Origin of the sequence: Limosilactobacillus reuteri subsp. simiae (assembly GCF_020784875.1) — a bacterium.
GTDB classification, from domain to species: domain Bacteria; phylum Bacillota; class Bacilli; order Lactobacillales; family Lactobacillaceae; genus Limosilactobacillus; species Limosilactobacillus reuteri_H.
On record NZ_JAJGUI010000096.1, the window covers coordinates 1 to 115,343 of the forward strand.

Annotated in this window: 93 protein-coding genes, 1 tRNA gene and 1 other annotated feature (1 of these 95 running past the window's edge); of the genes, 16 read left to right on the top strand and 78 right to left on the bottom strand. The window is 39.3% G+C overall.

Going from position 1 to position 115,343, the window contains the following annotated elements; translation table 11 throughout:
• Positions 1-835: 835 nt before the first annotated feature.
• The 12 genes from LMC10_RS03510 to pth form a co-directional block, all read right to left on the bottom strand.
• Positions 836-1,369, bottom strand: coding sequence for a DUF7010 family protein (locus tag LMC10_RS03510; RefSeq protein ID WP_229268942.1), 534 nt, complete (start codon positions 1,367-1,369; stop codon positions 836-838).
• Between the two features lie 170 nt (positions 1,370-1,539).
• The gene (lysS, locus tag LMC10_RS03515) at positions 1,540-3,066 is read right to left on the bottom strand and encodes a lysine--tRNA ligase (protein ID WP_003667268.1); all 1,527 of its coding nucleotides are present in this window, start codon (positions 3,064-3,066) and stop codon (positions 1,540-1,542) included.
• A gap of 20 nt (positions 3,067-3,086) precedes the next feature.
• Complete coding sequence (gene dusB / locus LMC10_RS03520; protein ID WP_003674674.1) at positions 3,087-4,088, bottom strand: tRNA dihydrouridine synthase DusB; 1,002 nt, start codon at positions 4,086-4,088, stop codon at positions 3,087-3,089.
• Between the two features lie 107 nt (positions 4,089-4,195).
• Entirely contained in the window at positions 4,196-5,116 is a 921-nt protein-coding gene (gene hslO / locus LMC10_RS03525; protein ID WP_029507557.1) for an Hsp33 family molecular chaperone HslO, read from the bottom strand.
• 90 nt (positions 5,117-5,206) lie between these two features.
• Complete coding sequence (ftsH, locus tag LMC10_RS03530; protein WP_003665658.1) at positions 5,207-7,315, bottom strand: ATP-dependent zinc metalloprotease FtsH; 2,109 nt, start codon at positions 7,313-7,315, stop codon at positions 5,207-5,209.
• A 233-nt stretch (positions 7,316-7,548) separates the two neighbouring features.
• Positions 7,549-8,091 (bottom strand): hypoxanthine phosphoribosyltransferase, encoded by a 543-nt coding sequence (gene hpt, locus LMC10_RS03535; protein WP_003671235.1) that lies wholly within the window; start codon positions 8,089-8,091, stop codon positions 7,549-7,551.
• Entirely contained in the window at positions 8,084-9,478 is a 1,395-nt protein-coding gene (gene tilS, locus LMC10_RS03540; RefSeq protein ID WP_229268943.1) for a tRNA lysidine(34) synthetase TilS, read from the bottom strand. Before tilS ends, hpt begins: the two co-directional genes overlap by 8 nt.
• A gap of 1 nt (position 9,479) precedes the next feature.
• Entirely contained in the window at positions 9,480-9,974 is a 495-nt protein-coding gene (locus LMC10_RS03545; protein WP_003665652.1) for a S1 domain-containing RNA-binding protein, read from the bottom strand.
• A 188-nt stretch (positions 9,975-10,162) separates the two neighbouring features.
• A complete protein-coding gene (locus LMC10_RS03550; protein ID WP_229268944.1) occupies positions 10,163-10,519 on the bottom strand; it encodes a septum formation initiator family protein in 357 nt (118 codons plus the stop codon).
• Positions 10,520-10,619: 100 nt separating this feature from the next.
• Positions 10,620-10,892, bottom strand: a complete 273-nt coding sequence (locus LMC10_RS03555) for an RNA-binding S4 domain-containing protein (protein WP_003665648.1) — start codon at positions 10,890-10,892, stop codon at positions 10,620-10,622.
• The gene (mfd, locus tag LMC10_RS03560) at positions 10,889-14,428 is read right to left on the bottom strand and encodes a transcription-repair coupling factor (protein WP_229268945.1); all 3,540 of its coding nucleotides are present in this window, start codon (positions 14,426-14,428) and stop codon (positions 10,889-10,891) included. The genes LMC10_RS03555 and mfd overlap by 4 nt, the downstream gene beginning before the upstream one ends.
• Before the next feature lie 18 nt (positions 14,429-14,446).
• The gene (gene pth / locus LMC10_RS03565) at positions 14,447-15,007 is read right to left on the bottom strand and encodes an aminoacyl-tRNA hydrolase (RefSeq protein ID WP_229268946.1); all 561 of its coding nucleotides are present in this window, start codon (positions 15,005-15,007) and stop codon (positions 14,447-14,449) included.
• 205 nt (positions 15,008-15,212) lie between these two features.
• Here pth and cbpA point away from each other — a divergent pair, with 205 nt between their 5' ends.
• Positions 15,213-15,851, top strand: coding sequence for a cyclic di-AMP binding protein CbpA (gene cbpA, locus LMC10_RS03570; protein WP_065867192.1), 639 nt, complete (start codon positions 15,213-15,215; stop codon positions 15,849-15,851).
• A 108-nt stretch (positions 15,852-15,959) separates the two neighbouring features.
• On the opposite strand, the gene LMC10_RS03575 is transcribed toward cbpA, so the two are convergent.
• The 6 genes from LMC10_RS03575 to acpS form a co-directional block, all read right to left on the bottom strand.
• Positions 15,960-16,751, bottom strand: a complete 792-nt coding sequence (locus LMC10_RS03575; protein ID WP_152726532.1) for a 2-keto-4-pentenoate hydratase — start codon at positions 16,749-16,751, stop codon at positions 15,960-15,962.
• Between the two features lie 76 nt (positions 16,752-16,827).
• Positions 16,828-17,057 (bottom strand) — a binding site (T-box leader).
• Positions 17,058-17,135: 78 nt separating this feature from the next.
• The gene (codA, locus tag LMC10_RS03580; RefSeq protein WP_003671249.1) at positions 17,136-18,374 is read right to left on the bottom strand and encodes a cytosine deaminase; all 1,239 of its coding nucleotides are present in this window, start codon (positions 18,372-18,374) and stop codon (positions 17,136-17,138) included.
• A complete protein-coding gene (locus tag LMC10_RS03585; protein WP_229268947.1) occupies positions 18,365-19,741 on the bottom strand; it encodes a cytosine permease in 1,377 nt (458 codons plus the stop codon). The genes codA and LMC10_RS03585 overlap by 10 nt, the downstream gene beginning before the upstream one ends.
• 190 nt (positions 19,742-19,931) lie before the next feature.
• Positions 19,932-20,306, bottom strand: a complete 375-nt coding sequence (locus LMC10_RS03590) for a type II toxin-antitoxin system PemK/MazF family toxin (RefSeq protein ID WP_003667249.1) — start codon at positions 20,304-20,306, stop codon at positions 19,932-19,934.
• Between the two features lie 18 nt (positions 20,307-20,324).
• Positions 20,325-21,452 carry an alanine racemase gene (alr, locus tag LMC10_RS03595; RefSeq protein WP_229268948.1) on the bottom strand — a complete coding sequence of 376 codons (1,128 nt, stop codon included), beginning with the start codon at positions 21,450-21,452 and terminating at the stop codon, positions 20,325-20,327.
• A complete protein-coding gene (gene acpS / locus LMC10_RS03600) occupies positions 21,453-21,815 on the bottom strand; it encodes a holo-ACP synthase (protein WP_003674648.1) in 363 nt (120 codons plus the stop codon). It abuts the gene before it with no gap.
• Positions 21,816-22,145: 330 nt separating this feature from the next.
• Between acpS and dltX the strand changes: the two genes are divergently transcribed.
• From dltX to dltD, 5 genes are read left to right on the top strand one after another with little or no spacing between them, the layout of a single operon-like run.
• Positions 22,146-22,286 carry a teichoic acid D-Ala incorporation-associated protein DltX gene (gene dltX / locus LMC10_RS03605; protein WP_003671255.1) on the top strand — a complete coding sequence of 47 codons (141 nt, stop codon included), beginning with the start codon at positions 22,146-22,148 and terminating at the stop codon, positions 22,284-22,286.
• 21 nt (positions 22,287-22,307) lie between these two features.
• The gene (gene dltA / locus LMC10_RS03610) at positions 22,308-23,834 is read left to right on the top strand and encodes a D-alanine--poly(phosphoribitol) ligase subunit DltA (RefSeq protein ID WP_229268949.1); all 1,527 of its coding nucleotides are present in this window, start codon (positions 22,308-22,310) and stop codon (positions 23,832-23,834) included.
• The gene (gene dltB, locus LMC10_RS03615; RefSeq protein ID WP_229268950.1) at positions 23,834-25,051 is read left to right on the top strand and encodes a D-alanyl-lipoteichoic acid biosynthesis protein DltB; all 1,218 of its coding nucleotides are present in this window, start codon (positions 23,834-23,836) and stop codon (positions 25,049-25,051) included. The genes dltA and dltB overlap by 1 nt, the downstream gene beginning before the upstream one ends.
• Before the next feature lie 19 nt (positions 25,052-25,070).
• On the top strand, positions 25,071-25,310 hold the full coding sequence (gene dltC / locus LMC10_RS03620; protein WP_003665624.1) for a D-alanine--poly(phosphoribitol) ligase subunit DltC: 240 nt from the start codon (positions 25,071-25,073) through the stop codon (positions 25,308-25,310).
• Positions 25,303-26,592, top strand: coding sequence for a D-alanyl-lipoteichoic acid biosynthesis protein DltD (gene dltD, locus LMC10_RS03625; protein ID WP_107721934.1), 1,290 nt, complete (start codon positions 25,303-25,305; stop codon positions 26,590-26,592). The genes dltC and dltD overlap by 8 nt, the downstream gene beginning before the upstream one ends.
• A gap of 43 nt (positions 26,593-26,635) precedes the next feature.
• Here dltD and LMC10_RS03630 read toward each other — a convergent pair whose 3' ends face one another.
• The 6 genes from LMC10_RS03630 to LMC10_RS03655 all read right to left on the bottom strand — a co-directional run bounded on the left by LMC10_RS03630 (position 26,636) and on the right by LMC10_RS03655 (position 46,320).
• Positions 26,636-27,577 carry a glutaminase gene (locus LMC10_RS03630; protein ID WP_324294048.1) on the bottom strand — a complete coding sequence of 314 codons (942 nt, stop codon included), beginning with the start codon at positions 27,575-27,577 and terminating at the stop codon, positions 26,636-26,638.
• Between the two features lie 287 nt (positions 27,578-27,864).
• Positions 27,865-41,451: a DUF1542 domain-containing protein gene (locus tag LMC10_RS03635; RefSeq protein WP_229268952.1), complete on the bottom strand. Its 13,587-nt coding sequence runs from the start codon at positions 41,449-41,451 to the stop codon at positions 27,865-27,867.
• 298 nt (positions 41,452-41,749) lie between these two features.
• Entirely contained in the window at positions 41,750-43,243 is a 1,494-nt protein-coding gene (gene cshA, locus LMC10_RS03640) for a degradosome RNA helicase CshA (protein ID WP_109885041.1), read from the bottom strand.
• 71 nt (positions 43,244-43,314) lie between these two features.
• Entirely contained in the window at positions 43,315-44,694 is a 1,380-nt protein-coding gene (locus LMC10_RS03645) for a UDP-N-acetylmuramoyl-tripeptide--D-alanyl-D-alanine ligase (protein ID WP_229268953.1), read from the bottom strand.
• 157 nt (positions 44,695-44,851) lie between these two features.
• Positions 44,852-45,748 carry a zinc metalloprotease HtpX gene (gene htpX / locus LMC10_RS03650; RefSeq protein ID WP_019252335.1) on the bottom strand — a complete coding sequence of 299 codons (897 nt, stop codon included), beginning with the start codon at positions 45,746-45,748 and terminating at the stop codon, positions 44,852-44,854.
• Positions 45,749-45,750: 2 nt separating this feature from the next.
• A complete protein-coding gene (locus LMC10_RS03655) occupies positions 45,751-46,320 on the bottom strand; it encodes a LemA family protein (protein WP_003667234.1) in 570 nt (189 codons plus the stop codon).
• 129 nt (positions 46,321-46,449) lie between these two features.
• Between LMC10_RS03655 and LMC10_RS03660 the strand changes: the two genes are divergently transcribed.
• A complete protein-coding gene (locus tag LMC10_RS03660) occupies positions 46,450-46,914 on the top strand; it encodes a low molecular weight protein-tyrosine-phosphatase (protein ID WP_003667233.1) in 465 nt (154 codons plus the stop codon).
• 39 nt (positions 46,915-46,953) lie between these two features.
• Here the strand turns inward: LMC10_RS03660 and LMC10_RS03665 are convergent, their stop codons facing one another.
• From LMC10_RS03665 to LMC10_RS03735, 15 genes are all read right to left on the bottom strand, one after another.
• Complete coding sequence (locus LMC10_RS03665) at positions 46,954-47,610, bottom strand: histidine phosphatase family protein (protein ID WP_229268954.1); 657 nt, start codon at positions 47,608-47,610, stop codon at positions 46,954-46,956.
• 19 nt (positions 47,611-47,629) lie between these two features.
• On the bottom strand, positions 47,630-48,496 hold the full coding sequence (gene fba, locus LMC10_RS03670) for a class II fructose-1,6-bisphosphate aldolase (RefSeq protein WP_035160021.1): 867 nt from the start codon (positions 48,494-48,496) through the stop codon (positions 47,630-47,632).
• Between the two features lie 11 nt (positions 48,497-48,507).
• A complete protein-coding gene (gene tpiA, locus LMC10_RS03675) occupies positions 48,508-49,287 on the bottom strand; it encodes a triose-phosphate isomerase (RefSeq protein ID WP_035168228.1) in 780 nt (259 codons plus the stop codon).
• Positions 49,288-49,299: 12 nt separating this feature from the next.
• Positions 49,300-51,087, bottom strand: coding sequence for a right-handed parallel beta-helix repeat-containing protein (locus tag LMC10_RS03680; protein WP_229268955.1), 1,788 nt, complete (start codon positions 51,085-51,087; stop codon positions 49,300-49,302).
• 15 nt (positions 51,088-51,102) lie between these two features.
• A complete protein-coding gene (gene ppsA / locus LMC10_RS03685; protein WP_229268956.1) occupies positions 51,103-53,484 on the bottom strand; it encodes a phosphoenolpyruvate synthase in 2,382 nt (793 codons plus the stop codon).
• 347 nt (positions 53,485-53,831) lie between these two features.
• Positions 53,832-54,737 carry an IS3 family transposase gene (locus LMC10_RS03690; RefSeq protein ID WP_324294050.1) on the bottom strand — a complete coding sequence of 302 codons (906 nt, stop codon included), beginning with the start codon at positions 54,735-54,737 and terminating at the stop codon, positions 53,832-53,834.
• Positions 54,707-55,399: a helix-turn-helix domain-containing protein gene (locus LMC10_RS03695; protein WP_229268958.1), complete on the bottom strand. Its 693-nt coding sequence runs from the start codon at positions 55,397-55,399 to the stop codon at positions 54,707-54,709. The genes LMC10_RS03690 and LMC10_RS03695 overlap by 31 nt, the downstream gene beginning before the upstream one ends.
• A 148-nt stretch (positions 55,400-55,547) precedes the next feature.
• Positions 55,548-56,252, bottom strand: coding sequence for a class A sortase (locus tag LMC10_RS03700; RefSeq protein ID WP_019254257.1), 705 nt, complete (start codon positions 56,250-56,252; stop codon positions 55,548-55,550).
• Positions 56,253-56,301: 49 nt separating this feature from the next.
• Complete coding sequence (locus LMC10_RS03705; protein ID WP_229268959.1) at positions 56,302-57,192, bottom strand: alpha/beta hydrolase; 891 nt, start codon at positions 57,190-57,192, stop codon at positions 56,302-56,304.
• Positions 57,176-58,492, bottom strand: coding sequence for a PTS transporter subunit EIIC (locus tag LMC10_RS03710; RefSeq protein WP_229268960.1), 1,317 nt, complete (start codon positions 58,490-58,492; stop codon positions 57,176-57,178). Before LMC10_RS03710 ends, LMC10_RS03705 begins: the two co-directional genes overlap by 17 nt.
• A gap of 157 nt (positions 58,493-58,649) precedes the next feature.
• Positions 58,650-58,895 carry a type B 50S ribosomal protein L31 gene (locus tag LMC10_RS03715; RefSeq protein ID WP_003665599.1) on the bottom strand — a complete coding sequence of 82 codons (246 nt, stop codon included), beginning with the start codon at positions 58,893-58,895 and terminating at the stop codon, positions 58,650-58,652.
• Between the two features lie 92 nt (positions 58,896-58,987).
• Positions 58,988-60,265 carry a UDP-N-acetylglucosamine 1-carboxyvinyltransferase gene (locus LMC10_RS03720; protein ID WP_003671285.1) on the bottom strand — a complete coding sequence of 426 codons (1,278 nt, stop codon included), beginning with the start codon at positions 60,263-60,265 and terminating at the stop codon, positions 58,988-58,990.
• Between the two features lie 268 nt (positions 60,266-60,533).
• Positions 60,534-62,138, bottom strand: coding sequence for a CTP synthase (locus LMC10_RS03725; protein ID WP_229268961.1), 1,605 nt, complete (start codon positions 62,136-62,138; stop codon positions 60,534-60,536).
• Between the two features lie 175 nt (positions 62,139-62,313).
• The gene (gene rpoE, locus LMC10_RS03730) at positions 62,314-62,871 is read right to left on the bottom strand and encodes a DNA-directed RNA polymerase subunit delta (RefSeq protein ID WP_172401344.1); all 558 of its coding nucleotides are present in this window, start codon (positions 62,869-62,871) and stop codon (positions 62,314-62,316) included.
• 45 nt (positions 62,872-62,916) lie between these two features.
• Positions 62,917-63,327: a YwiB family protein gene (locus tag LMC10_RS03735; RefSeq protein WP_229269016.1), complete on the bottom strand. Its 411-nt coding sequence runs from the start codon at positions 63,325-63,327 to the stop codon at positions 62,917-62,919.
• Between the two features lie 147 nt (positions 63,328-63,474).
• Between LMC10_RS03735 and LMC10_RS03740 the strand changes: the two genes are divergently transcribed.
• Genes LMC10_RS03740 through yidA form a run of 3 tightly spaced genes read left to right on the top strand, consistent with a single transcriptional unit; the run spans position 63,475 to position 66,489 of the window.
• Positions 63,475-64,299 carry a lipoate--protein ligase family protein gene (locus LMC10_RS03740; RefSeq protein ID WP_229268962.1) on the top strand — a complete coding sequence of 275 codons (825 nt, stop codon included), beginning with the start codon at positions 63,475-63,477 and terminating at the stop codon, positions 64,297-64,299.
• A 1-nt stretch (position 64,300) separates the two neighbouring features.
• Positions 64,301-65,668 (top strand): HD domain-containing protein, encoded by a 1,368-nt coding sequence (locus LMC10_RS03745; protein WP_229268963.1) that lies wholly within the window; start codon positions 64,301-64,303, stop codon positions 65,666-65,668.
• Positions 65,668-66,489: a sugar-phosphatase gene (yidA, locus tag LMC10_RS03750; protein ID WP_229268964.1), complete on the top strand. Its 822-nt coding sequence runs from the start codon at positions 65,668-65,670 to the stop codon at positions 66,487-66,489. The genes LMC10_RS03745 and yidA overlap by 1 nt, the downstream gene beginning before the upstream one ends.
• 49 nt (positions 66,490-66,538) lie before the next feature.
• Here yidA and LMC10_RS03755 read toward each other — a convergent pair whose 3' ends face one another.
• From LMC10_RS03755 to LMC10_RS03825, 15 genes are all read right to left on the bottom strand, one after another.
• Complete coding sequence (locus LMC10_RS03755; RefSeq protein WP_229268965.1) at positions 66,539-67,861, bottom strand: replication-associated recombination protein A; 1,323 nt, start codon at positions 67,859-67,861, stop codon at positions 66,539-66,541.
• A gap of 84 nt (positions 67,862-67,945) precedes the next feature.
• Positions 67,946-68,689 carry a hypothetical protein gene (locus LMC10_RS03760; RefSeq protein WP_229268966.1) on the bottom strand — a complete coding sequence of 248 codons (744 nt, stop codon included), beginning with the start codon at positions 68,687-68,689 and terminating at the stop codon, positions 67,946-67,948.
• A gap of 169 nt (positions 68,690-68,858) precedes the next feature.
• The gene (locus LMC10_RS03765) at positions 68,859-69,848 is read right to left on the bottom strand and encodes a ribose-phosphate diphosphokinase (protein WP_003667197.1); all 990 of its coding nucleotides are present in this window, start codon (positions 69,846-69,848) and stop codon (positions 68,859-68,861) included.
• 74 nt (positions 69,849-69,922) lie between these two features.
• Positions 69,923-71,290, bottom strand: coding sequence for a bifunctional UDP-N-acetylglucosamine diphosphorylase/glucosamine-1-phosphate N-acetyltransferase GlmU (gene glmU, locus LMC10_RS03770; RefSeq protein ID WP_003665587.1), 1,368 nt, complete (start codon positions 71,288-71,290; stop codon positions 69,923-69,925).
• Between the two features lie 3 nt (positions 71,291-71,293).
• Positions 71,294-72,139, bottom strand: coding sequence for a pur operon repressor (gene purR / locus LMC10_RS03775; RefSeq protein WP_229268967.1), 846 nt, complete (start codon positions 72,137-72,139; stop codon positions 71,294-71,296).
• Positions 72,140-72,392: 253 nt separating this feature from the next.
• A complete protein-coding gene (locus LMC10_RS03780) occupies positions 72,393-73,190 on the bottom strand; it encodes a metal ABC transporter permease (protein ID WP_229268968.1) in 798 nt (265 codons plus the stop codon).
• Positions 73,190-73,861: a metal ABC transporter ATP-binding protein gene (locus tag LMC10_RS03785; protein ID WP_003667190.1), complete on the bottom strand. Its 672-nt coding sequence runs from the start codon at positions 73,859-73,861 to the stop codon at positions 73,190-73,192. Before LMC10_RS03785 ends, LMC10_RS03780 begins: the two co-directional genes overlap by 1 nt.
• Positions 73,862-73,868: 7 nt before the next feature.
• Entirely contained in the window at positions 73,869-74,780 is a 912-nt protein-coding gene (locus LMC10_RS03790) for a metal ABC transporter solute-binding protein, Zn/Mn family (RefSeq protein WP_229268969.1), read from the bottom strand.
• Positions 74,781-75,090: 310 nt separating this feature from the next.
• A complete protein-coding gene (gene ispE, locus LMC10_RS03795; protein ID WP_229268970.1) occupies positions 75,091-75,942 on the bottom strand; it encodes a 4-(cytidine 5'-diphospho)-2-C-methyl-D-erythritol kinase in 852 nt (283 codons plus the stop codon).
• Between the two features lie 184 nt (positions 75,943-76,126).
• A complete protein-coding gene (locus LMC10_RS03800; protein WP_003665581.1) occupies positions 76,127-76,369 on the bottom strand; it encodes a Veg family protein in 243 nt (80 codons plus the stop codon).
• 90 nt (positions 76,370-76,459) lie between these two features.
• A complete protein-coding gene (rsmA, locus tag LMC10_RS03805; protein WP_229268971.1) occupies positions 76,460-77,353 on the bottom strand; it encodes a 16S rRNA (adenine(1518)-N(6)/adenine(1519)-N(6))-dimethyltransferase RsmA in 894 nt (297 codons plus the stop codon).
• Entirely contained in the window at positions 77,346-77,912 is a 567-nt protein-coding gene (gene rnmV / locus LMC10_RS03810; protein WP_229268972.1) for a ribonuclease M5, read from the bottom strand. The genes rsmA and rnmV overlap by 8 nt, the downstream gene beginning before the upstream one ends.
• The gene (locus tag LMC10_RS03815; RefSeq protein ID WP_229268973.1) at positions 77,909-78,727 is read right to left on the bottom strand and encodes a TatD family hydrolase; all 819 of its coding nucleotides are present in this window, start codon (positions 78,725-78,727) and stop codon (positions 77,909-77,911) included. The genes rnmV and LMC10_RS03815 overlap by 4 nt, the downstream gene beginning before the upstream one ends.
• Positions 78,720-80,747 carry a methionine--tRNA ligase gene (gene metG, locus LMC10_RS03820; protein ID WP_229268974.1) on the bottom strand — a complete coding sequence of 676 codons (2,028 nt, stop codon included), beginning with the start codon at positions 80,745-80,747 and terminating at the stop codon, positions 78,720-78,722. The genes LMC10_RS03815 and metG overlap by 8 nt, the downstream gene beginning before the upstream one ends.
• 77 nt (positions 80,748-80,824) lie before the next feature.
• Positions 80,825-81,673 (bottom strand): DUF72 domain-containing protein, encoded by an 849-nt coding sequence (locus LMC10_RS03825; RefSeq protein WP_229268975.1) that lies wholly within the window; start codon positions 81,671-81,673, stop codon positions 80,825-80,827.
• 268 nt (positions 81,674-81,941) lie between these two features.
• Here LMC10_RS03825 and LMC10_RS10480 point away from each other — a divergent pair, with 268 nt between their 5' ends.
• Positions 81,942-82,067, top strand: coding sequence for a hypothetical protein (locus tag LMC10_RS10480; RefSeq protein WP_267495627.1), 126 nt, complete (start codon positions 81,942-81,944; stop codon positions 82,065-82,067).
• Positions 82,068-82,121: 54 nt separating this feature from the next.
• On the opposite strand, the gene LMC10_RS03830 is transcribed toward LMC10_RS10480, so the two are convergent.
• The 5 genes from LMC10_RS03830 to trpS all read right to left on the bottom strand — a co-directional run bounded on the left by LMC10_RS03830 (position 82,122) and on the right by trpS (position 87,140).
• Positions 82,122-82,820, bottom strand: coding sequence for an NAD-dependent protein deacylase (locus LMC10_RS03830; RefSeq protein ID WP_216271234.1), 699 nt, complete (start codon positions 82,818-82,820; stop codon positions 82,122-82,124).
• A 5-nt stretch (positions 82,821-82,825) separates the two neighbouring features.
• Positions 82,826-83,785 carry an IpaB/EvcA family protein gene (locus tag LMC10_RS03835; protein WP_229268976.1) on the bottom strand — a complete coding sequence of 320 codons (960 nt, stop codon included), beginning with the start codon at positions 83,783-83,785 and terminating at the stop codon, positions 82,826-82,828.
• A complete protein-coding gene (locus tag LMC10_RS03840) occupies positions 83,778-85,040 on the bottom strand; it encodes a hydroxymethylglutaryl-CoA reductase, degradative (protein ID WP_229268977.1) in 1,263 nt (420 codons plus the stop codon). Before LMC10_RS03840 ends, LMC10_RS03835 begins: the two co-directional genes overlap by 8 nt.
• Complete coding sequence (locus LMC10_RS03845; RefSeq protein ID WP_003665564.1) at positions 85,033-85,974, bottom strand: Ppx/GppA family phosphatase; 942 nt, start codon at positions 85,972-85,974, stop codon at positions 85,033-85,035. The genes LMC10_RS03840 and LMC10_RS03845 overlap by 8 nt, the downstream gene beginning before the upstream one ends.
• A 143-nt stretch (positions 85,975-86,117) precedes the next feature.
• Positions 86,118-87,140, bottom strand: coding sequence for a tryptophan--tRNA ligase (gene trpS / locus LMC10_RS03850; RefSeq protein ID WP_169470833.1), 1,023 nt, complete (start codon positions 87,138-87,140; stop codon positions 86,118-86,120).
• 277 nt (positions 87,141-87,417) lie between these two features.
• Between trpS and LMC10_RS03855 the strand changes: the two genes are divergently transcribed.
• Positions 87,418-88,377, top strand: coding sequence for a DNA-methyltransferase (locus LMC10_RS03855; protein WP_229268978.1), 960 nt, complete (start codon positions 87,418-87,420; stop codon positions 88,375-88,377).
• A 53-nt stretch (positions 88,378-88,430) separates the two neighbouring features.
• Here LMC10_RS03855 and ndk read toward each other — a convergent pair whose 3' ends face one another.
• From ndk to LMC10_RS03915, 12 genes are all read right to left on the bottom strand, one after another.
• Positions 88,431-88,874, bottom strand: coding sequence for a nucleoside-diphosphate kinase (gene ndk, locus LMC10_RS03860; protein WP_003665559.1), 444 nt, complete (start codon positions 88,872-88,874; stop codon positions 88,431-88,433).
• A gap of 87 nt (positions 88,875-88,961) precedes the next feature.
• A complete protein-coding gene (gene helD, locus LMC10_RS03865) occupies positions 88,962-91,280 on the bottom strand; it encodes an RNA polymerase recycling motor HelD (RefSeq protein WP_229268979.1) in 2,319 nt (772 codons plus the stop codon).
• 12 nt (positions 91,281-91,292) lie between these two features.
• Complete coding sequence (locus tag LMC10_RS03870) at positions 91,293-92,462, bottom strand: cation:proton antiporter (protein WP_229268980.1); 1,170 nt, start codon at positions 92,460-92,462, stop codon at positions 91,293-91,295.
• A 274-nt stretch (positions 92,463-92,736) separates the two neighbouring features.
• Positions 92,737-93,186: a prenylated flavin chaperone LpdD gene (lpdD, locus tag LMC10_RS03875; protein WP_229268981.1), complete on the bottom strand. Its 450-nt coding sequence runs from the start codon at positions 93,184-93,186 to the stop codon at positions 92,737-92,739.
• On the bottom strand, positions 93,179-93,739 hold the full coding sequence (locus LMC10_RS03880; protein ID WP_324294049.1) for a UbiX family flavin prenyltransferase: 561 nt from the start codon (positions 93,737-93,739) through the stop codon (positions 93,179-93,181). The genes lpdD and LMC10_RS03880 overlap by 8 nt, the downstream gene beginning before the upstream one ends.
• 12 nt (positions 93,740-93,751) lie before the next feature.
• The gene (locus LMC10_RS03885) at positions 93,752-95,236 is read right to left on the bottom strand and encodes a UbiD family decarboxylase (protein WP_229268982.1); all 1,485 of its coding nucleotides are present in this window, start codon (positions 95,234-95,236) and stop codon (positions 93,752-93,754) included.
• A 74-nt stretch (positions 95,237-95,310) separates the two neighbouring features.
• Complete coding sequence (locus LMC10_RS03890) at positions 95,311-96,201, bottom strand: LysR family transcriptional regulator (protein WP_122480907.1); 891 nt, start codon at positions 96,199-96,201, stop codon at positions 95,311-95,313.
• A 448-nt stretch (positions 96,202-96,649) separates the two neighbouring features.
• Positions 96,650-97,879: a tyrosine-type recombinase/integrase gene (locus tag LMC10_RS03895; protein WP_229268983.1), complete on the bottom strand. Its 1,230-nt coding sequence runs from the start codon at positions 97,877-97,879 to the stop codon at positions 96,650-96,652.
• Positions 97,880-98,210: 331 nt separating this feature from the next.
• Positions 98,211-99,470: a Rep family protein gene (locus LMC10_RS03900; RefSeq protein ID WP_228342090.1), complete on the bottom strand. Its 1,260-nt coding sequence runs from the start codon at positions 99,468-99,470 to the stop codon at positions 98,211-98,213.
• Between the two features lie 92 nt (positions 99,471-99,562).
• The gene (locus tag LMC10_RS03905) at positions 99,563-99,964 is read right to left on the bottom strand and encodes a hypothetical protein (protein WP_228342089.1); all 402 of its coding nucleotides are present in this window, start codon (positions 99,962-99,964) and stop codon (positions 99,563-99,565) included.
• Positions 99,965-100,108: 144 nt separating this feature from the next.
• A complete protein-coding gene (locus LMC10_RS03910; protein WP_228342088.1) occupies positions 100,109-100,723 on the bottom strand; it encodes a hypothetical protein in 615 nt (204 codons plus the stop codon).
• Positions 100,720-101,085, bottom strand: a complete 366-nt coding sequence (locus LMC10_RS03915) for a hypothetical protein (RefSeq protein ID WP_228342087.1) — start codon at positions 101,083-101,085, stop codon at positions 100,720-100,722. The genes LMC10_RS03910 and LMC10_RS03915 overlap by 4 nt, the downstream gene beginning before the upstream one ends.
• Before the next feature lie 198 nt (positions 101,086-101,283).
• Here LMC10_RS03915 and LMC10_RS03920 point away from each other — a divergent pair, with 198 nt between their 5' ends.
• Entirely contained in the window at positions 101,284-101,853 is a 570-nt protein-coding gene (locus LMC10_RS03920; protein WP_228342086.1) for a hypothetical protein, read from the top strand.
• Positions 101,854-101,921: 68 nt separating this feature from the next.
• Here the strand turns inward: LMC10_RS03920 and LMC10_RS03925 are convergent, their stop codons facing one another.
• Together LMC10_RS03925 and LMC10_RS03930 are read right to left on the bottom strand one after the other, a co-directional pair.
• Positions 101,922-102,881, bottom strand: a complete 960-nt coding sequence (locus tag LMC10_RS03925; protein WP_228342085.1) for a hypothetical protein — start codon at positions 102,879-102,881, stop codon at positions 101,922-101,924.
• A gap of 9 nt (positions 102,882-102,890) precedes the next feature.
• On the bottom strand, positions 102,891-108,992 hold the full coding sequence (locus tag LMC10_RS03930; protein ID WP_229268984.1) for an SEC10/PgrA surface exclusion domain-containing protein: 6,102 nt from the start codon (positions 108,990-108,992) through the stop codon (positions 102,891-102,893).
• 173 nt (positions 108,993-109,165) lie between these two features.
• On the opposite strand from LMC10_RS03930, the gene LMC10_RS03935 reads away from it, so the two are divergent.
• Positions 109,166-109,534: a helix-turn-helix domain-containing protein gene (locus tag LMC10_RS03935; RefSeq protein WP_228342083.1), complete on the top strand. Its 369-nt coding sequence runs from the start codon at positions 109,166-109,168 to the stop codon at positions 109,532-109,534.
• Positions 109,535-109,771: 237 nt separating this feature from the next.
• Here LMC10_RS03935 and LMC10_RS03940 read toward each other — a convergent pair.
• The 3 genes from LMC10_RS03940 to LMC10_RS03950 form a co-directional block, all read right to left on the bottom strand.
• Positions 109,772-109,845, bottom strand: a tRNA-Thr gene (locus tag LMC10_RS03940).
• A gap of 39 nt (positions 109,846-109,884) precedes the next feature.
• Entirely contained in the window at positions 109,885-111,246 is a 1,362-nt protein-coding gene (locus LMC10_RS03945; protein ID WP_229268985.1) for an aspartate aminotransferase family protein, read from the bottom strand.
• A complete protein-coding gene (locus LMC10_RS03950; protein WP_229268986.1) occupies positions 111,209-112,681 on the bottom strand; it encodes an APC family permease in 1,473 nt (490 codons plus the stop codon). The genes LMC10_RS03945 and LMC10_RS03950 overlap by 38 nt, the downstream gene beginning before the upstream one ends.
• A gap of 297 nt (positions 112,682-112,978) precedes the next feature.
• Here LMC10_RS03950 and nth point away from each other — a divergent pair, with 297 nt between their 5' ends.
• Both nth and LMC10_RS03960 read left to right on the top strand, forming a co-directional pair.
• The gene (gene nth, locus LMC10_RS03955) at positions 112,979-113,620 is read left to right on the top strand and encodes an endonuclease III (RefSeq protein ID WP_229268987.1); all 642 of its coding nucleotides are present in this window, start codon (positions 112,979-112,981) and stop codon (positions 113,618-113,620) included.
• A complete protein-coding gene (locus LMC10_RS03960) occupies positions 113,620-113,910 on the top strand; it encodes an FMN-binding protein (RefSeq protein ID WP_411377809.1) in 291 nt (96 codons plus the stop codon). Before nth ends, LMC10_RS03960 begins: the two co-directional genes overlap by 1 nt.
• Before the next feature lie 81 nt (positions 113,911-113,991).
• Here LMC10_RS03960 and LMC10_RS03965 read toward each other — a convergent pair whose 3' ends face one another.
• Both LMC10_RS03965 and LMC10_RS03970 read right to left on the bottom strand, forming a co-directional pair.
• Positions 113,992-115,188: an MFS transporter gene (locus LMC10_RS03965; protein ID WP_229268989.1), complete on the bottom strand. Its 1,197-nt coding sequence runs from the start codon at positions 115,186-115,188 to the stop codon at positions 113,992-113,994.
• Between the two features lie 146 nt (positions 115,189-115,334).
• Positions 115,335-115,343, bottom strand: the final stretch of a protein-coding gene (locus LMC10_RS03970; RefSeq protein ID WP_065533596.1) for an L-lactate dehydrogenase. It continues 924 nt past the right edge of the window; the window shows 9 of its 933 coding nt (coding positions 925-933); its start codon lies off the right edge, out of view; it ends in the stop codon at positions 115,335-115,337.

Below are 115,343 nucleotides of genomic sequence, written 5' to 3' on the forward strand. Positions count from 1 at the left end.
ATTATCTTTGTTATTAAGCGAATTGACTTCGCAAATGTTTTGCTTCAAATCACATCGTGATTGAAGACCCTACACATTTGATTCGTCGAAACTTTGTTCAGTTTTCAAAGGTCTACCTATTGGCTAATCAAGCAGCCAATCAACATATTTATTATAACATGTAGCAGATTAGCTTGTCAAGAAGAAATTTTAATTATTTTTGAATTTCTTTTGATCGATAACTCAATCAGCAGCTTCATTAATATATCACGTTGCCAAGTCGATGTCAACAATTATTTTTAACTTTTTTGTTAAACCATCTCAACAGCACTTAGCTGTTTTGACAACGATAACTACTATACATGGATTTCATCCTTTCGTCAACACCTTTTTTTAACTTTTTTGAATTTTATTTTCATCGCTATCTATTAGCTTCTTAAACTCACTATTCTGTTAATAAGTTTGCCCGCCTCCTCTACCATTCTTACCAATTAGCATTTCTTTTCCATCACAAAAATCACCTAATTAGTATAGAGAAAAGCATCAATATTAAACTCAATTAGTAACTCGATGTATTTACCCATTCAATTTTTTACCTTAACGTTGGAAATTATTATCCTAGATTTAAATTCTCATTTTATTCAGGTCACCAACCAAATTATTATTTAGCCATTAAATCAGTAGCTGAATAGCCGGACCAATTCAATTTTTATATCTTCTTGGATAGATTGTTAGGAACATCTCTTGATAACTATTAGTCTCTTTTTGCAATTGTTTTTTCTACTATTAGAAGTTTCGCAAGAATTAAAATAATATAGCAAAAAAAGTTTCGATCTTCTTTACGGATCGGAGCCCTTCAGTCAAGTTGATGATTTTCTAATATTAAGGTAATGCAAAATGCTACTACTATGGCAAGCATAACTGATGCTAAAACAAACGGTTTAAAATTAATTCCCACCAATAAAGCTAATATGGAAATTACTATCGATGAAACAAGATAAGCCCTAGAATTATACAACCAACTATATGGCAGTAAATGAGCACCAAATATTATCGCTAACACCATTAGCATTTTATTGGGAATAGTCGGATAAACCCACATTGCAATTAGAAGATACAAAAGCTGATTCATCGAAAATAACATCCCCAACTTAGTTAACGGATTTGTCTTATTTTGAAAATCCACATTAATCAATCGAGATATGAAATAGGATATTGGTAAAAGTAAGGCCGTACAGACAAATACGAATAAGTTTTTAGTAAGAACGGGAACATTAAGTAGTTCTACTGCAAGAATACCGCCCCATACTACGATCGAAGCAATCATTATATGCAACCCACGCTTTTGTTTTACTATACAGTCTTGCTTTAACTTTTCTAATTCTCCCATCAATTTCCCTCATTTCTCCTCTAAATCGATAGTTATTCTATCATATCTAAAACAGAAAAACTCGCACCCCATAAAAATGGAATACGAGTTATCTATTTATGCTAATTTTTCATTAACTAATATTTGGTATGTTTTCAAAGACTCCTTAAAGCCTTCATCAACCATTCAGCTTACTTCTTCTTGTTTTTCTTTTTCTTTGAATCGTTCTTAGCTTCCTTTTCTGGACGCATTGTTGGGAAGAGAATAACATCCCGAATAGATTTAGCATCAGTAAGGAGCATTACAAGACGATCGATTCCAATACCAAGTCCCCCAGTAGGTGGCATTCCGTATTCGAGGGCTTGAACGTAATCTAAGTCGACTGGTTCAGCTTCATCATTACCGTTAGCTTTTTCCTTTGCTTGCATTTCAAAACGTTCCTTCTGGTCAATTGGATCGTTTAATTCACTAAAGGCATTTGCCAATTCGCTACCATCAACATACAATTCGAAACGATCAGTCATCGCAGGATTATCAGCATTCCGCTTTGCTAATGGTGAAACTTCGACTGGGAATTCATAGACAAAAGTTGGTTGGATAAGTGTATCTTCAACGAACTCTTCAAAGAATGCATTCAAGATATGCCCCTTTGTCCAGTAAGGCTTATATTCCACCTTGTGTTCATCGGCTAACTTCTTAGCATCTTCGTCCGTCATTGATTCATCGCTGAAGTCAATGCCAGTCTTTTCCTTAACGGCATCCACCATCGTGATCCGTTTAAAGTTCCCTCCAAGGTCGATTTCATGTCCTTGGTAAGTAATCTTTCCATCATCTGAAACAACTTTAGCTGCTGCCTTAACGATTCCTTCCGTTTCATCCATAACATCTTGGAAGTCAAAGTAAGCAGCATAAGTTTCCATTGTAGTAAATTCAGGGTTATGGTGAGGATCCATCCCTTCATTCCGGAAAATCCGGCCCAATTCGTATACTCGTTCAAAGCCACCAACGATTAACCGCTTAAGGTACAATTCGGTAGCAATCCGCAAGTACATATCAATATCAAGCGCATTGTGATGAGTGATAAATGGCCGCGCATTAGCACCACCAGCTTGGGTGTTCAAAATTGGGGTTTCAACTTCTGTAAAGCCATTATCATCCATGTATTTCCGGACAGCCTTGATGATCGCTGTCCGTTGGTGGAAACGCTTGAAACTTTCTGGGTTAGAAATTAAATCAAGGTAGCGCTGACGATAGATAGTTTCAGGATCAGTAACCCCATCCCACTTATTAGGAAGCGGACGTAATGCTTTTGACAAGAAGGTAATTTTATGTGCACGAACGGTTAATTCACCTGTATCCGTCTTGATAACATCCCCTTCAATTCCAAGGAAGTCACCAATATCTGACCGTTTGAAAACATGGTAAGGTTCATCCCCAACCATATCCTTACGAGCGTAAACTTGAATCTTACCAGTTCGATCAACAAAGTCAGCGAAACCAGCCTTACCACTACTCCGCTTTCTTGTCATTCGACCCGCAATAATTACTTTGGCGCCCATCTCGTTTAATTCTTCTTTATCGTATTGATCAAACTTATCATGCAAGTCTTGGGCAAGATGGTCTCGTTTGAAGCGGCGGCCAAATGGTTCAATCCCCGCTTCTTTTAACTCTTCCATTTTTTCACGCCGAACGCGCATTTGATCTAGTTCTTGTGACACTTAAGTTCTCCTCCTCGTAATTAGGCTTGCTGTCTTTTTGCAGCCCGTTCTGCAGTTTGTTCAGCAAAGCGGTCAAAAATATCGTTCATTTCATCAAGTGTTTCTGCCTCGACTAATGCTACTTTAGTCCGGGCAGCACGCGGAATACCCTTGATATAGTACGTCGATAACCCACGGAACTCACGAACTCCAACATATTCACCCTTTAAATCAACTAAACGATTAAGGTGATCTTTAGCCATTTCAATCTTTTGTTCTGGAGTTGCTTCTGGGAGCAGCTCACCAGTCTCTAAGTAATGTTCAGTCCGCTTTAGCATCCATGGGTTACCCATCGCTGCCCGCCCGATCATTGCGGCGGTTGCGCCAGTCATATCAAGGATCTTCTTAGCATCTTCTGGTGTCTTCACATCACCATTAGCCATGAACGGAATTTTCAATTGACTCGCTACTTCTTTTAGTATATTCCAATCTGCTTGTCCCGTATACATTTGTTTTCGAGTTCGACCATGCATCGCAATCGCGCTAGCTCCTGCCCGTTCAGCTGCTAGAGCATTTTCAACAGCTAAAATATGCTTGTCGTCCCAACCAGTTCGCATCTTAACGGTAACTGGTTTCTTAACAGCATCAGTAACATATGACACCATTTCATAGACTTTATTAGGATCCAGTAACCACCGTGCACCCGCGTCAGTTTTTACAACCTTATTAACAGGACACCCCATATTTATATCAATCACGTCAGCTGCTGTATGTTGATCTACATACTTAGCAGCCTCAACTAATGTTTCTTTGGTTCCACCAAAAATTTGAATTCCCATTGGATGTTCTTCAGGATCGACATCCATCATATTTAAAGTTCGTTGATTATGATACATAATGCCACGGTCTGAGATCATTTCACAGACAACGTAGCCAGCACCAAATCTTTTACAGATAACCCGAAAGGCGGAATTGGTTACTCCAGCCATTGGTGCAACAACAACTTGATTAGGAATTTCAACGTTACCGATCTTCCATTTCATTTTTTCACCTCATTACTGCTTAAGAAACTGTGCTGGCCATCCAGTTTCATTTTTAATTGTCCGATAACTCAACTATCATAGCATATCAACGCGCTTAGCACCAAAAATTACTTTTCATCTGTTGATTTTTTATCATCATTTGCAGTCATTTCCGCGTAGATCTTCTTTAATTCGTCTTCGTTAAATTCGTACTTCTTCCCGCAGAATTGGCAAACAGCTTCCGCATGGTGGTCTTCGTCAATCAATTTCTTCATATCATCTTTAGAAATACTTGCAAGGGCATGTGCAAAACGTTCCTTCGAGCAATCACATGCATAACGAACTGGCATCGTTTCGAGGATCTTTAAGTCATCGCCAAAAATCTTCTTCAAAATATCTTCTGGCGTATCACCATCACGTAACATTTGTGATACCAATGGCAAGCTCTTCAATGTCTTTTCAAGCTTGCTGATTTCTTCATCGCTAGCACCAGGCATTACTTGAATCATGAAGCCACCAGCAACGTCAATATTTTCATCAGGGTTAACGAATACTGAAAGGCCAACCGCTGAAGGAATTTGTTCAGATTGAGCAAGGTAGTAAGTAAAGTCATCACCAAGTTCACCAGAAACTAAATTTACTTCACCGGTATATGGTGTCTTGTCGCCAGGAGCCATCTTGGTTACAGAAAGAGTTCCTTGATTACCAATTGCCTTTGCGACATCAATTTTCCCCTTATCATTGGCTGGTAAAGAAACGTGTGGATTACCCATGTAACCTTTTACGGTTCCTTCAGCAGTTCCATCCGCAATAATAAAGCCAACTGGACCATTTCCCTGAATCTTAACCGTCATTCCTGCTTCTCCTTGTAAACTAGAAGTAGCCAAGAGAATCGTTCCAATTAACGTTCGACCAAGGGCAGCAGAAGAAGCACTCCATGTATCATGAATTTCGTGTGCCTTTTGAACGACTTGGGTAGCATTTACAGCATAAGCCCGAAACTTTCCATCCTTAGTCATTGATTTTACTAAATAATCTGTTGTTTTCATTTTAAATTCCTCCTTAAAATTAGTCCTAAAGAAAAAACGGAAGACCACCACCTACCAATCAGGTTTTGTATCTTCCGTCTTTTCAATAGTTTACTTGTCTTCAGAATTGTCTGAATCATCACTTGATTGTGAATCATTTGAGTTGTCACTCTTAGTATCGGATGAATCATTTTGATTATCCTTTGCTTCATCGTGACGCTCATTTTCCAATCGTTCAAGTTCACGCTTGGATTCTTCAAAGGTTTGTGCACGTGCCTCTTCATCTTCAGCAGCCACATCCTTATCAGGAACTTTTCCAGTCTTATAAAGGCTAAGAATTTGTTTTTCATCAAGCGTTTCGTACTTGAGTAATGCTTCAGCGATTTGCTTATGTTGTTCACGGTGCGTCTCAATAATGTGTAAGGCGGTTTCGTGCCCTTCAGTTAAGATTCGACGTACTTCTTCATCAACTAAAGCAGCAGTCTTTTCGGAGTAAGGTGATTGGTCATAGCCTTGACCTGTAAAGACCTGACCAGAACTTTGCAGTTCTACTGGACCAATCTTATCACTCATTCCGTACTGGGTAACCATCGAACGAGCAATTTGGGTTGCTTGTTCAAAGTCATTTGAAGCTCCTGAAGATTGTGACTTAAAGACAAGCTCTTCAGCAGCCCGTCCACCCATCAGACCAGCGATTTGTTCCATCGCATTCTTTTTCGACATTAACATCTGATCTTCACGTGGAAGCATGATAGCATATCCACCTGCGCGACCACGTGGGACAATGGTAACCTTGTGCACAACTCGTGCGTCATTTAATACAAGACCCACAATCGTGTGACCCGCTTCGTGGTATGCAACAGTCTTTCGTTCTTGTTCAGATTGGACACGGTTATGCTTAGCTGGTCCAGCAATTACCCGGTCTTCTGCTTCATCTAAGTCAGCAGCATCAATTTCAGTTTTGTTCCGCCGCGCAGCTAATAAGGCCGCTTCGTTTAATAGGTTAGCTAAGTCAGCCCCAACAAAACCAGGAGTCTGTTTAGCAATTTCCTTTAAATCAACGTCGCTTGCCATTGGCTTGTTCTTAGCATGAACTCGTAAAATGGCTTCACGGCCCTTAACATCTGGACGACCTACTAAAATCTTTCGGTCAAAACGTCCTGGACGTAAAAGGGCGGGATCCAAGACATCTGAACGGTTAGTAGCTGCCATGACGATGATTCCTTCATCACCTTGGAAACCATCCATTTCAACTAACAATTGGTTCAAGGTTTGTTCACGTTCATCGTGACCGCCGCCCATACCATTTCCACGGCGCCGACCAACGGCATCAATTTCATCAATGAAGATGATTGCTGGAGCAGCTTTCTTGGCTTGATCAAACAAGTCACGAACACGACTAGCACCAACACCGACGAACATTTCAACGAAGTCAGAACCAGAGATTGAGAAGAATGGTACCCCTGATTCACCGGCAACCGCCTTAGCCAGCAAGGTCTTACCAGTACCTGGAGGCCCCTCTAGTAAAACACCAGATGGAATACGAGCACCAAGCTTAGTGAATTTCTTTGGATTCTTCAAGAACTCAACGATTTCAACCAATTCTTGTTTCTCTTCTTCTTCACCGGCAACATCTGAGAAACGAACTTTGTTTTTCTTAGCATCAGATGGCTTAGCCTTGGTCTTACCAAAGCTCATCACTCCACGACCGCCGCCACCTTGACCAGCTTGGCCCATCATCATGTAGAAGAAGAAAATCATGATGACTAATGGCAAGACAGTCAACAACAGGTTCATCCAGACACTATTAGATTCTTCAGCACGAGTACTAATCTTTACATTATGACGGTTAGCATAGTTTTGAAGTTGACTAACAGTTACGTCACTTTCCAAAACAGAACTTTGGAATTGAGTTACCTTATTGTTTCGTTGTGGTGTAAGAGCAAAGCCAGTATTGTTGGCGGAATTGTCATTGTTTGACTGCGGTTTACGGTAAGTACCCGTAACCTTATATACCCCACCATTTGGCTGAAGCTGAACGCTCTTAACCTTATTACTCTTCAGTTCGGAGATAAACTCGCTTTGGGAAACTGTCTTACTTTGTCCTGTTGAGGTATTGCCCCCAAAGAAGAAGTAGGCGATTCCCATAATACACAAGAACATCACGGCATAGAAGAGAACGTTATGAGTAAAATTATTTTTTTTACGATTGTTGTTCATAACAACCTCCTATCTACCAGCAACGATATTTTATAATTGTAGTCACTATCATAGCATATTTGACAAATATTGACCATTAATTTTACAGAAGAATTAATAGTTTTATCGCCAATGTTATTAATAATACATACTACATATTTACGGATCCATAAAAATGGACGTTAATTAAGAATATCTTTAAAATACCGTCCATTTAATATTGATTTTTCCGTCATCCTAATTATCTAACATTTTTAGTCATTTTGGTATACAGATGGCTTCAAAATTCCAACATATGGCAAATTTCGGTAGAATCCTTTGTAATCAAGGCCATACCCTACCAAGAACTCTTTAGGAACCGTAAAACCAACATAATCAGGTTCGACATCTACTTCCCGACCTTCTGGCTTATTTAATAATGAACAAACCTTTATGCTCTTTGCTCCCCGGTCGGCTAAAAGGTCCATCAAGTACTTCAAAGTATGACCAGTATCAACAATATCTTCCATAATTAGAACATGCCGATCTTTAACATCTGTTTTCAAATCATGAATAAGTTTAACTTTTCCAGTCGAACCTAAGCCACCAAAATAACTAGAAACATCAATAAAGTCGATTTGGGCCATGATATCTAGCCGTTCAATCATATCAACAGTAAATAAAACTGCTCCGCTTAGAACGGAAATGATAATTGGCCGTTTATCCTTATAATCTTTTGTTAAGTCCGTTGCTAATTCGTCCATTCGTTTGCCAAGCATTTCTTCACTATATAAGACACGCTCAATATCGTTATTCATTTACCTTCTTCTCCTTATTTTTTATTCCAATAAAACATGACCGCCATGTCTGCTGATAGCCGATTGGCCGTTCAAACCAACTCCACTTTCGGTTGACTATCCAGACGACCTCGTCATGCGCATCAACCAGGACCATTTGCTGGTCACGCTGTTTTCGGGAAACTTTTTGGTCGATTAGGACCCGCTTGACTAACTGGTGATGACCATTTTTTAAGCGAATACGATCTTTTTGTCGCCATTGTCGTAGACGCAGCGGAAATTGATCTGGAGCAAGCCATTGCAAAACTACCTGCTCTTCATCCTTGAAAAACGACTTTTCAGCTGACACTGCCATTAAGTTTATTGGATCTACTTGATACCATTGTTCCAATTTTATCACATGATCTTGGGGCTTTTGTAGGTTCTCAAGCGGATTATCCAATTTTTTTAACGTACAAGTAGCATAGACTTTCTCAAGAATATATCGATGCGGCAACTCAATGATTTGCTGTGGCTTTTTCTCGTTTTCTAGGGTCTGCAGCAATTCATCAAGTTGCTGGTCCTTAATATCATATATTCCTTGTTGATTAAACCATTGTCGTAAAATTTCTTTTCGAATGATTTCCTTATTTTGCAATAATCTTGCCAGGATCATCCTTCCTTGTTGATCAACACATGCTGCTAATTGATCTGCCACTTCTTGATCACGCCAGGCAAGGAGATCCGTTAACTGTTGATGATAGCTTTCGAGGTGAGAAAGCAACTGAGGATTCTCTTCTTCAAGCATTGGAATTATCGCATGCCGAAATCGATTTCGTTGAATGTTCAAGTCCTTATTTGTCTTATCTTCATACCACTTAAGATGATGCTGCAAAGCATATTTCTTTAGCTGCTGTTTACTAAAGGGTAAAAGTGGCCGAATTAAGGTTCCAAAAGCAAATGGTCGCCGATCTCGTATTCCCACTAATTGACTCAACTGACCACCACGAGCCATCTTCATCAGCATTGTTTCTGCTAGATCATTTTGGTGGTGTGCAGTTAGCAGAATGTTTGCCTGGTTATCTTTCATCACTTCCCGGAAAAATTGGTAGCGTGCTTGACGGGCAGCGTTTTCGACCCCGGTCTGTGGATGAAGATCTTGTGGCCAGTGTGCGACTGCTAGTTTTAAATCATTTTGTTTACAATATTGCCGAATGAACCGTTCTTCAAGCTGACTTTGTTTTCGTAACTCATGGTTCATATGGGCAACGATAATCTGGGGACGATATTTTGACGGCAAATGTTGCAAGAGATCTAAAAGGACCATCGAATCGACCCCGGTTGAGACAGCCACTACCACCTTATCTTGGGTAGCAAAAAAGCGACTCCTTACTAGGTGTCGCTCAAATGCTTGTTGTAAATCCGCCATATTAGCTCCGCCGACCACCACGGCCGCCACGCTTACCATCAGTTTGACGCTTCAAAGTAGATAAACGTGATTCACTTTCTTTTAAGTAGCCAGCTAACATGTCATTAAAGTCTTCGTGTTGGTGACTGTTATGGTGTCGACCACTAAAACCGCCACGGAAGTTATCATTGTGGCCGCGGAAATTATTATTCCGTTCGTGATGAAAATCCCGGTGATTATTTTCACGATGATGGTTATTTTCATGATGATCTTGATGTTCACGAGGAGCTGCGGCCTTGATTGAAAGAGCAATCTTACCGTCATCACCAATCCGTGTTACTTTTGCTGTAACTTCATCCCCGACAGCCAATACATCATGAACATCCTTGATATATTTATCAGAGATTTGACTGATGTGTACTAGCCCTGTCTGATTATCATCTAAATCAACGAATGCACCAAAATTAGTGATTCCTGAAACTTTACCTGAAACCTTTGCTCCAACTTCAATTGCCATGAAACCTATAGATCCTCCTGAACCATCTCATATTTTTGTATTTGAGTATATCATAACTTCATCTTGAAAACGTATGAAAATAACTAAACTTCTCATAAAAAACTAAGCTGAAAAATCACCCAATTACATTCTTAATTTTAACATTTAAAATATTCTAACCCTACTAAAAACATCCGATTTTGTGATCATTAGTTCAAATTATAGATTATCTCGCCCTTCTTAGAGTAGTTATACTTGGCACGGATAACCTGCTGAATATATTCGGGATTATGCAACAACTTAATTTGACGTTGCAGTTGTTGATTCTTTTGCTTTTGTTTTGTTAATTGTGATTGTGCGTGTCGAATATTGCCATTAATATCCGCTAATGTCCGTTTACTCTGAAATATCTGAATTCCAAAGATTAAGAATATAACCAAAAAAACGGTAATAATCCGCTGACAACGGCGCTTATGCACATGCCGATTATATGTTTTTTGATTCGAAACTTGGCGGGCATATGGGGTATTTAATTGTGAAATTTTGCTATCAGATTGTCCTTTCATCTGACATTCCCCTCCATTTTAACTTATCACGCTTTAAGTATAGCAAGATACCGCGGAGAATGTCCATATGATTATCAACTTTTTTATATCTCAGAAGACATTATAGTTGGTCAAAAGATTCCGCATAAGTTTCATCGACAATTTCATACATATCTTCTGCTTCACTCTTTTTTGTTGTTTCAACAATCCGATTAATCTTAACTGTTTCGGTCTTATTACCAAATTTAATTGTTAAAGTATCCCCAACCGCTACCCGACTGGATGACTTTGCTGGTTGACCATTAATTAAGATCCGTCCTTGATCCGCGATTTCCTTAGCAATTGATCGACGTTTAATAATCCGTGATACTTTCAAAAATTTATCTAATCTCATTTTTCCGCTCCTTTTTCATCGGCTTGCATAACATTTCCCAAAGCCGTTACAAATTGTAGTAGCTGGTGAAGCCAATCATCAGTAGTCATTTTAGGTTGAATAACCAGCCGAATCGTTAGTTGCTGATTATCTTCACCAATCGTCGCTTTAAACCGCGTATTAGCTAACTCTTTAATTATTGCAGGGGCTTTAATCAAGCGGCTAGCACGTTCAGTAAACTTGATATTAATATTATCCCGTTGCCGTTTAATCTCAGCAATCATTGCCAGATCAGCATGATTCTTCAATTGGCTCACAAGCAACAGTGTCCCAACCGGTGCTGGATAATCACCAAACCGATCAATCAAGTCACCTTGAATATCAATAACTTCTTCATCCGTCTTAGCTTGGCGAATTGTCTTATATAATTCAATCTTTTGCCGTTGATCTGCAATATAATCCGTTGGCAGGTAAGCTTCAACACCTAACTCAACTTCCGCATCGGAGTGAATAGTTTGCTTCTTACCCTGCTTTTTAGCTACCGCATCACTAAGCATCGCCGAATATAGGTCATAACCAACAGAATCGATAAAACCATGCTGCTGTTTTCCTAAGAGGTTACCAGCTCCCCGAATAGCAAGATCCCGCATCGCAATCTTAAATCCAGACCCCAACTCTGTAAAATCACGAATTGCAGCTAGCCGCTTTTCTCCTAATTCGGTTAGGACCTTATTAGGCTGATACATAAAGTAAGCATAAGCCACCCGATTACTACGGCCAATCCGTCCGCGAATCTGATATAGCTGTGCTAACCCCATCCGATCAGCATTTTCAACAAAGAGGGTATTCGCATTCGGGATATCAACCCCCGTTTCAATAATCGAGGTAGTCACTAATACATCATAATTTCCTTGAATAAACTCATAGAGGACTGTCTCCAGTTCATTTTCACTCATCTGACCATTAATATAGCCAATCCGGGCTTCAGGAACAAGTTCTTGTAACCATGCCACCGTCTCTTCAATGTCATGAACGCGATTGTGAAGGTAATAAACCTGTCCGCCACGTTGCATTTCACGAATGATCCCATCGCGAATCGCACTACTATTTTGTTCCATTACATAGGTTTGGATTGGGTAACGACCAGCTGGCGGTGTTTCAAGGACTGATAAATCTCGTACGCCCAGCATTGACATGTGTAATGTTCGGGGAATCGGGGTTGCCGTCAAAGTTAAAACATCAACATTATTTTTTAATTGCTTTAGTTTTTCCTTATGTTTTACCCCAAAGCGCTGTTCCTCATCAACAATTAACAGCCCAAGATCCTTAAACTCAACATCCTTTGATAGGATTCGGTGGGTCCCGACAACAACATCGACGCTTCCATCCTTTAACCCTGCTTCTGTCTCTTTTAGCTCTTTCGGCGTCTTGAAACGTGACATTAAGGCAATGTTGATTGGGAAACCTTCAAACCGGCGCATGAGGGTGTTGTAATGTTGCTGGGCAAGAACAGTTGTTGGCACAAGGAAGGCAACCTGCTTTCCTCCAGTGACCGCCTTAAAAATTGCCCGCATTGCAACTTCGGTTTTACCATAGCCGACATCCCCCACTAATAGGCGATCCATCGGCTTTGGCTTTTCCATATCCTTTTTAATTTCATCAATACTCCGCAACTGATCGCGAGTCTCATTATACGGAAAATTAGCATCAAATTGTTTTTGGAGATAATCGTCTTTCGGAAAAGCATATCCCTTCTCCGCTTCTCGCTTAGCATATAAGTCAACTAATTCATCAGCGATATCTTCAATTTTTGAAGAAACGCGCCGCTTAGTCTTTGCCCATTCGTTACCGCCAAGCTTGTTGATATGCGGGGTCTTAGATTCTGATGATACATACTTTTGGACAAGGTTTAGCTGGGTTACTGGCACATATATCTGAGCGTTATCCCGGTAATTTATGATCATGTAGTCTTGGTGAACATGGTCAACTTCCATCGTCTTAATTCCACTAAAAATCCCAATTCCATGATTGACATGAACTACGTAGTCACCCGGTTTAAGATCAGTATAATTTTTTAAACGTTCGGCATTGGCAAGTTTTTGTGGACGATGATGAACCTTTTTTACCTGCTTAAACATCTCGCTCTCTGTAATAACAACCAGCCCAGCAAGCGGCATTTCAAATCCATTGTTTAAGTTAGCAGCAACAATTTGCACAACATTCGGCTTGATATTTGTTAATTCAGTTTCTGTTGCGGTGATATCAAAGTCAGTAAGCGTTTGGGCAATTTGCTTTCGTCGTTCTGGACTATTAGCCATCAGTACTACTGTTTGCCCTTGATCAATCCACCGTTGAAGTTCAGCTTTCAACAGTGGCATTTGCCCAAAGAAACGTTGCATGGTTCTGCTTTTTAGGTCGGTAATTTGGCTAAGTTTAATATTACCGAGACCTTTTTTAAATAAGGCGCCATAAATTTGCGGATGCGGGTCTTTTTTTATTATGGCCGATACGTCATTGCTAAGGTCTGGAACATCCGTTAATTGATGGTGAGCAACCTTATCTTTAAACCAGCCTGCATCTTCCTGGGTCATCTGCTTGGCAAATTGCTTTATCCGCGTCAAGTCATCAAAGTAAATTGTCCCATCATCAGGAAGATAATCAAATAAGGAATGCTTAGCCGGATAAACCAGGTTGCTAAATTCTAAAAGTTCATTAGGCAAGTGCTGGTTCTTAAGTGCGTTCAATAATGGTTCAAAGCGGTTAGCCACCTGCTGTTTAATATCCGCATCGTCAGCACTTAACTCCTTCCCCACCTTTTTATATTCAGTATCTAGCGCTTCATACACCCGCGAAAATTCAGTCGATGGGATAATAAAATCTGTCGCTGGCAGTATCTGAACTTCTTCAACATTATCAATACTCCGCTGGGTACTAGCATCAAAATACCGGAGTGAATCAACTTCTGTATCAAAAAGATCAATTCTAACCGGATTATCAGTGTTTAAGGCGTAGATATCAATAATCGATCCACGAATTGCAAAATCACCAGGACGCAAAACCATTTTTTGATATTGGTACCCCATTGCGCTTAATTGTTGCCGAATTTTAGCTGGATCCACTTCCCCGCCAGTCTTAATCTTTAACGAGGACTGAGCAAAGTATTCTGGTGAAATAATATTGCGCCGTAACCCCGCAGCAGATGCAACTACAACTGCCGGTTCTTTATTAATCAACGCATTTAAGGCCAGTACCCGCTGAAGACGATAGTTAGGAGAACTAGTTGCTACTTCCGCTGCTAAAACCTCTTCAACCGGAAACTGGTAAACACGATTAGCAGGAAGAAGATTCTCCAAGTCGCTAGCCAATTCCTGCATATGGGAAATCGTGTCGGTCACTACTAGAATTGGTTGCTGTCCTTCATTAGAAAGAGCACTTAGTAATTCGGTTCGCGCCGATCCAGAAATTCCCGTTATCAATTGATGATTCTTTGATTGGAGGTCAGCAGTAATTTGTTTAAATGATGGCGTCTTCTCGATTAAATTTTCTATTTGCACCATCAACGCCACCTTTCTATTTTAATTATAAGCATTCATTAATTTGGCAAAGTCTTCTCCATTAATCCAGTCTTCTAATGCATGCTCAGCTTGTTCAACGGCTTGGTCAAACTTAGGTCGTTCTTCTTTAGAAAATTTACCTAAGACATGACTAACCACTGTTCCATGTTGGGGATGGTCAATCCCTACTTTTACCCGGTTAAAGTTCTTGGTTCCTAACGCGCTGATAATGCTTTTAAGTCCATTATGACCGCCTGAAGCTCCATGTGTTTTTAAACGTACTTTGCCAACTGGCATATCCAAGTCGTCATTAACAATTACGAGATCATCCAAGTCAATATCATAATAGTCTACTAGTGGTCCGACTGCTCGTCCTGAATCATTCATGAACGTCGTCGGCTTTACCAATATTACTTTTTCACCATTAATTACCCCACTAACTGCGACTGCTTCTTGTTTTAGGTGGGTGAATGCTCCCAGGTGATAATCTCGTGCTAGTTGATCAACCACCATAAAGCCAGTATTATGACGGGTTTCATCATACCGCGTCCCAATATTTCCTAAGCCAACAATCATTTTCATTGTTCTTTCATTCCTTTCACGCAAAAAAGCCGCACGGTCACTTTTCCCGTCCAGCATAAATTTTAACTAGTATTATACCCTATGTTACTTTTTTCAGCATACTAATTTGAATTAACAGCATAAATCTTCTAATCTTTTTCTAATCCTTTTGATAGAAATGTGTTATTATAGTGAGTGCATTTAATCGATAAAAAGGATGTTAATTATGATTTTCAATTCATTAATCAAACCCAAAGCAACCTTAACAACTCTTCCAGAAACAGCGACATTGGATGAGGCTCTGACTGTCTTGGAGGATACCGGCTATCGGTGTGTCCCAGTTCTTGATAAGTCAGGAAAGATCTTTCGGGGAAATATTTATAAGATGCATCTTTACCGGCATAAAGCACGACAGGGGGATATGCATTTACCGGTAACTGCATTATTAAAGAATGCTACTAAATTTATCTCAATTAACGCGGCTTTCTTCTCTATCTTCTTTGCTATTCGAGACCTTCCATATATTGCGGTATTGGATAACAATAATCAGTTTTATGGGATTTTAACTCATAATAGTCTTTTACGGATGTTAGCTGCTGGCTGGAACGTGAATAATGGGAGTTATGTTTTAACTGTTATTACTCCTGATGAACGGGGAGCGCTAGTAACGGCTGCTAAAGAAATCACTCGTTTTTGTCAGATCGTAAATGTCATTTCACTCGATCCAGAAGACGAAACAATGAAACGGGTCTTATACACCTTGCCTGCTGACGTTACTAAAGAAAAGATGGAACGAATTGTTAAACGACTTGAGAAAAAAGGGTTGGAAGTTTCAGAAATTGAAGACTTGCACCAAAGCTATTAAATATTAAAGCGACCTGTGATTAACTTAACCACAGATCGCTTTTTAATTTTCAGAATATTAATTTCCGTTGGCGATTTCTCACCCAATTTTCCCACCTGCTTTCAACAATTATTTTGCATTAACCACAACGTTTCCCAAACCGCTATCGAATTCAACTTCCCACTTACCAGCAGTGAGCTTAGGTGGTAAGACAAATGTTCCGGATGATACCATTTGGCCCTTGGTAAATACTTTTCCTTGTTCTGCTAATTTTTGCACTAACCATTGGAGGGACTTAAAGGGGTTGCCCAAAACTTCTGATGATACCCCTTCTTTTAATTTCTCGCCATCTTTGAATAAAACGGCATGAACATTAGCAGCATCGTCAACATTTTCAAATACACTATCTGCATCATGTTCTTCACCATATACAACAAGACCACCAACAGCACAATCAGCCATTACATTATATTTTCCTAAATCTGGGAACCAGTCGACAAAACGTGCATCAGGCAATTCTAATGCTCCCGCAACAGTTACTTTCTGAAATAAATCTTCTAATGTATCACTCGGCTGCAAGTCTTCTTTTGCACGGAAAGTTAATTCAACTTCTAATAGCGGTTCGTTTAACATCTGCAAGTCAACATCCGCTGGTGACTGGAGGAATCGTTCAGCAACTTGTTGTCCGTACAATGGTGAATCAGCATCAAACATGTCTTGAGTTTCTTTACTAGTTAATGAAACTTTATAGCCTGCAGTTGGCTTTCCTTTTAACTTTACCACCGCATCTTGGACTGCATATGCTGTTTCATCATCAGTCACAACGTCTTTCCATTCTTCCTCTTTCAACGGCGTATTAGTATCATAAGCTTCAAAAAGAGCCTTAGCAAATTCTTCCTGTCGTGCGTTTAATTCAGTCATAATAATTACCTCCAAGACAAAATATTTTCTTAAAATTTAGAAAGAAAAAAGCGTCCTTACATTGCTTTATCGCAATTGTAAGAACGCTTCTGCGCGGTACCATCCTACTTTGATCAACTCGTAGTCGATCCTCTCATTCACAAACAATCATTTGTGGCCAAAGTAATGGATGGCAGCCAACCTCAGCTTACTTGGTTTCAGCCGGTAACTCAGGAACGATTAACAATTAGAAATCTCGATCAGCTCACACCACCCGCTAATTCTCTGTTACCAATTTCAAATCATTATTTCCTTCAACGTTTTTCTAATCTAAATTTAATTGTTGGATATAATATACCGACCATTCCCTAACTTGTCAATAACTATTATGAGATTTCTTTAATTTTATTTGATATTAACTTTGGTTTCAGCTGGTTTCGTCTCGGCAAGGACCTTCCCATGACGAATATTATAAAGAACTTCAACATGCTTATTAAGGGCATTATAGAAATCGTGGGCATTCAATAAGATACAGTTTGCCGGTTTTCCTACTTCAATTCCATAATTATCACTAATATGCAATGTCTTAGCACCGTTATAAGTTACGTAATTAAAGGCATCTTGCAGTTGGTGATACCCCATCAAGTGAGCAATATAAACACCCATCGTAACTGCATCTAACATGTTACCATCGCCGAGCGGATTCCACGGGTCTTGGATATCATCCTCACCAAAGGAAACATTAATCCCCGCTGCTGTTAATTCCTTAATCCGGGTAACGCCTCGACGCTTTGGATAAGTATCGAAACGGCCGCCAAGGTGAACATTAACTAATGGATTAGATACAAAGTTAATATCACTCATCTTTAATAGTCGGAATAACTTATAAGTATAAGCATCATTATATGAGCCCATCGCTGTCGTATGACTAGCAGTGACCCGGTCCTTCATCCCTCGTTCATAGGCTTCGGTCGCTAAAACTTCAAGGTTACGCGAAGCTGGGTCATCGATTTCATCACAGTGAACGTCAACTAAACGATCGTACTTATCTGCGAGGGCCATTAAGAAATGAACAGATTGCCAACCATATTCAGTTGTAAATTCAAAATGGGGAATACCACCAACGACATCTAATCCTTCTTTAACCGCCTGCTCCATTAATTCACGTCCATGAGGATAGCTAAGAATACCTTCTTGTGGAAAAGCAACCAACTGTAAGTCGATTTGATCTTTTAATTCTTCACGCAATTCAAGGAGAGCACGGGCAGCAATCAAATGAGGATCAGTCACATCAACATGGCTCCGTACGTGTTGAATTCCATGACCAACCATATTTAGTAATGTCTTTTTCGCACGAGATTTAACATCTTCCTTCGTTAAATCTTGTTTCCGTTCACTCCAAATCCGGATACCATCAAATAAAGTTCCGGTTTCATTCCATTCTGGCTGACCAGCAGTAAGCGTAGCGTCTAAGTGAACATGAGAATCAACAAATGGTGGTAAAAGCAAATTTTCTTTACCGTCAATAACTTCTTCACCGTCATGGGGCGTTAAGTTAGCCTTAATCTCACTAAATTTTCCATTAAGAATTCGAACATCGACTACTTCTTCATGATTATCAACATGTACATTTTTTAATAGCATAATTCATCTTCCTTTCGGTCAACCAGCAACATGGTTCCATAATATAGGATACCACTCAAACACATATCAATAAATGTGGCCCCAATCGTATTTACGAAAATCGGCAACTGATGCACGCCTAAGAAGAAGGCAACTCCGATAGCAAAAACAATAATCGCTACCCAGTTGACGCCTCCGCGATACCAATATTTTCCACCAACTTTACCTAATTCTTCAACATCGTATTGCCGGTGAGCGCGGAAATAAAAATCCGTACAAATAATAGCAATCGTAGGTCCTAATACCATCCCCACATAGTCAAGGAACGATTCAAAAGCACTCAAGAAACTACCGACAAACATCGGAATAAAGGTCACAACTGTCGCAAGTAATACTACGATCCATAATGAATACTTTAATTTGAGCTTTGTAAAGATATTTGAAAGAGCTGATCCGGCCGCTAATAAGTTAACAGCATTTGCCGTCATCGAGGTCAAAATAATAACAAGAAGAGCAACTACTCCTAGCCCTAACTTACTAGCAATCGTTGACGGATCGGAGTTATTTGCATTATATACCCCACTTGAAATTGCAATACTAATTGTTGAAATCAGACCGATAAAAGCAAACCATACAACCCCTAGTAAAGCACCAAGGAACGGCGTCAAAGTCGCATTCTTTTCTTTAGCAGTAAAGCGGGTGAAATCAGCACCGGCAGTTACCCAAGCTAAATTAAAAGCTGCTACATAATCGACTGCCGCGCCGACTGCCATTTTTGATTGCGCAGGAACATGCCAATTTACAATTTGACTAAAGGAAACAGTTCGAAAAACGGCTACTGACTCCCAAATGACAAATACAAGAACAAGAATTATTCCTAAGCGTTCAATCATTTGGACTGAACGTGATCCGCTAGAAACACTAATAATATGGAGAATGCTCATGATAATAATCCCGACTACTAGCCCTAAATAGCCGCCATGTTGTCCCCATACAGGCCATCCTAATAAGTCATGGAAAAGAATGCTTACTGATTGGGCCGCAATAAAAGTATTAACTGCTGTCCAACCAATAAATTGAGTAATATTAACTAATGATGGGAGATAACTGCCCCGTTCACCAAACGAAGCACGACTTAAAGTCATCGTCGATACCCCAGTCTTATAACCAATGTAGCCTACCAAACTTAAAAATACATATGATAAGGCAGATGATAATACTAAGACCTTCATGGCAACCGAAAATCCACAAGCGGCGAGCACTCCGCCAACAAACCAGGTTCCATTATTGGCATTTGCACCGACCCACGTGGCAAACATATCCCAAGTATTAGTCTTTCTGTTCTTCATTGGAATACTAAAAATTGTTGTCCCCTTTTGCTCTTTCACAAGATATCCTCCTTAGACCTAAAAAAGCTCTAGTCCCTTTAATGGTCCTAGAGCTTTACAAAAGAGGAAGCATAGTTTTGTGCCCACTATGCTTATATTATTTTGTCTTTTGTAGTCTCTCTGGGCTACATTAAAAGAACCGTGATTAATTTAATAGTGAGTATACGAGTTCTGACACAAATTGTCAAACTCATTTATTTTCATCATAGGCAGCATTTAATCCCACACTAATTGTTAATGCTTTATCCACTTTTGCCATTGTCTCTGGCGATAAATGAGCAATTCGGTCTTTTAATCGTTGTTTATCAATCGTTCGTAATTGCTCCAACAAAATGACCGAATCATGAGTTAACGGTAACGACTTACCTTTTAGTTGGACATGAGTAGGCATCTTCTTTTTTTGCATTTGGGCAGTAATCGCAGCAATGATTACTGTTGGACTATAATGATTTCCCACGTCATTTTGAAGGATCAGGACTGGACGGACGCCCCCCTGTTCCGATCCAATTACCGGGGATAAGTCAGCGTAATAGATATCACCCCGTTTTACTTTTCGTTTTGTCATTACCTTCGCTTCCCTTAATTATTTACTTTGGTGATAAATGCGATGAACCCGATTACTAATATTAGTTAGGATTTCGTAGTTAATAGTTCCGGCCTGCTCAGCTAAATCAGTTGCTGTAATTTCTTGATCACCGGATTTGCCCATCAATACTACTGGAGTGCCGACTGGGTAATACTTAGGAAGCCGAATCATCATTTGATCCATACATACTCGTCCAGCAATATCACAAAATTGACCGTCAACTAATACCTTATAACCAGTCATACACCGTGGATAACCGTCAGCATAACCAATTGGCAAGGTGGCTAGCCATTCATCTTGCTCCGCTGTATAAGTAGCACCATAGCTGACAGATCTTCCTGCCTTTAACTGCTTAACAAAAGCAATTGATGAAACTAATGAACTAACGGGCTGTAAATCAAGCGTTAATTTCAAATCACGTCCAGACGGGTTTTGTCCGTACATTGAAATCCCCATTCTAACTGTATTAGCCGTGATTTTCTCCCGATGCCATAAACCAGTCGCTGAATTTGCCATATGAACATATGGTGGCAGTTCGTCAAGGCTGGCAACAAATTGATGCCACTGTTGAACTTGTTGATTAAAGTAATTTTCATCAGGACTATCAGCAGTTGCAAAATGCGTGAACATCCCTTCAAATTCAAATTCAGGACTATCAAGCAACTTAACAGCTTGCTTAAATGTAGCTACCTCTGTAAAACCAATTCGTCCCATTCCTGAATCAATCCCCAGATGAACCTTTAATGGTTTTTTAGGTTTGGCAACTTGTGCTAGTTGATGATATTGTTCAAGCCAATCTAAAGAGCCGACTGTTAAAGAAACTCCGGCTTGAGCAGCAATCAACGCATCTTCAACTGGCGTAATTCCAAGGACAAGCGTCATGGCTTCAATACCGTTATCCCGCAATTCCAACGCTTCGTCTAAAATTGCTACGCATAAACCACTTGCGCCACTGGTCATTGCTGTTTGGGCAACTGGAATCAATCCATTGCCATAAGCATTTGCTTTTACAACAGCAAGGATTCTACTATTTTCGGGCAAAACTTTTTTCTGTTCTTGAATATTATGACGTAATGCATCTAAGTCCACTATTAATGATGTATCTCGCAAACGACCATTAACCATTTATTTATTCTCACTTTCTAAAATTACTTCTGTCATTACTAACGTGGCAGTATGACTCACTGAAGCATGAGCATTACCATTATACGGCGATTTAGTCACAATCGGCGCACCATATTGGTTATCAATGATTTCAATATCATGAAAGCCTAGTTTAGCACCAATTCCCGTTCCATATGCTTTAGCAAAAGATTCTTTTAGCGACCACCGACCAGCAAGATATTCTACTGATCGCTGACCGCTAAATTGACTATATTGTTCTAGTTCAGTCGGTGTCAATACATGCTGGATGAATTGAGAATGCGCTGTCGCAGCTTTCTTAACTCGTTCAATCTCGGTTATATCGATTCCAATCCCCTTAATCATCGAGCGTTCGTCTCCTTAATTCTCACTAGTATCTACCGCTTAATCTTATCGAAAATAAGCGCTTCTTGCAATTATTGTTACATTAGTTCATCATTGTCATGTCATATAAAATTATAAATAAATTTTAGGTTTTTCTAGTTACAATTAGCTCAGAAAAAGTTATAATTTTAAGGCAATAAGCATTCTTATTTTTGAATATTTCATTAATTTTTTCTTAAGGATTTTATAGTAAGGTGAAACTAACTCACCCTATTAGCCGAGATACATAATTAATGGTATTCTTGATATGAATGCCAATTACAAATTTATAAAGATGAGAGAAGGAGAACTATGGCTCAGATTATTCAACGCCATCCTGCATTACAATTCATCTTAAAAACATTATTTTACTTTGTAGTGCTTCTTTTATTAATCTACCTTTATGGTTATTATGGAGCAGGCCAAGAGCCATTTATCTACAACGAATTCTAATGCGGAGGAAATAGATAATATATGAGTAAGAATATTATTACCGTCTTTGAGCAAATTGCCAAGGACAACTCAACGCGGATCGCATATGATGAAATGGGCAAAACGACCACTTATGCGGACTTAAGCTCAGCAGTTGATACTTTAGCGGCATGGCTTAGTACTCAATCTTTGCCTGATCGTAGTCCGATTCTCGTATATGGTGATCATCAAGTTGAAATGATTATTAGCTTTTTAGCAGCTCTAAAAGCTGGACATACTTATATTCCAGTGTCCAACGATTCAGCAATTCCACGGATGCAATCAATCCTGGATACCGCTAAACCAGCGATGATTATTGCTGTTAATGATTTTCCAAGTAATGATCTCCAGTTTGATGCCCCAATTGTCGATCATCAACAGCTTGAAAAGATTTTAGCAACACCGCAAACTTTTGATACTTCAGCAATGATTAATGGTGACGAACTAGCTTATGTCCTCTTTACATCCGGAACTACCGGTTCACCAAAAGGGGTCGAAGTTAGTCATGATAACTTTATGACCTTTGTTGACTGGATGTTAAGTGATGAATTTAAGATCAAAGAACATGCTAATTTCTTAGGTCAACCACCGTATTCATTTGATCTTTCAAATATGTACTGGTTACCAGCACTACTTAATGGTGGGACAATCAAGGCGCTTCCTCACGAAGTTGTTGAAAATTTTGGTCAGATGTTCACTGCCTTACCAAACCTTGATCTTGAGGTATTTGTAGGAACACCATCCTTTGCTGACATGTTAATGCTTAGTCCGGCATTTAACCAACAAAAAATGCCAAGCTTAAAGACTTTCCTCTTCTGTGGTGAAGAATTAACAGTAAAGACTGCAAAAGGATTACACCAACGATTCCCAGATGCTAAAATCTTCAACACTTATGGCCCGACTGAAACAACGGTTGCTGTATCAGGAATCGAGATTACGCCTGAAATCATTGAAAATAATGACCGCTTACCAGTTGGCTATGCAAAGCCAGGAGTTAAATTATCCATTTGGAATGGCGATCAAGAAATCACTACTCCCGGTGAACAAGGTGAGATTGTAATCAGTGGTAATAGTGTGGCGCGTGGCTATATGAATAATCCAGAAAAAACAGCCAAGTCATTCTTTAAGATTGATGGTGCGCCTGCTTACCGAACTGGGGATGCGGGTACCCTTGACAGCGATGGCTTACTTCATCACAAAGGCCGTATGGATTTCCAAATTAAATTACATGGTTACCGGATTGAACTTGATGAAGTTCGTGCCAGTCTTGAAAAGAGTCCTCTAATCAAACAAGCAGTTGCGGTTCCAAAATATAATAAAGACGGCAAAGTTACACACCTAATTGCTTATGTTATTCCAAACGAAACCACTGAAGATACGGCTGGATTAACAAAACAAATTCGTGAAAGCTTGGACGGCTTAATCATGCCATACATGATGCCTACCCAATTCGTTTACCGTGAATCATTCCCAATGTCTGCAAATGGCAAGATTGCAGTTAAACAAATGATTGCTGAGGCTAACAAGTAATGATTGATTGGATTTCAAACCTTCCTAATTTCAGTGCTTATGGAACCCCGGTATACTTCTTCTACTTACTTCTTGCTATTTTGCCGTTGGGAATCGGCCTTTACTTTGGGAAGAGGTTTAGCTGGTATGAAGCATTAATTAGTTTCATTTTTATCTTCTTAATGTTCGATGGTTCAAGCTGGCAACAAGGAATTTCATTAATTGCTTATGTTATTTACCAGACAATTATTGTGATGGCTTATCATCGCTACCGGCAGAATAATAATTCGAGTGGTGTTTTTTACTTCACTGCCGCCTTATCAATTTTGCCGATTGTAATCGTTAAGCTTTCACCGGCAATGGTTGGTCATAACTCCCTCCTTGGTTTCTTAGGAATTAGTTATTTAACTTTCCGGGCAGTCGGGACAGTAATTGAAACGCGTGATGGCATGATCAAAGAGATTTCTCCATGGAAGTTCATTCGTTTCATTCTGTTCATGCCAACCATTACTTCTGGACCAATTGATCGTTACCGGCGTTTTGAAAAAGATTATAAAAAGGTCCCGACCCGCGAGGAATATTTGAATCTTGTTAATACGGGAATTTTCTACTTATTCCTTGGGTTCTTGTACAAATTTGTCATCGGTTATTTCTTTGGTCAGCGTTTTTACCCCTTCTTTGAAAAAGCGGCCTTAGCGGATCCATCATTTCCTTCTTGGAACTTAGTCGGTGTCATGTACACTTACGGACTTTACTTATTCTTTGACTTTGCTGGTTATTCATTATTTGCAGTTGCTATTAGTTACTTTATGGGTGTGCGGACCCCAATGAACTTTAAGCAGCCTTTCAAATCGAAAAACATCAAAGAATTCTGGAACCGTTGGCACATTAGCCTTTCTTTCTGGTTCCGTGATTATATCTTTATGCGGTTCGTCTTTCTTGCTACCAAAAAACGGTGGTTTAAGAATCGAAATGCCTTGTCATCAACCGCATATATGCTTAATATGTTACTAATGGGCTTTTGGCATGGAATTACCTGGTACTATATTCTCTATGGTTTTCTCCAAGGTCTAGGCCTAGTAGTTAATGACTGGTGGCTGCGTTTCAAGCGCAAAAACTTAAAACAACTACCACATAATAAGTTCACTACTGGAGTTGCTATTTTTGTCACATTTAACTTTGTAATGTTTACTCTCTTGATCTTCAGTGGGTTCTTAGATACTTATCTATTCAAATAATTTTAGGAGGATTTTAATTATGCAAGAACAAATTATTAATATTTTAGCTGATGCAACTGGTCGGGACACTGCAGACTTTAGTGATGCAAGTCAAAACCTTTTCGAAAGTGGTCTTTTAGACTCAATGGCAACTGTTAGCCTTCTTCTTGGTTTACAAGATGCTTTTGGCGTTCAAGTACCAGTTTCAGAATTTGACCGTAGTCAATGGGACACTATTGAAAAGATTGAAGAACGGGTAAAGGAGCTCCAAAATGCATAATGGCAAAAAGCTGTGGTCAATCTTTGGCCCGCTGATTGTCGCTTGTCTATTAGTAGTTCTTTTGTTTTCACTGCCGATTAGTAAAAAGCACTCAGCGGCGATTGAACATAAAGCTGCAGTATCGCTAAGCCCGGTTGTTTTTAAGAATCAATCAATTAAACAACAAGCGCTCAGTGATAAGCACACCCACTATGTTCCATTCTTTGGTTCTAGTGAATTACGGCGAATGGATCGTTTCCATCCTTCTGTAATGGCTGCTCGTTATCATAACTATACCCCCTTCCTCTTCGGTTCACGGGGTACCCAATCTCTTCCGCAATTCTTTAACATTAATTCAATGGAAACGCAGATGAGAGATAATAAGGCCGTCTATATCATTTCACCACAATGGTTTACTAAGCAGGGGGTTCAACCACCAGCTTTCAAGTACTACAATGGTGAACTCGCTAACCTTAACTGGCTTCAACACGCTAATCCTAAATCACCATACGATCGCTACATTGCAACGCGATTAATTGCAATGCTTGGTAAAGACGGGACTGTTTCTTCGTATGCTAAAAAGATTGCAGAAGGAAAATCCCTTAGCAGTTTCGATATGGGAGTTATCCGCTTCCGGCTTAATATGTTGGTTCATGAAGATGCCATCTTCTCAGGTTTTCAATTGAATAATAACTATGGCAAGCATATCCTCCCAAACGTTAAGAAACTTCCTCCGCGTTACAATTACAACGAACTTTATGATGATGCAATGAACGAAGCCGCACGTGATACTAATAACAACCGTTTTGGTATTAAAAACAGCTTCTATACGCAGCGTGTGAAGAAAAACTTAGCGAAAACAAAGGGATCACAACGGAATTTCAATTATACTAAGTCACCAGAATATGGCGATTTGGAAGTAGTTTTGAATCAGTTTAAGAATACCAATTCAAACGTCCTCTTTATCATCCCACCGGTTAATTCAAAGTGGGAAAAGTACACGGGAATGGACATGAATATGTATTACCAATCTGTTGAAAAAATTAAATTTCAGCTTCGCCAACAAGGGTTCAATCACATTTTGGATCTTTCTCATGATGGTGATAAGCCTGGATTTATGGAAGATACTATTCATATCGGTTGGGCTGGTTGGGTAAAAGTTGATAAAGCTACTAATAGTTTTATTTCTAACAAGCAACCGCAACCACATTACCAAATCAATAGTAAGTTCCTTTCACCAGAATGGACTAACTTAACCCCAACTCCTGGTAATTTACAGAAATTCCAAGAAAAATTACATTAACAAAAAGCGAGACTTGAAGAATTTTCTTCGGGCCTCGCTTTTATTAAACTACTAATTCTAATTGATCAACAACATCTTGTAATAAACTCATTCCTGCCAAACTATTGCCATGTTGATCAAGAGCTGGACTAAAAATACCAATACCACATTTTTGCGGGGCACAAGCCAATAAGCCGCCGCCAGTACCACTTTTAATAGGGAGTTCAATTTTAATTGTGTATTCTTTTGATTCTTCAAACGAACCGACTGTTGTTAGCAATTTCTTTACCAACTCGTTATCTTCATGGCTAATAAGACGCTCATTATCCCAAGGTTTAATTCCATCATTTGCCAAGACTGCTCCTAAGTTAGCAAGACTCTGCGATGTCACCATCATTGAGTTTTGCATAAAATAAGTTATCAACGTTTGATCAACAGTCTCTAAGATATCCTTATCTTTCATATAGTAGGCAAGTGCATGAATATCTTTATCATTCATAATTGCCGATCGAAACAAACGCTCATTTAAGCTGATACATGGATCGTTGCAAATCTCCCGGCAGAACCCGAGAAGAGCATTAAAACTATTTTGACCCATCAACTGGTCAATTAAGGCTGTCGTTAACAAGGCGGAAGAATTATTAAGGTAATTTACCCGGTGTACCTGCTCGCTCAACTCATCATCCAATAGTGCCGAACTTAGGCTATAATCTGCCGAACCATTTTCTAGTTCTGCTAAGACACGCTTATGTCCTAATCTCTTGATCGCTAATATTAAAGCTACGACCTTTGCAATACTCTCAATTGCAAATCTCGTTCCTGCCATTCCAGCGGTCCCAATTTCGTCCTCGTCAACGTCATAAATGGCAATGCCCAGTTGCTGCGGATCAACAATTCCTAATATCGGAATATAGTTTGCAACCTTACCATGAGCTGTTTCAGCAAAGTTTTTATCAATCAATTGCTCTAATTTTTGCATCGTCAAAACCTCTCTCACACAAGGCATAAATAACCCTGCAGCTCCTCAAGTACCAAACAAGAAAAATTAGCCCCCCTTTACACTTAATTTGCATGATGAAATAATAGCCGAATATCTACATGAGCTCATCTTCTCAGATACTAATCATCGTAATAATCGTAACAAATACATTATAAATAAATCAAATAATTAGCATAAATATTTTTATAAAAAGATAACGAAATGCCCCGCCCTTATTTATACATTCCTAAATAAGAGCGGGGCATTTTTAATTTATCCTAAACCAGCTTAAGTTTATCAAACGACTAATTAATTTAATCGCGTTTCTTACCTAATCCTGAAAGGCCAAATAAGCCTAATAGACTGGCAATTGCTAAGCCAGCAATGCTTAAGCCACGTTCTGTTTCATTACCTGTTTGTGGTAATGCTTTCTTGCTATTTGTATCAGCAGCTTTTTCTGTCTGTTGACCAGTAGTAAGGTTAGTTCCATGGCTTCCCGTTAAGTCGGCTTGGGTATTGTTACCTTGAACCGGAGCTTGAGTTGCATTGTTATTATCTTGGCTAGTACTGTTGCCTTCAGTTGGCGTTTCAGTATTAGTTTGGTGGTTAGAAGAATTATCAGATTCAGTAGGAGCGTTTGAAACCTTAATATTTTCAATTGCCGCAATTCCAGCTGTCTCTGCTTCACTAATTGCACTAGCAGTAGTAGCATTGTCAATCGCTGTCCGTGCATTTTCTGCTGCTTGTTCAGCTTCATTAATCAATGCTTCCTTCGCTGCTGGGCTTAGGTTAGAATTATTGATTTCTTCCTTCTTAGAATTCAAAGCATTATCAACGTTATTCTTCGCTTGGTCGCGAGTCTCTTCGACAGTTGGTACTTGAATATCTAAGATTGCTTGCACGCCCTTCTTCGCAGCAAGTTCAGCCGCATCATTAGTTGTTGCTGCATCAATATTCTTGTTTGCAGCAGCAGCTTCTGTTTGCGCTTGATCAATTAGCTTTTGCTTTTCAGCATCAGTTAAGTTTTGAGCGGCCTTAATTTCAGCCGTCTTAGCTGTTAATGCATCGGCAATAGCTTGTTTAGCATCATTCTTTGCTGTATCTAGAGTTGGGATGGTTACATTCAAGATTTCGTTGATTCCAGCTGTTTCCGCATCCTTAACAGTGGCGTCAGTGGTTGCATTCTTAATATTATCGATTGCCTTATCTGCAATCTCGTCTACTTGGTTCTTCAATGCTTCTTTTTGCGTCTCAGTCAAGTTCTTAGCTGCTTCGATTTGGGTCTTCTTAGCATCTCGAACTTGTTCAACTGCTGTAATTGAAGCATCTTGAGCATCAGTTAATGTTGGTACTGTAATATCAAGAATTGCTTGAACACCGTTATCCCGAGCAGTATTAATTTCCGCACTAGTTTGAGCGTTATTTACGTTGTCAACGGCGGTCGTGTATGCTGCCTGGGCCTGGTGCTTAAGATCTTCCTTAGTAGTTTCAGAAAGATTATTAGCATTATTAATTTCACTAACTTTATCAGCTAATGCTCTATCAAGGGCAGCAATAGCATCCTTTTGTTGATCTTCTCGGCCAGGAACCTTAATGTCAAGGATTGCCTTAACACCATCAGTCTCAGCGTCCTTAACTGCGTCATTAGTTGTTGCCTTCGCAATATTATCCTTAGCAGTATTAGCCGCAGTTGTAGCGTCCTTAATTAAAGCATCTTTTTCAGCGTTAGAAAGGTTAGTTGCAGCATTAATTTCTGCCGTCTTTTCTTTCAATACCTCATCGATTACCTTAGTTGAAGCCTTCTTAGCATCATCAAGACTCGGAACAGTTACATTTTCAATTGCTTGAGCACCATTGTCTTCTGCAGTTTGAACATCATTATTGGTTGTAGCATTATCAATATTCTTCTTAGCCTGATCCGCTTCGGCAGTTGCTTGGTTAATCAAGTCTTGCTTTTGACTATCTGAAAGGTTTTGCGCATTATTGATTTCATTCTTCTTTTCGTTGAGAACATCATCAATCAGATTCTTTGCTTGGTCCTTTGCGGTTTCAAGACTTGGCACCGTTACATTAGCGATTGCGTCAATACCATCTGTAGTAGCTGTTGCAACCTCACTATCAGATGTTGCCTTCGTAATATTATCTTTAGCTGTATTAGCCGCGTTATTAGCTTCATCAATTAAGTTGGCCTTTTCATCTGCAGTAATATTAGTAGCATTGTTGATTTCGTTAACCTTATTAGTTAAGGCATCATCAATTGCCTTGATCGCTTCATCTTTAGCAGCTGATGTCGTTGGAACATTGATAGCATTAATCTTTTCAATCCCAGCATTCTTTGCCTCTTCAACACTTTGGTTAGTAGTTGCGCTGTTAATAGCATCCTTAGCATTATCGGCAATGCTGTTTACCTGATTAATTAGATTTTGCTTCTCATCAGAAGTTAGCTGTGAGGCGTTATTAATTTCTGTTTCTTTTTGTTTAAGGGCATCATTAATTGCATCAATGGCACCTTGCTTAGCATCAGCAAGAGTTGGCACTTCAATTCCTAAAATCTTATCAACACCTGCTTGAGATGCAGCTAATGCTTGATCATTGCTGGTAGCTTGATCAATCTTTTCAATGGCTGTATCTGCTTCTGCGTTAGCACGGTTAATTAAATCTTGCTTAGTAGCAGAATCGAGGTTTGAAGCAGCATTGATCTCATTAGTCTTGCTTTCTAAGGCATCCGCAATTGCTTGCTTAGCATTAGTCTTAACTTCATCTAAGCTTGGCACTTTAACATCAAGAATATCTTGAATACCCTTGTTTTCCGCATTCTTAGCTGTTTGGTCATCCTTTGCTCCATTGATTGCATTAATGGCATTCTCAGCAATTTGATCAACTTGCTTAGTCAACTCATCCTTTTCATCTTGGCTTAAGTTGTTTGCGTTGTTGATTTCTTCCTTCTTCGCCTCACGCACTTCATTAAGAGCATCGATACTATCTTGCTTCTTTTCGTTAAGACTTGGAACTTCAATATTAAGAATGGCTTCTACACCGTCTGCACTTGCTTTATCAGCATCGTCATTGGTTGTTGCCTTATTAATATTATCAAGGGCCTTATTGTATTCCGCATCAACTTGTTGAGTTAAGTTGGCCTTTTCATCTGCAGTTAAGTGACCTGCTTCATCGATTTGGGTAAGCTTAGTAGATTTAGCCTCGTCTAAGGACTTGATTGCATTCTGTTTGCGATCTTCTAAGCCAGGAACCTTAGTATCAACAATTGCATCGATACCATCTTTTTCGTCCTTGGCAACTTCTGCGTCATTAGCATCATTGCTAATCTTATCCTTTGCCTTATCAGCAATATCAGTGATTTGGTTGATAAGATCCTTCTTTTCTTGATCAGATAAGTGAGTTTGATCATTAATTTCCTTCGTCTTATCTGCTAAAGCATCATCAATTGCCTTCGTGGCTTTATCCTTAGCATCATCAAGACTCGGAACAACAACATTAGCAATCTTCTCTGCGCCAGCATCTCTTTCCGTAGCTACATCGTCATTAGTTGTCGCTTGGTTGATCTTGTCTTTGGCTTCGTCAGCGGCGTTTTGTGCTTGGTTAATGAGGTCTTGCTTCTCTTGATCAGTCAAGTGGGAAGCATTATTGATCTCATCTTCTTTTTGCTTAAGAACGTCATCAATTACTTGACTAGCATCTTTCTTCGCATCATCAAGACTTGGGACAGTGACATTTGCAATAGCATCTACACCATCTGTAGTAGCTTTGTTGACTGCTTCATTGCTAGTAGCATTCTTAATGTTTTCCTTAGCCTTTGCTGCTTCTTCGTTGGCTTGATCAATCAAGTCTTGCTTTTGCTTATCAGATAAGTTGGTTGCATCATTGATTTCTTTAGTCTTGTTAGCTAAAGCATCATCAATTGTTTGGTTAGCTTGATCCTTGGTTGATGAAGTTGTTGGAACTACAATATCGTTGATCGCAGCAACTCCGGTATTCTTAGCATCTTCAACCGCTGGAATGGTAGTAGCTGAATCAATTGCCTTCTTAGCTGCCTTTGCTTCTTGGTCAACTAAGTCATTCAAGGCCTTAGCTTCATCGGTGGTTAATGGTGCATTTGCAATTTCAGCCTTCTTACCAGCAACAGCATTGTCGATGGCGGCATTAGCAACATCTTTATCAATGGCAAGCTGACCATTATCAACGGCAGTCTTAACCTCATCGTCAGTCTTCGCATTATCGATGGCTTCTTGGGCCTTCTTAGCATCGGAATCGATTTGATCCTTCGCTGCTTGCTTCTCTTCGTCAGTCAAGTTGCTATCTTGGTCAATTGCCTTCTTAGCATCATCAACGGCATCATTAAGATCAGTGGTTGCTTGGTCCTTCGCTGGTGACTTAGTTGGGATTTCAATACCATTAATAGCTTTAATACCATTGTCTTCTGCTGCGGTTACTGCGATATTGGTAGTTGCGTTATCAATTGCAGTATTGGCAGCGTTTTGGGCATCATTAACTTCCTGCTTCAATGCAGCTTTTTCTTCATCAGTTAAGTTTGAAGAATCGATTGCATTGTTCTTAACTTCGGCTGCTTCTGCAATAGCTTTCTTAGCTGCTTCTTTAGCTGTTGACTTAGTTGGCACTTCAGTATCATTGATATTCTTAATACCATTGTCTTGTGCAGTAGTTACAGCTTCTGGGGTAGTGGCATTATTGATTGCTTCTTTAGCATCTTGAGCCTTTTGATCGACTTCATTATTTAAAGCAGTCTTTTCTTCATCAGTTAATGGTGATTTAGAAATTTCGTCCTTCTTGCCTGCAACTGCATTGTCGATGGCGGCATTAGCAACGTCTTTATCAATGGCAAGCTGACCATTATCAACGGCACTGTTTACCTCATCGTCAGTCTTCGCATTATCGATGGCTTCTTGGGCCTTCTGAGCATCAGAATCAATTTGATCCTTCGCCGCTTGCTTCTCTTCGTCAGTCAAGTTGCTATCTTGGTCAATTGCCTTCTTAGCATCGTCAACTGCCGTATTAAGGTCAGTGGTTGCTTGGTCCTTCGCAGCTGACTTAGTTGGAATTTGAATGTCTTTAATTGCAGCAATCCCGTCTTCTTTAGCAGTTGTTACTGCTTCATCCGTTGTCGCACTCGTGATATTTGATACTGCATTACTGTATTCTGCTTGAACTTTATCCTTCAAAGCATTCTTTTCATCGGTAGTTAGATCAGTAGCATCATCAATTGTACTATTCTTAGCATCACGGGCTGCATTCAATTCTTCAATCGCCTCTTGTTGCTTCTGAACTAGAGTTGGAATAGCAATGTTATTAATGTTATCTAATCCAGCTGTTTCTGCATTCTTGACTGCATCATTAGTTTGAGCAGCATTGATTGCCTTCGTTGCCTCATCAGCAGCTTTATTGGTTTGATCAACTAAAGCTTGCTTTTCTTGATCAGTTAAGTGAGCAGCGTTGTTAATGTCATTCAGCTTAGCATTCTTAGCACTTTCAATTGCATTAAGAGCATCTGTTTGTGCACCATCTAGAGTTGGAATAAATAGATCAGTAATTTGCTTGATTACGTCATCGCGGGTTGCAGTAACTGCATCATTGGTAGTAGTTGCTGCATCATTAATCTTAGCAATTGCATCGTTAGCAATTTTATCTACTTGATCAGTTAATTCTTTTTGCTCTTCAGCGCTTAAGTTAGATGCAGCAGAGATTTGCTTATTCTTAGCATCTTGAACTTGCTTAATTGCATTGATTGCATCTTGTTTAACTTGATCTAAGCTTGGAACAGTCACATTAGCAATATCTGCAATACCCTTATTCTGTGCTTCAGTTACAGCATCATTGGTAGTGGCATTGTTGATATCGTCTTTTGCATTTTTAGCTACTTCAGTTGCTTGATTGATTAAGTCTTGCTTTTCATCAGTACTTAAGTTAGATGCATTATTAATTTCATCTGTCTTAACTTGCAAAGCATTATCAATTGCAGCGTTTGCAGCATTCTTAGCATCGTCTAGTGAAGTAAAGCTAATACCTTTAATGTTGTCAATTCCAGCATTAGCTGCATCGCGAGCACCATCATTTGTAGTAGCATTTTCAACATTATTCTTAGCAGTAGTTGCTGCTTCATTTGCCTGATCAACTAATTTTTGCTTTTCAGCATCATTCAAGTTAGAAGCATTGTTAATCTCATTTACTTTAGAGTTCAATGCATCATTAATAGCTTGGTTAGCGTTCTTCTTAGCATCATCAAGAGTTGGAATAGTAACATTCTCGATGTTTTGAACACCAGTAGATGCTGCTGCTTTAGCATCGTCATTTGTTTGAGATTGGTTGACGTTGTTAATTGCTTCAGTTGCGGCATTAGTTGCAACATTGATCAAACCTTGCTTTTCATCTTGAGAAAGGTTTGAAGCATTATTGATTTCGTCAGTCTTGGCATCTAAAGCCTTGTTAATGAGATCAATACTTTCTTTCTTAACATCAGACAAGTTTGGAACTGTTACATCAGCAATTGCTTTTTCACCATTTATTTTAGCAGTATCAACATCAGCATTAGTAGTGGCATTGTTGATATTATTCTTAGCAGCATTGGCTGCTTCAGTTGCTTGATTAATTAAATCAGTCTTTTCTTGATTGTTGATGTTAGATGCGTTGTTGATTTCATCGGTCTTCTGTTGAAGAGCATCATTGATGGCAGCAATTGCCTTTTCTTTGGCTGAAGAAGTAGTTGGAATTTCGGTATTAGTAATTTCATTTACACCATTTGTTTGGGCGGTAGTTACTTCTTCCACAGTAGTTGCATCAGCGATATTTTGTTTTGCATTATTAGCTTCAGAATTAATTAAATCAGTGTAAGCTTGCTTTTCATCAGCAGTTAATGGATCTTGGATTTCCTTAAGCTTACCAGCAACTGCATTGTCGATAGCGGCATTAGCAACCTCTTTGTCAATTGAAACCTTACCGTTATCAACCGCATTGTTTACGTCATTATCAGTCTTTGCATTGTTAATGGCATCTTGAGCAGTCTTAGCATCAGAATCAATTTGGTCTTTAACTGCCTGCTTCTCTTCATCAGTCAAATTGCTATCTTGATCGATTGCTTTCTTCGCTTCATCAACAGCAGTATTAAGGTCAGTGATTGCCTTTTCCTTATTTGCTGATGTTGTTGGAACTTTAATGCCGTCAATTGCACTAATACCATTGTCTTTAGCTTCAGTTACGGCTGCATTGGTAGTTGCATTATCAATTGCTTGATCTGCGGCGTTTTGAGCATCAGTAACTTCTTGCTTCAATGCAGCTTTTTCTTCATCTGTTAAGTTTGAAGCATCAATTGCAGCATTCTTTTCATCAGCTACTTTAGCTACAGCTTCCTTAGCTGCTTCTTTGGCTGCTGATTCAGATGGTACGTCAATATCATTGATATTCTTAATACCATTTTCTTGCGCAGTAGTTACAGCTTCTGGAGTAGTTGCAGTGTTAATTGCTTCTTTAGCAGTCTTGGCTTTTTGATCTACTTCATTATTCAAAGCAGTCTTTTCTTCGTCTGTTAATGATGAGTTAGAAATTTCTGCTTTCTTACCAGCGACTGCATTAGCAATGGCTGCATTAGCAACGTCTTTATCAATTGCTAATGTACCATTATCCGCTGCCTTCTTAACATCATCATTAGTCTTGGCATTGTTGATGGCATCTTGAGCATTCGTAGCATCAGAATCAATTTGATCTTTAGCTGCTTGTTTTTCTTCATCAGTCAAGTTGCTGTCTTGATCAATTGCTTTCTTCGCTTCATCAACTGCTGTATTAAGATCAGTGACTGCCTTTTCCTTAGCATCTGATTTATTTGGTACTTCAATACCATTAATTGCCTTAACACCATTGGTTTGAGCTTCAGTTACTCCAGCGTTGGTAGTTGCATTATCAATTGCTTGATCTGCAGCATTTTGGGCGTCAGTAACTTTTTGCTTCAAAGCTGCTTTTTCTTCGGCTGTTAAGTTTGAAGAATCAATGGCAGCATTCTTTTCATCAACTGCCTTAGCCACAGCTTCCTTAGCTGCTTGTTTTGCTGCTGATTCAGTTGGTACAGAAGTATCATTGATATTCTTAACGCCACTTTCTTGTGCATTAGTTACAGCTTCTGGAGTAGCGGCATTATTGATTGCTTCTTTAGCCTCTTGAGCTTTTTGATCGACTTCATTGTTCAAAGTAGTCTTTTCTTCATCGGTTAATGGGGTCTTAGAAATTGCATCTTTCTTGCCAGCAACTGCGTTGTCGATAGCAGCGTTGGCAACGTCTTTATCAATTGCTAATTTACCGTCATCGACTGCCTTCTTAACATCATCGTTAGTCTTGGCATTATTGATTGCTTCTTGAGCTTTAGTAGCATCAGAATCAATTTGATCTTTAGCTGCTTGTTTCTCTTCATTAGTTAAGTTGCTATCTTGATCAATTGCCTTCTTAGCTTCATCAACAGCAGTATTAAGGTCAGTTGTTGCTTGTTCCTTAGTAGCTGAGGCAGTTGGAACTTTAATGTCATCAATTGTATTGATACCATTGGTTTGAGCTTCAGTCACTGCTGCATTTGTTGTTGCATTATCAATTGCTTGATCTGCAGCATTTTGGGCTTCAGTAACCTTTTGCTTCAAGGCAGCTTTTTCTTCATCTGTTAAGTTTGAAGCATCAATTGCATTATTCTTTGCTGTTACTGCTTCTGCTACTGCCTTTTTAGCTGCTTCCTTAGCAGTTGAGGTAGTTACTTCAATACCATTAATTGCATTCACGCCATTGGTTTGAGCTTCAGTTACTGCTGCATTTGTTGTCGCATTGTCAATGGCTTGATCCGTAGCATTTTGGGCTTCAGTAACCTTTTGCTTCAAGGCAGCTTTTTCTTCATCTGTTAAGTTTGAAGCATCAATTGCATTGTTCTTTGCTGTTGCTGCTTCGGCTACTGCCTTCTTAGCTGCTTCTTTGACTGCTGATTCAGTTGGAACTTTAATGCCGTCAATTGCAGTAACACCATTAGTTTGTGCTTCAATTACAGCATCATTAGTTGTTGCATTAGTAATTTCTTCTTTTGCCTTATCTGCAGCTGTATTGGCTTCTTGTGTTAATGCAGTCTTTTCATCAGTAGTTAAATTATTAGCTGAATTAATTTCTTCTAATTTCTTAGTTAAAGCCTCTTCAATTGCCTTATTCGCATCAGATTTCACAGTATCTAAGCTTGTTGGAACAATGTTCTTAATTGCATCCACACCAGCTTGGCCTGCTTGAGCTGCTTCATTGTTTGTCGTAGCAGCTTCGATATTTTCTTTAGCTTTATTGGCCTCAGCAGTTGCTTGATCAATTAGATCTTTCTTTTCTGCCTCACTAAGATTATTAGCTTTATTAATTACCTCAGTTTGAGCAGTAAGAGCATCATCTACAGCCTTAGTTGCTGTCTTCTTGGCATCTTCTAAGCTTGGAACAGTAACGTTGTTGATGTTAGTTGTTCCCTCATCTTGTGCAGTCTTAATTGCATCAGCTGTAGTTGCTTTATCAATAGCTTCTTTAGCATTATTAGCTGCATCGGTTGCTTCTTTGATTAATTGATCCTTAGTTGTTTGATCAATATTGTTAGCATCGTTGATTTCCTTAGTCTTAGCATTAAGGGCATCATCAATTGCACCTTTTGCCGCATTTTGACTATCAGTAACGCTTGGTACCTTTACATTGTTAATTGCATCTACACCAGCTTGGCCTGCTTTAGTTGCTTCATCATTAGTTGTAGCTTTTTCAATAGCAGCTTTTGCTGTATTAGCTGCATCAGTTGCGTCTTTAATTAACTGATCTTTAGTTGTTTGATCGATATTTTCAGCATCAGTGATAGCCTTAGTCTTATCAGTTAATGCTTGATCAATATTAGCAGCAGCTTTACTTTTAGCATCCTCTAAACTTGGAACTTTTACATTGTTAATGTTAGTAGTTCCTTCAGTTTTAGCAGTATTAACTGCACTTGGATCGGTTGCTTGATTAATCGCAGTATTAGCATCATCTGCTGCCTTCTTAGCATCGGCGATTAATTGATCCTTAGTAGCTTGATCAATATTAGTAGCGTCAGTGATTTCGGTAGTCTTAGTATCTAAAGCCTTTTGAATATCTTCACTAGCAGCATTCTTAGCATTTGTAAGGTTAGTATCCCCATTCAAACCACTAATTGCATCCGTAATAGCCTTTGCTGCACTGTCTACTTGCGCCTGAGTTGCACTAGTATTCTTTAAAATCTCTTGACCAGCAGTAATCGCATTATTGAGAGCTTCTTGATTTGCTTGGTCGGCATTAGTGTAGTTACCAGTTTCCTTAGCCTTATTAGCACTGGTTAAAGCCGTTTCCAAAGCTTCAGTGTTAGTAGCCACACCTTTAAGGTTATCTTTTGCTGCATTAATTGCATCTAAAGCAGTCTTAACGTCATTTGCTGATGGATTTGCTTGATCCAAAACTTTTTGACCTGCGTTAATTGCATTATTATATGTTGTTTGAGCTTCGTCACTACCGTTATAGTATGCAGGCGTATCTCTTACATTTGATGCATCCTTAACAGCGGCTTCTAAGGCAGCCATGTTTGCAGCTTCAGTCTTAGCATCACCATTTAAGTTATTATTCGCAGTTTCAAGATCTTGAAGAGCTTGGTTCACTTCTGCTTGAGTTGCATTAGTTTTCTTTAAAACTGTTTGTGCAGATATAACTGCATTATCATATGCAGTCTTTTGAGTTTCGTCTGCATTAGTATAGTTATTGCTTTCTTTTACAGTTGCAGAATTGTCAACTACTTTTTGAAGCGCTGATTTATCAGTTGCTTCACCCTTAAGATTACCCTTGGCAGTATTAATGGCATTTAAAGCATCAGTAATTTGAGTAGCAGTTGCATCTGGATCATCTAAAACTGTTTGACCAGCAGTAATTGCGTCATCATAAGCAGCCTTAGTTTCAGCAGAACCATTGTAGTATGCCGCATCATCTGATTTTACAGTAGGTGCTTCATCAACTGCTTTTTGAAGTGCTTCTTTACTTGCTGCTTTCTTAGCATCCCCATTTAAAGCATTTTTTGCATTATTAATGGTGGTCAATGCATCATTTACCTCAGTTTGAGTAGCATTTTCTTTACTTAAAATACCTTGACCTGCTTTAATTGCAGCTTGGTAATTATCTTGAAGTCTGGTATCCGCATTAGTGTAATTATCGCTTGATTCTACTACAGAAGCATCATCAACTGCAGTTTGAAGCGCTGATTTATCAGTTGCTTCACCAGTTAAAGCCTTCTGAGCATTTTGAATGGCAGTTACAGCATCATCAACTTCAACTTGATCGTAATTATTTGGATTGGCAAGAATAGTTTTACCAGTTGAAATTGCATCCGTATATGCCTTTTGGGCTTCTGCAGTTGCATTGTAGTAACTTGACTTTGCTTCTTCTTCGGGAGCAACATCTACTAACTCTTGAAGAGTAGTAGTATTAAGGGCACGTAATGCTGCCACACTTTCAGTTTGAGCTGCTTCAACGAAATCTTTTGTAGCAGTAACTGCAACTTGTGCATCATCAGTTAAACTACTTGCAAGCTTGGATAAATCAATAGAGAAATTACCACCAGATGAAGCAGTTTGTGCAGCGTAATCAATATTGTTTGAAGTTACTGTGCCATGAGTATTGGTGTACACAGTGTAATTTCCTATTACTGGAACATTAGTGCTTACTCTACCAACAGTAACAGTTACATAAATTGGATTGTTGCTACCACTTGAAGCTACAGTACCAGTCAATACATTATTCTTACTTAAATGAAGATTAGATAGAGTAACGTCTTCACCAGCTTGAACTAAGTTGATTAAGCTCTTGTTAGCAAGTCCATCAGCTACTTGCTTAACAGTATTTTCATCTTGAGCAGTAATAAGGTAATCAGTAGCATTACCATTTTTATCGTAAGTTACATCAATTTTGCCTAAAGGCTGTGATTCGCTTCCATCAGTAACTGTCTTAACACGACTGAAATTGATGGCTCCGTTTTTAATTAATGATTTGCCAGTACTGGTATTTGCAGAAAGATCAATAGTAAATGAATCTGGTTGGTCTGAGGTGAACGTACTGTCGCTTGAAAGATTAATTGCAGTTACAGCTCCAGTACCGTCACCGCTAATCTTAAAACTAGAGTGAGGATCAAGTTTAACCGTGCTTGTACCAGAAACTGTCATCAAATGACCATTATATGAGCCTAAATTTGTTGCTTCTAAAATAAAGCTTGCGCCATTACCGACATTAATAGATGCATCTCCATTAATATAAACTGGGTCATCCCAACCTTGTGCACGATAATATGGCGTACCTTCAGATGTAATAGTTAAATTACCATTATTATTAATAGTTGCGCCAGAGTTTAAATATAGTGCACCAGAATGATATTTATCGTCTGAATTATCTTTTAAATTAATATTAAGATTTGCACCCTTATCAATATTTAAAGTTGTATTCCCATTCGATGCAATACCACGAGCAATACCATCCATACTCATACTGTTTATCTGTTCTGGTCCATTTTTAGTATGTGGATTTAAGGTGACTTGCGCTCCATCACTCCCATCAGCATTACTCTTAACATTAATTACAGTTGTACCCTTATCAATTTCAATTACATTTGAGTTATTTGTGGTAAATGTAACTTTACTACCTGCTTCAAAATTGATGTTGTTAGTACCATTAGCAAATTGAAGAACTTGTTGGTTACCGCCACCTTGAGAATTACGTGTTTTGTTATCAAGTGGTCCGGTATAACTTGCTACTGATGTAGCATTTACTGTATTTTTAAATGTTACAGTGGCATTGTATCCAGAATCAGTATAAATAAGTTGTGAACCAGTGTAGTCAACATTATCAAAAGTGTATGAACCAGCACTACGAACGATACCGTAATAACTCTGACCATAAAGACTAAGATCTTTAAATGTTACACCGTAATCATTACTATACATATTGAATCCATATCCAGCAAAATCAATAGTGTATTTTGTACCGGGAGTAGCAGATTGAATAGTTATATCACGTTTGTTTGAAATGGCAGTATTAGTATAGTTACTACTTGTCTTGGTACCTAAATTAATATCACCACCAATATTAATTGTAGTGTAATCACCTTTTTGAATAGCATTAATTAAACCATCAGCATCAGTAACAGTTATTGACTTATTATCTTCTGCTTCAGCGGCAAGTGCTGTTGTTGCTACCTTACTTTCAGCAAGAGCATTTGCATTAGTTTCTTGATTAGTAAATGAGTTTAAAGTGGTAGTTTCTACACTATCACTAGCAGGAGCAGCAAATGACATCAAATAATTTGCTCCAGGCACCGAATTTCTGTTGGCAATCGTACTAAGGACTTGCCGGGTTGCATTAAGGCTCGCATCCCCAGAACCATTTTCTTGTGCTACTGGTTGTGCTAGAGTTTGTACTTCTTGGCTAGTACTTGGTTGATTTTCCGCCGTAGATTGGTTCTCACTTGCTTTTACAGCTGCACTTGAAGCAACAGCACTTTCACTAGCAGTTGCTGCTGGTTGGCTATTAGCTGACGATTGACTTTGGACTGCACTATTAGCACTAGTTGCTGATGTGGACGATTGACTAGCATTCAAAGCAGTATTGCTTAAAGCGACTTCTGACTTATCAGCTAAACTGTTATCACCCTTATCACTTGCGGCAACTTGGTCACTAGCATTGGCAGTATCAGCATGTGCTACTACTTGCCCACCACCGTAAATACTAAAAGTAATTCCAAGCAAGACTGAGGCGACACCAACATTTAACTTACGAATTGCAAATCGTTGCTTTTCATTGCGCCGATTCTTTTCCGCAATCAATTTTTTATTATTTTTTGATACCATTCTAGCTTCCCCCTGTGTTATTAAAATAGGTTGCCTTTTACTAATGTATCCAGCTAAGACAATAATTAATCAATTTATTAACAACTATTGTGAAAGGTGTCTAATACATTAAGAAAAAGCAACCTCATTACCTTTATTCTCATAGTATCTAGTCTTAGATTCCCCTGATAACGTAATTACAAAGAATCTATTTAAATATAAATACATGATAAGTATAACTAACTTTTAATCAATAAGCAATTTAATCAAATTAAAAAAAGTCCTTGGTCAACTCTCAACCAAAGACTTCGTAGTTAATTTAATTTTCTTTCCGGTGCCGAATATTGAATGAATGACGACTGGAATGGCTCTTTCCATGGTTATCATTCCGGTGACCACCATGTTGGTGACGGCGGAAATTCTTACGCCGGTAGTGGTTGCCACCATGCGCATTATTTCGGTTGCCATTACGGTTATTCCGCTTGTTACGCCGTGGAAGGGGACGTTCAGGAGTAATCTTAACTGGAACTTCACTCGCAGCTTCCTTCGTCATGTTATTTAACAATGCTGCTACCAGGTCAGTTGCATTATGAGTTTCTAATAGCTTTTCAGCGGCTTCTTCATAACGATCAGTTGAATCCTGCGCGATTAATTCATCGATATCATTAAAGGCTGAGGCAACTTGACCCTTAAAGGCTTCTTCAGCTGTTGGTGGCTTAAGTGGCAGCATCCGTACCCGGGTTAATTTTTCAATCTCATGAAGGTAATCCATCTCATTTGGGGTAACAAATGTTAGTGACACACCATGATGTCCGGCCCGTCCTGTTCGGCCAATCCGGTGAACATAGCTGTCTGGGTCAGATGGAATATCGTAATTATAAACATGCGTAACCCCGGAAATGTCTAAGCCCCGAGCAGCCACATCTGTTGCAACTAAGATATCAAGTTCATTGTTCTTAAACTTCCACATGATCTTAGAACGCTTATCCTGAGTAAGGTCACCATGGATACCAGCTGCATTGTAGCCACGCGCAATCAAGCCCTTCGACAATTCATCTACCCGCCGCTTTGTCCGACCAAAGACAATTGTTAAATCAGGATCTTGAACATCAATCAAGCGGGTCATGATGTCAAACTTTTCATAGTCACGGGCCCGAACATAGTACTGATCAACTAAGTCAGTAGTCAATTCCTTGGCCTTGATCCGCACAGTTTCCGGATCAGACATAAATTGAACCCCAATTCGCTTGATTTCTGGTGGCATGGTTGCTGAGAAGAGCAATGTTTGCCGATCATCTGGTGTTTCCTTGATGATTGATTCAATATCCTCTAAGAATCCCATGTTTAGCATTTCATCTGCTTCATCGAGGACAAGGGTCTTAATGTGGTCAAGTTTAACTGTATGACGGTTAATATGGTCACGTAACCGTCCAGGGGTCCCCACAAGAATTTGAGGGTGTTGCTTCAAACTCTTAATTTGGCGCCGAATATCTGCCCCACCATAGACTACCTGCACGCGAACATGTTTATCTTTACCAAGACGATAAAGTTCTTCTTGGGTCTGAATTGCTAATTCACGTGTTGGTGAAATGATAATTGCTTGAATATTGGGATTTTCAGTATCAACGTTTTCAATAATTGGCAATCCAAAAGCGGCCGTCTTACCAGTCCCGGTTTGTGCTTGACCAATAACATCCTTACCTTCAAGAACCATTGGAATCGTTTGTTCTTGGATTGGTGTTGCTTCTTCGTATCCGCTCCGTTTGATTGCTTTTAATAGGCTATCGGATAAGCCTAATTCACTAAACTTCAAAAATTTTCCTCCTAAAAATGACCAGTCGATTCATGATATAAGCATCAGTAATCGACTGGCAAATATATTAACTATTCTGCTTTTAATGCCGTCAAGACTTCTTCTAGGTGAATGCCATGGCTTGCTTTCAATAGGACAATATCTTCACCTGTCAAAGTAGCCATAAGATCGGCAATTAATTGTTGAAGGTCACTGGCAGCATAATGATGGATATCTTCAGCTGGGTAACCTTCTTGGATCAACTTATCTTTAAGATTTTTCATTTGTTCGCCTACAAGGTAAACACTAGCAATCTTTTGGTGGTCAATCTCTTCTGCTAAGCTAGCATGCAACTTTGGCGCAGCATCCCCTAATTCCAGCATATCCCCTAATACGGCGATCCGGCGACCATCTACTGGTGTTTCTGCAATCGTCTTAAGGACTTCCTTGGCAGCGGTTGGGTTTGAATTGTAAACATCACTTAAGATCTGTTCACCATTCTTTCCTTTAACCCATTCAGCACGATTTTCCGTTAATTCAACGTTTGCCAACGCTTGCTTCATGTGAGCGGGAGTAATATGCAGAATCTTCCCCACTTCCATAGCCGCTAACGCATTATTAATATTGTATTCACCAACCATTGGAATAGTGAATTCTTCATCTGGCCATTCGTTGACAGTAAATGATAGCTGTCGTGGTTCATCGTGGACACTTGTTGCATACAAATTATTGCTTAGTTGCCGACCAAAGCGCATCTGTCGTTGGGTAAGATCTTTTACCCGTTCCTCTAATAATGGTTCATCCCCATTAAATACTAGTGTTCCATCTTCCTTTAGGCCGTGGGCAATTTCCATCTTTGCATCAGCAATCTTATCACGAGTCCCGAAGAATTCGATATGTGCTTCCCCGATCATTGTAATAACGGCAATGTCAGGATTTACAAGCTTACTTAAGAAGTCAAGCTGGCCAAAACGGTCCATGCCCATCTCAACTACCACTGCTTCGGTATTAGACTCCATGTTAAGAAGCGTTACTGGAACCCCAATCTCATTATTAAAATTAGCATATGTCTTCGTGACATTAAACTGCGTACTTAAGATTGACGCAATCATGTCTTTAGTCGTTGTCTTACCATTGCTGCCCGTAACTGCAACAACAATCGGATTGATCTTATGCAAGTAGTATTTACCTAGTTGTTGAAGGGCCGCTAGTGGATCATTAACGACTAATAACGGGTGCGTCTGATCTGTTATCTCATGGTCACTAGCCCATAAACTAGCTACTGCACCATTGGTAAAAGCACTCGGTACGTATTGGTGGCCATCTTGGGCACCTTGCAACGGAACAAATAAGCTCCCTTGATCTAAGTGTCGACTGTCAAATGACACATTAGTCACTTCTACGTCTTTCCACTGTTCAATGTCATTTTGTGCGTTGATCGCCTTGGCAATTTCCGCTAATTTCATTTTCATGAAAAAGATACCTCTTCTTTTGATACTTTGGTCTAGCTTTTTAATTATATCACCCTCACTGATATAAGGCGATTAAAAACGATAAGTCATGAGTAAAAATAGCAAAGACTGAGAAAAAGCAAAAGCTTTTTCTCAGCCTTGTCTCATTATGAATTTATTACATTTGACGCAACCGTTCAATTCGCTTATCTAGCGGTGGGTGGGTGTCAAATAGATTTGAAAAAGGATGGTGCTTAGCGTTCTTTTCTGGATCGCTAATATATAATGCCGAACTGCTTGGATCCACATGCTTCATTGGTACAGCAGTTTTTAGCTTTTCTAATGCGCTAATCATCCCTTGTGGATTACGTGTTAATTCAACAGCCCCTGCATCGGCTAAGTATTCCCGATTACGTGAAAGGGCCATCTGCGCAATGGTTGCTGCTAATGGCGCTAAGATAATCAAGAGAATCGAACCAAGGATTGCGAAAACACTTGATGGATTATCCCGGTCATCACTGCTGCTCCGACCACCAATCCACCAGAAATTTCCAGCAAAATTGACAAGCATTGCGATTGCGGATGCTAAGGCTAACGCAATCGTTTGCAGACGGATGTCATAGTTACGAACGTGAGTCATTTCATGGGCCATTACCCCTTCTAGTTCTTCACGATTCATTTTTTCCATCAAACCAGTAGTAGCGGCCACAGCAGCATGCTCAGGATCATTACCAGTCGCAAAAGCATTGGGACTTGGGTCATGAATGATATAGACTTTCGGCATCGGCACCCGTGCAACTAAGGCCATATCTTCAACAATATGCCAAAGTTCTGGCGCATCACTCGCTGATCGTACCTCTGTCGCATTATTCATTCGCATCACTACATCAGTCGACTGACCAATGATCACGGACATATAGATCACCGCAATAATCGCCGCAATGATCATGCCGCCAATCGCTGTCCGCGCAAATAAATAGCCAATCGCGGCCCCAATTAAAGCAAGCAATACAAAGAACCCAAACATCACCAAAATTGTTTTTCGTTTATTACGGGCAATTTGCTGATATAACATGCTTAATCACCTAAATCATCAAATGAAACTTTTGGCACAGCCTTGGCTTCTTCTGGCACTTGTAAGTAATCCATTTGTTGGAAGTGATGAATTTTAGCCACAATATTGCTTGGGAAAGATTGAATCTTAGCATCTAAAGCCGCCACAGTACTGTTGTAAAGCTGCCGGGAATAGGCAATCTTGTTTTCAGTATTGGTTAATTCTTCCATTAATTTTTGGTATTCAGCACTTGCTTTTAAGTCTGGATAATTTTCAGCGACGGCAAACAATGTCCGTAAAGTTCCCGTTAATTCATTGGAAACTTCCATTTTTTTAGCATGATCGCTGTCTGGAATACTATTTAATTCCGTCCGCAGCTTTGTCACCTTTTCCAAAGTTCCCGCTTCATACTTGCTATAGCCCTTAACTGTTGAAATTAAGTTAGGGATCAAGTCGTTACGTCGTTGTAATTGAACATCAATTTGACTCCATGATTCTTGTGCGTGTGTCCGCAATTGAATCAAACTGTTGTAAAGTCCTGCATAAATAGCAATCAACAAGACAATGACAACAATTACAATAATAAGGGTCATTTTTGTTCCTCCTCTAAAAATATTTGTTCTTAATTTTACCAAAAACTTAAGGATAGTGTTAGGATTACCGAATATTTTAGCAAAATATTATCTTTTTCGGTATGATAGAAGTATAAATGAGGTGATTACATGAACGTTTTATTTGTCTGCTTAGGAAACATTTGTCGGTCACCAATGGCTGAGGCAATGTTTAAGCAAATGGTTGATGACGCAGGATTAAATGGCAAAATCAATGTTGATTCTGCTGGAACAAGTAACGAAGAAGAAGGAAATGGTCCCCACCCAGGTGCCGCAAAGACAATGCACGCACACGGGTTATCAACGGATGGCTTAATCTCACGCCCAATTACACGACAAGACTTCGAGTGGGCTGATTACATCATCTGCATGGATAATATGAACAAGTACAACTTGCAACGCATTGCACCAGCGCAAGATCGTGATAAAGTCCACTTAGCATATGAAGTAATTCCTGGCAAAGAAGATCAAGAAATTCCTGATCCTTGGTATACTCACCGCTTTGAAGATACTTATAATAGCCTAAACGAGACATTGCCATTATGGCTGGATAAAATTACTAAAGAATTGTCCTAACAACAAAAGAGGTTTGGAAAATAAATTCCTTGCCTCTTTTTATAGTTTAAATTGATTGTATCCCGTAATTTCAACGTCTCTAGCTGTTAGCTGAACCTTCATCAGCGCGCCGTTATGTAAGTTTTCATACTTATATCCAGGTTCGCCATACATCCCCGCAATGTATTGAATGATCGATCCATGAGCTACTACAACCACATTACTTCCGTCAGGTAAGCTTTGCAAAAAGGCAATTGCCTGCTCTACACGGGCATTTAATTCATTACTATCTTCTGCAAGGTGGGCCGGATCCGCAGCTTTCAGCAAGTCATGCGCTTTTTCAACGCCAAATTCATCAACTAATTCACCGATACGCCGAAATCGTTTGCCTTCAAGATAGCTTGCCCAGATAGCGCCTTCTTCATTACTATGACCTTCAAAAGACCCATAAAATACCTCGCGGAAGAACTTCTTTTGAATTGGCTCCTTCATCGTTGCAGTTGGGTGATCCGCAATTAAAAGCCGTGCAGTATCAACCGCTCGTTTTAAATCACTGGAGAAAAGGTAATCGATCCTTAAGTCCGCTAAAACTTGGCCGATCTTTTTAGCATTCATCTCTCCTTTTTCTGTAAGCGGGGTATCTGACCATCCTTGCAGGCGAGCAAACCGGTTGAAGTACGTCTCACCGTGCCGGACAAAGTAAACTGTGATTGCCATTCGATAACCTCCATTATAATTAGGCGACTGCTGGCGTGCCTAACCATTCAATCATATCTTTCATTTTAGCAGTTATTGCATCCGTTCCGGGAAGTAATAATTTCCGTGGATCATATCCTTTTTGTTCCTTATTGAGGTCTAATTCATTTTCAATATACTTCCGGGTTGCATCTTGGAACGCTAACTGGAATTCAGTATTGATATTCACCTTTGCGATCCCCATTGAAATTGCTTTTTGAACCTGTTCTCTAGGAATCCCCGAACCACCATGAAGCACGAGCGGAATATCAATCGCATTCGCAATTTCTTGAAGGCGGTCAAAGTCTAACCCTGGCCAGTTAGCAGGGTAAATGCCGTGGATATTACCAATCCCACAAGCAAGACGGTCAACGCCCATCGCCGCAAACGCCATTGCATCTTCAACATCAGCAAGTTCCCCACTGCTGGTATCCTGGTTTTCTCCCACTTTTCCGATTTCGGCTTCAACCGCAATGCCGCGTGAATGCGCTAATTGGACAATCTCTTTGGTTTTGGCGTAATTTTCTTCAATCGGCAACTTATGGCCGTCAAACATGACTGATGAATATCCTAAGTTAATACACTCAATTGCTGCATCATAGTCACCATGGTCAAGATTCAGGATAACTGGAACTTTAATTTCCATTGCATCCATCTGGTCCTCAACCATATCTTTAACAAATTTATAACCACCCATATACTTGGCAGCTCCCATTGAAACTTGGATCAGTACTGGGGTATTAGTCTCCGCGGCCGCCCGCAAAATTGCCCGGGTCCATTCAAGATTATTAATATTATATGCTCCAATTGCGTATTGATTCTTCCGTGCGTCATCAAAAAGTTTGTTTCCGTTATCAAAGTAAGCCATCATTCTTCCTCCTAAATTACCTGTAACTTCTGTTTGCTCGCTAATTCGATATAATTAATCATTTGTAAAAAGCTTTCAATCTCGAGACTTGCGCGCCCGATTAGTGCCCCATCAACATTTGGTTTACTCATAATTTGGCCAATGTTCTCGGGATTAACACTGCCACCATAGAGTATTCGGACTTGCGCGCCAATCTCATTACCATACATTTCAACCAGGCTTTGACGAATTGCCTGACATCCCTCTTCTGCAATGTCGGGATTTGCTTGATGCGTGCTCCCAACGGCCCAACTTGGTTCATATGAAATAACAATCTGTGATAGTTTGTTAGCCGGTACCCCTTTAAGGACACTTTTTAGTTGGCGAAATACATAATGAATTTTTCCGTTAACTTCTGTTTGGACCATCTCTTCGTCTGTACAAATAATCGGAATAATGCCAGCATTGAGGGCTGCTAAAACTTTTTGATTAATTGAATCATTACTCTCGTTAAAAAGGCGCCGGCGCTCTAAATGTCCTAGCATCACGTATGTCACGCCCGCATCTGCTAAACTTCGCATACTAATTTCTCCAGTATATGGTCCCTCTAACTCAGCAGATGCATTTTGAGCAATAATTTGTAAGTTAGAAGATCCCGCCACTTTTTTCATGTTATATAGCGAAACTGCTTGTGCCGCGATCCCGATTTCTTTATTTGCCGGGAGCTTTTCTTTAATTGCTTTAACAAACGCAACGGATTCATGAACGTTTTTATTCATTTTCCAGTTCGCAATAATAAACGGTTTGCGCATTCCTTTACCTCCTTAAAATAGCAGTCTAAATAAGCGTCGACTGTATTCTTCTTTTGCATCAAAAGGTCCAGCGGTTACACTAATTCCTTCACGATGGTTCCCTAAGAAATCTGTATCAAAATCACGGGCAGTCTCGGGAGTAGCACCAACTGCGATCACCCGACTGGTATCTTCATTCAAATAGTCGCAAATATTACTATCAAGAAATACCCCATCTTCATTTGAATCGATGCGGATCTTAACGTCTTCTTGCTCATCATTCATAAAAATATTTCCTGCTTTATTAGCTGGAATATAGCTTCGTTGTCCACTGGCTAGACCAACATAAGCGGCATTATCATCGCTAATATGATTATCAATTGGTTGTTCGCTTGCCTGTTCGTGGGCAAATGCAATTAATTTTGCCATTTCACTCCGGAGGTTCTTCCGGATAAAGACATTGTTATAGAAACAGGAAGAATCGTAAGGAGCACTTTCTGTCACATTTTGTTGATAAAGGCGGTGGTAGTAAGGATCATTTTCAGCAACATTCGTATTGCTTAACCATTCCACACTGCCATTAATTAGGTTATGAACGAGAAGGACGCCCTTAGATTCGAGCTTAAGCGCACAATCTGATAATAAGAAATTGTTATCAATCAAGGTCACACCCATCGAATCCTTAATTTCAATATCTTCACCCAGAGCCGCCACTAAGTCCTCCCGATTTTCGTTTGTGACTTCAAATGAATCTGGCAATGAATTGTTATAGAACACATTCCGTGAAATTTGGGTATCTTCAACCTTGCCGCCAAGCCAAATTCCGCGCGTGCAATCATGAATGCAATTGCGTAAAATCTTAGCCCCAATCGCTGGTGAAAGGTTGATCGCACTAACATCATCACTGACAAGGTTTTGCCGGACGTTAATGTTATAAATACTATTGTGTTCAATAATCGGTGATGGGTTGCCTTCAACACCGATAATTCCGGTCTGCCCGCAATCATGAATCGTATTGTTCTTAATCCGATGTGGATAAACCTTATCATCGTCAATGGTTGGAACAATATTTCTACCAAGGGAAATCCCGGAACACTTAGCGTGAGAAATGTCACACTTAGCAATCTTCCATCCTTGACCACGATTAGTACCAATAATCCCCTTATTATATTGCGAAGATGCCCACCGACAAGCAGCCTTCGTCATTGTAAAGCCAGATAGGATAAGGTGATTGAGCCCTGCTTTTTCTGGGTAAAAACACGTCTCCCGGAAAGTCAATTCAACATGTTCATCATTAGGATTTTGCTCTTGAAAGTTCGCATAGATTACCGTTGCATCTTCTGCTGGTAACTGTTCGGTATACCAGGTATAACAAGTAAATTTCCGGTCTCGTGATAGTTTATTTTCGCTTGGTGTTTCAACTTTTGCTAACTGATCAACCTCGTACATTGCTTTATTATTCAAGAAGATTTCACCAGCATGATTAAAGGTTTGATCGACTAAAATGTTGTATGGATTATAGTCACCAAATTCGGCATTAGGGAGTTTTAATTGCCATACTGGACCAGCAACATGCTGCCAGTCAGTAACACGGTCAGCACCCGTAATGATTGCCCGATTTTGCTCAGCAGACGCATAAATAATCGGCTTATCACTAGTGCCGGAATATTGCGGATGAACTTCTTCATGATATTCACCCGGCATTACTTGGACATAATCCCCCGGTTGAGCGATATCTGCCGCTTGTTGGATGTACTTAAACGGAAACTCTTGTGAACCATTACCATTTTCAGAAGCATTAATATCAACAAAAATTTGCATTTTATTCAATCCTTTCTACCATGCATAGCTTTCCACAGCTTGTCGTCCCTTGCCAGTCGCGTTATCCAGGATTATGCGCTGTTCAATCCTTGCCACATTCTGTTTTGTTTCTTTAACCATATCTGGATTAACCGAAATATAATCAATCCCTTGTTGAATTAAGAAAGATGCTAATTCAGGATATTCAGATGGTGCTTGCCCACATATTGAAACCGTCTTGTTATCTTGGTGAGCAGTCTTAATAAGGTGGCTAATCGCCCGCTTTACCGCAAGATTACGTTCATCAAAGAGGTGGGCCACTGTATCATTATTCCGATCACAGCCTAAAATAAGCATTGCTAAATCATTGGACCCAATCGAATAACCATCAACATACTTGTTAAATTGATCCGCCAAGATGATATTACTTGGGATCTCAGCCATCATGTATACCTTAAAATCAGGTCCGCGGTGTAATCCGGCTGCTGCCATTAAGTTTGTAACTTTATCGGCTTCGGCAACGGTGCGGACAAACGGAATCATTACATTGAGGTTCTTTAACTGGAATTCTTGACGTACCTTTTTTACTGCCGCAAGTTCTAGTTTGAAAGCTTCGATATATTTAGGATCATAGTATCGAGAAGCGCCACGCCATCCCAATAAGTCGGCAGGTTCATGTGGCTCATATTTATCACCGCCCGTTAAGTTACGGTATTCGCCTGACTTAAAATCTGAAAAACGTAAAACCATCGGCCGTGGAGCAATTGCCCGGGCCACTTTAGCAATCCCATCTGCTAACATATCAACAACTTTTTCGGGATGACCAGTTTCAATTAAGTAGAGGGGATGGTCATGAATATAAGTCGTCCAAAGAAATTCTTCTCGCATTAAGCCAATGCCATCAACAGAGAGTTCTGCATATTTTTCTGCTAGTTCTGGATCGCCTAAATTCATCATGACCCTGGTTGCAGTCGGCGCGTAATATTCTGCATGGTGACATTCCGTTGTCTCCTTTTCCCCGTTAAATTGTTCTGCGAGATCGCCTTGATAAACGACCCCATTTTTAGCATCAACGGTTACTTGTGCGCCATCCTGCAGCATTTCAGTAACTGCTTGCCCACAGCTCTTGGTGCCAACGATACATGGGATCTGCATTTCACGAGAAACAATTGCGGCATGGCAGGTCATTCCACCATTATCGGTGATGATTGCTGCTGCTTTTTTCATTGCCGGTACCCAGTCAGGAGAAGTCATCAACGTTACTAATATTTCTCCTTCTTCAAATTCATCAATATCTTTCGGGTCAGCAATTACGTGCACCTTTCCAGTAGAAACGCCTGGACTTGCTGGTAATCCTTTGACCAAGATTTTTTTAGTTTTGTTCATTGAGACAGTGGACTCCTTTGTTGCTTGCTTATTATTTTTATTCGACCAAACCGTTTCTGGACGAGCTTGCACTAGCCACAACCGATCTGTTCGTGCGTCTAGCGCAAATTCCATGTCCATGTAACAACCATAGTGCTTTTCAATTTCCTTTGCGTATCCTGCTAATTCATGAATTTGGTCTTCAGTTAGCGCTGGCCGGATTGCCCGGTCTGCTGGCACCGGTTCTTCATGCACTCCGCCACCAGGGGTTTGACACAATTCAATCGCCTTCGGAACTACAGAACGTTCTACTACTTGAAGATTATTTTTATTAATCACAAAATGATCTGGTGTTACTTTTCCTAAAACAATGTATTCACCTAATCCCCAAATCGTATCAATAACAATTTGAGCGTCATTTCCGTTCGCCACGTTAACTGAAAACATAACTCCGGAAGCTTTTGAGAAAACCATCATCTGAACGGCCGCCGATAAAGCAACTTTTTCATGAGGAAAATGTTGCTTATGCCGGTAATAGGTTGCCCGATCGGTAAACAAGGAAGCATAACATTCTTGAACCTTTGCTAATACCATTTCAGTTCCACGCACGTTCAAATACGATTCTTGCTGCCCCGCAAAAGAAGCATTTGGTAAATCTTCAGCGGTAGCACTTGACCTAATTGCTACAAATGGTTCAGTTTCACCCATTTTTTCTGATAAGGCTGTATAAGCTTTTTTGATTGTCATAGCGATCTCACTTGGCATCGGTGCTTCGACAATCATCTGCCGAATATGTGAGCAAACCCGATGAAGTTCATCAGCATTTTCATAGTCATTAATTTCGGCTAATAATTTATTAATTTGGTCGTTTAATCCCGTTTCCGCCATAAATTGACGATAAGCGTGAGTTGTCGTCGCAAAGCCATATGGAACTGGAATTTTCATTGCAGAAGTCATTTCACCTAATGAAGAGGACTTCCCACCAACGAGATTAACGTCAGAGCGATGCAATTCATCAAACCATAAAACATTCTTTTGTTCGCGTTTTTCCATTACTGCATCTCCTTAAATTCAATGTATCTCCTTCTTAGGCGGTTCCTAAAAAAGAGTCAAGAAATTTATTTACAGCAAAAAAATGAGCAAACGGTGGCATTCTTGTCCGTTCGCTCATCTGTTTACTTAAAATTTATTTTAATTTGGCTATTTTTTACTGTCATTGTGTTTTTCTTAATTTGGAATGGATTACAAATATCGCTAAAAATTTGCAAACAAAAAAGGACCGTGATATAAGTTAAGTTACTTTCATAAAAAGCAAATACGCAGTACAACAATGGCCTCCAACGTCCGGCTCAAAAATGAACTGGGCCCTGTCAAGTAGACAATAAAATATACAAAGTTTCTTAGGCAGCTTGATGCCGGTATTGTACCGGTGTTAAGCTGTCTAATTTTTCTTGATAACGTTTGTGGTTATAGAAATAGATATATTGATCGATTGAGGCCTTTAATGCTTCAAAGGTATTAAAGCTTTCGCCATAGTATGCTTCGTCTTTATAATGTCCCCAAAAGCTTTCCATTGGAGCGTTGTCGAGGCAGCGACCAGCTCGGGACATACTACGCGTCAATCCATGTTTAGCTGTAAAGTGGGCAAACTCCTTAGAAGTATATTGGAAGCCACGATCACTATGAAGTAATGGTTGAGCTTGTGGTTCCTTCATCAGCGCCTGCTTAATTGTCTTCATGACTAAGGGATTGTCATTACGCCGGCTGACGACATAAGCAATAATGGCATTATCGTATAAGTCTTTTACTGCGCTAAGGAAGGCGCGGTTACCATCTCCATAACTTAAATAGGTCACATCTGTCACCCATTTTTGATTAGGATGGTTGGCTGTAAAATCGCGGTTCAAACGATTAGGTTCAAAACTATTTCCTTTTACAATTGTACAAGTATGACGTGGACGCCGAATCACAGCACGTAGACTAAGCAGACTCATTAGGCGACGAATTCGTTTCACGTTATAGTGCTTGCCTAAACGGTTGTTTAATTCCATCTTAATTCGACGGTAACCCCACTTACCCTTCCTTTCGTTATAGATGGACTTGATTAAGGCCATTAGTTGCTTGTCCAAAAGTTGTTTGGGTGATTTCTTACGGTTTAACCAACGATAATAGCCTGCTCGGGACACTTGAGCTAGCAGACAGAGCTGACTAATTGATACTTGCCCTGAAAATTCCTTTAACGTCTCCTTAATCGCTACGCACCGACTATGGTAACTTACTTCTCTGATCTTTTCAGGGCTCTCAATTTTTTTAGGAAGAAATTCTCTGCTTCTAGGTCAGTATTACGTTTCTTGAGAGCCGCTAGCTCTAATTCTAGTTCTTCCTCACGGGTCAGTTTACGATTAGCTTGATCTTTGGTACGGTGTCCACGATGATCTTCTAGCCCCGCTTGCCCGTGTTCTTCATACTTTTTAACCCAATTATAAACTTGAGTGTAAGAGACACCGTACTTTTCGATTGCCATTTGGTAATTTTTATCATGGGTAATCGTGTCGTGGACAATCTTAAGCCGTTCATCGTAACTAAACTTCTTTGGTGGTTTCCTTTTCATCGTGGTAGGTCCTCCGGTAGTAGATAAGGTTTTACCACTAGTATATCGGCTAACCCACAGTCTTAGAACACTCTCACTAGAAATATGATATTTTTTACAGCACATACTCACTGTTAGCTGATGATTAAGGTAATCCTCTACTACCCTAAGTTTAAATTCGGTTGAATAATGGTGCCAATGATGAGTATCTTTTAAGCCTTCAATTCCATCAAGCTCATAATTTCGCATCCACCGTCTTATCGTTGTTCGATCTACCTGATATTGCTTAACTAAGCCCATCATTGGTTCCCCGGATAAAGCTTTGTTTACAATTTTTAGTCGTTGATTAAGATTATGTTTAGTTGTTCTTCTTGACATACAAAAACTCCCATCAAAATAGACATAGAATTTTGTATATTTCTGTGTCTACTCTAATGGGAGCATATCAAAAACCGAACATTGGAGGCCTATTGTTGCTTGCGGGGGCTCGAAAAAGAAGTCACAAGTGACTTCTGTCTCGCTCCCTTTAACGACCTGTCGTATATTTTTCGCTAAAATTCTTTTGCACATTTTGTGGTGCTTGCGTAAATGGTTCTGACTTAACAAATTTACCGCGGATCATCAACCGATTGGCCCCAGTAGCATCACAGGTGATCAAAGTAATAATCTTTTCCGGTGTATTATCTACCACATCAACCCGGGTCGCCGCAATGAATTCACGTTGATAAATCTTATATTCATAAACGCGATCCATGTTGGTGATATAAATCATCTGCCCCACCTTAGCATGATAGTACAATGGGGAAAATAGGATTTTACTTCCATGGGCCATATTATGACCAGCTAACGCATAGTTACCTTCCCCCATCTTCATGTCCGGACGAAGGGTTCCTGCTGCTAACGCAAGGGTTGTATTATCAACTCCATTAGCAATTGGAATCGTCATATTAATAGCCGGAACCGTAATTGCTCCAATGGTATTAATCGATTGCTTATTTGCACGAGCCTTAGCAGCCGTTTGCAAGTTAAGATCTTTGACACTTTGAAAATCATAGGTCGCTTTTTTCTTTTGGTTGCTTTGTACTGTCTGACGGGTAATCTCAGGTTTATAACTCCCTACTAAGTAAGACTTAATCTGTTGGTTAAAAATTAAGACAACTGAAATCAATAACAGTACAACAACCGCTGTCCACCGTAACCATTCAAATGATCGCTTTTTATCTTTTTTCACGATATTGAACTCCTTACTTTTTATTATGAACTTAGTATAACCTGCTTAATTAATTTTGAGTAGCCCCCTGCTTATTTTGCGAATTAGGATTACCGTTGTCATTTGGATCAAGCAAATACTCTTCAATTAACCGTACAATCTGTTTATTTTGTGGCAAGTTAGAGTGTTGAGCATCTTTTCCCGTAACCGTCATACTCGTATAATGGGCCACTTGTTTTTGATAAATGTACTTACCGGCATCGACGCTTCCTTCTGGGACGAGGCCATCGGATGTATAAGTTTCTGTCCCCGCGACCGAATAAACTAATAAGTTTTTAGGAATTCGACTTCGATACTTTACAAAATCAGAAAACATTTGCGTCGGATGGCTAACAGAAGATTCCGCAAAGTTGTATGGCGTTCCCAGTGTCATTAACCTTTTAATTGTAATCGCATCTTTATATTCAGAATAGTAATGTTCCAACCAATAAGTCCATACTAGACCCCCATTGGAATGGCCAAACGCCTTGAAGTTATTAAAATTATACTCTTCCGTCAATCGTTCAAAGGCTTTATTAACCATTTGCGCTTGTTTCTTTATATTTTGATAGCCATCGCGATTATTCTCAAAGCCAATCACGATAATCGGCTCGTTATCACCGCGATTTATCCATCCTTGCGAAACAATTTTACCGCTGTTCATTACTTCTAAGCGCAACACACTATGTTTTTTAGGGCTATCCTCGTTAAGTTTACGAATAAGCGGATTAAAGCGGTTTTGTGTTGCTGAGCTTCCAGGAACCATAATTATCGGCGACATTCTAGAATTATGTTGGGCAGCTAAATATTTATTTGTATCTTTCATCCAAAAATATGCTGGAATTGCCATTAGGACTAAGATCAATATTAGGCCAATCAATACTAAACGAGTATGGAGAATTGATTTAGTCATTCTTTTCATGACTGATCACGTCCTGTTCTGCTAATGTTAAGCGATTTTCAACAACTAGGGCCATTTTTACAAAGGGGATATAGGCAGCGATATCGATTAAAAGCAATACCAAGGTAAAAATCAAAATTCCCCAATTACCATTTGTCCCCAAAAAACTAATAAGGGGGCCCGGTGTCCCCTGCAAAACCGGGTAAGGCGTTGAAGGTATTAAGTGAATCGTAATCGCTAAACTGGCAAGGAGAATGTTTACAATCGGTAAGAAGACAAATGGGATCAGAAATAAGGGATTAAATACAACCGGTAAGCCAATCATTGTCGCATAATTAAAATTAAATAATGTTGGCAAGGCCGTCCAACGTGCAACACGATGCATATAGGAGCCATTAGAAGTTAACAGAATGGCAACTATCAAGGCAAGGATCAATCCATCGCCCCCAAAGTTAGCAAATGAATTATAAAGAGAACTGCCTAAAAACTCATACGGCACATTCCACGGAGTTCCATGAGCGAGCGCATAGTTCAAGTTAGCCGTAAATGAATCTCCAGATGTTAAGGCCATCGAAGTGTATGGAACGCCTAACCCTAACCAATCAAATATTGTTAACCCCATCGTAGCTAATAACGTCAGCCATAATTGCCGATGTTCTTGAGCGGTCGTAACTAAGGTAGAGTAACTTGTTGACCACGCATGATAAATCGTGTTGGAATTTAAGAAAAGAGCAACAGCTACTCCAAAAATAAGGCTAATTGTCATTGGTAGTATCGAACTAAATGATCGCTCTTGCAATAACGGCAGCGCATTGGTATTATCACCATCTTTTGGCGGGGTTAACCACCGATAAAGCTGGCCGATTCCATAACCAAGGATCAAAACGATTAGCAAACTGTTACCACTAAGGAGACGTTGGTAAAAGCTAAGTGAAAATTGTGGGGACGACTTACCATAACGATAAGACATTAGTAAAAGGGTCAAAATGGCCGTTATTCCAGCAAATTTACCGTCCCGACGATACCTTTTCGCAGTAAACTTTGCTGCCATATAAACAGTATAAATTCCCAGAATCCCTAAAGTTAATTGACTAATGCTAGTTAATACAAATTGAATAACCCGCAACACGTTCTGTGGCATTCCATCAAGGAAAGCAATATTATAAATAAATCCATCTGGTTTAAAAATAGTTTTCAAAATCATCTTTGCCATCGTTCCAATAAAAACAATGGGAAAAATCATAATTAATGTCTGCCGAGTTATCCTAACGAAAGAATAACGATGCAGGGCAATTATTCGATTAATTATTTTTTCATGCATAGGTAGCCCCCACTTTCTCAATTATCAATATTATACGCAGAGAAAGATCAATACTTAAAGACGCAAATAACGTTAATAATGATTTATTGGACTTAATTCAAAAAAGCCGGGAAAAACTTTCGCTTTTCCCGGCTTTTTTGAATTATAAGAAGTTCGATTACTTGAGACCGTACTTCTTGTTGAACTTGTCGACAGCACCGTCGGCTTGGGTAAACTTTTGCTTACCAGTGTAGAATGGGTGTGAATCTGAAGTAACTTCAACCCGAATTAATGGGTATTCATTACCGTCTTCCCACTTAACAGTTTCACTTGAAGTGGCTGTTGAGCCAGAGAGAAACTTGTAACCAGTAGATGAATCTTCAAAAACTACTGGATGATAATCTGGATGAATTCCTTGTTTCATAATTTATTACGCTCCTTTTGCCATGAATCATTGCCTGAAACATAGATAATCAACTTTAACAGGATACCACGATTTAAAGAAGTACGCAACTTCTAACCAATTTTTACTGAAGAATCGTCCTCAATAGAAACATTGGCATGAAGGCGATTAAGCTTCCATACAATTCGATCGTAACCCCGTAAAATATTTCCGGCATTATTAATTACAGTCTGTCCATCTGCCATTAATCCAGCAATGGTTAAAGCTGCTCCGGCACGAATCTCACCTGCAGAGACCTCTGCGCCATGAAGCTTTTCTGTATGTTTAACGATAATCATCCCATCATGCGCTTCAATCTTCATCCCCATTTTTTGTAATTGGGAAATGTGCTTTACACGCTTGGGATAAATGGTATCAACAATCGTACTATCACCATCAGCAAGAGACATCAATGGGGTAAGCGGTTGTTGTAAATCAGTAGCAAAACCAGGGAATGGCATTGTCTTAACCGTAACCGGATGTAAATGACTGGATTTTGGTACATAAATCTTATCGCTATCGATTTGAAGTTCAACACCCATTTCAATCATTTTACTGGTAAATGATTCTAAGTGTTCAGGAATAACATTATGGATCATAACCCCATCACCAAGCGCTGCTGCTAAGGATAGGTATGTTCCTGCTTCAATTCGATCAGCAATAATTGTATGAGTATTCATTGACTGAAGTGTCTTTACTCCAGTGATACGGATAGTATCGGTTCCAGCACCCCGAATTTTGGCACCCATATTATTTAAGAATGTTGCCAAATCAATAATTTCCGGCTCACGAGCTGCATTTTCAATAATCGTTGTTCCTTCAGCGCGAACAGCTGCTAAGGTAGCATTAATCGTTGCACCAACTGATACCATATCTAAAAAGATCCGAGACCCATGTAAGCCATTCGGCGCATCTAAATGAACAGTACCCTTTTCTTCGCTAACGGTTGCTCCAAGTGCTTTAAATGCTTTTAAGTGTTGGTCAATTGGGCGGGGGCCGATATTATCGCCTCCCGGAAATGTTAATGTCGCGCGATGGAAACGACCTAATAATGCACCCATAAAGTAATAGGAAGCCCGAAGACTTTTAATTGCCTTGCTTGGAAGTTCAGCTTCTACGATTTGTGTTGGATCAATATCTAAAACTCCGTGACTAAACTCGGACTTTACATTCATTGACTCCAAAATAATCATCAGATTGTGAACATCCAAGATATCTGGAACCGTGTCAAACTCTACAGGGGTATCCGCAAGAATAGCAGCTGGAATTAATGCCACTGTACTATTTTTGGCACCACCGATCGTGACTTCGCCAGAAAGACGGTTTCCTCCTTGAATGATCATTTTCTTCATTTCTGCGTTTCCTCACTTAAAAATTTTAGTCTGTTTTTCATTTAAGCTAAGTTAATGATTATTTCAGTTACAAAACAGTCAACTGTAATGATAATGAAATATCAAGAGAATTACAACCTTTTATAAACAATCTTAAAAAAAATCATAAGGTCAGGCCAAAAATTAGCATATTTAACTTAAAATTTAACAATTCTACTAAACAAAAAACAAGAGAAGTGACATTCTTGCCCCCATCTCTTGTATTAAATATATTATACACTTTAAATTTTTATTTGTCCTCAGCAGCTGCTTTTACAAATGCAGCAAATAATCCTTCTGGGTGGTTAGGACGCGACTTGAATTCTGGGTGGTATTGAGCAGCCACGAAGAATTTTTTATCAGGAATTTCAACTACTTCAACTAAATTCCGATCTGGGTTTACTCCAGAAATAACCAAGCCATGGTTTTCTATTTCTTGACGGTAGTCGTTGTTGAATTCATAACGGTGACGGTGCCGTTCACTGATCATTGATTGGTTACCATAAGCCGCTGCCGCAACTGTTCCTGGCTTAAGCTTACATGGATATGCACCAAGCCGTTGTGTTCCTCCCATATCTTCAATGTCCGCTTGATCTGCCATCAAGTCAATAATATTGTGTTTAGTGTTTGTATCAAATTCAGTTGAGTTTGCATCAGTGTAGCCCAATACATCTCGTGCAAATTCAATACATGCCGTTTGCATCCCTAAGCAAATACCGAGATAAGGAACATCATTTTCCCGAGCATACTTAATTGCAGTGATCATTCCTTCTACTCCCCGGTTTCCAAAACCACCAGGAACAAGAATCCCATCGTAGTCTTTCAATGTCTCTTCAACATTTTCTGGAGTAATGTTTTCAGCATTAAAGTGGTCAATCTTTACCTTAGCATTTACAGGATAACCAGCATGACGTAATGATTCATTAACTGAAATATAAGCATCCTGTAAGTCAGTATACTTACCAACCATCGCAATCTTAACGGTCTTAGTTAAGTCATGTTCAATATGATTTACCATTTCAGTCCATTCTGTCATGTCAGCTTCTGGCACGTTTAAACCAAAGTGGTCGACAACCAATTGATCCATTCCTTGCTTTTGTAAGTTTAACGGAATTTCATAAAGGGTATGAACATCCATTGATTCAACAACGGCTTTAGGATCAACATCACAGAATAAGGCGATCTTCTTCCGCATATCATCAGTAATTGGTTGCTCTGTCCGAACAACTAAAATGTTAGGTTGGATTCCCAAACCACGTAATTCGCGAACACTGTGTTGAGTTGGCTTAGTCTTCATTTCACCAGCAGCGCGAAGATATGGTACTAAGGTAGTGTGGATGTACAATACATTTTCACTGCCCACTTCTTCTTTCATTTGGCGAATAGCTTCCATGAATGGTTGTGATTCAATGTCCCCAACTGTACCACCAATTTCAGTAATTACAACTTCAGCATCGGTACTTTCACCAGCACGCTTAATCTTGTCCTTAATAGCATTAGTGATGTGTGGAATAACTTGTACTGTTCCACCAAGGTAATCCCCACGCCGTTCCTTCCGAAGAACTTCAGAGTAGATTTTACCCGTTGTAACATTTGAATATTTATTGAGATCATTATCGATAAAACGTTCATAGTGACCAAGGTCCAAATCGGTTTCTGTTCCGTCGTCAGTCACAAAAACTTCACCGTGTTGGTATGGACTCATCGTACCGGGATCAACATTGATGTAAGGATCGAATTTTTGAATTGCAATCTTTAGGCCCCGATTTTTTAATAATCGTCCTAAAGAGGCAGCAACGATTCCCTTTCCTAATGATGATACAACTCCACCGGTTACAAAAATGTATTTCGTCATTGTCGTCTACTCCTTTTTTATATTTGCGGGTGTGATAATAGAAAAAACTCCCTATTTCAAATAAAACACTGAAACAGGGAGCTTATTTATCTACGAACTTATTGGCCTGTCTTTACAGGCGCCCAAGAAAGATAATACAGGGTCAATAAATAATAGTCAAGCACAAAGTTGAAAATTATTCGTCATCCTCGTCTTCATCTTCTTCATCATGTAATTCTGATAGCTGACCTTCAATACCATCATCAAGATCATCATCGTCGTCACTGAAGTCATCAGTGTCGTCATCATAATCATCTTCAGAATCGGTGTCATCGTCAGTATCAAGATCCTCATCTTCGGGATCATCATTGTCATAGTCAATTACATCGTCATCGTCATCGGTGTCTGCGAGGAAGGCATTGACTTTACGCCGCTTCTTCTTTGGACGATCATCCTCTTCATCTTCTTCGTTTTCACCAACTGTGGCTTCATCGATAGATTCGAATGGGTACCAAGCACGCAGACCCCAGGTGTTGTCACCAAGGGAAATAAAACTGCCATCAACATTTAAGTCAGTATAGAACTGTGCAAGACGTTCACGAATTTCCTCATCGCTCTTACCCAGATATTGCTGAACCTCGTTGGTCAAATCAACAAACGCCATCGCTTCTCCATGGTGAGCTAAAATAGCGTGTGCGACTTCAATCATTGAAAGTTCTGATTTGTCCTGACCGTCAAAAACCTTTAAATCCAAATTGGTGCACATCCCTTCAAAAAGTCTAAACTACATCATACAATATTAGGCCGCAAATTGCAATTCTAGTTGGTAACTCCCTATTAATTGTCCCGCTTGTTTTAGTTGGTACTTGACAGAAAGGTGACCAGCCGGGGCCTTTACATCAACGTTTTTTTCCAAACTCTCTGTTAACACGTCAATTTTAATCATGCCGTATTCTGTTTGGTACCGCATGATAGTTTCTTGTGTCGGGTCCAAAAATAGGTTTGTTTCGACATTTCCACGCCTTCTTAAGCGGATCAGCTCATCCTCAAATTTAATTTGCACCGGCGTTTCTTGCCCGTCTTGGTGTTCAATGTACCTTAAATAATACTTACCATTCATTTCGACAAAAGTACCTTCTTCAGTAAAGGTAAATTTTTCTTGCTGTCCATTTTGATCAATAATCGTTGAGAGATTTACATGAACAGGAATTACACTTTTGATAATAAACTCCTCCTTTCACTTTGCTCATCGTCATTATTATACTCTTTTTACCAATAAATACCCCGTGAAACATCCACGTTCTCGTGAGTTCTTGTATAATATAGATATATTATTTCATAGAAAAGAAGAAGTACGATGCCTAATTATAAGAATCAGTGTTTTCAACAGTTTATTCAACCTTTAACTCCAGCGGATAATCTTTCGTCTTTCATCTATACCAACGCTTTATTACGTTCAGCTAGCGAACTCAAATATCCCCTTCTTCATTTTTGGACATTAGAGGATACGGTTATTTTAGGATTAAAAGATCAACGATTACCGCATTTATCAACTGCCCTTGCTTCACTTACGCACCGCGGTTTCCACTATTTCATGCGTAATTCAGGGGGATTAGCAGTTGTGAGTGACGACGGTATTTTAAACCTATCAATTTTCTATCCATGGCACCTCGAAGATCATGAATTAACTATTGATGAAGCATACCAGCGAATGGTCGACCTAATTCAGGCAGCTTTCCCTAGCCTAGAAATTGCCACTGGTGAAATCACGCATTCGTACTGTCCAGGAAGCTTCGATATTAGCGTTAACGGCCAAAAGATTGGTGGAATTTCTCAACGACGGAACAAAATGGGAGTTACAGTAATGCTTTACTTAAGCGTCTGTGGTAATCAGCAGGATCGGGGTAAGCTAATTCGTGACTTCTATGATACAGGGTTACAGCAAAGCCAAAACAAGTGGCATTTTCCAGATGTTTGGCCAGGAGCGATGACAACTATCTCTAAAGCCCTCAACACGCAATTAAGCGTTCAGGATGCGATCCAGCGAATCCAATCAGTCGTTCAAATCATTGCTCCTGACAGTCTCAACAACTTAATGTGGTCGCCTAATTTTATATCAACCCTCAATAAAGAACTAATCAGCATGGAACGTTTACAAGAACGTTTAGAGAAAGAAGATTAATATGAATCACTTTTATGACGAAAAACTTCGCCGTGAAAAGGTTTTTCGCGATCCAATTCACGGACAAATTATTGTCGATAATCAAATTATTATGGACCTAATTAATACTCCTGAGTTTCAACGATTACGACGAATCAAGCAGCTAGGAACTTCATCATTTACCTTTCATGGTGCCGAGCATTCCCGCTTTGGCCACTGCTTAGGCGTCTATGAAATTACCCGCCAAATGTGCAACTATTTCCAGCGAAACTATCCTAGTCAGCATCCTGGCGACGGCCTATGGGATGATCACGAACGACCAGTCGCCTTATGTGCAGCCCTCCTCCATGATTTAGGGCATGGTCCTTATTCCCATACATTTGAGCATATTTTCCATACAAACCATGAGCAAATTACTCGCCAGTTGATCACTGACAGCAGCACTAACATTAATAAGATATTACAACGGGTATCACCTGACTTCCCTCATCAAGTTGCTAGTGTGATCGACCATACTTATGAGAATCCACAAGTAGTTCAAATGATTTCAAGTCAGGTTGACGCGGACCGGATGGACTACTTGCAACGAGACGCGTATTACACAGGAACAAACTACGGGAAGTTTGATCTTGATCGTGTTCTTCATGTTATGCGACCGGTTAAGAGGGGGATTGCCTTTGAAATTTCGGGGATGCATGCGGTAGAAGATTACATTATTAGCCGGCTTCAGATGTACCTGCAAGTCTACTTCCATCCCGTTTCCCGTTCAATGGAAGTTATCTTAGACCACCTCTTAATGCGGGCAAAATATATTTACCAGCACCCAAATGACTTTGAACCTGACTTCACCCCTCATATGCTGATGCCATTTTTTAATGGTAAGTTCACCCTGGATGACTATTTGGCGCTTGACGATGGTGTCTTAACCACTTATTTTATTCATTGGACCCATTCTCGTGATGATATTTTAAGCGATCTTGCTAGTCGTTTTCTTAATCGCCGACCATTTAAATCAGTCATTTATGATCAAAATACAAAAAAGCTTTTACCAACTTTACGAAAGCTAATTCAGACTGCTGGATTTAATAGCCAGTATTACACCGCAGTTAACGATAGCTTTAAACTTCCGTATGATACTTATCATCCACAAGATTCTAATACCCAAACGCAGATCGAGCTTCTCCAACCTAATGGCGATTTTATTGAGTTATCCCAAGTTAGTACCTTGGTCGCCAGCGTATCGGGACGAGAAGCCGGAGATCAACGGTTCTTTTTCCCAAAAGAGATGCTTGAAACGCGAAACAATATTGAAATTTTCGAACCAATCTATGAAGAATTTCAAAGCTATATCAAAAACAATCATATTATCAACCCAAAGGAGCAAAAATAATGGCAATTAAATTAGTCGCAATCGATATCGATGGAACATTAATCAATGACCAACGCCAAATTACACCACAAACTGTTGCCGCAATAAAAAAAGCCAGCGCGCAGGGAGTAAAGATCGTCTTATGCACTGGGCGTCCCATGACAGGCGTAAAGGCATACCTTGACCAACTGGACTTAAATGATTCAGATAATGAATTTGTTATTAGCTTCAACGGTGCGTTGGCCCAATCAACTAGTGGCAACGTCTTGGTAAACTACACTATGTCTTTCAATGACTATGCAGACTGGCAAACTTATTGTATTAAAGAGGGTGTCAAGTCCCAGATTGAAACCCGGGATTACATCTACACAATTAACCGAGATTTAAGTCCCTATACAGTCTACGAGTCAGATCTTGTAAGTATGCCAATCCGTTACCGCACCTTTGAAGAACTTTCTAAAATGCAAGATCAATACGTAATCGCCAAGGCAATGATGGTTGATACTAAAGAACGAATTGACAAAGCATGGGCAGAACTTCCGGCAGAAATGCGTGATCGCTTTTCCATTGTCCGCAGTGAAGACTTTTATTTGGAATTCATGAATAAACAAGCAAGTAAAGGAAATGCTCTTCAATTACTTAGTGAAGAACTCGGAATTAAAAAAGATGAAGTAATGGCCCTTGGCAACGCACAAAACGATGATTCAATGATCGAATTTGCGGGGTTAGGGGTAGCGATGGGAAACTCAATTCCTGGCACCTTAAAGATCGCTGACGTAACAACTGCTGATAATAATCATGATGGTGTTGGAAAAGCGATTGAAGAATATGTATTAAACTAAAAAAAGCGGTAACTGTAGCTCTTTTCACAGGCTAGGACAGTTACCGTTTTTAATTATGTTTACGATGCCATTCATTAATTTGATCCATCCGTGCTTGAAAGCGTGGTTCCCGCCCCTGAGTACTAGGATGATAAAAAGTTTGACCATCCAGTTCTGGCGGCATCGTCTTCATCGTGGTTAATTTATCTTTAGTATCATGCGCATACTGGTAATTTTTACCGTAATCCAACTCTTTCATTAACTTTGTCGGCGCGTTTCGGATCGTTAGGGGGACAGGTAAATTCCCCGTCTTTTTGATCACGCGTTTTGCTATCTGGCGAGCAGTATATGCCGCATTGGACTTAGGAGCTAGTGAAAGATAGATGACACACTCTGTTAAGTGGACATCACATTCAGGCATTCCCAAAAACTGACAAGCATTAAAAGTATTAACTGCTACCTGTAGGGCATTAGTATCTGCTAGTCCAATGTCTTCACTAGCAAAGCGAACTAATCGCCGCGCAATATACAATGGATCTTCCCCACCATCAATCATCCGCGAGCACCAATAAACGGCCGCATCTACATCACTATTACGCATTGATTTGTGAAGAGCAGAAATAATATTGTAATGCTCTTCACCTTTTTTGTCGTATCTTAATGATTTAGTGTTAATCAATTGCTTCAAGGTATCCATCGTTAACGTAACTTTTTGCTCATTCTTTTCGCTGTTTAGTACCGCCATTTCTAACGTATTAAGCGCAATCCGGGCATCCCCGTTCGCAAATTGAGCAATTAATGGAATAACTCCTTCCTCACAATTAATTATCATCCCCGGAAAACCATGCGGATGTTTTAAGGCGTGTTGTAACACTTCTTCAATATCACTAACACTAAGAGAGTTAAGAACAAATACCCGACACCGACTCAGCAAGGCAGCATTAATTTCAAAGGACGGATTCTCAGTTGTCGCACCGATTAAAATAATACTTCCCCGTTCGACAAAGGGTAAGAATGCATCTTGCTGAGCCTTGTTAAAACGATGAATTTCATCAATAAAGCAAACCGTTCGTTCACCATATTCACGGTTTTGTTCTGCCTCTTCCATGATTTTACGGATATCACGAATGCTGCTTGTTACTGCACTAAAAGTAATGAAGTGGGATTTTGTCTGCTTGGCAATAATTTCAGCTAATGTGGTTTTGCCAACCCCTGGCGGTCCCCAAAAAATCAGTGATGATAATTGATCATTCATGATAATTTCCCGTAAGATCTTATCTTTTCCTAATAAGTGTTGCTGACCAACAAATTCATCAATACTAGTTGGACGAACACGATTAGCTAGCGGCGTGTTTTGTTCGCTATTTTGGTTGAATAATGATTCCTGATGCATACTTCCCCTCCTCATACAAAAAAGCAGGAGTCCAGCTACTTATTCGCTGGCTCTTGCTCGAATATCGTTATTATCAATAAATTATTAAGCGATCTTTGTTACCGCTCCAGTTTGACTGTTATATTGGTAAATACCAATCAAGCTTGCAACAGTGTTATCACTATTATTTTGCCGAACTTCAAACTTGTAAACATTACCAGTCTTACCAGTTGGCATAATTTGGTAACCTTGAGAGCCACTAAAGCCCATCTTGTTAGCAAATTGTTGTACTACATTATCGCTAGTTGCATCAGATGCAGCTTGGTTAGCAGCAGAGGATGATTGTTGAGTTGCTGCACTTGTAGAACTGGATTGCTTATTTGTTTGCTTGCCATTATTAGTAGATGATGAAGCTTGAGAACTAGTAGAACCCTGTGCAGAACTTACCTTGCTTTGTAAATCAGCGTATGCATTCCGCATTGCCGGACTAGTTGACTTTTGTGATTTCAAATTGTTCTTAGCACCATCATAATCGCCATTTTCATATGCTTTTTGGGCATCCATGTAGCTTTGTAAATCATCAGCAAGTGCTTCCGTTTGAGCATTATGATCATTTAATTGGTTTAACTGTTCATAAGCCCCTTCATAATCATGATTTTGGATAAGCTTATTAGCTGTACGGTAAGCCTTTGAAGCTTTACTTTCGGAAGAACGGACAGACGACGATGTGCTGGAAGAACTTGTATCACTACTTGACGCAGATTGTTTACCACAACCAGCTAAGGCAAAGATAGTAGCGACTGCAGCTGTTCCAACCATTGCTTTTTTGAAAAACTTAATTGTTGTCATTTTTCTCCTCCTTATTTCACATCGTATTATAACATGAATTGATAATGACTGTTTGTCTTTCCCAAATCTTTATTTTCTTTTAAAACAGAAATGGAATATAAGAAAGGGCCGAAAGAAAACGATTTTTCCTTTCGACCTACTTATTTACTAATCTCAGTTTACTTAAGCCTTACTTCTTTTCTAGCTGTGCACTTTGAAATACTTGCTTAAATAGTGGACTAACCGGACGATTTTCGTTAATCCGTTTGATTGCATCCCCAATTAGTGGAGCAACCGATACCTGCTTGATTTTATCGATTTGTTTTTCTTTTGGCAATTGAATTGAGTCCGTTACAACAACTTCTTTAAGTGGTGCATTCCGTAAACGTTCAATTGCTGGGCCAGATAATACCGCATGGGTACATGATGCGTAGACTTCTTCTGCACCGGCATCTATTAATGCTTGCGAACCTAAACTAATAGTTCCCGCAGTATCAATCATGTCATCAATCATAATACACTTCTTACCCTTAACGTCTCCAATAATATTCATGATTTGAGCAACATTCGCCCGTGGACGCCGCTTGTCAATAATCGCAATTGGAGATTTTAAAAACTCGGCAAGTGCTCGCGCCCGTGTTACTCCACCATGATCAGGAGAAATAACAACTGCATTTTCAGCAACACCCTGGTTGATAAAATACTCTGCTAAAAGAGGAGCACCCATCAAATGATCGACAGGGATATCAAAGAACCCTTGAATTTGTGCGGCATGAAGATCAAGTGCAATAATCCGATCAACACCGGAATTTTGCAACATATTAGCAACCAACTTAGCAGTGATTGGTTCACGGCTCCGTGCTTTTCGGTCTTGACGGGCATAACCATAGTATGGCATCACCACGTTAATCGTCTTGGCACTAGCACGACGAAGCGCATCTACCATAATTAACAACTCCATTAAGTTGTCATTAACTGGGGCAGAAGTCGACTGGATGACATAAACATTGTCTCCTCGCACACTTTCCTCAATATTAATTTGGATCTCACCATCACTAAAACGATTAACAGATAATTTTCCTAAATCAACCCCGACATGCTTAGCAATCTTTTCTGCTAAGGGACGGTTTGAATTTAACGCAAAGATTTTTAAATTTTGATCAAAATATTGCTGTGTCATTAGGTCCTCCGCTGATTAATAAAAGTTATACTACTACCACTTACATAATATAAATTAGTGAGGCAAAAAGCAAGTTACCATGGTAGCTTCTTAGCATAATTTTCTTTATTAACCTGCCGTGCCCGCGCAATTGCCATATCATATTGTTCTGTACTGTCTGTAATGGTCGAACCAGCAGCGACAAATGAATCCTTAGCAATATTAACCGGAGCCACTAGGTTACTGTTACTACCGATAAAGGCATGGTCCCCAACATTGGTATGGTGCTTATTTGTCCCATCGTAGTTAACAAAGACAACTCCACAGCCAACATTAATATTCTTACCTAAAGTAGCATTACCGATATAAGTCAAATGACCGACCTTTGTTCCTTCACCAATGTAAGCCTTCTTAACCTCACAGAAGTTACCAATATGAACATTTTCGCCAATTTCTGCTTCTGGACGCAAGTGACTATTAGGACCGATATCACTGCCATTGTGCATTTCTGCTTCTTGAAGGGTAGAAGAAATGATTTTAACCCCATCGTGAATCTTGGAATCAGTGATCCGTGAACCAGCACCGATATAACAATCGTTACCAATTTCTGTATGCCCCTTGATCACAACGCCACCTTCAATAACTGTATCGCGACCAATCTTAACATCAGCATCAATATAAGTTGTTTCAGGATCAATCATTGAAACCCCTTCACGCATCCAATGAGTATTAATCCGGTTACGCATTACCTTGTTTGCGCGTGCAAGGGCAACTCGGTCATTTACCCCCATTGATTCGTCAAAGTTATCCATCTTGTAGGCTGTTACGATCTCATTTTCTTGCTTTAAAATGCCAATAACATCAGTTAAATAGTATTCACCCTGAGCATTATCATTCGTGATCTTGCTAAGGGCTGCAAAGAGTTTCTTGTTATCAAAACAGTAAACCCCGGTATTAATTTCCTTAATTGCCTGTTCTTGAACAGTAGCATCTTTTTGTTCCACGATTCGTTCAACGATTCCAACATCATTTCGCACAATCCGGCCATAACCAGTTGGATCAGGAGCAATAGAAGTCAAAATAGTGGCTGCCGCATGCCGCTGTTCATGATATTCAAAGAGCTTTTCAAAAGTCTCAGCTGTAAATAAAGGAGTATCACCACTGACAATAATAGTTTCACCATCTTCATTTGCAAGAAGGTCTTTTGTTTGCATTACGGCATGTCCAGTTCCAAGCTGTTGTTCTTGAAGCGCATACTTAGTACGGTGTCCCAATTGCTGTTCAACTGTTTCCGCCCCAAAACCAACAATTGTAATAATATTATCAATCTTGGCCTTTTCCAATTGGGTTAAAACATGCTCAACCATTGTCTTACCACAAACTTGGTGTAAAACCTTGTATAGCTTTGAGCGCATCCGTGTACCTTTACCAGCAGCTAAAATAATTGCATTACGTTTTGTCATTTCCTAATTCTCCACTTTCTTATCAAACACGTTTGCCATGAAGCTTCCTGCTTGTGCTGCAATCTTCTTCTCCGTGCCATCTTTGGTTTCCACTTTGATTAATGAAGTACAGTTATCGACTAACCGTTGCCCGTTTACTGGACGACCCTCTGCAAAGACAGTGATTCCAACCAAGTTAGCATCAAATTCTTTAATCAAAGATTTCATTCCGTTAATCGTGCCGCCGCCCTTCATAAAGTCGTCAACAACCAAGACATTCGCCCCAGCTGATAATGTACGACGGGACAATTCCATCTTCTTTATCCGTTGGACGGACCCAGAAACATAATTAACGCTTACAGTAGGTCCTTCAGTAATGTGTGAACTATTACGAACAATAACAAATGGTTTATTCATATACATCGCAACGCTTTGAGCAATCGGAATTCCTTTAGTCTCAACTGTCATAATAACATCAACATCAGTATCAACGTATTGAGTAGCGATTAACTTACCGATCTGCCGTAAAATTTCTGGTTGGCCGATTAAATCTGATAAGTAAACATAACCTCCCGGTAGCAAACGCGAGTCATCATTAACCCGGTCAACCAAGTTATCAATGGCCGCCTGAGCATTTTCCTTAGAATAAAATGGCGTTAATACCGCGCCACCACTTGCACCAGGAATTGTTTCTAATCGTCCCTGTCCCCAAGTTTGGAAGGTATGTTTAACAATTCCTAAATCTTCACTGATTGATGACTTAGCTGAGTCGTAACGCTCACCAAAAAACTTCAACGATACTAATGATCGCGGATGTTCAAGCAAGTAACGTGTCATATCCACCAATCGGTTACTCCGTCTAATTTTCATGTTCTTTCTCTGCCTTTCAAAAAGGATTAATTAACATTGATTTTAACATAAAATGTTCGGATTTTCGGCAAAATTTTAGTATTTACTGAGAAAAAGGGTGGAGGCCAGCGATCACTCATGATCTCATTTTTTGATGCAAAGTTAGTCTCTAACAGTCTTCGCAAGTAATAATGGTCTCTAACATTTAACTTTGAGTGTTAGAGACCATTGTTATACTGTGCTGTTTACCTCTGCCCCGCCTTCTTCAATAAAATTAATTTGATTCGATAAATTTACTATAAAGCAGAGCCACTGTATAGATAATAACTTCAATCACTGCAATAAAGAAACTAACCGGCCAATCTGTCAAATAACCGAGAAAAAGACCAAGCCATGTGCCTAACAGTGAAAATAAAATTGCTAAAATAATCATCCGTGCTACACCATGCGTAAAGTATTTAGCACTAGCAGCGGGTAATGTTAGGAGAATAAAAATTAGCAAAGAACCGACAATCTGAGCAGCGACACTAACACTCAAAGCAAGTAATAAAAGAAAAACAACAGAAATTATTGTTTGATTTATCCCACTGACCTGCGCACCAATCGCATCAAAGGAGTCAAACTTAAGCCGGCGATACATTAACAATAGAATGACCAAAACAAGAATAGAAAGGTAGACAAGTTGCCATACCTCATTCAAACTAATTCCAACCACACTACCAAACAAAATACTTGTTGCTGAGCTAGCTGACTGACTGCTCAAAGATAAGAAAAGAATTCCTAAGCCAATGAACAGCGCTGAAACGGCACTAATAACCGCTTCTCGTCGTGATTCTTTTATACTCATTTGTCCAACAATAACTGAACTTAACATTGTAAACAGAATCATCCCATTTAGTGCTGGCCATCCAGCAAAAACGGCAAAAGCACCACCAGCAAATCCAATTTCAGACAAGGTATGCGTTAAGAATGATAAATTTCGTGCAACGACAAAAACTCCAATAATTCCACAAATAATCGCAATAAATGTACTAGCGACAAATGCATGACGCATAAAACTTAAAGTTAACATTACTTTTTATCCCCCTTTACCGGACTGGGTAACTCATTAATTGGCCCAGTGGAATAAGAACCGGGAGACAAATACAAGAAACGAGTTCCATATTGTTCTGCTAGATCCCAATCATGAGTAATAAACATTACACTCAAACCATTTTGTTGAAAACGAGTTACCAGGTCTAGCAATTCATACTTCATTTCATTGTCCAGACTTGCCGTCGATTCGTCCAGAATAAGGAGATTTGGATTGGGTAATAAAGCTTGAGCAAGATATGCTCGTTGCTTCTCACCCCCTGATGCTAAACCAAGGGGCCGTTCAGCAATCTTTGTTAGGTTATTTTCACGAATCATCCGTTCAACACGGTTTCGCTCGCTTTTAGTCAGCCATGGTAAAAGGCGTGGTTTAGTATTTAAAGCAACAAAATCACGAATAGAAAGTGGGTATTCCTCATCAATATTACGAAACTGAGGAACGTAACCAAGACGCGTACTTTGTGGAATAGTTATTGTCCCGCTTTTCGGTTTTAAAAAACCAAGCATCGAGCGAACAAGAGTCGTTTTTCCTACCCCATTTTCACCAACCACGACGAGAAAATCCCCTTCATTAATGGAGAAGCTTAAATGATCGATTACAGTATGATTTCCATAAGCGATCGTTAAATCATCAACTGATACAACTGCCATTATCTTCTTAATTCTCCTTTTGTTGAATGCGAGACAATGCTTGGTATTGCTTAAGCATCCACTGCATATAGTCATCCCCATTCGGCTTTGTTTCCGTTACCTTTAATACTGGAACATCATGTTCATGGGCAAGCTTAACTAAATTATCAACAACTTTATCACTTGTCTGCGAATTATCAACAAAGAAGGCAATTTGGTGATTAATGATTGCTTGTTGAATTTCTTCAATATCTTTTGGTGATGGATCGTTTCCATCTTCAACAGCTTTTTCGAAATGTTTGTCCATAATTTGATAACCAGCATTTTCTAAGGCGTAATCAAAAACTGGTTCACTAACTGCAACACGATTATTATTAGGATTTACCTGGCGCTTCACTTTCGCAATTTCTTCATTAAGTGGTTGAAGAGAAGCTAAATATTTTCGCGCATTCTTTTGGTAATCCTTAGCGTGTTGCGGATCAATTTTGCCATATTGAGTTGCAAGGTCATTTGCTAACTTTTCGACCGTCTCAGGCGCATACCAAATATGCTCATTGTCACCGGCTTTCTTACCGGTTAATGATGCCACATCAATTACCTTAATCTTATTACGATTACTGCTTGATTTAACAAGTTTGTTTACCCAGCTATCATAGCCAAGGCCATTTTCAATTACTACATTGGCTTTGGCAACTTGCTGGGCTTGCTTAGTATTGGGTTGATAATCATGGGGATCAACTGAAGCATTGTCAATAAATGAAATCACTTGGCCATGATCGCCAGCTACTTTCTGTGCTACTTCACCATAGAAATTCAATCCGGTTACCACTCTAATTGGCTTTTGATTTTTCCCCATCGATTTCCACGGAACAAAGGATAAACCAAGAATTATAACCAACAAAGCAATAATGCTACTAATACCGATAATATATTTTTTCATTCTTTCCCTCTTTTTAATCGTAATCATTACTATTTAGAACAATGAATATAATATCGAACTTTATGTCGGATTGCAACTATAAAAATAAAAAGGACAAGAGGCTGAGAGAAAACTTTGTTTTCTCTCAGCCTCAACTGTTTTCACAAACAATAGCAAGATAACGTGGAACTAGCTTCGCGTCGTCACAAGGCTCGAGGCTAAGTACGAACGGTAATCAGCCCGTGTGCCGTGCCAATCATCGTTCTAGCTTAGCCCACCGCCTTGTCGAGGAGATTATTTCCCACTTCCTATCTATTGTCCTTAAATATGATCAAAGCAAAGTTACAACATGAACGTCGCGACAAAATCCCCGGATACTATTTTGAATCCGTTTTGCTCGCGATTCTGTATGGCAGATTGCGAAGACGGTTGGTCCCGTCCCGCTCATTTGTGCAACATCGGCCCCCAATTCTTTCATCTTATTCTTTAAACGACCGATTTCTGGATAAAACTTCATCGTTAAAGGCTCTAAAACATTTCCCATATATTTTGTCGCTTCTTGCCAATCCTCTTCCTTTAGATTCGCAAGTAAAGCTTCATTGTTAAGATGATGAAGCTTTTCATAATTAATTTGCCGTAAAATTTGCGGTGTGGAGACACTGATCTTTTGTTTTGCAATCACGGCCCAATAGTGGGGTTGTGGTGGTAACAATTCAATTTTTTCACCATGACCAGTAACATGGGCTAATTTGTTGTATATACAATACGGGACATCAGAATCAATCGTTAATGCGATCTTTGCTAATTCTGATAAACTCAATCCCAACCGCCAAATACTATTTAATGCTCGTAAAACTGCCGCTGCATCTGAAGAGCCACCACCCAATCCGGCCGCAACCGGGATTTGCTTCTTAATCCGAATCGTAACACCATCTTTACAATGAAAACGACTACGTAAAATATGAGCTGCTTGGTATGCTAGATTACGTTGGTCATTAGGTAAAAAGCCACTATTTGTATAGACTTTAATTGTTGCAGGGCGCCGGTGTGTCTCAACAGTTACATAATCAGCCAGGTCTGCCGAGACCATTACCATATCCCATTGAGGAGAACCATCAAAATATCGCATCGGCGTATCTAAACTCAAATTCAATTTTGCTGGTGCTTTTTCTGTAACTATCATCCGGCAACCCTCCTTATTTGTAATAATTTAGTTAGTTAAATTATACTAACGGAACTATAATCCTTGCAACTACTGTTTCCTAACTATTCCTAAAGCAAAAGGAGTGAATAAAAACTGCCTTCCTGTTGAAAGGTATTTTTACTCACTCCTATTATTTTATAAATATGAATTTTAATTTATCAGTTTATTCTGCTTCATCGAAGGCAATTGAAATATTTCGTGTTAACAAATCAGTATAACTATAGGAAACTCGATCCAATGTTCCTTGTTCATCATTTAAATGAATAACAAATACTGCAGGATAAGTCTTACTTAAAATACCGTGATGGGTGGTAATACGTTTACGTCCAGCTTGCGCTTTTACTAAAACATGCTCGCCAATCCGCTCATCTAGCTTCTTCTTAATTTCTACAATGCTATTAGGCACGACTCCTTCACCTCACTGTAGACTAGCATACTCTTTTTTTACACAAAAAGCAAAATTGTACCATAATGTTTTATAACGGTCAACCATCTTTTACAAGAGATTTTGCTGGTGAAGAGCATTCGCAAGTTCAATAAATTGTTCGAGGGTTAACTTTTCCGGCCGGATTTGTGGCGAAATATCCAGCTGAGCTAAAACAGCAGTCATTTTCTCTTTTATCGCCGGATCCTTACCAATTACACTTTGCAAGTTATTCCAAAGACTCTTGCGACGATGAGCAAAGCATCCCCGGATAAAGCCAAATAATTTTTGCTTATCAAAAGGCTGAACTGGAAGCGGATTTGTCCGTGGCGTTAATACCACAATTGCTGAATCAACATTAGGTGACGGCACGAATACTTTTCGTGAAACATCAAAAGCAATTTTAGCTTGCATTTGGTATTCAATCGCTAATGTCAACGCACCATATTGTTTAGTTCCTGGTTTAGCAGTGAGTCGTTGAGCAACTTCCTTTTGCATCATCACACAAATCGTCGCCCACTCAACAGGACTAGCCAGCAAATTCATTAGAATGGGACTCGTAATGTAATAAGGAAGATTGGCAACCACCTTAATTGGTCGACTAGGATCCTTAAATTCCTTTTTGATTAACTCTGGTAAATTAGCTTGAAGGACATCTTGATTAATCACTTTTACATTATCATATGGTGATAATACTTCTTTTAATACCGGAATTAAATCTTGATCAATTTCTAAGGCTAAAACTTCTCCCGCCGCTTGTGCTAATTGCTCCGTTAAAGCACCAATTCCGGGACCAATCTCAATTACATTGTCATTAGCTGTAATATCCGCTGCCTCAACGATATTTTTTAAGACGTTCAAATCAGTAAGGAAATTCTGGCCGAAACTCTTTTTTGTTCGGATCCCGTACTTTTCCATTATCGCGCGGGTACGTGTTCGACTACCAATTTCTGGTGAATTACTCATGATCTGCCTCCTGATTTATTTGCTTAATCGCTTTTTCAAATGTTGCCCGGTCAACTTGAAACATGTTTAAACGGTGAATCAATTGTTTCCCATTTCCATAACCGATTCCGAGTAATTGCCCTAACTTTTCACGCCGTTTTCGTGAATCTGCTTGACCTGTTAATCCCCATTTTTGCAAATCTTCTCGCTTAAAAACTTGCTGAGGTGTCGTTGTTTGAGTATAAAGGTGCTCCAAAGCTGATTTTATAATTGCTGGCGTTGCATGCTCAACTCCTAAGCTACCGTGAGTCTCAGTTGGCACACCATCTTTTCGTTTAATAAAAGCATGCTTAACGCCAGGAATAGCTTCACTGATTATTTTTCTAATCCGCTCCCCGTTAAAGTCTGGATCAGTAAAAACAATTAGGCCTCGGCTTGCTTGCAATTTTTTTAACTTCGCCAAGTCAGCCGTTGAAATTGCAGATCCATTTGTTTCGTAAGTATCGGCATCAACCGCTTTTAAAATTTGCTTAGTATCATCTTTACCTTCAACAACTATAACTTCTTTTATTCTAATCATAGGCCTCTTTCTTCATTTTCCAAAAATAAGCGGCGGGCGTTCGTAAATGTTTTATATGCCACTTTGCCAGCATCAACCTGCTTTAAATCTGCAATTGCATCCACCGTAAATTTAGTAAAACCGGGTTCGTTTTGCTTTCCTCGGTATGGAAGTGGAGTTAGGTAAGGAGCATCCGTTTCAACCATCATCTTTTCCAGGGGAACAACTAATGCTGCTTCATGGACTTCTGTCGCATTTTTGAAGCTTACGACACCACTAAATGAAATCATCATCCCGAGATCCATAAATTTCTCTGCCCATTCTGGCGTCCCGTTAAAACTATGCATAACCCCGCCAAATTCATCGACGTGGGCATTCCGCAAAATTTCATACGTATCAGCTAGTGCATCCCGGCAGTGAATTGAGACCGGTAATTTAAGTTCTCGCGCCCACTCAAGCTGTTCAGCAAAAATTTCTTGTTGTTGCCGGTGAGGAGAATGCTCGTCATTATAATAATCTAAGCCAATCTCTCCAATTCCTACAACTAAGGGATCTGCTAATTGTTGGCGTAACTCTTTCTTGGTTTCACTATTCCAATTAGCAATATCTTCTGGATGCCAACCAATAATTGGATGCAGGTTATCATACTGGTGTCCCAACTTTAAGGCACGGGTATTCAGTAGTTGGTTTGAGCCAACAATATTCATCTCCGTCACGCCATAATGAGCAGCACGGTTAATAAAGGCAGGCACATCATCATAAAACGCATCGTCATTTAGGTGGGTATGGGAATCATAAACCAATTGCTGGTGTTGATGATTACGCACTTTATTCAACGCCCATTCCAGGTACTAAATTGTCAGGAACAGTTACTACTTGAACATTACCGTCTTTTTCAGCAGACAAAAGCATTCCTTGGCTTAATTCGCCCCGCATTTTCCGTGGTTTCAAATTAGCAACAATCAAAACTTTCTTACCTACTAAAACAGAAGGATCTGGATACCATTTAGCAATTCCAGAAAGGATTTGACGACCTTCTTCTGTTCCATCATCCATGTGGAATTTTAGAAGCTTATCAGCACCTTCTACATGATCGGCAGCAGTGATTTGAGCTACTTTCAATTCAACTTTGTCAAAGACATCAATCCGAATTGGCTTTTTGCCATCTGTTTTCTCTTCTTGTGCTGTTTCTTGGGCTTTTTCTTTTGCTTCAGCCATTGCCTTTCTTCCTTTCTTCTTCTCGTTTGCTGTCATCTTGCTCTTAATAAACTCAACCTCGGCCTTCACGTCCAAACGTGGGAAGATCGGAGTTCCTTTGGCGACAACCTGAGCTTCTGCTGGGAAATCATTAAATTGAAGATCAGTTAATGATAAGTCAGTCCCTTCAATCCCAAGTTGTTCAACAATTTGTTTTGGTGCATGCGGCATAATTGGTTGAATTAGGGCTGCAATAATCCGTAAACTCTTTGCTAGATGAGTCATCACATCAGATAATACATCCTTCTTACTATCATCTTTTGCTAATACCCATGGTTCAGTTTCATCAATGTACTTGTTAGCACGACTAACCAGCTTCCAAACAGTTGCCAATGCTTCAGCAAACCGTGTTTTATCCATTAATTCTTTATACTCAGCAATTACATCACTAGCAGTTTGTTCTAAATCAGCATCAAAATCAGTCGTTGCATCATTAGCGCCAACTAATTTACCATTTTGATACTTATTAATCATCGCAACAGTCCGATTGAGCAAGTTTCCTAGATCGTTAGCAAGATCATAGTTTACCTTATCAACAAAGTCTTCTGGACTAAAGACGCCATCATTACCAAATGGCATTGCCCGCAATAAGTAGTAACGTGTGGCGTCAAGGCCGTAGCGATCAACAAGAGTTTCAGGATAAATAACATTTCCCTTTGATTTCGACATCTTACCGTCACGCATTGTTAACCAGCCATGACCGATGATGTGTTTTGGCAATGGTAAGCCAAGCGCATGAAGCATGATTGGCCAGTAAATCGTATGGAAACGAACAATTTCTTTTCCTACCATATGAACGTCAGCAGGCCAGTACTTCTTGAAAAGACTATCATCATCACTACCATATCCCAGTGCAGTAATATAGTTTGATAATGCATCAATCCATACGTATACCACGTGCTTAGGATCACTAGGAACCTTAACCCCCCAGTTAAATGATGTCCGCGTAACTGCAAGATCTTCTAGTCCTGGCTTTAAGAAGTTATTAATCATTTCATTCATCCGTGATTGTGGTTCGATAAAATCAGGATGTTCCTTATAGTAGTTCATTAACCAGTCAGCATACTTGCTCATCTTAAAGAAGTATGATTCTTCCTCAACTAATTGAACTTCATGACCTGATGGCGCTTTTCCACCGATCACATTACCGTCTTCATCACGGTAAACTTCTGCTAACTGACTTTCTGTGAAGTATTCTTCATCATCAACCGAGTACCAACCAGTATACTTGCCCTTGTAAATATCCCCTTGGTCAAGCAATTGTTGAAAAATCTTTTGGACAGCTTTTTCATGGTAGTCATCGGTTGTCCGAATAAACTTGTCATTTGTAATTTCAAGTTTTTTCCATAGCTCTTTAATTTGGGCAGCCATTTGATCAACGTATTCTTGTGGCTTCATACCGAGCTTTTCAGCCTTTTGTTCAATCTTAAGGCCATGCTCATCGGTTCCTGTCAAGTAGAATACGTCATAGCCCATCAAACGCTTAAAACGTGCTTCTGCATCACATGCAATTGTTGTGTATGAATTACCAATATGAAGTTTACCAGATGGATAGTAAATTGGTGTTGTAATGTAATAAGTTGGTTTTTGTTCAGCCATATGAGGCCCCTCTTTCTAAGATATTACTAATTAAGATTTAACATTTAGTATAGCATTTTATTAGGACTTGCTCCATCCTAAAACAGATCAAGCTGTTCTGGCGATTTAGGTGCCAATCCCTCGAATTCAATATTCATCATTTTTTGAAGACTCAATGCATTGGGTGCGGCATCCTTAGCTGAGTTATTGTTGAAGATAACACAGAGTTCTTTAGGTTGCGGCTGCAAGGACTCAATTTGTTTTTTAAAGAATTGGAGTTCTTCCGTCGAATATCGATATAAAGTCCGCGTTTTCCGCCATTCTTTTCCTTGATTTTCCCATCCTTTTCGATTACGACCATGAAGGCGCAACATTGCTAAGTCGGGATTAGTTGTTGCAAGCAAAAACGGTACGGACGTTGGCGTATTATGGGGTTCATCAGCGGCCACTAATGTGAAATTGAGTTCACGACAGAAATCTAAGACTGACGGTAAAATTTCTTTCTTATACCAAGTTTGATTACGAAATTCGACTGCAATTGGCAAGTTTCCTAACCATTCTCGAATTAATCGTAAGTAGGAAAAGTCACGCACAGTTGCATCAAAATATGGAGGAAACTGAAACAATATCGTCTTTAATTGCCCAGCAGCTACTAAGGGTGAGATTGTCCGGCGATATTGTTGAAAGACCTGTTCCAGTTCGCCACGTTCTTGATTTCGCTGATGCAATGTCATTTTCTGGTTAGCTTTAACGATAAACTGAAAAGTTGGGGGAACAGTAGCAAGCCAGTTTTGAATCGTTGATATCTGAGGTAAAGCATAGAAAAAAGTATCCACCTCAACGACTGGAAAATGTTGAGCATACTCATCAAGCCTTACTGGGCGTTGTTCATCATGAATGAGTACTGGATGCTCTGTCCAAGTTGTCATCCCCATTGTTATTTTCATCTTTAATCCTCTCTTTCGTACCTCAAAAATCCTCATCAAATTACTTAGCAAATTCTTATACACCACAAAATAAATCTATATTCATTTTTTAAGGACTCGAATCGTTGCTTTTATCGCTTTTATTCATTTTTGCAGTAAAAAGCGAACGGATTATGCATTATTTTCACATATTAAAATGAAAGCGTTTCTCATACTTCGTTATTTCTCTAGGAAAAACATTCAAAACATGTTATTTTACAAGTGAACAATATGAAAGGAGCGATCAGAAATGCTACTAAAGAACAAAGGTATTCGTCACATTTTTTATCAAGAAAAGGCTGCTACTAAAAAGAAGGGTTCTCATTTAGTAGCACTCCCATTCAAAGTTGATGGGAAGGTCGTTTTCTTTGAATAACTACTGGAGCAAAAAGAAGCTGGAAATTGTCCTCAGACAACTGCAGCTTCTTTTTTATACTTTTAATTCGTCAAAGAATTTTGTTGCGTCGTCCTGAACCATTTGAAAGTCAAAAGGAAATTGCAATAACTGCTGATTAACAGCAATCACCTTTGCATTTGGATTGCGGTAATCTAGCAAGCCCGCAAATGGGTATACTTTCATCGAAGTACCCACAATCACAACTAAATCAGCTTGTTGCATTGCCTTGACAGAATTGACAATATCCTCTTGCTTAATTCCTTCATCATATAACACAATATCCGGACGCAAGGGACCATTATCCTTTTGATGCAAGCGACTATTCAAATATTCACTCACCGGAACTGTTTCATGACACTTTTCACAATAAACGTGGAAGAGATTCCCATGAAAATCAATTAAGTGTTTTGTTCCAGCTTCTTCATATAAGTTATCAATATTTTGCGTTATAACTGTCGCACGATCCTGTTGCGTCAACGCTGCCTGTTTTTGATGAATTACGTTAGGCTTTGCATCTGGAAAATATAAATTCTGCTTGCAAAATTCGTAAAAGCCTTCTGGATCACTAACAAAATAACGGTGACTTAAATAATATTCAGCATTCCGATTTTGCGTATATAAACCGTTTGCTGACCTAAAATCAGGAATACCAGAAGCAGTTGAGACACCAGCTCCCGTTAGAAAGACAATATTTTTTGCGTCGTCAAATGTTTTTTGAATCGTCGCATCCATCTAACTCACTTCCTTACAATGTATGGAATGCTATTCTGTTCAAGAAATTCCTTCACTGGTTGATCATATATCTTCTTAAATTCTTCTGGCGCATTTTGAGCCGGTGCCGGAAGAGTAAACGAATTTTGACCATCATTCCGCCGAAGACCAACATAGGCACGCTTATCTGTCCCCCGTTCTTTCATATCAGAGTGATAGATTTCAAAAACTTGACGCATCTCTAAACGTAATTGCCGGGCACTTAATACCGGTGAGAGAGTTGTATATTCATTATTATGTAAGGCTGGTAAGCCCCATTCCTGCATTTGTTGATCAAACAAAGAATAAATCTTAACAATTGACCGGCGCATATCGAATGGTGACTTAATTGGCTTCTTTGTAATCTCAGCATACATCTTTTTGGCTGCAGCTAGTGCGAGAGGGTACTTTTCTGCCAAAATTTTTTCATACTTTGAAATGTGATCACCATAAAAGACTAAGGCATCCAAAAGGGTTAATAACCGCAACGTCCGTTCATCATCTTCCTCTTTTTCCGGAGTTAATGTGTGTTCAATCCCTTTTAGATACTGCTCTTCAATCTCATCGGTAATAAAACCATGCTTACGTTGTTCTGCAACCACTACTCGATGCATGGCAATGTTATACAAATCCGTTGACATAATCATCATCTGTTCATCGAGTTCCTTATCACCAAGAGACAGTTGGAAAAAGATTTGTGGAAACCCTTTTAGCAACATCAAAAGGTGCAATAACTCATGTGAAGCAGTGTAATTTGGGGCAGTCAAGTCAGTCACTATAATAACCAAAGCACCAGGAATAGTTTGTTGAGTTGCTTGGTCATGGCGAACGTATCCTGACTTGTCACCATGAAACTGAACAAAGACACTGCCTTCAGGATATAGACTGTTAACCTGATCAAGGAGTGCTTGATTTTCTTTATTTAGTGTGATTCTCTCTTCAGTCATTAACTTGGTCCTTTCTGATTGTTGATAATATTTCTTTAGCAAGTGCTTGGTCAACATGTGATCGCTGCTTTAATTGAGCTACCACTAACGGTACTTCTGCTGGCGTAGCTCCGACACTTGCCGCTAATGAGCGATATTGGAGTTTCATATGACCAGCTTGAATCCCAGTAGTTGTCAATGCCCGCAAAGCAGCCAAATTTTGTGCTAATCCGACACTTGCTGTCACTGCCGCTAACTCTTCGGCACTTTTAATTTGACTAATATGATAGTTTATTTTTGTCATCTTATTTAATCCAATTGAACCACCAATTACACCAACTGGTAAAGGAAGAACAATTTTTCCTACCAAGTAGTCGTCCTGGATTTCCCAAGTACTTAATCCTCGATATTGTCCATCACGAGCAGCATAGGCATGGGCCCCGCTTTCAATTGCCCGCCAGTCATTTCCACTGGCGATCATGACCGCATCGATCCCGTTCATTATTCCTTTATTATGGGTAGCTGCTCGATAAGGATCAACTTGTGCAAGATCACTAAGACGAGCAATTCGTTGAGCAACCTCTTTACCATCCATCTCCGGAGTTGCTAAGTATCGAAAATCAACTTTACAAGTAGCGGTTTGCAGACTCTGCGTGGCAAGATTGCTTAAAATTGCGGTAATAACATGGAAGCCCTGGTCTGTTAACCATTTCCCAACCTCTTCTGCCATCGTATTGACACTATTAGCGCCCATTGCCTGACAAACATCAATCCCTAGGTCAATGCTAATAAAGTCCCCAGGGGTGCGAACTTTCATCGACTTCGCACCCCCGCCTCGTGCCTGCATTGAGGGATGAGCCTGGTTAGCAATTGTTAAAATCTCATCTTGGTGTTCTAATAACCATGCTTTAACTGCTGCTTTATCGGTCACGTCATCTAACACAACTTGCCCCACTAATTGTCGGTCTTGCCGAGGAGCAGTAAATCCTCCCGACCTACTTACCCGGTGTGCACCATTGCTAGCAGCGGCTATGACTGATGGTTCTTCAATCACCATTGGCACAACATATGGACGATTATTTACGGTTATATTTAAGGCTACTCCTTCAGGTAAAGAATAATCAGTAATATAATTTTCGACTAACTCATCCCCTAAATCTGAACTTGTATTTGCTAATACTTGCTCTTCCATAGGGGATAGGTGACGAGCTTTTGCTAATTGTTGACGTCGATCATCGGCAGATAACTTATAAAAACCGTGTTGCCAATCAGTCATGGTGTCGCTTCCTTTGATTTACATATTCAGTGATGATTCCTTCGCGGACACCACTCTCTGAAAAAATAACCCGGCCATCACTGTTGCGTTGCAAAAGGGTTACAAGAGGCAGCATTCCACCAATAATAATATCTGCTCGTTCCGGTTCTAGGCCAGTCATCCGTTTACGCTGGGCCAAGTTCCGATTTAATAATTCACGGTAAGTCGCAAATACTACTCGTGAGGAGAGTTGATACCCATGAATCGAACCGTTTCGGCGGTGATGGTGATGATAGGATTGAGTCATGCGCGCCAAAGTCCGGTTAGCACCACCTAATAAAACAATCGGAACACGCGTTGCATATCGTAACCACGGAATCTTGGTCAATCGTTCATTCATAGCTACCTGAGCACGAAAAAGGTCAGCCGAACGAACATAGCCATTTAAGTGGTATTGTTCTGATAAATTAACAGCTCCCACCGGAATAGAAATCAAATTACGTGCTTTTCGCTGTTGCACCAATATCAATTCACAACTTGCTCCACCAACATCTAGAATCAAACAGTGGTTAAGTCGCAATGTCCGAACAACGCCTAGGTAATCATAATAGGCTTCTTTTTTACCAGATAAAACTTGTAGATGAATACCGACTTCTTGTTGAACACGATTCAAAAACTCTTGACGATTTCGTGCTTGCCGAACTGCAGCAGTTGTGATCGCACGAACTTTAATATTGGGAATCTCTTGGTAGATTTTCTTAAATCGTTTTAGAGCCGCAATTGTGCGTTCAATTGCACTCTCTTGTAACATTTTTTCTCGTCCCATTCCCTCAGATAAACGTGTATTTTCTTTTACACGTCGAATTTCACGAAATCGTCCATCTGGAGCAATTTCTGTTATTGCCATTCGGGCCGAGTTTGAGCCGAGGTCTACAATCGCGAGGTTTTCCACCATTTTCACCTCCGCTTTAATTAATTATTTTTCGTATAAATACATCTCTTTTATGTTACCATGTTCTGCTATGGGAGACACGAAAAAAAACGGGGCTCAGGGAAAAACTTATTTTCCTAACAGCCTCGCTTTTTTAGTTTATATTTTTAGCCAAAGTAGTTAATCCCGATTGCATCACGAACTTCTTTAAGCGTCTGGTTTGCAACCTCATTTGCCCGTGCTGAGCCTTCTTTAAGAACTTGATCAACATAATCAATATTAGCTGCATACTCTTCACGCCGCTTGCGAATTGGTTCAAGTTCAGCTTCAAGAACTTCATTTAAGTAACGTTTGATCTTAACATCCCCAAGGCCACCAGCTTGGTATTGCTCCTTCAATTTAGCAACTTGCTCTTTGTCTGGATCAAAGATGTCAAGGTAAGTAAAGACAGTATTGCCTTCAACGTGACCAGGATCACTAACCTTGATATGTGTTGGATCAGTATACATCGACATTACTTTCTTTTGCACTGTATCAGCATCATCGGAAAGATAAATTGCATTGCCAAGCGACTTACTCATCTTTGCATTACCATCTAGCCCTGGAATCCGTCCTTGACCCTTTGGTGGGAATACCCCTTCAGGCTCAACTAAAATATCTTGTTGGTAAATTCGATTGAATGTCCGCACAATCTCACGCGTTTGTTCAAGCATTGGTTCTTGGTCGTCACCAACCGGCACTGTATCAGCCTTAAATGCTGTAATATCTGCTGCTTGGCTTACTGGATAAGTAAAGAATCCAGCCGGCACACTTTCACCAAACTTCTTTTGCTTAATCTCAGTCTTAACAGTTGGGTTTCGGCGTAAACGCGCAACAGTTACTAAGTTAAGATAGTGCATCGTTAATTCACTCAATGCTGGAATTTGTGATTGAACCAAAATTGTCGATTTCTTTGGATCAATTCCAACTGCCAAATAATCAAGAGCAACTTCATGGAGACTTCGACGGATTTTTTCAGGATCACGGGCATTATCAGTCAATGCTTGCTGGTCAGCAATCATGATAAAGGTATCATATTTACCCGTATTTTGTAATTCAACCCGATTCTTTAACGAACCTACATAGTGTCCAATATGCAACTTACCTGTTGGTCGATCACCAGTTAAAATAACGTGTTTTTCTTCTGCCATTTTAAATTCCTCCTAAATTACAAAACGCCCTACTTAGTCATATAAACTAAATAGGACGCTTTTCGCGCGGTGCCACCTAAATTGCAATCATTATTGCCGCTCATTATGTATCTTGTTGTGACCATTTCGCACTTTGGGGACCTTTTCACCGACCGTCCCTCGCTAAGGCTCGCGCTACTTAATATCTTTAATTTTAATCCAACTCCTACTAAAAAGGCAAGACAATCCTGAATATGACAAGTATAATAATATTAAACGTCGAACAGGAGTGGTCTATATGCGCTCAAAAAGAAATAAAACAATTGATTTCACGCTTGAGGAAGCTTCACCTGAGCTCCTTAATCAAATTATTCAACCTACTGATAATCTCCAGACAATATCCGATAAGATTATCAACGGGGATTCCTTCAAAGTAATGACTAATTTATCACCACATCAGGTTGATCTCGCTCTTATTGACCCTCCTTACAATCTTAACAAACAGTATGATGGTTTAAGCTTTAAAAAAATGTCCACAAACCAATATCAAACTTACACGCAAAAATGGATTGACCTCTTAAAGCCATTATTAAAAGAAAATGCTAGTATCTATGTTTTTTCTGATTGGGCAACCAGCATGGCACTTGCACCGATCCTGGAAAAAAATTTTACAATTCAAAACCGGATTACTTGGCAGCGAGAAAAGGGCCGAGGTTCAATGAAAAATTGGAAAAACGGGATGGAGGATATTTGGTTTTTGACCGCTAACCCAAGTGATTACACCTTTAATGTCGACCAAGTTAAACAGCGACGACAGGTGGTAGCTCCTTATCGGCAAGATGGGGTAGCTAAAGACTGGCAAGCTACTAAAAATGGTAACTTTCGGGATACGATGCCTTCTAACTTTTGGGATGACATTTCAATTCCGTATTGGTCAATGCCTGAAAATACTGGTCACCCAACACAGAAGCCCGAGAAATTGCTTGCAAAAATCATTCTTGCCAGTTCTAATCCCAATGACTTCATTTTTGATCCTTTTGCTGGTTCCGGTTCGAGTTTAGTAACTGCTGCTAAGCTCAATCGCCACTATCTTGGAATCGAGCAAAGTCTTCTATATTGTGCATGGGGACAGTACCGACTTAATCAAATAAAAGATGATCCTAGCATCCAAGGCTACACTGACGGGGTCTTTTGGGAACGCAATACCTTGGCAGTACAACGAAAAATTAAACGCCAACAAAGGGCAAGTGATGAATAAATTAAAGAGAGGCTGTTGAAAAAACGAAGTTTTTTCTCAGCCTCTCTTTAATTCTACTGCTTATCCTTAATATCAAATTCTGGGAACCAAATACCAATTTCGCGAGTAGCACTATTAACGTTATCAGACGTATGAATGATATTTCGTAAGTTACCATCAGGCCATTCACGACCATAGTCACCACGAATTGTTCCCCATTCAGCTTCACCAGGGTTAGTAGCACCTGCCATGTTATGAATAGCTTGAATTACATTAGTACCAGAAACAACAATTCCGACAATTGGTCCTTCTGTCATGTATTCTAACAATTCAGGAAAGAATGGTTTGTCAACTTTATCAAAATAATGTTGACGAAGCTTTTCTTCTGATGGGTCAATCATCTTAAGAGCTTCAATATTATATCCTTTCCGTTCAATACGGGTAATAATGTCTCCAATATGACGAGTCTTTACCCCATCAGGCTTTACTAGTACAAGTGTGTATTCGTCTTTAACCATGGCGAAGCATCTCCTTTTTCTATATCTACTCCATTAGATTATCATAAGTCGACACTTCTTGAAAGCGTTTTTAGACAATAGAAAAATTTAATTTTTATTTGGCAATTGATATTCAATCGTTAAAAGACGCCCAGCTTTCTCGCTAATTGCGTCGCTAACTGAACCGTTGCTTAAAAGGACCAGTTCATGCATTGCCCGTGATGCCATTGTATAGATCATACCGACTTCATCAGTATTAGCTAGGTTTTTAGCAGAGACATCCGCAGCAAGGACAGCATCGAATTCAAGCCCCTTTGCTAAGTAAATTGGGAGAATTAAGATCCCCTTTGGCAATTCACTTGCATCCTTATCGAGGAGATGAATGTTTTCAACCTTTTGCCGGTGAAGTAATTGATAAATAACAGCGGCTTGCTCTTGATTTTTGGTTAAGATCGCTACAGTTTCATGTTCGGCAGCTAATTTAAGCGTCTCATCTAACAAGCTTTGCTGACTCTCTTTATCAGAATAACGGACTAACAAGCGTGGTTTCTTTCCATGGCGAGTGAAGGAAATTATTTCATCTCCATCCGGCAACAAGGCCTTCGCAAAATTAGTAATCTCCGTCGTGGAACGATAACTCCGCCGTAAAGCAATTAGATTAGGTCGCTTTGCCTTTAATACCCCACTAAGTTTGTTTAATAACTCTTCTGGTAGCTGCAATGGCTTAAAAAGAGCCTGTTCACTATCACCGAGGACCGTAAATTTAGCTTGGGGAAAGGCGTGTTTTAAGTAGATTAACATCGCTGTTGAATAATCTTGCATCTCATCAATAAATACATATTGAAAAGAACGATTTTGTCCTGTACCGGAAATCAAATCACGCAGATACATCAAAGGTGCCGCATGCATTAATTCCAGCCGATGATATTCAATCTCATCTTGAAAAGCAAGAATCATTGTTGCCCATTCCCGCTGACTAATTGTTTTAGGCACCTCAACCTGATGCAAAAACTTATTATATTGATTATAAAAATCGAGAAAGTAATTATTATAGATCGCATCTGCAATCACACGTAAGCGTCGTTTAGCTAAGCGCCGCGAAAGGTAAGCATATTGCTCATCTTCATCCTTAAAGTCATCAATTGTCTTCTTACCATAAAGGTTGTGCAATTGTTGTAAATCAAGTGAATCCAATTCTTTAGCTACCCAATCTTTTTTAGCTTCATCTTTAACTCGCCGCTGCAATTCACGAATTAACTTATTTTTTAATTGAACTAACTTATCAGCAGGAGCCATCGTCAATGGTAATTCTTTATAAAGATCTTTGACATGATCAGCCGAAAAGAAAACTTGACCATTAAAGCGAATATCAGCAAACTGCAAATCCTCAATTGTCATTTTCTCGACATAATGTGCAATTGACGTCATAAAAGATTCGCTTTCAATAAAGTCAGCAACAACATGAGAAGCATTTTCAGGTGTTTGCCGTTCTTCATAGCGATCAAATAATGTTTCTACTTGTAAGCCCTCAAAACGCCGCCGGATAAACCCTTCTAATGTTACTTGCCGCATATTTCTTTCACCAAGACTTGGCAAAACTTCAGAAATATAGTGGCTAAATAAATTATTGGGACTAAAGAGGACAATCTGGTCAGCATTCAATTCTGTTCGACTATGATAAAGCAAGTATGCAATTCGCTGAAGGATCGCTGAAGTCTTTCCCGAACCAGCCACTCCTTGTACTAGCAAAAGATCACTACGCGTATCACGGATAATATCATTTTGCTCTTTTTGTATTGTTGCCACAATATTATGCATATACTGGTCATTTTGCTTTCCAAGAGCTGCTTGCAAAACTTCATCACCAACCGTTTCATTGGTATCAAACATGTTAGTGATCTTACCATCCTTAATAGTGAATTGGCGTTTCTTTTTTAATTCTGTGGTTTGCATCCCAGCTGGCGTTTCATAATTGACTTTCCCAAGGGTACCATTATAGTAAACCCCAGAAATCGGTGCCCGCCAGTCATAAATTAAAAAGTCTGTTTTATCTTCATTCATTAAGGAAGAAGTACCAATATATAGCGTTTCACTCTTATCTTCACCAGGATCTTGAATATCAATCCGGCCAAAATACGGTGACCCTTTTAAGTTTTTCAAAGTTCTTAACTGGTGCTTTAGAATTGATTCACTTTCCGCTGCTCGTGAAACCAATTGTCGCTGCTGTTCAATCATTGACCGAGATTCGGCAATATCATCAACTTCATAACGGTTAATGGATGCATTTTCACTATAATTACGTTCAACTGCCCGTGTTTCACGATGAGCATCTTCAACAGCTTTAGTGGTAGCAGCTACCTGTTGGTCAATTTGTTTTTCAACATTATCAACCCGCGCTTGCTCCGTTTCTCGTTCATGATTTTCCATCAAAAGCCCCCTTTACTCAAGTTCGTTGGCTGATCGTTTTAATGCATTCTTTAAAATAAATGGCGCTAATACAGTTGCGATAATAATCACGGTAATTACATCTGAATAATACATTGGCGAAAGAAGATGTGCTTCATAACCAATCTGGGCTGTAATCAATCCCATTTCACCACGGGCAACCATCCCACTACCGACAACATAAGAACTTGGCATACTAAAGCCAGATAGCTTAGCACCTGCTCCACATCCAAGCAGTTTTGTTAAGCATGCAAGAATCGTCATTACAATAACAAAGACAAACGATTCACCAATATTATCAAAGCGCATGTTCAACCCTACACTGACAAAGAATAGCGGAATAAACATTGCATACCCAATTGGAATAAAACTCCGGTCAACAACTTCTTTATGCTTGGTGTTAGCCACAGCAATTCCAGCGAAGAAAGAGCCAACAGCCCCACTTAAACCAACATAATCAGCAACTGCGGCCATGCCTAAACAGATAATCATCGCCATTACCGACGTTGAAGCAACTGTTAATAGGCGATCACTCATATGAATCAGGTAAGGTGCTAACCAACGAATCAATAGGTAAGTTCCACCAAAGAACACTAACTGCATCAAGAGAACAATTCCTAAAGGCTGACCATTGCCGTGACCACTATTACTGCTTCCATTGATTACACTAATCATCACACTTAATAAGATAACACCAATAATATCATCGGCAACCGCTGCTCCAAGCACTGTTGCCCCCTCTCGGCTATCTAGGCGATTAAATTCCCGTAAAACTGCAACTGAAATACTAACAGATGTTGTCGCAAAAATAACCCCGATAAATAGTGATTCAAGCTTAGTAAAGCCAAACATATAACTTACTGGTCCCATAATTACAATGGGAACAATTACCCCCAAAAGCGCCACAACAACAGCGGGCTTTAAGTATTTTCTTAGCAAGGATAGGTCACTTTCCAATCCTGCGATGAACATCAAGATAATAACCCCAATTTCTTGAAATTCATTCATCATTGAGTTTAAATGAACCCAATCTAAAACAGCGGGTCCTGCAATGATCCCAACCAGGATTTGTCCAATCACTTCTGGAATCTCAACGCGACGACATAAGTGCGCTACGATCTGAGTTGCAAGCAACAACCCCGCCAACACTGCAATAAATTCCATTTCTTTTCCTCCAATTTATCAATTAAGCTAATGCTACATAATTTTGATTTTAACATAGCTGTAATTTCAATCCTAATTATATTACTAGCAAGTCCATATTATTAAAATACGCCGTTTGTAAAAACAAAATATCTGGTGTTGATATAGAAAGTGACATTTCTATATCAACACCAGATATTATAGAGAACATTTTCGTAGAAAGTATTTTTAGTCAACCATGCCAGTTGACAGATATCCAATTATCTCTTTAAGTCTACATCGGTCATTATCTTTTTCATCGCTTAACTTCTCTTGATTTAAAATCCTTTAAATGAGTTGTATAGCGGGGATCAATAAAGTCAAGTTCAAAATTTTTAACCCACTCTGCAACTTCCATCGCCAACTCACTAGTCATCGGATACGACGCTTTGATTTGTGCTGCAGTAATACCATCAATATGAATGCCAGCAGTTACGCAAAGATTACCTGGTACTTGATCAGCAATTTGATCAACGAATAGTTTTGCTAAAAGAATGTCTTTATGCTTTCGTCCATCATGACTGGCAAAATAAACTTGCTCGATTTTGCCAGTTTGCTGATCAAAACTCACAATCCCCCCTAAATGAGGCAAATCACCACCACTTAAGTTAACTATTAAGTCCCGATTCATTAACGTTACATCCGCTGAAAGTGAGTAGCCCACGTTTTTTACAGCAAATAACTTTTTGTGTATTAAGTCAGCCATTCCATCTACGCCCGATTTCATTTTTAATTCTTAATGCATCCATTGTCTTCATAGTTTGATGATTAATGATATCCTGAATTGTTTGCGGATGATCATAAAACGATGGAATTGGGGGAATAATTTGAACCCCTAATTTAGCTAGCTTTGATAGATTCTCTAAATGGATTGCCGAAAGCGGAGTTTCTCGGGGTACCAAAATTAATTTGCGTTGTTCTTTAAGCATTACACCAGCCGACCGCATAATTAGGTCTTCGTCAAATCCGATACTAACTCCAGCAATTGTCTTCATACTGGCCGGTACAATCACCATTGCATCTATAAGAAAAGACCCACTGGCAATTCGCGCACCAAGATTATGATTATCATAGACAAAATCAGCCATCTCCGCTACTTCTGCTGGTTGGTAATTAGTTTCTTTCTTTATATTTTCCTTTGCCCAATTACTCATAACCAAATGAGTTTCAATATTAGCAACTTGCTTTAACTTTTTAAGCAAGTCAATTCCATAAATACTTCCAGATGCTCCAGAAATTCCAACGATAATCTTTTTCACACTAATCAATCCTTATTCTAGGTACTTTTTCCAATTAGGCATCTCTTTAAACCTCGAACGAACAAATTGACCTTTCATATCAAGTGGGATCGTCCCATCGATAATAGTCTTCGAACTCATTCCCTTTACCCGGATTGATTTAGGATCATACTGTGGTTGTTCCGATGGATCAAGCGGGTGATTACGCATTCCAGGAATGCAAATAAAATCTTGATCTGCTTGGAACCGAGTGTTCATTGTCCAAACCACATCATTCATATCAAAAATATCAACATCCTCATCGACTAGCCAAACAGTCTTCAACTCCTTAAAAGCAGCAAAAGCTAAAATGGCAGCCTGACGTTGGATTCCTTCATCTGCAGGATTGTCCTTATGAATTTGCATAATGGTCATTAACTTACCACCCCCAGCAGGTGGATTGTAAACATTAACCACTTTCCCAGGAATAGCCTTATCAACCAACTCTAAAATTGATGCTTCCGTTGGAATACCAGCCATTGAAACATGCTCTTCACTTGGCCCGATAACCGATTGCATAATTGGATTATCTTTTCGGTGGGTAACTGCAGTGACTTTAACTACATTAACTGCAGGGTTAGCGACACCATTATAACCAGGAAATTCTGGCATGGCAAATCCTGTATTAGTATTAATATCTTCCTGCATTGTTTCATTAGGCATAATATAACCTTCAATTACATATTCACTTCGCGCTAATGCTGTTTCATCTACTGAAATACCATTGACTAATTGAACTGGTTCATTACGAAGTGCTCCAGCAACATCTAATTCATCGTATCCCAAGGGTGTCGTTGGTGGTTCAAAAGTTGCCCCAATTGTAACCGCTGGATCCAAGCCAATATTAATTGTGATTGGCATCGGCTTATTTAGTTTTTCAAACTGCTTTTGAAAATGTCCAATATGGCGACCACCAGGCATCACATACATTCCGAGTGTATCTTTATCTTCTAGTACCATACGGTGAATTGTTACATCACTCATCTTTTTATCTGGATCGGAACCCTTTACTAAGCCACAAGTAATATATGGACCAGCATCATACTCTGTGTTAGTTGGCGCAGGCACTAATTTTCTAATATCAAAACCAGGATCAGTCGCTAAATGAACTACTTCCTGGACTGGTGCATCCTCTTTATCGACCTTAATTGGGTGGACAGGATTTTCAACCGCATCTTTTAGAAAACGGCCTAGTGTTTTATAATCATGGTGCAAAATCCGTCCATCACGTTTACGACTGGCCATTAAACCAGTCAATACTTGCGCATTGGGAAAGCCCTTTAAATTATTAAACATCATAGCAGGGCCTTCTTGCGTCGGTCGCTCAACAGTACCACCAGCACCAATGTAGCGGTAAACACCTGCAATCTCTGCATCAGGATCGATTTCAATATCAGTCTCATGATAATCTGCGGGGTTGCCTTTAATCTCACGTAATACTTTTCTTAAATCCCAAGGATCCTTAGGTAAGGTCGTCACAATAAGTCACCTACTTTTATTTTTAACTTTATAATAAGTGCTCTTGTGACTAATCATCAATTCCATTTTTAGCGCTAACTATTCCGTTTCGGAATTGCGAAATTTTGCAAATATTCCCAATATTTCTTGATTACTGGTGAAGTACTTTGGCGATCTTTGGCAAAAAATAAATAGCTTGTTTTTGTCGGTTGCAGTGGACGCAAGACTACGCCTACTTTTGAAGGACGGGGCTGCATTATAATTGCGACTCCTTGATTACCCTTAACCATCTGAATAAGTGAACTAATCCGCTCACTTACAAATGAAATTTTAGGTGCAAATCCCGCTTCATGACACAAGTCAATAACTGGTTGATAGAGCAAACTATTAGGAGAAAGCATAATGAAGTTTTCCGCCTTTAATTGCTGTAAGTTAATATCTCGTTCCTTAGCAAGAGGGTGATTCTTATTCAAACAAACCACGAATCGTTCCTGTGAGATCAGTAAGGTATCATAATTGCTAAACTCTGCTGGTTTTTTTAACGATCGAGTATAGACTAAATCAAATTTCCCTCTATTGAGTAATTCTAATAGATTATTAGTCTCTTCTTCATGTAATAAAATATTAATTTGTGAATGCTGGCGCTGGTAATTCAATGCTTTTTGAAAGATGTCATTATGATAAAAACTAGGGATAACGCCGAGCTTAATTTGATTACTATCATATTGGTTTGCTCTTCTTGCCTTAGTTATCAGCTGCTCATTTAATTCAACAATTTTACATGCTTCTGGTAAAATTACTTTTCCTAAATTAGAAAGTATTACCTTTTTATTATTACGGTTGAATAGCGGATGTCCTAATTCTTTCTCCAATGATTTAATCTGTTTTGAAATCGAACTTTGACTAACATACAAATTATTAGCTGTTTCTGAAAAATTAAGGGTATTAGCTAGGTCTATAAAAGTCTTCAACTTATTAATTTCCATAATTTCACCTCAAAATAATTAAAGTGCAATAATTTATAATTAATAACAAGTATTAAGTGTATTAGTCGTCAAATCAAGACTATCCTAGTCTATTGTTAATAAATAAGCCATCTACGAACCACACAATTTCAAAGCCAAAAACGTTGATATATCAACGGTCAGAACCTCTTCTAATTTCTAGTTAAACACAAAATGTGTTTTTAAATTTTTATGTGGCTAAAATTGTGTTTAGAATCATAATTTACAATAATTAAAAAGTATTCACTTAACTCTATAAGTATACAAAAAAGCCTACCCAATAAGCTTTTTTGGCTTACTCTGTAGACTTTTAATTAGTTATAAATGCTTCATAAAGCCATCTAGCGGGTTCGAACCCTATTCTTGTTTTCACAATAGTCACAAGGGATCTCACTACACTAAACGCCTAGGATGTTGCATTCAAGTTGCACTACTCTTCTAACCAATTATTCATTGAATCAGCAATAATATCCTTAGAAGGGTGAACATATTTTTTTAAATAAACCTCAATCGAATTTCCTAAACGACTAGATGCTATAGCAGGATTAATATTCTTCGCACAGAGTAACGTAGCAACTGAATGACGACAGGTATATATGCTTATTGGTAATTTTCCACTATCAATCTCACATACTTGACATGCTTTTCTCAATGCTTCGTTAACTGCTTTTTGATTAATAACTTTTCCTTCTGAAGCTTTCTTAAAATCTCGAAGACTCAACAAAATATACCCTTTATTGGGTAGGTTATATCTTTTGAGAAAACGAGCTTGTTTTTCTTGAAAAGTTCTAAGCGCATCAACGGTTTGGGGATTCAAAGGCAAAGAATTTCTTGTCTGTCCAGGCATCCTACTTTTAAGATGACCATTCATTTTCCCCTCTAGCTCGTTCCAGGAATCACTTAAACAGAAAATATTAAATTCTGAACCGCCTTCTGTTTTTTCAACGGTTAAATCCTCCCACTTGAGCGCCTGAACTTCACCCGGTCGACACCCAATGCTTAAGCAAATTAGTACCCCAACTAATGAAACTAATTGTTGAGGACTCTCTTTATTTATTCTAGATATTACATACTTTTTAAGTACATTTATTTGCTCAGTACTAAAAGTATATTTCTTTTTCTTAGGAGACATTTCACCTTTTCTAAACCATCGGCTTATAAATCTAGCCGGAACTGGATTTTGTTTGTAAATCGTCCCAACCAGCCTAGAAAAATATGTTCTAAGATGTTGAAATCTTCTACTCATAACAGTGTTATAAGCTACTGATAAATCCTTATCAGAAACTAACTTCCGCGCAAATAACCTCATCACGTTTTCATCAACATTTTTTAATTTAATGTTCGGTAAATATTGTTCAAGGATGTGTAAAGTATATAAATGGTCATTGTATGTCCGCTTTTCCCAGCTTCCTGCTCTATTTTCTGATTCTAAATAAGCAGTATAAGAATCAACTAAGTTAAGATCTTTATCCTTGTAGAAGGTGGATTCGCGTTCGAAATCTACCATCAATTTTTGATAAACTTTATTTGCTTCTGTCTTAGTTTTACAATACTTAACTGGTAAGCTTACAGTGTTTCCAGCTGCATCACGCGGTTGAGCACGAACCCGATACTCATTGTAATGTTTAGATTTCTTATTTGTAATTTTAGTAACTGACATTGTAATCACTCCTATAAAAAGGGAGCAATAGCTGATGCCATCGCTCCTAATATTAACACCTCATTACTTCTTTTTCCATGTTGTCTGCTGCTTGTACCCCGCTACACATAACCAGTTTTCTACCTCTGAAAGGTTGAAATACTTATAGCTATCCTCACTAAGCTGGTGGTATGGCAGTCCCAATTTTTGTAATTTACGTAAATAGCCGGTACTTATACCTAGTTTTTCTGCCGTTTCCTTGGTATTTAAAAACTTTTTTCCTATCATTTCCATCACCATTAATTTGATTAATTATGTCTATAGGAATAAAATGAAATTGTAAATAATTTTCCTAATCATCAGTTTGCTTTGGTTGGCTCTGGTGATTTTTTTCTTTTTCTCCGATTTCATCCCCATATTGCTGTAGTTCCCTTAGAGTAAACATTGACCCTAATCCCTTTTTTGCGTATGGATTAGTATAGCTGCTCCCATATTCTACAATCCATCTATTCTTTTTAGGATCTATATCATATACATATTGCGTGATTTGATCATATGAAAATTCCAACTTCATTCCAATGCGTCGATCAAGCTGTTCAAAAGTATCAATTTTACTTTTTACATTATTCATGCTGTTGTAAAACTGTAGAGGATCGTACACACTAGTTAGAAAAATAAAATCAGATTGAAATGGTGGATTATGATAACGAGCAGTAAGATTCTTTCTATATAGATATGGGTCACATATCTGCAATAGATCAGCATAAGTAATAGTATTTGGTCGGACTTCATCAAAAATTAGCACCTGTTCTCCACGATACCCTTGAAAAGGATCATTCTGACTGGTCGTTACAAAGTAACTTAATCCACGTTCCTCAGCAAAATGCTTAGCGAAACTGGTTTTCCCTGTTCCGGCAAACCCAGATAACCAAGAAACCATGATCATGTCTCCTTTTTCCTCCTTCTTTTTCACCCATCGCTTACACTTTTCCTCTAAAAGATAAGTATCAATCTGGTCTAGATTTTTAATATTCCTAGCAAGCGTCGCGCCACCTTGTAATTTCAGCAAATTTTCAGCTTCACTACGAGAAATATTCTCATTAGCATATTCATCAAGAATATCTGCAGTTGATTTAATTTCTTCTGTCTGCTCAACATAAGACTGATAATCAAAGTTTGCCTGTACTTCAGAAGGATCATATTGATGTTTTCCCTGTTGCTTAGCTTCCTTGGTATGATGAACAAGATAACCCATCAGATTCTTGGTACTACTAGCTACTGATTGACCACGTTTAGTAAAACATGTGATTTGCTGTGATCGATCATTCAGTATTTTCGACAAACGTGAAATTGTTGTACGCTTAGTCAAGGTAAAACCTACATGAACATGTGGTGAAACTTTTTTACCTTCCTTATTAACATCCTTATCGTGAATGATCCAAGCAATCTTATCAAGATTAGGAATCGTTTTAACCCGACGAATTAAAGCATCAGTAGAATCAAAAGGTAAATTTAAAATCTGCTGAGTATACATCCAGACCCTGGAACGAACTTTAGGGGTTTCTTCCTTCTTCTTGCCTTCTGCGCCTTCATTCTGGCTATTTTCTGACAATAGTTTCATTCCTTTCTATTGCGCCATCAATCTGTAAAAAGTGTCTTCACCACGGTTTGATTGAACAAGCACATCAAACCGCAAGATAACAATCAATAAAAGTAGTCTGTGTCATCATCTACACTATCTACTCGATTTAAGACTTCAAAAATATCATTAAAAGAATAGAAAGGGATTTCGTTTAAATCTTTTTCTTCCAATAAATTATTGCAAAGTTCTCGAATTGCCATTAATGCTAATGTGTTGTCAACATCACTTGCCGAATGTTTTTTACGCATTTCATACTGTTCGAATGGCATCATCATTCCACCAGGGCATGGATCATTGTATACGTCATACAGGCACAAAGCATTACATAATTGTGAACTAACATAATGTAATACCTTATAACTTTCTTTCATTGCCTCGTCCATGCTTAAATAATCATTTTCGAAGACCTCATCAATTTTGTTTGCCATGTCTTCTATCATTTCTGTTTCAATACTCTTTTCCATCTTTTTCTCCTTTTGTGATAAATAACCTTACATGCATCTTTACGATATTCGCTTACAGCAAATGCTAATCCTTGCGCTCCCTTTCGAGCCTACCGGCTCTCCAGTCCACTCAGGATTAGCATTTTCCCGCCATTCAGATTATTTCTACAAACTATGCAAAGTTGTCATTAGCATCCACGATACCAGATATGGATTGTAACCTCCTCGGCATAGGAAGCGATATAACTCCATCACGAACGGTTTATATTCACTATCGGAAAATTCCGTAGCTAGCAACTTTTGTAATTCCAGATAAATTCCATATTGCGTATCCATTAAGGCTCCACGATGGTCATGCAGATATTTATAATATCCTTTCGTGTTTCTAGCAGTCGCACTTCTTTTGACCAACTCTAGAACTGGTTCCTCACCTTTCTTAGGATTCTGCTTTCCTTGCCATCTGTTCCAATCATTATTTTCCTTCTGAATGAGATCATTGTAGTAGTCTGCTATCTGCCTATTACTCTCGTCGTCGTCAACGATTTCTTGATACCTCTTGTCCAGAAACTTCGATCGCTCTTTCAATGCTTGGGCTTTCTTTTCTAGTTCAGTTTCCTTCTTGGATAATGATGCAGCAAGCCGTTCATTTTGTTCTTTCTCATGGAAGAAAACATCAATTGCCTTAAAAGGCTCTTGATGAAGCTTGCTCTTAGCGACCCCATATCCTGCTCCTAGAACGCCAGCGCCTCCTACCATTCCAGCTAATAGTGAAGCAATCATTTTTCTCCCTCCTCTACTTTTGAAAAGCTTCCTAAAATACTTACATGTACTGGCGCAAAGCTACTCTGAGAATTAGGATTGTTGAAGGCGAACGCGCTCGAGCTAATTATCCGAAGACGCACCCTATCTCCAATCGCAACTTTCTGAGAATTTGCCTTAGAAACCTTTACGGCTATCCGCTCATGTCGGGAGTGTGCTAGTTTCCCATCCAGAGCTTGCACTGTGACCCGAGCACCCAGTTCTGGATGCTTCTCGTCATCGATATCACTAATATCAATGACAAGCAATGTACAGTTCTGTAGCTCCTTCTGGATATCACCTTTCAGCCCGGCCAATGCAATATAATTTCCCTTATTATCCATATAATTCAATCCTTTCTTTTTAATATTTCTCTGAAAATAAGAGTAAAATAGTAGTGTGAACATCTATCTATCTCTTACTTCACTTAATATGATAGACCTTTGGGCTTGGCATTCCGAATCGATTCACCGCCTAGACATACCGGTCTAATAGGCACCTAGTAGCATTTTATATTATCAAAATAGGAGGCTTTTTTAATTATGGATGAAAAAGAAGTAGAAGATCTTAAGAAAAAAGGATATATTCCAGTTGGTACTGTTAAAGATAGTAGAGATAGCGACACTCTCTATAACCGAATTGAAGGTGGAGTACCTAAAGAAACTCGCGCCTCTCAAAAGACCTTTTATAATCGAATTAAAAGGATAAGAGATTCATTCTCACAAGAGCAACAGAATGAATACAAAGACGATTTTATAACTGGTCCAAATCAGAAACTATATGTTTCTCAACGAATGGCAACTATCTTAGATGACTATTTTTATAATAAATATGAAGCGGAGAGCTATGCAAACGAAGTTGTTGATGAAAGTTATGTAAATTCCAGAATCACTTACGTTAAAAATGTATTTAAGAAGTTAAAAGATGAATCCGACTTTTCAGAACAATCCTTAGATAGTTTAAATAAAATCCTAGTTCGATATAATCATGACTTAGAATGGCTTGAATCACTTTATGATGAACTTAATGACTTAATTTCTTCACTTGAAAGTCGTAGAGATCCTAAAGAAATGTATAAATTTCTTGACGAGATTTCTAAAAAACAAAAATGATTTGTCAACAAGATGTTATGACGAAAAAATACCATGCAACTTCAACTAAGTCACATGGTATTTTTTTATTACCTTATTTTATAAGTAATCTCTGTACCTGTATCAGTACTATCAGATTTTAGTGTATGGTTTACCATATTATATTTTAATTCTAATGGCAATCCATCTAAATCAATATTAACTGTCGTTTCAGGACGATTTGTAATTTGATTAGTATCTGAATCTATACTTACCTTTCCTGAAGATTTTTTCTTCTCAATCTTCGCATTATAAGTTGTATCACTAAGTCCACTTTCACCTAATGAGTATTCATTATAATTAACTATTACATTTTTACCATTTTTGCTAAATTGAATACTTTGTGGAATCTTCACACTTCCTTGTTTAGCTAAACTTGCAACCTGTTCGATAGTAGTTTCCTTATCGTCTTCTTTGTCATCCTGCTTTGCAGCTGTTTCAAGTTGTTCTGATGAATAGTTCATATTTCGAGATGGAACCAAAGTTTTTCCTTTTAATGTCTCAACAGCTTTCTTGGTGTTCTTATCTGCTCGACCTTGTTCCTTTTTAAACTCTTCACCCATCTGATTTGATTGTTTTTGAATTGACTTTCCTTCTTTTGAGGTGGATTTTACGAGAATAACATCAGAACCATCTAAGATATCATCACTTCCATCGCTAAAATTTAAGGTTAGTTCATCCTTATCGTCACTTAATCCGTACGTTGCAACATTTGTTGGTTTATCCGAACCATTTCTATTTTTAGTAGTAGTGAAAGTTAACTTTTTTTGCTTTGAATCTCTCTTAATATCACCAGAATAATCACCATTACCTGTTGAAAAATATTTACCATCAATCTTCAACTTAGTTAAGGTCGCGGTATTTGTTTTATCTTCCCCATTAGATGTTTTCTCTATCCATGTTCCATCTAGTATATGTGAATTATGGTAATTAACTCCAAAAATAATTCCCAGTACCACTACTACTGCAATAATAGCAGTAACTATCTTCTTAGTATTTTGTTTTTGCATATTTTCTCCCTAAAATTGCTTCTTCTTAAATCCAAATAATGCTAATCCACTAGCTAGCATAACTCCAACAAGTGCCATTACTGATCCTGTATTATTACCTGTCTTTGGTAATTCTTTTGCACCTTGTCGGGTTGAATTTACCATTACATGAACAGTGCCATTGTTAAAGGTAAGGACTTGATGAGAGTCAGCATCGTTAGCAAAAACATAGCCTTCAGGAGCAGTTAAATCAACAGTTTGGTTGGTACCCTTGGCACCAGTGAAGGTTTGAGATGCAATAAAGTGCATGTGACCAGCTTCATCAATTAAGTCAAATTCAACAGTTGACTTAGCATCGGTATTTTCTGTTGGCTTAGTTTCATGATGTTCATCCTTATGATCATCTGATGGTGTTGTATCATGACCATCGTTTGGCTTTGCATCATGATGTTCATCCTTGTGATCATCGCTAGGAGTTGTGTTGTGACCATCATCTGGCTTTACATCGTGGTGTTCATCCTTGTGATCATCGCTAGGAGTTGTCTCGTGACTATCATCGGGCTTTGCGTCATGGTGTTCATCTTTATGGTCATCACTAGGATTAGTCTTGTTACCTTCGTCTGGCTTTACTTCATGATGTTCATCTTTATGGTCATCACTAGGATTAGTCTTGTTACCTTCGTCTGGCTTTACTTCATGATGTTCATCCTTGTGATCATCTGATGTCTTAGTGTCGTGGTGTTCTTCAGCAGCCTTAACGGTTAATTGAACATCAGCATCTAGAGTTGAGCCATCAGGGAAAGCAACAATAACTGGTTCAGTGTAAGTACCAGCAGTCTTGATATCAGTTAAGACTTGCGTTTCATCAGCAAAGCGTGCGGAAGTGTTAGCTGGAAGTTCAGCGGAAGAATCAGTGCTTTGAACTGCTAAGAGAACAAAGGTTGCTGGTTGATCTTTAAGAATAACTTGAAGCGTTGGCAATGATGCATCACCGGCAGTTAATTGCACTGGGACAATCGCAATACGGTCAGCAAAGCGTTGCGCATCGGTTTGATGATGAACTTGAGCCTGTAAGTCGCGTAAGTAGTTGTACTTATTAGTTGCTTGAGTCAACTTAGCTTGAGCATCGGCTAAAGCCTTAGTGTCGGTAGCTAACTTAGCATCGGCATTTTTAGCATTTTCAGTGGCCTTAATAAGGTTAGCTTGAGCAGTTTGTAATTGAACCTTAGCATCTTCAAGCTTAGCTTCTAAGTCCTTAAAGTTAGCGTTAGTGTCTTGCATGGTCTTTAATTGAGCTTGGTAGTTTTCAACTAATGATTGAGCAGTAGCTAAGGCCTTAGTATCAGCAGCAAGAGTGGCATTGATTGAATCAACAGTTGATTGAGCCTTAGCAACAGCTTCTTGGGCAGTCTTAGCAGCAACATTAGCTTGGTTAAGCATTGCTTGAGCATGAGCATTAGCAGCAGTCTTAGCCTTTACGTCAGCTTGGGCAGTCTTGATAGCTGAATCAGCGTCAGTCAAAGCCTTTTGAGCAGCCTTAGCGTCAGCTTGAGCCTTCGCTAATTGGTCAGCGGCGTTAGCTAATGTCTTTTGACTAGCAGTTAAGGTTGACTTAACAGCATCAAAATCACTCTGCGCCTTAGTCAAGGCGTCATGAGCAGTCTTAGCGTCAGCTTGAGCCTTAGTTAATTGATCGTTAGCTGAATCTAATGCGCCACGAGTAGCGTTTAAGTTAGTTTGAGCTTGGTCCTTAGCAGTGTTTGCTTGAACTAATTGAGCTTGAGCAGTTTGATCAGCTTGGTTAGCCTTAGTCGTTGCATCAACAGAAGCATTGTAGTTCTTTTGAGCATCAGCTTGCGCAGTTAAAGCATTAGTATAAGCAGTGTTAGCACTGTTGAGAGCTTCAGTAGTTTGAGCAACGACGGCATCAACTTGCTTCTTAGCAGCTTGAGCAGTTTGTAATTGCTTAGTGGCTTGTGCTAAATCATCATTAGCCTTAATTAAAGCAGTTTGAGCAGCTTGCTTGGTCTTAGTTTGATCTGCAATCTTAGCTTGAGCACTAGCTTGACTGTTAGCGGCAGTATCAGCAATAGTTTGAGCATTAGTCAATGCTGTTTGAGCATCCTTAGCAGCAGACTGAGCCTTGTTGTTATCATTTTGAGCTGAAACAATGGCTTGATTATGGTTAGTAGCAGTAGCTACCGCGGCATTATAAGCAGCGTTCTTAGCGTCAGCGTCATTTTGGGCAGCAGTTAAAGCATCGTTAGCAGCGCTTTGAACGGTCTTAGCACTAGCAACGTTTTGCTTAGCTTGGTTAAGAACGGCTTGTGCAGTTTCAACCTGCTTGTCAGCCTTAGTCTTGTCCTCAGCAGCAGTTTGTTGAGCTGATTGAGCAGCAGTAACGATAGCTTGAGCAGACTTAACTTGATCAGCAGCTTTTCGAGCGGCGTTTTGTTTAGCAGTTAAGGCATTTTGTGCGGACTTAACAGCACCGTTAGCAACACTGGCACTCTGCTTAGCTTGGTTAAGTGAAGCTTGGGCATTGTCAACAGCTGTTTGCTTCGTCTTAACGTCAGCACTAGCATTGTCAACAGTCTTTTGAGCTGATGCTACATTAGTGTTTTCCTTAGATGATGCGTCGGTCTTAGCATTAACGTCAGCGTTGGCGCTGTCAACAGTCTTTTGAGCTGCAGTTACATTGTTGTTAGCAACAGTAACATTTTGAGCCTTAGCATCGGCATCGGAATGTGCATTAGCAGAAGCAGTTTGTGCATCCTTAACATCAGCATTAGCACTGTCAACAGTCTTTTGAGCACTAGCTTGTGTTGCCGTAGCGCTTTGTAATTGACTTTGGGCATTAGCCTTAGCCGTATTAGCATTTTGCAATTCGTCATTAGCAGATTGCAAAGCATTCTTGGTATCAACGGCGTGGTTGTTAGCATCAGTGTAAGCTTCAACAGCCTGAGTATTAGCGTCGTTTAAGCTATTAACCTTAGTTTGTTGTTGAGCTATTTGGTTCTTAACGTCATCTAATTGGGCTTGAACCTTAGACTTAGGATCGATCTTAGCATAAGTAGTGGTGTCAAACTTAGATGGATCAGCAATCGCAGGTTCATAGATTGTAGTTGTTCCATCAGACTGAGGTAATTCAACCTTTTTAGTTAAAGCTCGGACTTGGATCCAGTGTTGTTGGTCTTGTCCTTTATCAATAGCAGAGTTATTAGTATCGAAACCAAAGTAAGTAATGCGTTGATCAGTTGGAGTTCCAGACCACATTTCATCATTAAGTCCAAGAATTGAGATCGTATGACCGAAATTATTACCATCGGTTCCGTCATCGAAAAGATAACGAAGCATTGCGTCATGAAGTCCGTGCTTCATCTCATCCATGTTAATTGCATAGTCAGTAGCATCCCAATCGGTAACATCGTCCATAATGTGACGTGAGATGACACCATTATCCTTACATTCGAAATAATTTACCGGATGATCGGCGTGCATTAAACCATATTTAGGAGCAAGATCATTGATTGCCTTCATATCATGATGGTTATACAATGACCAATTATCAGCAGTATATTGCTGAGCGATATCATGAGCGTAATCCATAGCGCCTTTAGCAACCACATCTTTACCAGCAGTATCAAGAGTTCCATAAGCTGCACGGACATTGTTAATCATATCAACGGCATACTGGGCTAACTCAAGACGTTGATCATAAGTTAAGTTGTTAAAGAATTCAGAACGAACTTCACTCGTACCCTTCCGAGCAATTACGTTTTGCTTATCTAATGCATTAGATGTAAATTTGTTGAGATCCATTCCAGTAGAAGCTAAATCCATATAAGCTTTTCGATCAGCAATGTATTCACTATCAGTAAGTGGATTCCCACCTTCAGCGGCTACAGCTTGAGCCCGGGCCACCATCTTATCGTAAGCAGCTTTCATCCCGGCAGGAACCTTAATTTGAGTATTATCAACATAAGAATCAATTGAAGTTTGTAAGGAATCAGCTTGCTTAGAAAGTTGATTGTAAGTTGCTTGAGCATCTTGAACAGCCTTTTGAGCAGCTTGCATAGCAGTAGTCTTAGCTTGAAGATCTGCTTGGGCATCATCGTTAGCCTTTTTAGCAGATTGAACTTCAGCGGTCTTAGTTGCAATGTCTTGGTTAGCTTGATCTAATGTCTTTTGTGCAGAGGCAACAGCAGACTTAGCATTGTTAAGCTTGTCAGTAGCGTCAGTCAAAGCAGACTTAGCAGAAGCAAGATTTGCATCGGCGTCCTTAACTGTTTGTTGAGCCTTAGTTAAAGCGTCGTTAGCGGCAGCTTGCTTAGCCTTAGCATCAGCTAAAGCATCGTTAGCGTTCTTGAGAGTTTGCTTAGAAGCGTTAAGGGCGTTGTTAGCATTAGTTTGAGCTTGTGTAGCAGAGGCTAAAGCTTGGTTAGCTTGCGTTTCAGTCGCCTTAGCAGAAGATAATGCGGAGTTAGCTTGATCCAATGCTGATTGGGCGTTAGCTTGCGTCGTTTGAGCAGCCTTTAATGCGGAATTGGCATTAGCAAGGTTAGTATTAGCAGTCTTAACGGCTTGTTCAGCACGGTCTTGTAGTTGTTGTGCTGCTTGTAATTGTGTTTGTGCATCATTGAGAGCTTTTTGCGCCTTAGTTAAAGCAGCTTGCTTAGCTTCAGCGTCATGCTGAGCGGAAGTCAAAGCATCTTGTGCGTTTGACTGCTTAGTATTAGCATCAGCGACAGCAGAATTAGCACTAGCGAGTTTTGCTTGAGCGTCCTTAACCGCGTTTTGAGCGGTAGTCAAAGCCTTCTTTGCATCGGCGACAGCTTGGTTGTCACCAGTAGCAGTTTGGACTAATTGATCGAGCTTAGCTTGTGCATTAGCGGCAGTTTCGTTAGCTTGCTTTAACTTAGCTTGGGCGTCAACTAAAGCTTGATCGGCAGATTGCTTAGCTGACTTAGCATTATTTAATTGTGCAGTCGCATTTTGAACATTCTGGTTAGCCTTGCCCATTGCAGCTTGAGCCTCGTTAGCAGTATCAGAAGCTTGCTTAAAGGCCTTATTAGCATCAGTTAAGGCTTGATTTTGCTTAGCTGCATCAGCGTTAGCTTGATCGGCACGGGATTGAGCGTCCTTAACAGCTTCACTTGCTTGAACAGTTGCGTTAGAAGCTTGGTTAAGCTTAATTTGAGCACCAGCTTGCGCAGTCTTAGCTGAATTTAAGTCGTCATGTGCCTGTTGTGCTGATTGAGTAGCTTGGCTTTGAGCTTGAGCTGCTTGATCAAAAGCAGTTTGGGCTTGATCGTTAGCAACACTAGCAGATGATGCAGCATTAGAAGCAGTTTCAACCGCCTTGTCTGCACTAGTAGCGTTAGCATTAGCATCGGCAAGGTTCTTAACAGCTGAAGCTTGCGAATCAGTTAAGCCAGTAGCGTTTTTAGTAGCTTCGTCATAAGCTTTTTGGGCTTGATCAATGGCACTAGAAGCTTGATTTAATTGATCTTGACTAGCACTCTTAGCATTTTGTGCATCAGAAAGTGCCTTAGTTGCAGAATTTAAGGCATCACTGGCACTAGCAGCAGAGGCTTGTGCTGATTGTTGAGCACTAGTGGCATTGTTGGCTGTTGCTTGAGCAGAAGCTAAAGCATCTTTAGCAGCACTAGCACTATTTTGATCATTTTGTAATTGTGTCTTTGCAGATTCAACGGTTCCTTGAGCAGAAGTCAATGCGGAATTAGCACTGGCAATGTCATCAGACGTTGGATTTAACAACTTAGCTTTATCCACCGCATTGGATGCAGAATTAACATTGTTTTGCGCATTGTTAACAGCATCGGATGCGGTTTTTTGTTGTTGATGCGCATCAAGAGCAGCATTAGAACTAGCATTAACTTGTTGTTGTGCTTGATCAGCCGCATTTTGGGCGGCATCTTTTGCCGTCTTAGCATTATTAACTTGGTCATCAATATTTTGAACAGACGCTTGCGTTGTTGGATTAACAACGTCAGCTTGAACATGCTGAGTCAATTGACTAGCCCCGATGGTCCCGGCAACAGTTCCCGCCGCTACAAGGGCTAAAATCTTATTTGTATCTGTCTTAATTGCTTTGATTTTCTCTCCCAATATAAATACCCCCCAGGCTAATTTAACTATGGATAACTTTTTTAAGATTTCATTTAAATTACAGATTCATTATAAGCTCACTAGAATTATATTTCCATATTTAAAAGTAATTATATTAGGTTATTACTAATGAGATTAACTCTTATTGTTGTAATAAAAATAGGAGTTTTCTTATGGCAAACAATATTGATATTGGTGAAAATATTAGACGTTATCGAAAATTAAGAGGATTAACTCAAGAAAAATTAGCCGAATTTAGCGATCTTTCTGTGAAGTTTATTTCTATGGTAGAAAGTAAAAAGTCCCAAAATATTAGTATTCAACGTCTAGAAAAGATAGCAGATGCTTTAGATATAAGCTTAGCAACATTAGTATCTATCCCAGAAAAGAAAGATTTATCTATTAATGATTCTCGCCCATATTCAAAATTATTAATTAATAGGCTAACATCTATGGAAAAAAATACAGCCGAATTAATTAGTAAAAACTTTTTAGATACAATCCATTTATATGAAGATTTACTGAATAATAAGTTAAAATAAAAAAGCTAGGAGACTCATCAATCTTCTAGCTTTTTATGTGTTGCAACATGAATTAAGTTCTCAAATCATTGATATGATGGCATTTAGCTACTACTTCTATTAATTTTTCGCAACACTTTAATAAAAGCGTGTTGCAAGGCTGTGAAAAACTATTACAAATCATTAAGAACTTAAGTTTTTTATTTGGCTATAAATGCTTATAAAAAAGCATTTATGAACTCAGTGCTCTTTAAATTAAGCCATCTAGCGGGTTCGAACCGCCGACCTCATCCTTACCATGGATGTGCTCTACCTAGCTGAGCTAAGATGGCGCTTAAAGTATACCCGAAGATGGTCTTAAATTGCAAGAGTTACCAACCTAACTCTTCTGCATTTGCGGGAGCAGCTAATTTACCAGCGGCTAATTCCGCGAATGCTTGATCAATCATCGCAAAAGCTTGATCTAATTCTTTTTCTGTAATAACTAATGGTGGTTGGAAACGAAGAATACTCCCCCGCAAACTAATGATAATTGCTCCTAATTCAAAGATGCGGTACATTAGCTTGGTTGTTGCTTCTGTATCACCTTTTCCCGTAACTGGATCAATGATATCAATACCACCATCCAGTCCATACATTCGAACATCACCCACAAAAGGATATTTTTGCTGTTCAAGCTTAAAGAATTCAACTGCTTTTTTGCCAAGGCGTTGTGAACGTTCTAAAAGATGCTCATTTTGAATAACATCTAAGGTCGCGTTCGCTGCTGCAGTCGTAACCGGGTTACCAGCTGTAGTGTAAACATTGGCTGGCGCACCTAATGATTCCAAAATCTCCTTACGACCAATCATTGCACTAAGCGGCATTCCCGAAGCTAACGACTTACCAACAGACATTAAATCTGGTTCAATCCCAAAATGCTGGATCGACCACCATTTACCAGTCCGTCCCATCCCTTGATTAACTTCATCAACGGCAAAGAGAATTCCATTAGCTTTAGCAAACTCGTATACCTTTTGCATATAAGCAGGAGGAGTCTTAACAATTCCCCCATCACCTTGAATTGGTTCAATAAGAATTGCAGCAACTTCATCAACTGGCAAATAAGTTTCAAAAGGCAGCATAAATTGATGGAACATCCGCTCAACAAACGCCTCGTCACTTTCATTAGTTAATCGTTCCCAGGGACTAGGGAATGGTACTTTTACTACGCCTGGTAGCATTGGGCCCATTTTTCTTGTCATATTTAACGAAACACCTGACAAGCTCATTGAACCGTAAGTTGAACCATGATAGGCCCCCGTAAAGGAAATAATATATTGGCGTCCAGTATATGCTCGCGCAAATTTAATAATTGCATCATTAGCATCCGAACCAGAATTACCCCATACCATTTCAACTGGGCCACTTATCGGCGCTAATTCTGCTAATCGAGGTGCTAACCGCGCTGCCTGCGAATTAGCAAAGTACGCTGGCGTATACTGAATCATTTTAGCTGCTTGTTCTTGAATAGCTTTCACTACCCGCGGATGCGCATGGCCGGTATTAGTTGAACTAGCACTGGCAAGCAAATCGATATAATCATTGCCTTCAATGTCAGTAACCACTGCACCTCGGCCATGATCTAATACAATGTCATAGTATTTAATTCGGGCAGCCGTCGCAAAAGCATTTTCTTCTTTTAATAAAACATCTCTATTCGTTTTCTCCTGCTTCAGTTTCGTTTTTAACATTTTGTCCATCTTCTTTCTTTGCCATTGACGAGTGACGCATTCCATAAGCAAAGTAAATAATTAAGCCGAAGATAAACCAGATACCAGCGTAAAGTTTTGCCTGGTAATCTAATCCCATAAACACAAGTAATGAAGCAAGAAAACCAAGAGCTGGTAATACTGGATAGAACGGCATCTTAAATGAAGGATTTGGAATATCTTTTCCTTCACGACGACGTAATGCATAAATACCAAGTGAAACAAACATAAAGGCGATCAACGTACCGGCTGAGATCAACTGGGAAAGGAATGCGAATGGGAAGAAAGCTCCGATCAAAACAGCACCAATTGTAAGTGTCCAAAGTGCACGGTTTGGTCGATTATCTTCATCAAGTTTTCCAAGCCATTTTGGTAGCATTCCATCACGACCAAATGAGTAAATCAACCGCGAACCAGCCATACTCATCCCAATTAAGGCGGTAAACATTCCAAGAACAGCAATTGTTTGAACAACAGTTGCTACACCACTATGATGAGCTGCACGTAATGCAAGCCCAACTGGTTCAGCACTGTTAGCGTATTGTTGATATGGTAAGACCCCAATCAATACAAGACTAACTGCTATAAAAAGAACAACCGCGATTACTAAGGAACCAAGGATTCCACGTGGCATCGTTTTTTGTGGATTAATTGCTTCCGCTGAATTAGCAGCAATTGAGTCAAATCCGATATAGGAAAGGAAAATCATCGATACCCCGGCATAAATACCTTGCCAACCACCAAATGCACCATTAGCTGTTTCGTGGTATTTGGGAATAAATGGCATAAAATTGCTTGCTTTTATAGCAGTTAAGCCAACAACAATAAAAAGTAAAATTGCAAAAACTTTAAGAATAACAAGAAGGTTTTCAACACGAGCAGCTTGTGATACCCCGCGTGAAATTAAGAGGGCTACTAAAATAATTACAACAACCGAAACAATATCAACAACTCCGCCTTCTGTACCAAAAGCATTTGATAATGAAGCAGGCAGCTTCCAGCCAAGCGGAACAAATAATGCCCGGAAGTTAGCAGAGAGACCAGACCCTACAAAGGCCAAAGCAATAAAGTATTCAGCTAATAGTGCCCAACCAGCGATCCAACCAAAAAACTCTCCAAACACGACGTTAATCCATGAATAAGCTGAACCAGCAAACGGCATTGCAGCAGCCATTTCTGCATAAGCGAAGGCAACTAGCCCCGCCACGATTGCAGCAATTAAAAAAGAGATAACTACTGAGGGTCCAGTATGCATTGCAGCCACTTCACCAGGAAGAGTGAAAATGGAAGTGGACACAATCGTTCCAACACCTAAAGCTAAAAAGTCCCGCACCTTCAAAGATCGAACCAAATGACCGTCTTTATTATCATAAACACGCGGGTCTTCTTTACGTGTAATTGTTTTCCAAAAACTCATAATCATCCTCCTTTTCTGAATAATTAAATTTTGATTAGAATTATAAGAAAATCTTTAATACATTTTACCAAGGCGCCTTCCCTAGGTCAATCGTTTATTTAAATTAATCAAAGAAAGCGATTTCTACAATTACATCTTTATTAAACATTTTTTCCTTAACATAAATTGGTGTCATATTGCTAATCTCAAATTTTACAAATAAGAATTTAATGAGTATAAAATGTGGTTATTACTCTTCGCTATTTTTATTATTCGGGTTAAAATGATTATAATCATATTCGAAAAGAGTGATTTTACATGTTATCACCAGATGAAATTCGTTACTCAATTAAAGTCATGCGGCAAACATTTCCTGAGGCAGGAACAACCCTGACTGCTGACACAAACTACCACTTCCTCTTGGCTACAATCTTAAGTGCACAGTCAACAGATCAATCAGTTAACGAGGTAACACCAGCGTTATTTGCTCGTTTTCCACTGCCAGCAGATTTGGCAGGCGTTGAACCCGAGGAAGTTGAGCCGTATATAAAAAGGTTAGGACTTTATCGAAATAAAGCTAAATTCTTAGTTAAAACTTCTCAACAAATTGTTACTGACTTTAACGGGGAGGTTCCCCACACCCTTAAAGAATTAATGACCTTATCTGGAGTCGGAAGGAAAGTTGCTGATGTGGTTCTCGCAGAATGCTTTAATATTCCTGCTTTTCCAGTTGATACCCATGTTAGTCGCGTTGCCCGCCGTCTTAGAATAGTTGAGCCTAAAGCATCCGTTCTTGCAATTGAAAAGAAATTAATGAAAACTATTCCCCCTGAACACTGGTTAGATGCTCATCATAGTATGATTTTTTGGGGTAGGTATGTCTGTACGGCAAGAAATCCTAAATGTCAGACTTGTCCACTATTATCACTCTGCGTAACAGGACAAAATAATGTAATTTAATGGATAATAAAATGAGAGAAATAGAAAGAACTCAATATATTGGAAATGGTTTTAGTGCTTATGGTGGTGAATTAGAAGTCTTATTAACCTACCAAGATGACAAGATTCAAGATTTACAAGTAATCAAACACCATGAATCTGAAATGGGCAAATGGGCTTTAGATGAACTTCCCGGCAAAATTATTGCAGCTAATAGTGCAGACGTTGATGGCATTACTGGAGCCAGTGCAACAAGTCGTGCGATCAAAGAAGCAACCAAGGATGCATTGCAACAGGCACAACAAAATTAAGTATAAATACAACAATAGCGAGAAATTAGAAAAATTTTATTTTTCCTAATTCCTCGCTATTTTCTTAATAAAGTTAAATATTTAATCGTTAGTAGCTGCTTTTCTTTCCCGTCCTAAAACAAGTGTTATTACCCAGGAAATAATTAGGAATATCGATACGAACCAATATGGGTATTGATAATTGACATCTAATAAATAGCCACTTATAAGAGGACCAATAATATTTCCCACACTTGTTAATGACATATTTACCCCGTTTAATAATCCTTGGTTTGTCTTGCTCATCTTAGTTAATAATGTAGTAATTGTTGGGCGTAACATATCGAATGCTTCAAAAACAAACAAGGTTGCAATAATGATATGCCAATGATTGTGATCATAAATCACCATGATCGTTCCAACTAAACTAAGGAAAAAGCTGTATCGCATTAGTCGAACTTCTCCCAGCCAGCGAACTAGCCGATCAAAGAAAAAGACTTGCAAGATAAGCGAAATAATCCCATTGAGAGTTAAAACAAGCGCAATCGCATTTAAGTCAAAATTATGAACTTCATTAACATATAGACTATAAATACTTTCAAAGCCTGCTAACCCAAATGAAGCTACAAAGATCATTCCAAAGAGCGTGATTAGTATTGGGGTCATAATTTGTTTCAACTGACTCCAACCACTAGTCAATAGTTCATTTTCAGGATTTTTAGTTTTACTCTTAAATCGTTCATCCTCATCATGAGGTAAAAAGCGCCAAGCAACAACCGTACTAATCAAGCCGAGAATACCAGCAACCCAAAATGGGAATTTATAATTTACATGCGCTAACATTCCACCAAGACCTGGTCCTAAAATTAATCCCCCACTAAAAGCTGCTGACAACCACCCAATAACTTTGGCGCGATCTTTTTCACTAGTAATGTCTGCCGCTAATGCCATTGAGGTTGGCACAAACATAGCTGCTGATAATCCATCTACTGCTCGCGATAAGTCAAATAACCATAAATGCTGTGCTAAGGCAAAAACGAATTCAGCAATTGCAAATATCAGCAATCCCCATACTAACATTGGCTTTCGTCCAACCTTATCTGAAATCCGACCAACAATGGGAGAAGCAATAAATTGTACAAACGCAAATAGGGAAGACATCACTCCCATGTCAAAGGCAGTAAAGTGGTATTCATTTTTAATGAACGGTTCAACTGGGAAGATAAGACTCATTCCAAGACAAATCAAAAACTCACAAAAAAGAACTACAAAGATTATACGCTTTACTTCTTTTGTCATGATATATTTCCTTTCTATATTTTTACAGAATAAAAGTGGTGCCACCAAATTCATCCGATGACGCCACTTTTATTTGTTAAGTATAGAAGCAACTCTACCATGCATAATTTTTTTATGCTAGTCTATTTTCTTTATTTAAATTTTCCTTAATCTTT

What these genes read in the sequence shown, in the direction of transcription:
- LMC10_RS03510 (WP_229268942.1), bottom strand. Translation starts at nt 1,369, where the DNA reads ATGGGAGAATTAGAAAAGTTAAAGCAAGACTGTATAGTAAAACAAAAG.
- dusB (WP_003674674.1), bottom strand. Translation starts at nt 4,088, where the DNA reads ATGAAATGGAAGATCGGTAACGTTGAAATTCCTAATCAAGTTGTTGTT.
- hslO (WP_029507557.1), bottom strand. Translation starts at nt 5,116, where the DNA reads ATGAAAACAACAGATTATTTAGTAAAATCAATGACTAAGGATGGAAAG.
- ftsH (WP_003665658.1), bottom strand. Translation starts at nt 7,315, where the DNA reads ATGAACAACAATCGTAAAAAAAATAATTTTACTCATAACGTTCTCTTC.
- hpt (WP_003671235.1), bottom strand. Translation starts at nt 8,091, where the DNA reads ATGAATAACGATATTGAGCGTGTCTTATATAGTGAAGAAATGCTTGGC.
- tilS (WP_229268943.1), bottom strand. Translation starts at nt 9,478, where the DNA reads ATGGCGGATTTACAACAAGCATTTGAGCGACACCTAGTAAGGAGTCGC.
- LMC10_RS03545 (WP_003665652.1), bottom strand. Translation starts at nt 9,974, where the DNA reads ATGGCAATTGAAGTTGGAGCAAAGGTTTCAGGTAAAGTTTCAGGAATC.
- LMC10_RS03550 (WP_229268944.1), bottom strand. Translation starts at nt 10,519, where the DNA reads ATGAAAGGACAATCTGATAGCAAAATTTCACAATTAAATACCCCATAT.
- LMC10_RS03555 (WP_003665648.1), bottom strand. Translation starts at nt 10,892, where the DNA reads ATGAGATTAGATAAATTTTTGAAAGTATCACGGATTATTAAACGTCGA.
- mfd (WP_229268945.1), bottom strand. Translation starts at nt 14,428, where the DNA reads ATGGTGCAAATAGAAAATTTAATCGAGAAGACGCCATCATTTAAACAA.
- pth (WP_229268946.1), bottom strand. Translation starts at nt 15,007, where the DNA reads ATGAAAATGATTGTTGGCTTAGGAAATATTGGGACGCGGTATGATGAA.
- cbpA (WP_065867192.1), top strand. Translation starts at nt 15,213, where the DNA reads ATGATTTTCAATTCATTAATCAAACCCAAAGCAACCTTAACAACTCTT.
- LMC10_RS03575 (WP_152726532.1), bottom strand. Translation starts at nt 16,751, where the DNA reads ATGACTGAATTAAACGCACGACAGGAAGAATTTGCTAAGGCTCTTTTT.
- codA (WP_003671249.1), bottom strand. Translation starts at nt 18,374, where the DNA reads ATGCTATTAAAAAATGTACATGTTGATAATCATGAAGAAGTAGTCGAT.
- LMC10_RS03590 (WP_003667249.1), bottom strand. Translation starts at nt 20,306, where the DNA reads ATGACAAAACGAAAAGTAAAACGGGGTGATATCTATTACGCTGACTTA.
- alr (WP_229268948.1), bottom strand. Translation starts at nt 21,452, where the DNA reads ATGGTTAATGGTCGTTTGCGAGATACATCATTAATAGTGGACTTAGAT.
- acpS (WP_003674648.1), bottom strand. Translation starts at nt 21,815, where the DNA reads ATGATTAAGGGGATTGGAATCGATATAACCGAGATTGAACGAGTTAAG.
- dltX (WP_003671255.1), top strand. Translation starts at nt 22,146, where the DNA reads ATGGCTCAGATTATTCAACGCCATCCTGCATTACAATTCATCTTAAAA.
- dltA (WP_229268949.1), top strand. Translation starts at nt 22,308, where the DNA reads ATGAGTAAGAATATTATTACCGTCTTTGAGCAAATTGCCAAGGACAAC.
- dltB (WP_229268950.1), top strand. Translation starts at nt 23,834, where the DNA reads ATGATTGATTGGATTTCAAACCTTCCTAATTTCAGTGCTTATGGAACC.
- dltC (WP_003665624.1), top strand. Translation starts at nt 25,071, where the DNA reads ATGCAAGAACAAATTATTAATATTTTAGCTGATGCAACTGGTCGGGAC.
- dltD (WP_107721934.1), top strand. Translation starts at nt 25,303, where the DNA reads ATGCATAATGGCAAAAAGCTGTGGTCAATCTTTGGCCCGCTGATTGTC.
- LMC10_RS03630 (WP_324294048.1), bottom strand. Translation starts at nt 27,577, where the DNA reads ATGCCTTGTGTGAGAGAGGTTTTGACGATGCAAAAATTAGAGCAATTG.
- LMC10_RS03635 (WP_229268952.1), bottom strand. Translation starts at nt 41,451, where the DNA reads ATGGTATCAAAAAATAATAAAAAATTGATTGCGGAAAAGAATCGGCGC.
- LMC10_RS03645 (WP_229268953.1), bottom strand. Translation starts at nt 44,694, where the DNA reads ATGAAAATGAAATTAGCGGAAATTGCCAAGGCGATCAACGCACAAAAT.
- htpX (WP_019252335.1), bottom strand. Translation starts at nt 45,748, where the DNA reads ATGTTATATCAGCAAATTGCCCGTAATAAACGAAAAACAATTTTGGTG.
- LMC10_RS03655 (WP_003667234.1), bottom strand. Translation starts at nt 46,320, where the DNA reads ATGACCCTTATTATTGTAATTGTTGTCATTGTCTTGTTGATTGCTATT.
- LMC10_RS03660 (WP_003667233.1), top strand. Translation starts at nt 46,450, where the DNA reads ATGAACGTTTTATTTGTCTGCTTAGGAAACATTTGTCGGTCACCAATG.
- LMC10_RS03665 (WP_229268954.1), bottom strand. Translation starts at nt 47,610, where the DNA reads ATGGCAATCACAGTTTACTTTGTCCGGCACGGTGAGACGTACTTCAAC.
- fba (WP_035160021.1), bottom strand. Translation starts at nt 48,496, where the DNA reads ATGGCTTACTTTGATAACGGAAACAAACTTTTTGATGACGCACGGAAG.
- tpiA (WP_035168228.1), bottom strand. Translation starts at nt 49,287, where the DNA reads ATGCGCAAACCGTTTATTATTGCGAACTGGAAAATGAATAAAAACGTT.
- LMC10_RS03680 (WP_229268955.1), bottom strand. Translation starts at nt 51,087, where the DNA reads ATGCAAATTTTTGTTGATATTAATGCTTCTGAAAATGGTAATGGTTCA.
- ppsA (WP_229268956.1), bottom strand. Translation starts at nt 53,484, where the DNA reads ATGGAAAAACGCGAACAAAAGAATGTTTTATGGTTTGATGAATTGCAT.
- LMC10_RS03695 (WP_229268958.1), bottom strand. Translation starts at nt 55,399, where the DNA reads ATGTCAAGAAGAACAACTAAACATAATCTTAATCAACGACTAAAAATT.
- LMC10_RS03705 (WP_229268959.1), bottom strand. Translation starts at nt 57,192, where the DNA reads ATGAAAAGAATGACTAAATCAATTCTCCATACTCGTTTAGTATTGATT.
- LMC10_RS03710 (WP_229268960.1), bottom strand. Translation starts at nt 58,492, where the DNA reads ATGCATGAAAAAATAATTAATCGAATAATTGCCCTGCATCGTTATTCT.
- LMC10_RS03715 (WP_003665599.1), bottom strand. Translation starts at nt 58,895, where the DNA reads ATGAAACAAGGAATTCATCCAGATTATCATCCAGTAGTTTTTGAAGAT.
- LMC10_RS03720 (WP_003671285.1), bottom strand. Translation starts at nt 60,265, where the DNA reads ATGAAGAAAATGATCATTCAAGGAGGAAACCGTCTTTCTGGCGAAGTC.
- LMC10_RS03725 (WP_229268961.1), bottom strand. Translation starts at nt 62,138, where the DNA reads ATGACGAAATACATTTTTGTAACCGGTGGAGTTGTATCATCATTAGGA.
- LMC10_RS03740 (WP_229268962.1), top strand. Translation starts at nt 63,475, where the DNA reads ATGCCTAATTATAAGAATCAGTGTTTTCAACAGTTTATTCAACCTTTA.
- LMC10_RS03745 (WP_229268963.1), top strand. Translation starts at nt 64,301, where the DNA reads ATGAATCACTTTTATGACGAAAAACTTCGCCGTGAAAAGGTTTTTCGC.
- yidA (WP_229268964.1), top strand. Translation starts at nt 65,668, where the DNA reads ATGGCAATTAAATTAGTCGCAATCGATATCGATGGAACATTAATCAAT.
- LMC10_RS03755 (WP_229268965.1), bottom strand. Translation starts at nt 67,861, where the DNA reads ATGCATCAGGAATCATTATTCAACCAAAATAGCGAACAAAACACGCCG.
- LMC10_RS03760 (WP_229268966.1), bottom strand. Translation starts at nt 68,689, where the DNA reads ATGACAACAATTAAGTTTTTCAAAAAAGCAATGGTTGGAACAGCTGCA.
- LMC10_RS03765 (WP_003667197.1), bottom strand. Translation starts at nt 69,848, where the DNA reads ATGACACAGCAATATTTTGATCAAAATTTAAAAATCTTTGCGTTAAAT.
- glmU (WP_003665587.1), bottom strand. Translation starts at nt 71,290, where the DNA reads ATGACAAAACGTAATGCAATTATTTTAGCTGCTGGTAAAGGTACACGG.
- purR (WP_229268967.1), bottom strand. Translation starts at nt 72,139, where the DNA reads ATGAAAATTAGACGGAGTAACCGATTGGTGGATATGACACGTTACTTG.
- LMC10_RS03780 (WP_229268968.1), bottom strand. Translation starts at nt 73,190, where the DNA reads ATGTTAACTTTAAGTTTTATGCGTCATGCATTTGTCGCTAGTACATTT.
- LMC10_RS03785 (WP_003667190.1), bottom strand. Translation starts at nt 73,861, where the DNA reads ATGGCAGTTGTATCAGTTGATGATTTAACGATCGCTTATGGAAATCAT.
- LMC10_RS03790 (WP_229268969.1), bottom strand. Translation starts at nt 74,780, where the DNA reads ATGAAAAAATATATTATCGGTATTAGTAGCATTATTGCTTTGTTGGTT.
- ispE (WP_229268970.1), bottom strand. Translation starts at nt 75,942, where the DNA reads ATGATAGTTACAGAAAAAGCACCAGCAAAATTGAATTTGAGTTTAGAT.
- rsmA (WP_229268971.1), bottom strand. Translation starts at nt 77,353, where the DNA reads ATGAGTAATTCACCAGAAATTGGTAGTCGAACACGTACCCGCGCGATA.
- rnmV (WP_229268972.1), bottom strand. Translation starts at nt 77,912, where the DNA reads ATGATTAGAATAAAAGAAGTTATAGTTGTTGAAGGTAAAGATGATACT.
- metG (WP_229268974.1), bottom strand. Translation starts at nt 80,747, where the DNA reads ATGGCTGAACAAAAACCAACTTATTACATTACAACACCAATTTACTAT.
- LMC10_RS03825 (WP_229268975.1), bottom strand. Translation starts at nt 81,673, where the DNA reads ATGAAAATAACAATGGGGATGACAACTTGGACAGAGCATCCAGTACTC.
- LMC10_RS10480 (WP_267495627.1), top strand. Translation starts at nt 81,942, where the DNA reads ATGCTACTAAAGAACAAAGGTATTCGTCACATTTTTTATCAAGAAAAG.
- LMC10_RS03830 (WP_216271234.1), bottom strand. Translation starts at nt 82,820, where the DNA reads ATGGATGCGACGATTCAAAAAACATTTGACGACGCAAAAAATATTGTC.
- LMC10_RS03835 (WP_229268976.1), bottom strand. Translation starts at nt 83,785, where the DNA reads ATGACTGAAGAGAGAATCACACTAAATAAAGAAAATCAAGCACTCCTT.
- LMC10_RS03840 (WP_229268977.1), bottom strand. Translation starts at nt 85,040, where the DNA reads ATGACTGATTGGCAACACGGTTTTTATAAGTTATCTGCCGATGATCGA.
- LMC10_RS03845 (WP_003665564.1), bottom strand. Translation starts at nt 85,974, where the DNA reads ATGGTGGAAAACCTCGCGATTGTAGACCTCGGCTCAAACTCGGCCCGA.
- trpS (WP_169470833.1), bottom strand. Translation starts at nt 87,140, where the DNA reads ATGGCAGAAGAAAAACACGTTATTTTAACTGGTGATCGACCAACAGGT.
- LMC10_RS03855 (WP_229268978.1), top strand. Translation starts at nt 87,418, where the DNA reads ATGCGCTCAAAAAGAAATAAAACAATTGATTTCACGCTTGAGGAAGCT.
- ndk (WP_003665559.1), bottom strand. Translation starts at nt 88,874, where the DNA reads ATGGTTAAAGACGAATACACACTTGTACTAGTAAAGCCTGATGGGGTA.
- helD (WP_229268979.1), bottom strand. Translation starts at nt 91,280, where the DNA reads ATGGAAAATCATGAACGAGAAACGGAGCAAGCGCGGGTTGATAATGTT.
- LMC10_RS03870 (WP_229268980.1), bottom strand. Translation starts at nt 92,462, where the DNA reads ATGGAATTTATTGCAGTGTTGGCGGGGTTGTTGCTTGCAACTCAGATC.
- lpdD (WP_229268981.1), bottom strand. Translation starts at nt 93,186, where the DNA reads ATGGCTGACTTAATACACAAAAAGTTATTTGCTGTAAAAAACGTGGGC.
- LMC10_RS03890 (WP_122480907.1), bottom strand. Translation starts at nt 96,201, where the DNA reads ATGGAAATTAATAAGTTGAAGACTTTTATAGACCTAGCTAATACCCTT.
- LMC10_RS03895 (WP_229268983.1), bottom strand. Translation starts at nt 97,879, where the DNA reads ATGTCAGTTACTAAAATTACAAATAAGAAATCTAAACATTACAATGAG.
- LMC10_RS03905 (WP_228342089.1), bottom strand. Translation starts at nt 99,964, where the DNA reads ATGGAAAAGAGTATTGAAACAGAAATGATAGAAGACATGGCAAACAAA.
- LMC10_RS03910 (WP_228342088.1), bottom strand. Translation starts at nt 100,723, where the DNA reads ATGATTGCTTCACTATTAGCTGGAATGGTAGGAGGCGCTGGCGTTCTA.
- LMC10_RS03915 (WP_228342087.1), bottom strand. Translation starts at nt 101,085, where the DNA reads ATGGATAATAAGGGAAATTATATTGCATTGGCCGGGCTGAAAGGTGAT.
- LMC10_RS03920 (WP_228342086.1), top strand. Translation starts at nt 101,284, where the DNA reads ATGGATGAAAAAGAAGTAGAAGATCTTAAGAAAAAAGGATATATTCCA.
- LMC10_RS03925 (WP_228342085.1), bottom strand. Translation starts at nt 102,881, where the DNA reads ATGCAAAAACAAAATACTAAGAAGATAGTTACTGCTATTATTGCAGTA.
- LMC10_RS03935 (WP_228342083.1), top strand. Translation starts at nt 109,166, where the DNA reads ATGGCAAACAATATTGATATTGGTGAAAATATTAGACGTTATCGAAAA.
- LMC10_RS03945 (WP_229268985.1), bottom strand. Translation starts at nt 111,246, where the DNA reads ATGTTAAAAACGAAACTGAAGCAGGAGAAAACGAATAGAGATGTTTTA.
- LMC10_RS03950 (WP_229268986.1), bottom strand. Translation starts at nt 112,681, where the DNA reads ATGAGTTTTTGGAAAACAATTACACGTAAAGAAGACCCGCGTGTTTAT.
- nth (WP_229268987.1), top strand. Translation starts at nt 112,979, where the DNA reads ATGTTATCACCAGATGAAATTCGTTACTCAATTAAAGTCATGCGGCAA.
- LMC10_RS03960 (WP_411377809.1), top strand. Translation starts at nt 113,620, where the DNA reads ATGGATAATAAAATGAGAGAAATAGAAAGAACTCAATATATTGGAAAT.
- LMC10_RS03965 (WP_229268989.1), bottom strand. Translation starts at nt 115,188, where the DNA reads ATGACAAAAGAAGTAAAGCGTATAATCTTTGTAGTTCTTTTTTGTGAG.